The 103883-nt window shown below is 75.9% G+C and carries 98 protein-coding genes, 1 tRNA gene and 2 riboswitches; of the genes, 59 read left to right on the forward strand and 40 right to left on the reverse strand.

Going from position 1 to position 103883, the window contains the following annotated elements:
• Window positions 1–84: 84 nt before the first annotated feature.
• On the reverse strand, window positions 85–1551 hold the full coding sequence (xylB, locus tag JIG38_RS05470; protein WP_199422758.1) for a xylulokinase: 1467 nt from the start codon (window positions 1549–1551) through the stop codon (window positions 85–87).
• A gap of 125 nt (window positions 1552–1676) precedes the next feature.
• Window positions 1677–2864, reverse strand: coding sequence for a xylose isomerase (gene xylA / locus JIG38_RS05475; RefSeq protein WP_199422759.1), 1188 nt, complete (start codon window positions 2862–2864; stop codon window positions 1677–1679).
• 90 nt (window positions 2865–2954) lie between these two features.
• On the opposite strand from xylA, the gene JIG38_RS05480 reads away from it, so the two are divergent.
• The 4 genes from JIG38_RS05480 (at window position 2955) to JIG38_RS05495 (ending at window position 7714) form a co-directional block, all read left to right on the forward strand.
• Window positions 2955–4247, forward strand: a complete 1293-nt coding sequence (locus tag JIG38_RS05480) for an ROK family transcriptional regulator (protein WP_199422760.1) — start codon at window positions 2955–2957, stop codon at window positions 4245–4247.
• A 66-nt stretch (window positions 4248–4313) separates the two neighbouring features.
• Entirely contained in the window at window positions 4314–5453 is a 1140-nt protein-coding gene (locus tag JIG38_RS05485; protein WP_199422761.1) for a lactonase family protein, read from the forward strand.
• Window positions 5454–5614: 161 nt separating this feature from the next.
• Entirely contained in the window at window positions 5615–6892 is a 1278-nt protein-coding gene (gene mshA, locus JIG38_RS05490; RefSeq protein WP_199422843.1) for a D-inositol-3-phosphate glycosyltransferase, read from the forward strand.
• Between the two features lie 81 nt (window positions 6893–6973).
• Window positions 6974–7714 (forward strand): phosphoglyceromutase, encoded by a 741-nt coding sequence (locus tag JIG38_RS05495; RefSeq protein ID WP_199422762.1) that lies wholly within the window; start codon window positions 6974–6976, stop codon window positions 7712–7714.
• A 97-nt stretch (window positions 7715–7811) separates the two neighbouring features.
• Here the strand turns inward: JIG38_RS05495 and JIG38_RS05500 are convergent, their stop codons facing one another.
• Both JIG38_RS05500 and phoU read right to left on the reverse strand, forming a co-directional pair.
• Window positions 7812–8237, reverse strand: coding sequence for a VOC family protein (locus JIG38_RS05500; RefSeq protein ID WP_233404524.1), 426 nt, complete (start codon window positions 8235–8237; stop codon window positions 7812–7814).
• A gap of 208 nt (window positions 8238–8445) precedes the next feature.
• Complete coding sequence (phoU, locus tag JIG38_RS05505) at window positions 8446–9102, reverse strand: phosphate signaling complex protein PhoU (protein WP_199422763.1); 657 nt, start codon at window positions 9100–9102, stop codon at window positions 8446–8448.
• Between the two features lie 252 nt (window positions 9103–9354).
• Between phoU and JIG38_RS05510 the strand changes: the two genes are divergently transcribed.
• The 8 genes from JIG38_RS05510 (at window position 9355) to JIG38_RS05545 (ending at window position 16987) form a co-directional block, all read left to right on the forward strand.
• Entirely contained in the window at window positions 9355–10503 is a 1149-nt protein-coding gene (locus JIG38_RS05510) for a sensor histidine kinase (RefSeq protein ID WP_199422764.1), read from the forward strand.
• Entirely contained in the window at window positions 10500–11186 is a 687-nt protein-coding gene (locus JIG38_RS05515; RefSeq protein WP_199422765.1) for a response regulator, read from the forward strand. The genes JIG38_RS05510 and JIG38_RS05515 overlap by 4 nt, the downstream gene beginning before the upstream one ends.
• 188 nt (window positions 11187–11374) lie before the next feature.
• Window positions 11375–12490, forward strand: a complete 1116-nt coding sequence (pstS, locus tag JIG38_RS05520) for a phosphate ABC transporter substrate-binding protein PstS (protein ID WP_307844611.1) — start codon at window positions 11375–11377, stop codon at window positions 12488–12490.
• A gap of 86 nt (window positions 12491–12576) precedes the next feature.
• Window positions 12577–13653 carry a phosphate ABC transporter permease subunit PstC gene (gene pstC, locus JIG38_RS05525; RefSeq protein WP_372419841.1) on the forward strand — a complete coding sequence of 359 codons (1077 nt, stop codon included), beginning with the start codon at window positions 12577–12579 and terminating at the stop codon, window positions 13651–13653.
• Window positions 13653–14615 carry a phosphate ABC transporter permease PstA gene (pstA, locus tag JIG38_RS05530; protein WP_199422766.1) on the forward strand — a complete coding sequence of 321 codons (963 nt, stop codon included), beginning with the start codon at window positions 13653–13655 and terminating at the stop codon, window positions 14613–14615. Before pstC ends, pstA begins: the two co-directional genes overlap by 1 nt.
• A 52-nt stretch (window positions 14616–14667) precedes the next feature.
• Window positions 14668–15447 carry a phosphate ABC transporter ATP-binding protein PstB gene (pstB, locus tag JIG38_RS05535; protein ID WP_199422767.1) on the forward strand — a complete coding sequence of 260 codons (780 nt, stop codon included), beginning with the start codon at window positions 14668–14670 and terminating at the stop codon, window positions 15445–15447.
• A gap of 68 nt (window positions 15448–15515) precedes the next feature.
• Window positions 15516–16550 carry a metalloregulator ArsR/SmtB family transcription factor gene (locus JIG38_RS05540; RefSeq protein ID WP_199422768.1) on the forward strand — a complete coding sequence of 345 codons (1035 nt, stop codon included), beginning with the start codon at window positions 15516–15518 and terminating at the stop codon, window positions 16548–16550.
• On the forward strand, window positions 16547–16987 hold the full coding sequence (locus JIG38_RS05545; protein WP_199422769.1) for an arsenate reductase ArsC: 441 nt from the start codon (window positions 16547–16549) through the stop codon (window positions 16985–16987). The genes JIG38_RS05540 and JIG38_RS05545 overlap by 4 nt, the downstream gene beginning before the upstream one ends.
• 85 nt (window positions 16988–17072) lie before the next feature.
• Here the strand turns inward: JIG38_RS05545 and JIG38_RS05550 are convergent, their stop codons facing one another.
• Window positions 17073–17564 carry a hypothetical protein gene (locus JIG38_RS05550; RefSeq protein ID WP_199422770.1) on the reverse strand — a complete coding sequence of 164 codons (492 nt, stop codon included), beginning with the start codon at window positions 17562–17564 and terminating at the stop codon, window positions 17073–17075.
• A gap of 171 nt (window positions 17565–17735) precedes the next feature.
• Between JIG38_RS05550 and JIG38_RS05555 the strand changes: the two genes are divergently transcribed.
• The 3 genes from JIG38_RS05555 to ispF are packed head-to-tail and all read left to right on the forward strand — an operon-like array spanning window position 17736 to window position 19548.
• Complete coding sequence (locus JIG38_RS05555) at window positions 17736–18218, forward strand: CarD family transcriptional regulator (RefSeq protein ID WP_199422771.1); 483 nt, start codon at window positions 17736–17738, stop codon at window positions 18216–18218.
• A gap of 59 nt (window positions 18219–18277) precedes the next feature.
• Window positions 18278–19027: a 2-C-methyl-D-erythritol 4-phosphate cytidylyltransferase gene (gene ispD / locus JIG38_RS05560; protein WP_199422772.1), complete on the forward strand. Its 750-nt coding sequence runs from the start codon at window positions 18278–18280 to the stop codon at window positions 19025–19027.
• A complete protein-coding gene (gene ispF, locus JIG38_RS05565; RefSeq protein ID WP_199422773.1) occupies window positions 19024–19548 on the forward strand; it encodes a 2-C-methyl-D-erythritol 2,4-cyclodiphosphate synthase in 525 nt (174 codons plus the stop codon). The genes ispD and ispF overlap by 4 nt, the downstream gene beginning before the upstream one ends.
• Here the strand turns inward: ispF and JIG38_RS05570 are convergent.
• Window positions 19429–20472 (reverse strand): EamA family transporter, encoded by a 1044-nt coding sequence (locus JIG38_RS05570; RefSeq protein WP_199422774.1) that lies wholly within the window; start codon window positions 20470–20472, stop codon window positions 19429–19431. The two genes, ispF and JIG38_RS05570, sit on opposite strands and share 120 nt — an antisense overlap.
• A gap of 72 nt (window positions 20473–20544) precedes the next feature.
• Here JIG38_RS05570 and JIG38_RS05575 point away from each other — a divergent pair, with 72 nt between their 5' ends.
• Window positions 20545–21477: a LysR family transcriptional regulator gene (locus JIG38_RS05575; protein WP_199422775.1), complete on the forward strand. Its 933-nt coding sequence runs from the start codon at window positions 20545–20547 to the stop codon at window positions 21475–21477.
• Window positions 21478–21522: 45 nt separating this feature from the next.
• Here JIG38_RS05575 and JIG38_RS05580 read toward each other — a convergent pair whose 3' ends face one another.
• Complete coding sequence (locus tag JIG38_RS05580; protein ID WP_199422776.1) at window positions 21523–22458, reverse strand: quinone oxidoreductase family protein; 936 nt, start codon at window positions 22456–22458, stop codon at window positions 21523–21525.
• An 88-nt stretch (window positions 22459–22546) separates the two neighbouring features.
• Window positions 22547–23923 carry a D-arabinono-1,4-lactone oxidase gene (locus tag JIG38_RS05585; protein WP_199422777.1) on the reverse strand — a complete coding sequence of 459 codons (1377 nt, stop codon included), beginning with the start codon at window positions 23921–23923 and terminating at the stop codon, window positions 22547–22549.
• A 45-nt stretch (window positions 23924–23968) separates the two neighbouring features.
• Here JIG38_RS05585 and JIG38_RS05590 point away from each other — a divergent pair, with 45 nt between their 5' ends.
• The 3 genes from JIG38_RS05590 (at window position 23969) to rlmB (ending at window position 27738) form a co-directional block, all read left to right on the forward strand.
• A complete protein-coding gene (locus tag JIG38_RS05590) occupies window positions 23969–25192 on the forward strand; it encodes a type III PLP-dependent enzyme domain-containing protein (protein WP_199422778.1) in 1224 nt (407 codons plus the stop codon).
• Between the two features lie 69 nt (window positions 25193–25261).
• Window positions 25262–26683 (forward strand): cysteine--tRNA ligase, encoded by a 1422-nt coding sequence (gene cysS, locus JIG38_RS05595; protein ID WP_199422779.1) that lies wholly within the window; start codon window positions 25262–25264, stop codon window positions 26681–26683.
• Entirely contained in the window at window positions 26683–27738 is a 1056-nt protein-coding gene (gene rlmB, locus JIG38_RS05600) for a 23S rRNA (guanosine(2251)-2'-O)-methyltransferase RlmB (protein ID WP_199422780.1), read from the forward strand. The genes cysS and rlmB overlap by 1 nt, the downstream gene beginning before the upstream one ends.
• A 69-nt stretch (window positions 27739–27807) precedes the next feature.
• Here the strand turns inward: rlmB and JIG38_RS05605 are convergent, their stop codons facing one another.
• The 4 genes from JIG38_RS05605 to JIG38_RS05620 all read right to left on the reverse strand — a co-directional run bounded on the left by JIG38_RS05605 (window position 27808) and on the right by JIG38_RS05620 (window position 32785).
• Entirely contained in the window at window positions 27808–29058 is a 1251-nt protein-coding gene (locus JIG38_RS05605; protein ID WP_199422781.1) for a DUF4032 domain-containing protein, read from the reverse strand.
• Window positions 29059–29155: 97 nt separating this feature from the next.
• Entirely contained in the window at window positions 29156–30283 is a 1128-nt protein-coding gene (locus JIG38_RS05610) for an ABC transporter ATP-binding protein (protein WP_199422782.1), read from the reverse strand.
• A gap of 241 nt (window positions 30284–30524) precedes the next feature.
• Window positions 30525–31307 carry a trehalose-phosphatase gene (gene otsB / locus JIG38_RS05615; RefSeq protein ID WP_199422783.1) on the reverse strand — a complete coding sequence of 261 codons (783 nt, stop codon included), beginning with the start codon at window positions 31305–31307 and terminating at the stop codon, window positions 30525–30527.
• A complete protein-coding gene (locus JIG38_RS05620) occupies window positions 31304–32785 on the reverse strand; it encodes an alpha,alpha-trehalose-phosphate synthase (UDP-forming) (RefSeq protein ID WP_307844626.1) in 1482 nt (493 codons plus the stop codon). Before JIG38_RS05620 ends, otsB begins: the two co-directional genes overlap by 4 nt.
• 175 nt (window positions 32786–32960) lie before the next feature.
• Between JIG38_RS05620 and JIG38_RS05625 the strand changes: the two genes are divergently transcribed.
• The 7 genes from JIG38_RS05625 to JIG38_RS05655 all read left to right on the forward strand — a co-directional run bounded on the left by JIG38_RS05625 (window position 32961) and on the right by JIG38_RS05655 (window position 39370).
• Entirely contained in the window at window positions 32961–34706 is a 1746-nt protein-coding gene (locus JIG38_RS05625) for a protein kinase domain-containing protein (RefSeq protein WP_199422785.1), read from the forward strand.
• Between the two features lie 86 nt (window positions 34707–34792).
• A complete protein-coding gene (locus JIG38_RS05630) occupies window positions 34793–35302 on the forward strand; it encodes a hypothetical protein (protein WP_199422786.1) in 510 nt (169 codons plus the stop codon).
• Window positions 35303–35460: 158 nt separating this feature from the next.
• Window positions 35461–36360 (forward strand): DsbA family protein, encoded by a 900-nt coding sequence (locus JIG38_RS05635; RefSeq protein WP_199422787.1) that lies wholly within the window; start codon window positions 35461–35463, stop codon window positions 36358–36360.
• A 5-nt stretch (window positions 36361–36365) separates the two neighbouring features.
• Window positions 36366–37010: a vitamin K epoxide reductase family protein gene (locus JIG38_RS05640; protein WP_233404525.1), complete on the forward strand. Its 645-nt coding sequence runs from the start codon at window positions 36366–36368 to the stop codon at window positions 37008–37010.
• A gap of 99 nt (window positions 37011–37109) precedes the next feature.
• A tRNA-Thr gene (locus JIG38_RS05645) sits at window positions 37110–37181 on the forward strand.
• Window positions 37182–37509: 328 nt separating this feature from the next.
• Window positions 37510–37929, forward strand: coding sequence for a hypothetical protein (locus JIG38_RS05650; RefSeq protein ID WP_199422788.1), 420 nt, complete (start codon window positions 37510–37512; stop codon window positions 37927–37929).
• Window positions 37930–37966: 37 nt separating this feature from the next.
• Window positions 37967–39370 (forward strand): signal peptidase I, encoded by a 1404-nt coding sequence (locus JIG38_RS05655; protein ID WP_199422789.1) that lies wholly within the window; start codon window positions 37967–37969, stop codon window positions 39368–39370.
• Between the two features lie 10 nt (window positions 39371–39380).
• Here JIG38_RS05655 and JIG38_RS05660 read toward each other — a convergent pair whose 3' ends face one another.
• A complete protein-coding gene (locus JIG38_RS05660; RefSeq protein ID WP_372419842.1) occupies window positions 39381–40343 on the reverse strand; it encodes an SGNH/GDSL hydrolase family protein in 963 nt (320 codons plus the stop codon).
• 102 nt (window positions 40344–40445) lie between these two features.
• Window positions 40446–40520, forward strand: a riboswitch (cyclic di-GMP riboswitch).
• A gap of 226 nt (window positions 40521–40746) precedes the next feature.
• Between JIG38_RS05660 and JIG38_RS05665 the strand changes: the two genes are divergently transcribed.
• Window positions 40747–41163, forward strand: coding sequence for a hypothetical protein (locus tag JIG38_RS05665; RefSeq protein ID WP_199422790.1), 417 nt, complete (start codon window positions 40747–40749; stop codon window positions 41161–41163).
• A gap of 75 nt (window positions 41164–41238) precedes the next feature.
• Here the strand turns inward: JIG38_RS05665 and JIG38_RS05670 are convergent, their stop codons facing one another.
• The gene (locus tag JIG38_RS05670; protein WP_199422791.1) at window positions 41239–41946 is read right to left on the reverse strand and encodes a uracil-DNA glycosylase; all 708 of its coding nucleotides are present in this window, start codon (window positions 41944–41946) and stop codon (window positions 41239–41241) included.
• A gap of 162 nt (window positions 41947–42108) precedes the next feature.
• Between JIG38_RS05670 and napA the strand changes: the two genes are divergently transcribed.
• The 4 genes from napA to groL all read left to right on the forward strand — a co-directional run bounded on the left by napA (window position 42109) and on the right by groL (window position 46490).
• Window positions 42109–42426, forward strand: a complete 318-nt coding sequence (gene napA, locus JIG38_RS05675; RefSeq protein ID WP_199422792.1) for a nucleoid-associated protein NapA — start codon at window positions 42109–42111, stop codon at window positions 42424–42426.
• A gap of 30 nt (window positions 42427–42456) precedes the next feature.
• Window positions 42457–43068, forward strand: a complete 612-nt coding sequence (locus JIG38_RS20635) for a LytR C-terminal domain-containing protein (protein ID WP_199422793.1) — start codon at window positions 42457–42459, stop codon at window positions 43066–43068.
• A 93-nt stretch (window positions 43069–43161) separates the two neighbouring features.
• On the forward strand, window positions 43162–44616 hold the full coding sequence (locus tag JIG38_RS05685; protein ID WP_199422794.1) for a phytoene desaturase family protein: 1455 nt from the start codon (window positions 43162–43164) through the stop codon (window positions 44614–44616).
• Between the two features lie 236 nt (window positions 44617–44852).
• Window positions 44853–46490, forward strand: coding sequence for a chaperonin GroEL (gene groL / locus JIG38_RS05690; protein WP_199422795.1), 1638 nt, complete (start codon window positions 44853–44855; stop codon window positions 46488–46490).
• Window positions 46491–46782: 292 nt separating this feature from the next.
• Here groL and JIG38_RS05695 read toward each other — a convergent pair whose 3' ends face one another.
• Complete coding sequence (locus JIG38_RS05695; protein WP_199422796.1) at window positions 46783–47049, reverse strand: DUF4031 domain-containing protein; 267 nt, start codon at window positions 47047–47049, stop codon at window positions 46783–46785.
• 184 nt (window positions 47050–47233) lie between these two features.
• Between JIG38_RS05695 and JIG38_RS05700 the strand changes: the two genes are divergently transcribed.
• Window positions 47234–47521, forward strand: a complete 288-nt coding sequence (locus tag JIG38_RS05700; protein WP_199422797.1) for a WXG100 family type VII secretion target — start codon at window positions 47234–47236, stop codon at window positions 47519–47521.
• A gap of 104 nt (window positions 47522–47625) precedes the next feature.
• On the opposite strand, the gene JIG38_RS05705 is transcribed toward JIG38_RS05700, so the two are convergent.
• From JIG38_RS05705 to JIG38_RS20640, 5 genes are all read right to left on the reverse strand, one after another.
• Entirely contained in the window at window positions 47626–48405 is a 780-nt protein-coding gene (locus tag JIG38_RS05705; RefSeq protein ID WP_233404526.1) for an HD domain-containing protein, read from the reverse strand.
• Between the two features lie 121 nt (window positions 48406–48526).
• Complete coding sequence (locus JIG38_RS05710; protein WP_199422798.1) at window positions 48527–49999, reverse strand: sensor histidine kinase; 1473 nt, start codon at window positions 49997–49999, stop codon at window positions 48527–48529.
• Window positions 49996–50721: a response regulator transcription factor gene (locus JIG38_RS05715; RefSeq protein WP_199422799.1), complete on the reverse strand. Its 726-nt coding sequence runs from the start codon at window positions 50719–50721 to the stop codon at window positions 49996–49998. The genes JIG38_RS05710 and JIG38_RS05715 overlap by 4 nt, the downstream gene beginning before the upstream one ends.
• A 127-nt stretch (window positions 50722–50848) precedes the next feature.
• Entirely contained in the window at window positions 50849–51592 is a 744-nt protein-coding gene (locus JIG38_RS05720; RefSeq protein WP_199422800.1) for a PspA/IM30 family protein, read from the reverse strand.
• Between the two features lie 99 nt (window positions 51593–51691).
• Window positions 51692–53878: a TPM domain-containing protein gene (locus JIG38_RS20640; RefSeq protein ID WP_199422801.1), complete on the reverse strand. Its 2187-nt coding sequence runs from the start codon at window positions 53876–53878 to the stop codon at window positions 51692–51694.
• Window positions 53879–54125: 247 nt separating this feature from the next.
• On the opposite strand from JIG38_RS20640, the gene JIG38_RS05730 reads away from it, so the two are divergent.
• Entirely contained in the window at window positions 54126–54932 is an 807-nt protein-coding gene (locus tag JIG38_RS05730; RefSeq protein WP_307844616.1) for a type 1 glutamine amidotransferase, read from the forward strand.
• Window positions 54933–54997: 65 nt separating this feature from the next.
• Here the strand turns inward: JIG38_RS05730 and JIG38_RS05735 are convergent, their stop codons facing one another.
• Both JIG38_RS05735 and JIG38_RS05740 read right to left on the reverse strand, forming a co-directional pair.
• Window positions 54998–56650 carry a DNA repair helicase XPB gene (locus JIG38_RS05735; RefSeq protein ID WP_199422802.1) on the reverse strand — a complete coding sequence of 551 codons (1653 nt, stop codon included), beginning with the start codon at window positions 56648–56650 and terminating at the stop codon, window positions 54998–55000.
• Window positions 56647–59160, reverse strand: coding sequence for a helicase-associated domain-containing protein (locus tag JIG38_RS05740; protein ID WP_199422803.1), 2514 nt, complete (start codon window positions 59158–59160; stop codon window positions 56647–56649). The genes JIG38_RS05735 and JIG38_RS05740 overlap by 4 nt, the downstream gene beginning before the upstream one ends.
• A 201-nt stretch (window positions 59161–59361) precedes the next feature.
• Between JIG38_RS05740 and JIG38_RS05745 the strand changes: the two genes are divergently transcribed.
• The 5 genes from JIG38_RS05745 to JIG38_RS05765 all read left to right on the forward strand — a co-directional run bounded on the left by JIG38_RS05745 (window position 59362) and on the right by JIG38_RS05765 (window position 65418).
• Window positions 59362–59709 (forward strand): hypothetical protein, encoded by a 348-nt coding sequence (locus tag JIG38_RS05745; protein ID WP_199422804.1) that lies wholly within the window; start codon window positions 59362–59364, stop codon window positions 59707–59709.
• Between the two features lie 67 nt (window positions 59710–59776).
• Window positions 59777–60160, forward strand: coding sequence for a cold-shock protein (locus JIG38_RS20925; protein WP_199422805.1), 384 nt, complete (start codon window positions 59777–59779; stop codon window positions 60158–60160).
• Window position 60161: 1 nt separating this feature from the next.
• The gene (locus tag JIG38_RS05755) at window positions 60162–61121 is read left to right on the forward strand and encodes a DUF3027 domain-containing protein (RefSeq protein ID WP_199422806.1); all 960 of its coding nucleotides are present in this window, start codon (window positions 60162–60164) and stop codon (window positions 61119–61121) included.
• Window positions 61118–64192 (forward strand): sacsin N-terminal ATP-binding-like domain-containing protein, encoded by a 3075-nt coding sequence (locus JIG38_RS05760; protein WP_199422807.1) that lies wholly within the window; start codon window positions 61118–61120, stop codon window positions 64190–64192. Before JIG38_RS05755 ends, JIG38_RS05760 begins: the two co-directional genes overlap by 4 nt.
• Window positions 64189–65418, forward strand: coding sequence for an MFS transporter (locus JIG38_RS05765; protein ID WP_307844618.1), 1230 nt, complete (start codon window positions 64189–64191; stop codon window positions 65416–65418). Before JIG38_RS05760 ends, JIG38_RS05765 begins: the two co-directional genes overlap by 4 nt.
• 6 nt (window positions 65419–65424) lie before the next feature.
• Here JIG38_RS05765 and JIG38_RS05770 read toward each other — a convergent pair whose 3' ends face one another.
• Window positions 65425–66177, reverse strand: coding sequence for a VanZ family protein (locus JIG38_RS05770; RefSeq protein WP_307844619.1), 753 nt, complete (start codon window positions 66175–66177; stop codon window positions 65425–65427).
• A gap of 30 nt (window positions 66178–66207) precedes the next feature.
• On the opposite strand from JIG38_RS05770, the gene JIG38_RS05775 reads away from it, so the two are divergent.
• The 6 genes from JIG38_RS05775 to JIG38_RS05800 all read left to right on the forward strand — a co-directional run bounded on the left by JIG38_RS05775 (window position 66208) and on the right by JIG38_RS05800 (window position 73761).
• Complete coding sequence (locus JIG38_RS05775) at window positions 66208–67698, forward strand: NCS2 family permease (RefSeq protein ID WP_199422808.1); 1491 nt, start codon at window positions 66208–66210, stop codon at window positions 67696–67698.
• A gap of 121 nt (window positions 67699–67819) precedes the next feature.
• A complete protein-coding gene (locus JIG38_RS05780; protein WP_199422809.1) occupies window positions 67820–69133 on the forward strand; it encodes a UDP-glucose dehydrogenase family protein in 1314 nt (437 codons plus the stop codon).
• A gap of 74 nt (window positions 69134–69207) precedes the next feature.
• A complete protein-coding gene (locus JIG38_RS05785; RefSeq protein ID WP_199422810.1) occupies window positions 69208–69723 on the forward strand; it encodes a MarR family transcriptional regulator in 516 nt (171 codons plus the stop codon).
• Entirely contained in the window at window positions 69720–71057 is a 1338-nt protein-coding gene (locus JIG38_RS05790) for an MFS transporter (protein WP_199422811.1), read from the forward strand. Before JIG38_RS05785 ends, JIG38_RS05790 begins: the two co-directional genes overlap by 4 nt.
• 125 nt (window positions 71058–71182) lie before the next feature.
• Window positions 71183–73072: a DUF4012 domain-containing protein gene (locus JIG38_RS05795; protein ID WP_199422812.1), complete on the forward strand. Its 1890-nt coding sequence runs from the start codon at window positions 71183–71185 to the stop codon at window positions 73070–73072.
• A gap of 152 nt (window positions 73073–73224) precedes the next feature.
• Complete coding sequence (locus JIG38_RS05800) at window positions 73225–73761, forward strand: hypothetical protein (protein ID WP_199422813.1); 537 nt, start codon at window positions 73225–73227, stop codon at window positions 73759–73761.
• An 88-nt stretch (window positions 73762–73849) separates the two neighbouring features.
• On the opposite strand, the gene JIG38_RS05805 is transcribed toward JIG38_RS05800, so the two are convergent.
• Window positions 73850–75106, reverse strand: coding sequence for an MFS transporter (locus JIG38_RS05805; RefSeq protein ID WP_199422814.1), 1257 nt, complete (start codon window positions 75104–75106; stop codon window positions 73850–73852).
• Window positions 75103–76230: a phosphoserine transaminase gene (gene serC / locus JIG38_RS05810; RefSeq protein WP_307844620.1), complete on the reverse strand. Its 1128-nt coding sequence runs from the start codon at window positions 76228–76230 to the stop codon at window positions 75103–75105. The genes JIG38_RS05805 and serC overlap by 4 nt, the downstream gene beginning before the upstream one ends.
• Before the next feature lie 155 nt (window positions 76231–76385).
• On the opposite strand from serC, the gene JIG38_RS05815 reads away from it, so the two are divergent.
• Both JIG38_RS05815 and JIG38_RS05820 read left to right on the forward strand, forming a co-directional pair.
• Complete coding sequence (locus JIG38_RS05815) at window positions 76386–77111, forward strand: iron-dependent transcriptional repressor DtxR (RefSeq protein ID WP_199422816.1); 726 nt, start codon at window positions 76386–76388, stop codon at window positions 77109–77111.
• Between the two features lie 178 nt (window positions 77112–77289).
• Window positions 77290–77484, forward strand: a riboswitch (cyclic di-AMP (ydaO/yuaA leader).
• 2 nt (window positions 77485–77486) lie between these two features.
• Complete coding sequence (locus tag JIG38_RS05820; protein ID WP_199422817.1) at window positions 77487–78281, forward strand: C40 family peptidase; 795 nt, start codon at window positions 77487–77489, stop codon at window positions 78279–78281.
• Between the two features lie 144 nt (window positions 78282–78425).
• On the opposite strand, the gene JIG38_RS05825 is transcribed toward JIG38_RS05820, so the two are convergent.
• On the reverse strand, window positions 78426–79433 hold the full coding sequence (locus tag JIG38_RS05825; protein WP_199422818.1) for a sigma-70 family RNA polymerase sigma factor: 1008 nt from the start codon (window positions 79431–79433) through the stop codon (window positions 78426–78428).
• A gap of 88 nt (window positions 79434–79521) precedes the next feature.
• Here JIG38_RS05825 and JIG38_RS20930 point away from each other — a divergent pair, with 88 nt between their 5' ends.
• The 3 genes from JIG38_RS20930 to JIG38_RS05845 all read left to right on the forward strand — a co-directional run bounded on the left by JIG38_RS20930 (window position 79522) and on the right by JIG38_RS05845 (window position 82527).
• Window positions 79522–80697: an alpha/beta fold hydrolase gene (locus JIG38_RS20930; RefSeq protein ID WP_307844622.1), complete on the forward strand. Its 1176-nt coding sequence runs from the start codon at window positions 79522–79524 to the stop codon at window positions 80695–80697.
• A gap of 155 nt (window positions 80698–80852) precedes the next feature.
• Window positions 80853–81482 carry an HNH endonuclease gene (locus JIG38_RS05840; RefSeq protein ID WP_307844623.1) on the forward strand — a complete coding sequence of 210 codons (630 nt, stop codon included), beginning with the start codon at window positions 80853–80855 and terminating at the stop codon, window positions 81480–81482.
• Window positions 81483–81576: 94 nt separating this feature from the next.
• Window positions 81577–82527: a universal stress protein gene (locus JIG38_RS05845; RefSeq protein ID WP_199422819.1), complete on the forward strand. Its 951-nt coding sequence runs from the start codon at window positions 81577–81579 to the stop codon at window positions 82525–82527.
• A 78-nt stretch (window positions 82528–82605) separates the two neighbouring features.
• Here JIG38_RS05845 and JIG38_RS05850 read toward each other — a convergent pair whose 3' ends face one another.
• Window positions 82606–82905, reverse strand: coding sequence for a helix-turn-helix domain-containing protein (locus JIG38_RS05850; RefSeq protein WP_199422820.1), 300 nt, complete (start codon window positions 82903–82905; stop codon window positions 82606–82608).
• A 61-nt stretch (window positions 82906–82966) separates the two neighbouring features.
• Here JIG38_RS05850 and map point away from each other — a divergent pair, with 61 nt between their 5' ends.
• The gene (map, locus tag JIG38_RS05855; RefSeq protein ID WP_199422821.1) at window positions 82967–83746 is read left to right on the forward strand and encodes a type I methionyl aminopeptidase; all 780 of its coding nucleotides are present in this window, start codon (window positions 82967–82969) and stop codon (window positions 83744–83746) included.
• A 13-nt stretch (window positions 83747–83759) separates the two neighbouring features.
• On the opposite strand, the gene JIG38_RS05860 is transcribed toward map, so the two are convergent.
• Both JIG38_RS05860 and JIG38_RS05865 read right to left on the reverse strand, forming a co-directional pair.
• Entirely contained in the window at window positions 83760–84728 is a 969-nt protein-coding gene (locus JIG38_RS05860) for an IS481 family transposase (RefSeq protein WP_199422822.1), read from the reverse strand.
• Between the two features lie 96 nt (window positions 84729–84824).
• A complete protein-coding gene (locus JIG38_RS05865) occupies window positions 84825–85310 on the reverse strand; it encodes an Lrp/AsnC family transcriptional regulator (RefSeq protein WP_372419843.1) in 486 nt (161 codons plus the stop codon).
• 116 nt (window positions 85311–85426) lie between these two features.
• Between JIG38_RS05865 and JIG38_RS05870 the strand changes: the two genes are divergently transcribed.
• The gene (locus JIG38_RS05870; RefSeq protein WP_199422823.1) at window positions 85427–85567 is read left to right on the forward strand and encodes an Rv0909 family putative TA system antitoxin; all 141 of its coding nucleotides are present in this window, start codon (window positions 85427–85429) and stop codon (window positions 85565–85567) included.
• 86 nt (window positions 85568–85653) lie between these two features.
• Here JIG38_RS05870 and rocD read toward each other — a convergent pair whose 3' ends face one another.
• The 4 genes from rocD to JIG38_RS05890 form a co-directional block, all read right to left on the reverse strand.
• Window positions 85654–86841 (reverse strand): ornithine--oxo-acid transaminase, encoded by a 1188-nt coding sequence (rocD, locus tag JIG38_RS05875; RefSeq protein WP_199422824.1) that lies wholly within the window; start codon window positions 86839–86841, stop codon window positions 85654–85656.
• 8 nt (window positions 86842–86849) lie between these two features.
• On the reverse strand, window positions 86850–87683 hold the full coding sequence (ddaH, locus tag JIG38_RS05880; RefSeq protein WP_199422825.1) for a dimethylargininase: 834 nt from the start codon (window positions 87681–87683) through the stop codon (window positions 86850–86852).
• A 212-nt stretch (window positions 87684–87895) separates the two neighbouring features.
• Window positions 87896–88429 carry an SRPBCC family protein gene (locus JIG38_RS05885; RefSeq protein WP_199422826.1) on the reverse strand — a complete coding sequence of 178 codons (534 nt, stop codon included), beginning with the start codon at window positions 88427–88429 and terminating at the stop codon, window positions 87896–87898.
• Window positions 88426–88833 carry an MmcQ/YjbR family DNA-binding protein gene (locus JIG38_RS05890; protein WP_199422827.1) on the reverse strand — a complete coding sequence of 136 codons (408 nt, stop codon included), beginning with the start codon at window positions 88831–88833 and terminating at the stop codon, window positions 88426–88428. Before JIG38_RS05890 ends, JIG38_RS05885 begins: the two co-directional genes overlap by 4 nt.
• An 80-nt stretch (window positions 88834–88913) precedes the next feature.
• Here JIG38_RS05890 and JIG38_RS05895 point away from each other — a divergent pair, with 80 nt between their 5' ends.
• On the forward strand, window positions 88914–89900 hold the full coding sequence (locus JIG38_RS05895) for an aldo/keto reductase (protein ID WP_199422828.1): 987 nt from the start codon (window positions 88914–88916) through the stop codon (window positions 89898–89900).
• Between the two features lie 27 nt (window positions 89901–89927).
• On the opposite strand, the gene JIG38_RS05900 is transcribed toward JIG38_RS05895, so the two are convergent.
• The gene (locus tag JIG38_RS05900; protein ID WP_199422829.1) at window positions 89928–90794 is read right to left on the reverse strand and encodes a hypothetical protein; all 867 of its coding nucleotides are present in this window, start codon (window positions 90792–90794) and stop codon (window positions 89928–89930) included.
• Window positions 90795–90982: 188 nt separating this feature from the next.
• Between JIG38_RS05900 and JIG38_RS05905 the strand changes: the two genes are divergently transcribed.
• The 5 genes from JIG38_RS05905 to JIG38_RS05925 all read left to right on the forward strand — a co-directional run bounded on the left by JIG38_RS05905 (window position 90983) and on the right by JIG38_RS05925 (window position 95446).
• Window positions 90983–91333 (forward strand): YciI family protein, encoded by a 351-nt coding sequence (locus JIG38_RS05905; RefSeq protein ID WP_199422830.1) that lies wholly within the window; start codon window positions 90983–90985, stop codon window positions 91331–91333.
• A 96-nt stretch (window positions 91334–91429) separates the two neighbouring features.
• Complete coding sequence (locus JIG38_RS05910) at window positions 91430–91903, forward strand: hypothetical protein (RefSeq protein WP_199422831.1); 474 nt, start codon at window positions 91430–91432, stop codon at window positions 91901–91903.
• Window positions 91900–92802, forward strand: coding sequence for a polysaccharide deacetylase family protein (locus JIG38_RS05915; RefSeq protein WP_199422832.1), 903 nt, complete (start codon window positions 91900–91902; stop codon window positions 92800–92802). The genes JIG38_RS05910 and JIG38_RS05915 overlap by 4 nt, the downstream gene beginning before the upstream one ends.
• 48 nt (window positions 92803–92850) lie before the next feature.
• Complete coding sequence (locus tag JIG38_RS05920) at window positions 92851–94437, forward strand: CYTH and CHAD domain-containing protein (RefSeq protein ID WP_199422833.1); 1587 nt, start codon at window positions 92851–92853, stop codon at window positions 94435–94437.
• 151 nt (window positions 94438–94588) lie between these two features.
• Complete coding sequence (locus JIG38_RS05925) at window positions 94589–95446, forward strand: hypothetical protein (protein WP_199422834.1); 858 nt, start codon at window positions 94589–94591, stop codon at window positions 95444–95446.
• Between the two features lie 15 nt (window positions 95447–95461).
• Here the strand turns inward: JIG38_RS05925 and JIG38_RS05930 are convergent, their stop codons facing one another.
• Window positions 95462–95695, reverse strand: a complete 234-nt coding sequence (locus JIG38_RS05930) for a hypothetical protein (protein ID WP_199422835.1) — start codon at window positions 95693–95695, stop codon at window positions 95462–95464.
• A 316-nt stretch (window positions 95696–96011) separates the two neighbouring features.
• Between JIG38_RS05930 and JIG38_RS05935 the strand changes: the two genes are divergently transcribed.
• Window positions 96012–96440: a hypothetical protein gene (locus JIG38_RS05935; RefSeq protein ID WP_199422836.1), complete on the forward strand. Its 429-nt coding sequence runs from the start codon at window positions 96012–96014 to the stop codon at window positions 96438–96440.
• Window positions 96441–96461: 21 nt separating this feature from the next.
• Here JIG38_RS05935 and JIG38_RS05940 read toward each other — a convergent pair whose 3' ends face one another.
• From JIG38_RS05940 to JIG38_RS05955, 4 genes are all read right to left on the reverse strand, one after another.
• The gene (locus JIG38_RS05940) at window positions 96462–98534 is read right to left on the reverse strand and encodes a glycoside hydrolase family 2 protein (RefSeq protein WP_199422837.1); all 2073 of its coding nucleotides are present in this window, start codon (window positions 98532–98534) and stop codon (window positions 96462–96464) included.
• 27 nt (window positions 98535–98561) lie between these two features.
• Complete coding sequence (locus tag JIG38_RS05945; RefSeq protein ID WP_199422838.1) at window positions 98562–99494, reverse strand: carbohydrate ABC transporter permease; 933 nt, start codon at window positions 99492–99494, stop codon at window positions 98562–98564.
• A gap of 3 nt (window positions 99495–99497) precedes the next feature.
• Window positions 99498–100427: a carbohydrate ABC transporter permease gene (locus JIG38_RS05950; RefSeq protein WP_199422839.1), complete on the reverse strand. Its 930-nt coding sequence runs from the start codon at window positions 100425–100427 to the stop codon at window positions 99498–99500.
• A 78-nt stretch (window positions 100428–100505) separates the two neighbouring features.
• Entirely contained in the window at window positions 100506–101915 is a 1410-nt protein-coding gene (locus tag JIG38_RS05955; RefSeq protein ID WP_199422840.1) for an ABC transporter substrate-binding protein, read from the reverse strand.
• Window positions 101916–102040: 125 nt separating this feature from the next.
• Between JIG38_RS05955 and JIG38_RS05960 the strand changes: the two genes are divergently transcribed.
• A complete protein-coding gene (locus JIG38_RS05960; RefSeq protein WP_199422841.1) occupies window positions 102041–103069 on the forward strand; it encodes a LacI family DNA-binding transcriptional regulator in 1029 nt (342 codons plus the stop codon).
• Between the two features lie 45 nt (window positions 103070–103114).
• On the opposite strand, the gene JIG38_RS05965 is transcribed toward JIG38_RS05960, so the two are convergent.
• The gene (locus tag JIG38_RS05965) at window positions 103115–103678 is read right to left on the reverse strand and encodes a GNAT family N-acetyltransferase (RefSeq protein ID WP_199422842.1); all 564 of its coding nucleotides are present in this window, start codon (window positions 103676–103678) and stop codon (window positions 103115–103117) included.
• Window positions 103679–103883 lie beyond the last annotated feature (205 nt).

Consider the following 103883-nt stretch of genomic DNA (forward strand, 5'->3'; position numbering starts at 1 on the left):
CCCCCCCCCCCCCCGGCGCCGGGGGGGGGGGGGGGGGGGGCGGGGGGTCGCGGGGGCGGCCCCCCCCCCCCGCGGCGGGGAGGGTCAGGCCGGGCGGCGGGCCGTGAGCTCGCGGACCGCGGCGTACTGCTCGCGGATCACGGGTGCGTGGGGCGCGGTGAACGTCTCGCTCGGGGCACCCGCCCACGACGGCGCCTCGGTGGCCCCGCCCCGGGCCGCGAGGACCCACGCGGCCTGGCGCGCGGCGCCGTCGGCGACGTACTCGCCCGGCTCGGGCACCGTGACGTCGAGCCCGAGCACCGCGGGGGCGATGCGGCGGACCGCCTCGGACTGCGCGCCGCCGCCGATGAGCTGGACCCGCTCGACCGGCACGCCCTGCGCGCGCAGCGCGTCCAGCCCGTCCGCGAGCGCGCACAGCATGCCCTCGACCGCGGCGCGCGCGAGGTGCGCGGGCGTCGTGTTCGCGAGCCGCATGCCGTGCAGCGCGCCCGTGGCGTCGGGCTTGTTGGGCGTCCGCTCGCCCTCGAGGTAGGGCACGAGCACGAGCCCGTCGGCCCCCGCGGGCGCCGAGAGCGCGAGCGCGCTGAGCCCCGCGTGGTCGACGCCGAGCATGCGCGCGGCGGCGTCGAGCACGCGCGACGCGTTGAGCGTGCACGCGAGCGGCAGGTAGGCGCCGGTCGCGTCGGCGAAGCCCGTCACCAGGCCGGACGCGTCCGCCGTCGGCGTCGCGGAGATCGCGGACACCACGCCGGACGTCCCGATCGAGATCGCGACGTCGCCCGGGCGCATGCCGAGGCCGAGTGCCGCGGCCGCGTTGTCACCCGCCCCGGGCCCGAGCAGCAGCGTGGAGCCGTCGGCCCGCGCGACCTCGTACGCGACGTCGGACGGGCCGAGCACGCGCGGCAGGACGGCGTCGTGCCCGAGCGCGAGGGTGAGCAGGTCGCGCCGGTAGTCCTCGGTGAAGGGCGACCAGTAGCCGGTGCCCGAGACGTCGGAGCGGTCCGTCACGAGCGCCGCGAGGTCGGCCGCGCCCGCGTCGTTGCCGGCGAGGCGCCAGGTCAGCCAGTCGTGGGGGAGCGCGACGGCCGCGACGCGCGCGGCGTGCTGCGGCTCGGCGTCGCGCAGCCAGCGCAGCTTGGTGACCGTGAGCGAGGCCACGGGCACGGACCCGATCGCGGACGCCCATGCGGCCGCCCCGCCGTCGGCGGGCGTGTCCTCGGCCGCGGACCCGCCCAGCTCGCGCACGAGGTCGAGCGCGGCCTGGGCCGAGCGCGTGTCGTTCCACAGCAGCGCGTCGCGCACGACGGCGCCGTCCGCGTCGAGCGCGACCATGCCGTGCTGCTGGCCGCCGACGGCGAGCGCGGCGACGTCGTCGATGCCGCCCGCGGCCTCGAGGGCGGTGCCGAGCGCGTCCCACCAGTGGCGCGGGTCGACCTCGGTGCCGTCGGGGTGGCTCGCGCGGCCGGTGCGCACGAGGGCGCCGGTCTCGGCGTCGCGGACGACGACCTTGCAGGACTGGGTGGACGAGTCCACCCCGGCGACGAGCGTCATCGCTTCTCCTCGGGGTTCAGGGGTTCAGGGGTTCTCGGTTCGGGGGTGGTGGTCACGCGGGACGCGTCAGGCCCCGGACGCGGCGCGGTGCGCACGTCCGGGGCCTGACGACGGCGGGCTGTGGGTCAGCGGGCGCCGAGCGCGTGCTCGAGCGCGAGCTGGTTGAGGCGCACGAACGCGAAGCCGTGCGCGCCCACCTCGTCGGTGTCGACGTCCTCGAACGCCGAGCGGTCGGCGAGGAACGCCTCGAGCGTCTCGCCCTCGCCGAGCGTCGGCTGCGCGAGCTCGAACACGCCGGACGCGTGGAGCGCCTCCTGCACCTCGGGGTCGGCGCGGAACGCGAGCGCCCGCTCCTTGAGCAGGATGTAGGTGGCCATGTTGGCGGCCGCCGAGTCCCACACGCCCTGCATGTCCTCGGTGCGCGAGGGCTTGTAGTCGAAGTGGATCGGGCCCTCGTAGCGCGGGCCGCCGCTCGGGAAGCCGTTCTCGAGCAGGTCCACGGTCGCGAAGGCGGAGAACAGGTCGCCGTGGCCGAAGACGAGGTCCTGGTCGTACTTGATGGACCGCTGGCCGTTGAGGTCGATGTGGAAGAGCTTGCCCTGCCACAGGGCCTGCGCGATGCCCGTCGTGAAGTTGAGGCCCGCCATCTGCTCGTGCCCGACCTCGGGGTTGAGGCCGACGATGTCGCCGTTGTCCAGCGTCGAGATGAGGCCGAGCGCGTGGCCGATGGTCGGCAGGAGGATGTCGCCGCGGGGCTCGTTCGGCTTGGGCTCGAGCGCGATGCGCAGGCCGTAGCCCTTCTCCTTGATGTAGCCGGCGACGGTGTCGATGCCCTCGGCGTAGCGCTGGTGCGCGGCGAAGAGGTCCTTGGCGGCGTCGTACTCGGCGCCCTCGCGGCCGCCCCACATGACGAACGTCTCGGCGCCCAGCTCGGCGGCGAGGTCGACGTTGCGCAGGATCTTGCGCAGCGCGAAGCGGCGCACGCGGCGGTCGTTCGACGTGAACGCGCCGTCCTTGAAGATCGGGTGCGAGAACGTGTTGGTCGTGACCATCTCGACCTTGATGCCGGTCTCGTCGAGCGCGCCGCGGAAGCGGTCGAGGATGCGGGTGCGCTCGGCGTCGTCCGAGCCGAAGGGCACGACGTCGTCGTCGTGGAACGTCACGAACGACGCGCCGAGCTCGGCGAGGCGGTGCACGGACTCGACCGGGTCCAGCTCGGGGCGCGTGGCGTCGCCGAACTGGTCGCGGGCGGCCCAGCCGACGGTCCACAGACCGAACGAGAACCTGTCCTCGGGGGTGGGCTTGCGGACCATCTGGCGTCTCCTCGATGAGAGCGGGCGGGGCGGTGACCCCGATTTGTTGGATGACTAAACATATCCGCGGATCGTCGGTAGGGTCAAGGCATGACGGACGTCGAGGAGGGTGCGCGCCCGGCGCTGCACCGAGCGTCGGGGACGGGCCGCGGCCGCCGCGCCCCCGAGGCGGTCGCCCGCCAGCAGAGCCTGCGCCAGCACAACCTCGGCGTCGCGCTGCGGCACGTGCTCGACGCGCCCCGGCCCGTCTCGCGGGCCGACATCGCGGGCGCCACGGGCCTCACGCGCGCCACCGTCTCGGCCCTGGTCGACCGGCTCCTCGCGCTCGACCTCGTCGCCGAGCTCGCCCCGGTCGCGGCCCAGCGCGCGGGCCGGCCCGCGGTCCCGCTGGTCCCCGCGCGCGGCACGGTCGCGGCGGTCGGCATGGAGGTCAACGTCGACTACCTCGGCGTCCGGGCGGTCGACCTCGCGGGGGAGGTCGTCGCCGAGGAGGTCGAGGGCGGCGACTTCCGCGGCAGCGACCCGGCCGACGTCCTCGACCGCCTCGCGCGCCTCGCGGGGCAGGTGGTCGCGCGTCTGTCCGCCGACGGCGTCGCGCTCGTCGGGACGGCGCTCGCGCTGCCCGGCCTCGTGGACAGCGTCACCGGCCCGCTGCGCCTCGCCCCCAACCTCGGCTGGCACGACGTCGACGTCGTGGCCCTGCTCACGCGCCACCCGGTCCTCGCGGGGCTGCCGCCGCGCCTGGCCAACGAGGCCAACCTCGCCGCCGGCGCCGAGGCGCGAGCGCGGCGCGGCGACGGCCCGTCGAGCTTCGTCTACGTCTCGGGTGAGGTCGGCGTCGGTGGCGCGATCGTCCTCGACGGGCAGATCTTCGCGGGCCGGCACGGGTGGAGCGGCGAGATCGGCCACATGGTCCTGGGCACCGCGGGCACCGCCGGCACCGCCGACGAGGGCGGCACCCTCGAGAGCTACGCGGGCCAGGACGCCGTCCTCGCGCGGGCCGGGCTCGACCGGTCCGCGCCGCTGTCCGCGCTCCTCGCCGCGGCCGACGACGGCGACCCGCGCGCGCTGGCCGCGCTCGACGTCGCCGGCTCCGCGCTGGGCGTCGCGCTCGCCAACGTCGTCAACGTCGTCGACGTCGAGCAGGTCGTGCTCGGCGGCATCTACGCCGAGCTCGCGCCGCGCCTCGCCGACGCCGTGAGCGCTCAGCTGCGGCGCCGCGTCATCTCCGCGGCGTGGTCGAGCGTCGAGGTGAGCGTCGCGCGCGCGGGCCGCTACCCGGCCATGACGGGCGGCGCGCTGTCGGTGCTCCAGGCGCTCGTGGACGACCCGGCGGGCTGGGCAGGCGAGGACGCCGTCGTCGCGGCGGGCGCCGACGCCTGAGGGACACGTGCCGCCCCTCGGTCGGCGGTGCCGGGGCCGCGGTCGCCGCCCCTAGGCTCACGCCCTGTGACCTCCGCCACGCCCCCCACGCCGGCCCGCCCGGCCGACGCCGAGGCCGGGGCGCGACCCGTGCGCGTGTGGGTCGGCACGTACCCCGCGGACGGCCCGGGCGGCGCGGTGGGCACCGGCGAGGGGATCTGGCTGCTCGAGCTGGACCCGGCGAGCGGTCGCCTCGAGGGCCGGCTCGCCGCGGCCACGCCGACCCCGTCGTTCCTCGCGACGCACCCCGGCGGCGGGTGGCTCTACGCCGCGGGCGAGTGGGACGAGGGCAGCCTCACGGCGTTCGAGGTCGCCGAGGACGGCACCCTCACCGAGCGCCAGCGCCTCTCGAGCGACGGCGGCTGGCCGTGCCACCTGCTCGTCCACCCCGCGGGCCGCGCGCTCTGGGCGACCAACTACGAGACCGGCTCGGTCGTCGTCGTCCCGCTCGCGCCCGACGGCGGCTTCGCGCCCGAGGTCGTCGCGACCGGCCGCCCCGCCGCGACGTTCGGCCACCGCGGCTCGGGGCCGCGCGCGGACCGGCAGGAGGGGCCGCACGCGCACTCGAGCACGCTCGTCGACGGCGGGTGGCTGCTCGTCGCGGACCTCGGCACCGACGAGCTGCGCCGGTTCCGCGTCGACGGCGACGGCGGGCTGACCGAGCAGGGGACGGCGTTCCGGTTCGCCCCCGGCACCGGGCCGCGGCACCTCGCCGTCGGCCCCGGTGGGCACCTCTACGTGGTCGGGGAGCTCACGGCGACCGTGCACGTGCTCGCGTGGGACGCGCCCTCGGGGACGGCGACCGAGCTGCAGGTCGTGCCCGCGTGCGCGAGCCCCGTCGTGTCGGGCCGCCACCTCTACCCCGCGCACCCGGTCGTCGCGGGCGAGCAGCTGCTCGTGGGCGTGCGCGGCGCCGACGTCGTCGCGCGGTTCGCGCTGCTCGACGGCGGCGCCCGGGTCGAGCACCGCGCGGACGCACCCGTCGGGGGCGCGTGGCCGCGCCACCTCGCGCTCGTCCCGGGGGACCACGGGTCTGCCGCCGGCTGGGTGGTGGTCGCGGTGCAGAACGCCGGGCTCGTCACGAGCCTGCCCTGGGACGGCGCCGCCGTGGGCGAGGTCGCGGGGTCGCTCGCCGTGCCGTACCCCGCCTGCGTCGTCCCGGCCTGAGGTGCCGCGGCCCGTCCGGCCGCCCGCTCCGTGGGCCCGGTGAGCGCGCACGCCCCGGACGACGGATACTTGCTCTGTCAACGGTGGACGGCGGCCTCCGTGCGCGCCGGCGACGAGGAGCGGCGGGTGAGGCAGCGGTGAGGGACGAACCACGCGTGGCCATGCTCTCCGTGCACACGTCGCCGCTGGACCAGCCGGGCACCGGTGATGCCGGCGGCATGAACGTCTACGTCACCGACCTCGCGCGCGCGCTCGCCGCGCGCGGCGCGGAGGTCGAGATCTTCACGCGCGCGACGGCGTCGTCGCAGCCCGACGTCGTGCCGCTCGACGAGCGCGTGCTCGTCCGGCACGTGCCCGCCGGCCCCTACGAGGGCCTCGACAAGAGCGAGCTGCCGGGCCAGCTCTGCGCGTTCACCGCGGGTGTCCTGCGGACCGAGGCAGCGCGGTCCGCGGGCTGGTACGACGTCGTCCACGCGCACTACTGGCTGTCGGGCCAGGTCGGCTTCCTCGCGGCCGACCGCTGGGACGTCCCGCTCGTGCACACCATGCACACGCTCGCCAAGGTCAAGAACGCCGCGCTCGCGCCCGGCGACGCCCCCGAGCCGCACGGGCGCGTCATCGGCGAGGAGCAGGTCGTCGCGGCCGCCGACGCCCTCGTGGCGAGCACGGCCGAGGAGGCGGGAGACCTCGTCGAGCTCTACGACGCCGACCCGGCCGCCGTCCACGTCGTCGCCCCGGGCGTCGACCTCGACCTCTTCGGGCCGGACGCGCGGGCGCGCGACCCCCACGACGCCCGTGCGCGCGCGCGCCGCGAGGTCGGCCTGCCGCCCGACGAGCACGTCGTCCTCTTCGCGGGCCGCGTGCAGCCGCTCAAGGCGCCCGACGTCCTCGTCCGGGCGCTCGCCGCCCTGCGCGCGCGGGCGCTGCCCGTGCCGCTCCTCGTCGTCCTCGGCGGCGCGAGCGGGGGCCGTGCCGCGGTCGACGACCTGCGTGCGCTCGCCGCGTCGCTCGGCGTCGCGGACCGGGTGCGCCTGCGGCCACCCGTCGCGCGGGCCGCGCTCGCGCGCTGGTACCGCGCCGCCGACGTCGTCGCCGTGCCGTCGCGCAGCGAGTCCTTCGGGCTCGTCGCGGCCGAGGCGCAGGCGTGCGGGACGCCCGTCGTCGCGGCCGGCGTCGGAGGGCTGCGCACCGTCGTCGTCGACGGCGTGACGGGTGTGCTCGTGCGGGGTCACGAGCCCGACGCGTGGGCGCGCGCGCTCGCCGACCTGCTGGCCGACCCGGCCCGTCGCGCGCTGCTCGGCGCCGGGGCGCGCCGGCACGCGCGCGGGCTCGGCTGGGACGCCGCGGCGGCCTCGATGCTCAAGGTCTACGAGCTCGCGGCCGAGCGTCGCCGCGCCCTCACGGGGCACCCCCGGCACCGGCGGCCCGTCGCGCGCTGACCGCGCCTACCGCCGCGCGCGGCACGTCTGCTGGACGGACGTCCCGGAGGCGGCCCGCGGGCCGTGCGGCAGGATGGACGCATGACCTACACCCTTGTCCTGCTCCGCCACGGCGAGAGCGAGTGGAACGCCAAGAACCTGTTCACCGGCTGGGTCGACGTCGCCCTCTCCGAGAAGGGCGTGGCCGAGGCGAAGCGCGGCGGCACGCTGCTCACCGACGCCGGCGTCCTCCCCGACGTCGTGCACACGTCGCTCCTGCGCCGCGCGATCACGACCGCGAACCTCGCGCTCGACGCCGCCGACCGGCACTGGATCCCCGTCAAGCGCAGCTGGCGCCTCAACGAGCGGCACTACGGCGCGCTCCAGGGCAAGGACAAGAAGCAGACGCTCGCGGAGTTCGGCGAGGAGCAGTTCATGCTGTGGCGCCGCTCCTACGACGTCCCGCCGCCCGAGATCGCGCTCGGCTCGGAGTTCTCGCAGGACGCGGACCCGCGCTACGCGGGCGAGCCCACGGTGCGCACCGAGTGCCTCAAGGACGTCCTCGAGCGCGCGCTGCCCTACTGGGAGAGCGCGATCGTCCCCGACCTGCGCGAGCGCAAGACCGTGCTCGTCGCGGCGCACGGCAACTCGATCCGCGCGATCGTCAAGTACCTCGACGACATCGACGACGAGACCATCGCCGGGATCAACATCCCCACGGGCATCCCGCTGCGCTACGAGCTCGACGAGGAGACCCTCAAGCCCGTGACGAAGGGCGGCCAGTACCTCGACCCCGAGGCCGCGGCCGAGGCCATCAAGGCGGTCGCGAACCAGGGTCGCTGACCCCTCCGCCGGCGCTGCCGGCGCACGTCCGACGACGGTCCGTCACCCCTCGCGGGTGGCGGACCGTCGTGCGTCGGGCCGCGACCCGTGGAGCGCGCTAGGCCTCGTCCGAGAAGACGGTGAGGTGGACGGCGTCGGGGGTGTCCAGGCGCGCGTTGAGGGACCCCCACGGGGTGCGCGTCGGCGGCGCGACGACCGCGGCACCGGCCGCCTCGAGCGTCCCGGCCGCGTCGGCCGCGTCGGCGACGCCGAGCGCGACCCGCAACGCCGGGGCCACTCGCCGGCCGACCTCGACGTCGTCGATGTAGGCGGCCTGGTCGGCGTCGACCAGCTCGAGCGTCGCGCGGCCCGCCTCGAGCAGCACGACCCTGCCCTGCGGGCCGCTGAAGTCGGCCGACTGCGGCAGGCCGAGCCGGTCGCGCCAGAGCGCGACCGCCGCCTCGAAGTCCTGCACGGTCATGACGAGCCGCAGCTCGTGCACGGCGGGGATGGGCGTGGTCGGCATCGCGCTCGGCTCGGTCATGTCCCCGTCAACCGCGCCCGGCCCGCGGTGCTTCCGCGGTCGGGTCCGGACGAGACGTGCGGCGCACGGTGCTCGTGATGCCGGTGTGACGTCGCGGCAGGCCGGTGGCGTGCCACCGGCACCAGGGGCACCGCGCGCCGCACGTCCTGAGCGGACCGGGTCGCCGGAGGGGCTCCGGCGCGTGCGGGTGGGGCGCCGCTGGTGCGGGTCAGGCGCCGCGGTCCTCGGCGAAGTCGCCCGTGACGAGGTAGACCACGCGGCGCGCGACGGCGACGCCGTGGTCGCCGAAGCGCTCGAAGTACCGCGCGCACAGGGTGACGTCGACCGTCTCCTGCGCGGTGAGCTGCTGGGTGCCGCCGAGCGTCGCGCCGAACGTCTCGGCGTGGAGGTGGTCGAGCAGGTCGTCGGCCTTCTCGATGGCAGCCGCCACGTCGAGGTCGTGCGAGGCGAGCACCTGGGTCACCGCCTGCGCGACGGCGACGGCCCCCTGGTGCATCTGCGTGAACGTGTCGACCAGGCCGGCCGGCACCGCGGAGGCGGGGTAGCGCAGGCGCGCGACCTCGGCGATGTGCCGCGCGAGGTCGCCCATGCGCTCGAGGGACGCGCTCATCCGCAGCGCGGAGACGACGACCCGCAGGTCGCGCGCGACGGGCTGCTGCTGCGCGATGAGCAGCACGCAGCGCTCGTCGAGGTCGCGCTCGATGGCGTCGATGGTGTGGTCGTCCGCGATGACGCTCTCGGCGAGCGGGAGGTCCGCGGTCAGCAGCGCGGTGCCCGCGGACGCGATCGCGGACTCGACCAGCCGGCTCATCGCCGTGAGGTCCTCGCCGAGCGCCGTGAGCTCCGCCGTGAAGATGTCCCGCATGCTGTCCCTGCCTGTCGTCGGCCGCGTGCGGCCGGTCGTCGGACCGTCCGCGGACCGTCGGTCCGGGCGGCGGTGCGCCGCCCTCCGGGTCGGCGCGCACGCGGTGGCGCGTGCTCCACGGCGGAGGTTCGCAGGGCGAGGTGAACGGTCGGCCACCCCGAGGTGAACATCAGCGGGCGTCGGGGCGGCAGGGGCTCGTCACGCGACGGAGGGGTGCCGCGGCGACCGTAGGGTGGCGATGTGATCGATGGGATGACGGCCCTGGTGGCGGGCCTGCTGGGCCTCGCCGTGGGGCTCGCGGCCGCGCTCGCGTTCCGGGTGAGCGAGCGCGAGCAGCACGCCGAACCGCCCGAGCCGCCCACCGACGGGCTCGACGAGGGCGTCGCCGCGGTGCTCGCCGTGCTGCGCTCGGCCGCCGTCGTCGTCACGCTCGACGGGACCGTGGTCCGCGCGAGCGCCGCGGCCCACGCGTTCGGCCTCGTCCGCAGCGACCGCGTCGCGCACGAGGAGGTGCGCGCGCTGACCGCGGCGGTCGCGCGCGACGGCGAGATCCGCGACGCCGAGCTCGAGCTCCCGCGCGGCCCGCTCGGCGGGGCGACGATCCTCGTGCAGCTGCGCGTCGCACCGCTGGGCATCCGGCACGTCCTGCTGCTCGCCGAGGACCGCACCGAGGCGCGCCGCGTCGAGGCGATCCGCCGCGACTTCGTCGTCAACGTCTCGCACGAGCTCAAGACGCCCGTCGGCGCGCTCGCGCTGCTGGCCGAGACGGTCGAGCAGGCGGCGGAGGACCCCGAGGCCGTGCGGCGGTTCGCAGCGCGCATCCAGACCGAGTCGACGCGCCTGAGCCACCTCGTGCAGGAGATCATCGAGCTGTCGCGGCTCCAGGTCGAGGACCCGCTGAACCAGGCGCGCACGGTCCCGCTCGACGACGTCGTCCACGAGGCGGTCGACCGCGCGCGGACCGGCGCGGCGGCCAAGGACATCGCGCTCGAGTCCGGCGGCGACCGGGGCGCGCACGTGTGGGGCGACCACGACCTGCTCGTCACCGCCGTCCGCAACCTGCTCGACAACGCGATCGCCTACTCCGACCCGGGCACGCGCATCGCCGTCGGCACCACGCTGCGCACCGGCGACGGCCTCGTCGAGGTCGCCGTCGTCGACCAGGGCATCGGGATCCCGACCGACCAGCAGGACCGGCTGTTCGAGCGGTTCTACCGCGTCGACGAGGCGCGGTCGCGCGACACTGGCGGCACGGGCCTCGGCCTGAGCATCGTCAAGCACATCGCGGCCGACCACGGCGGCGAGGTCACCGTGTGGTCCGAGCCCGGCCAGGGCTCGACCTTCACCATCCGCCTGCCGCTGGCGTCGGCCGGCGTGCCCGAAGAAGGAGACGGCGCATGACGCGCATCCTCGTGGTCGAGGACGAGGAGTCCTACCGCGACCCGCTGTCCTACCTCCTGCGCAAGGAGGGCTTCGACGTGTCGGTGGCCGCGACCGGCCCCGACGCGCTCGACGAGTTCGAGCGCGTGGGAGCGGACCTCGTCCTGCTCGACCTCATGCTGCCCGGGCTCAGCGGGATCGAGGTGTGCCGCCGCCTGCGCCAGACGAGCAACGTGCCGGTCATCATGCTCACCGCGAAGGACAGCGAGATCGACAAGGTCGTGGGCCTCGAGATCGGCGCCGACGACTACGTGACCAAGCCGTACTCGTCGCGCGAGCTGCTCGCGCGCATCCGTGCGGTGCTGCGCCGGCGCACCGAGGCGCCCGAGGCGCTCGACGACGGCGCGCTCGAGGTCGGGCCCGTGCGCCTCGACCCCGAGCGGCACACGGTCGAGGTCGACGGCGTCGCGACCGCGTTCCCGCTCAAGGAGTTCGAGCTCCTCGAGTTCCTCATGCGCAACGCGGGCCGCGTCCTCACGCGCGGGCAGCTCATCGACCGGGTGTGGGGCTCGGACTACGTCGGCGACACCAAGACCCTCGACGTCCACGTCAAGCGCATCCGCGCGAAGATCGAGGCGGACCCGGGCAACCCGGTGCGCCTGCAGACCGTGCGCGGCCTGGGCTACAAGCTCGCCGACCACTGAGCCCGCGCCCGGCGCAGCGTCGCGCCGGGCACGTCCCCTCGGACCACGCCGTCCCGCCGGACCGAACCGTCCCGCCGCGTTCACCCTGCGTTCACCGTCGCCCGGGTCCCCGGTCACCCGCGCTCCCTACCGTCCGGAGTGCTGGGGGCAGACCCCGCCCCGGGCACGGATCGACAGGACGGAACACAGTGAAGATCGACCGACTCAGCCGGAAGGCGACCGTCGTCGCCATCGGCGCGCTCTCGCTGACCCTCGCAGCGTGCGGCTCGGACAACGCGGTTGAGCCTGACCCCGCCGCCTCGGGTTCCCCCGACACCGAGGAGGTCTCGACCCTGAGCGGCCAGCTCGAGGGCGCCGGCGCGAGCTCCCAGGAGTCCGCGATGCAGGCCTGGATCGCCGGCTTCCAGAGCTCGAACCCGGACGTCTCCGTGGCCTACGACCCGGTCGGGTCGGGCGGCGGGCGCACGCAGTTCCTCGAGGGCGGCACGCAGTTCGCCGGCTCGGACGCGGCGCTCAAGGAGGACGAGCTGGCCCAGGCCGCCGACCGCTGCGTGAGCGGCGAGGCCGCCGAGCTCCCCCTCTACATCTCGCCGATCGCGGTGATCTTCAGCCTCGAGGGCATCGACTCCCTGAACATGTCGCCGGCGACGATCGCGGGCATCTTCGACCAGAAGATCACGACGTGGAACGCCCCGGAGATCGCCGCGGAGAACCCCGACGTCGAGCTCCCCGACCTGCCGATCACGCCGGTCAACCGCTCGGACGAGTCCGGCACCACCGAGAACTTCACCGAGTACCTCGCGGCGACCGCCCCCGAGGCGTGGCCGCACGAGGCGAGCGGCGACTGGCCGGTCGCGGGTGGGCAGTCCGCCCAGGGCACGTCGGGCGTCGTCCAGACGGTGACCGACGGCGACGGGACGATCGGCTACGCCGACGCGTCGAAGGCCGGCTCGCTCGGCACCGTCGCGGTCAAGGTCGGCGAGGCCTACGTGCCGTACTCGCCCGAGGCCGCGGCCGCGGTCGTCGACGCGTCCCCGCGCGCCGAGGGCCGGCCGGAGGCCAGCCTCGTGGTCGAGCTCGACCGCACGACGACGGCCGAGGGTGCCTACCCGCTGGTCCTCGTCTCCTACTCGCTCGCCTGCACGCAGTACGAGGACCCGGCCGAGGCCGAGCTCGTCAAGGCGTTCCTCGGGTACGTGGCGAGCGAGGAGGGCCAGACGACCGCGGCCGAGGCCGCGGGCGCCGCCCCCATCTCGGACGAGCTGCGGGCCGAGGTCGAGTCCGTCATCGAGTCCATCTCCTGACCGACGCCCGCACGGTGGCCGGCCCCGCTCGGGCCGGCCACCGTGCGCCGTCCGTCCGTCAGCGCCTCCCCCTCCCCGGAGCACCCGTGAGCAGCAGCACCCCCCGGCTGGTCAGCACCCCCGAGACCGAGCCCCCCGCCCGCCACGCGTCGGCGGCCGGGCCACCCCCTGCCGACGGCGGGACGCCACCCGGTCGCGAGCGGTCCGGCGACACGGGCCGCGCCGTCCGCTCGACCCGCCGCGACCTCGCGGGACGCCTGTTCGCCACGACGGCGACCGGCGCGGGTGCCACGATCCTCGTGGTGCTCGCGGCCGTCGCCGTCTTCCTCGTGCTCCGGGCCTGGCCCGCGATGTCGGCGTCGTCGGAGGAGCTGAGCGAGGGCGTCCAGTGGTTCCCCGAGGGCGAGACCCTGCTGGGCTTCGTCGGGCCGCTGATCTTCGGCACGGTGCTCGGCGCGCTCGTGGCGCTCGTCATCGCCGTGCCCCTCGCGGTCGGCATCGCGCTCTTCACGTCGCACTACGCCCCGCGCCGCATCGCGTCGGGGCTCGGGTACGTCGTCGACCTGCTCGCGGCCGTCCCGAGCGTCGTGTACGGCCTGTGGGGCGTCGTCTGGCTCGCGCCCCGCCTCTCGCCGCTGTGGGAGTGGCTCGCGGACACCCTGGGCTGGATCCCGCTCTTCGCCGGGCCCGCGAGCCAGCCGCCGCGCACGATCATGACGGTCGGCCTGGTGCTCGCCGTGATGATCCTGCCGATCATCACGGCCGTCTCGCGCGAGGTCTTCCTCCAGACGCCGCGCCTGCACGAGGAGGCGGCGCTCGCCCTCGGCGCGACCCGCTGGGAGATGATCCGGATGGCCGTCCTGCCGTTCGGACGCTCGGGCCTCATCAGCGCCTCGATGCTCGGGCTCGGCCGCGCGCTCGGCGAGACGATGGCCGTGCTCATGATCCTCTCGCCCGGGTTCACCTACTCGTTCGCGCTGCTCCAGGCCGGTCGCCACCAGACCATCGCCGCCAACATCGCGAACCAGTTCCCCGAGGCCAACCCGCTGGGCGTCTCGACGCTCATCGCGACCGGTCTCGCCCTGTTCGTCATCACGCTGGCCGTCAACATGGCCGCGCGCTGGGTCGTGTCCCGGCGCAAGGACTTCTCCGGAGCGAACTGATGGCCACCACCACCCCCACGGCCGACCGGTCGCCGAGCAGCGCGACGACGCGCGACCTGCTCACCTCCTCCGGCGGCCGTCGCCGGTTCACGGACCGCGCGATGACGGTCGTCGTCGCGCTCGCGTTCGGCGTCGCGCTCGTGCCGCTGCTCTCGCTCGCGTGGACCGTCGTGAGCAACGGCGTCGAGCGGCTCTCGCCCTACTTCCTCACCGTCTCGATGCGCGGCGTCTTCGGCGGCATGGACGCCGGCGGCATCTACCACGCGATCGTCGGCACCGTGCTCGTCACCGGGGCGGCGACGGTCATCTCGGTGCCCATCGGGATCATGGCCGCGGTCTACCTGGTCGAGTACGGCCGCGGGCCGCTCGCACGGGCCGTGACGTTCTTCGTCGACGTCATGACGGGCATCCCGTCGATCGTCGCCGGCCTGTTCGCGTACGCGCTCTTCGCGGTGTTCTTCGGACCCGGCGTGCGGTTCGGCCTGGTCGGCGCCGTCGCGCTGTCCGTCCTCATGATCCCCGTCGTCGTCCGGTCGTGCGAGGAGATGCTGCGGCTCGTCCCGAACGAGCTGCGCGAGGCGTCCTACGCCCTCGGCGTGCCCAAGTGGCTCACGGTCGTCAAGGTCGTGCTGCGGACCGCCGTCGGCGGCATCGTCACGGGCGTCATGCTCGCGATCGCGCGCGTCATCGGCGAGACCGCGCCCCTCCTCGTCACCGTGGGCGTCATCGACTCGATCAACACCAACGTGTTCGAGGGCCGCATGATGACCCTCCCCGTCTACGTGTTCCGCCAGTACGCGCAGGGCCTGGTCCCGTGCACGGAGGGCGCCACGGACTGCATCGAGACGATCAACATCGACCGCGCCTGGGCCGCGGCCCTCACGCTCATCCTCATCGTCATGGTGATCAACCTCGGCGCCCGCCTCGTCGCGCGGTACTTCGCGCCGAAGGCCGGCCGCTGACGGCCGACGCCGCCCCCTCGACCTCACCCCGCACCCCCGGAAGGACGCCCTCGTGGCACAGCGCATCGACATCAAGGACCTCGACGTCTTCTACGGCTCGTTCCGGGCCGTCGCCGACGTCGCCATGACCATCGAGCCGCGGTCGATCACCGCGCTCATCGGCCCCTCGGGCTGCGGCAAGTCGACCTTCCTGCGCACGCTCAACCGCATGCACGAGGTCATCCCGGGTGCTCGGGTCCAGGGCACGGTGCTCATGGACGGCGTCGACCTGTACGGAGCCGGCGTCGACCCCGTCGCGGTGCGCCGCCAGGTCGGCATGGTCTTCCAGCGACCGAACCCGTTCCCGACGATGTCGATCGCCGAGAACGTCCTCGCGGGCGTCCGGCTCAACAACCGCCGCATCTCCAAGGGCGACGCGAACGACCTGGTCGAGTCGTCGCTGCGGGGCGCGAACCTCTGGAACGAGGTCAAGGACCGTCTCGACCGCCCGGGCTCGTCGCTCTCGGGCGGGCAGCAGCAGCGCCTCTGCATCGCGCGCGCGATCGCGGTGAAGCCGCAGGTGCTGCTCATGGACGAGCCGTGCTCGGCGCTCGACCCGATCTCGACGCTCGCCATCGAGGACCTCATGGCCGAGCTCAAGGACGACTACACGATCGTCATCGTCACCCACAACATGCAGCAGGCGGCCCGCGTCAGCGACCGCACCGCGTTCTTCACGATCGAGGGCACGGGCAAGCCCGGCCGGCTGGTCGAGATGGACGACACGCGCACCATGTTCTCGACCCCGACGCAGCAGGCGACGGAGGACTACATCTCCGGCCGCTTCGGGTGAGCTGATCTGCTAAGGCCTTGTTTCGAGGATCTTCTAATGAGAGGATCGTCGAAACAAGGAGGCGGCCCATGACGACGACCGACGTCGGTCCCCAGCACGCGCTCTCCCGCGACGCCGCGGAGGGGGTGGCGGGAGTGCTCCGGGCGCTCGCCGACCCGCTCCGGCTGCAGATCGTCTCCGCCGTCGCCGGCGCCGCGTCGGGTCGGCTCCCCGCCGGCGCGATCGCCTCCCTGACCGAGCTGACCGCGCCGACCGTCTCGCACCACCTGCGCGCGCTGCGGGAGGCCGGCGTCCTCGTCGCCGAGCGGCGCGGCACCTGGGTGCTGTACGGCCTCGCCCCGGGCATGGACCGGGTGGTGTCCGACCTGCTCGACGCACTGGCCGCCGCGGCGGCGCGGTCGACGGGACCGGGTGCCGGGCCGACGGCGCGCGACGGCGACGACACGGACCACGTGCTCCTCGACGTCGACGCGGTGCTCGCGCGCACCACGCGCCGCCTCGCCGCCCGCTTCGCCGACCTCGACGACGAGCTCGTGACGCGCGTGGTCCGGGGCTCCTACACCGCGCTCGGCCGGACGGCGCGCGTCACGCAGCACCTCCCGGTGCTCGCCGAGCGGTTCGCCCGGCAGCGGCTCGAGGACATCGCGGCGGCCCGCGCGGGCGACGGCGACCGCAGGCCGCGCGTGCTCTTCGTCTGCGTCGCGAACGCCGGGCGCTCGCAGCTCGCCGCGGCGCTGCTGCGGCGGGTCGCCGGCGACGCCGTCGTCGTGCGCTCGGCGGGCTCCGTCCCCGCCGCCGAAGTGCACGCGACGGTCCGGCCCGTCCTCGACGCCCTCCTCGCCGACGGCGACGAGGAGCCCTTCCCCAAGCCGCTCACCGACGACGCCGTCCGTGCGGCGGACGTCATCGTCACCATGGGCTGCGGCGACGCGTGCCCGGTGCTCCCCGGCAAGCGCTACGAGGACTGGGCGGTGGGCGATCCCGCGCTCGCCTCCCCGCTCGGCGTGCAGGCGATCCGGGACGACCTCGAGGCCCGGGTCCGGGCGCTCGCCGCCGACCTCGTCCCGCCGTCCGGCGGGCAGCGATCCCAGGAGGACGCATGACCGAGAGCACCACGCCGACCACCGACGCCCGACCGTCCGCCCTGTTCGTGTGCGTGCACAACGCCGGCCGGTCGCAGATGGCGGCCGGGTTCCTCACGCACCTGTCGGGCGGTGCCGTGGAGGTGCGCTCGGCGGGCTCGATGCCGGCCGACCAGATCAACCCCACGGCCGTCGACGCCATGCTCGAGGTGGGCATCGACATCCGCGACCAGCGACCCAAGGTGCTCACGACGGAGGCCGTCCAGGCGTCCGACGTCGTCATCACGATGGGGTGCGGCGACGTCTGCCCGATCTTCCCCGGCAAGCGCTACGAGGACTGGGCGCTCGACGACCCTGCCGGCCAGGGGATCGAGCCCGTCCGCGTGATCCGGGACGAGATCCGTGGGCGCGTGCTGCAGCTGCTCGACGAGCTGGGGGTGGAGCCCGTCGCCGTCTGACCCGACCGGGGCCACGGGCGCGTGGTGAAGGGTTCGTCGCGCGGGGCGCGACCAAGCCTTCACACCCCCGACGGAGTGCCGGGGGTCAGCCCTCGTCGTCGCCCGACGGGACGGCGTCCGCGTACTCGGGCAGCGTCCCGTCGAGCACGGGGACCCCGACCGTCGTCGACCCGGCGTCGGACGTCACCGTGAGGTCGATGAACGCTCCCGGGGGCTCCTCGACGCTCTCGACCTCGAGGGTCTCGCCGTCCTCCTGGCCCAGCAGGACCGTGCCGCGGCCGTCGACGCGGAACGTGCCCGCCTCCGCGCCGGCGACGGCGATCGTCACGCTCGTCGCCTCGCCCGCGTCGTTCGTCACCGAGCCGACGACGGCGCCCGGCTCGCCCTGGCCCGCCGAGAGCACGATGAGGTTGCCGAGCCGCAGGTCGCCGAGCTCGACGTGCGAGCCGTCCGACGCCGCGTAGTTGTTCTGCGTCGTGATCGGGTTCGTCGCCGAGCACCCGGTCAGGAGGAGCGTGGCGGCCGCGAGCGCGGCGGTCGTGGCCGTGGCGACGGCGCGACGAGGACGGCTGATCACACGGGGCTCCTGGAGTCCTGGGTCAAGGCGGTCGGTGCGGGGTCAGCCTAGTGCCTGCCGGACCCCGCGACGGGGGCGGGTGCCCCTGACCTGCGCAAACGGTCGCCGGAGCCGGTCCGATGGGGCAAAAGGCATGCTAAGATGGGCATCCGCGAAAGGGGACGCCTCCACATGACCTTCACCGTAGGCGAGACCGTTGTCTACCCGCACCACGGGGCAGCGCTGATCGAGGAGATCAAGACCCGCACCATCCGGGGTGAGGACAAGCTCTACCTCAAGCTCAAGGTGGCCCAGGGCGACCTCACCATCGAGGTCCCGGCGGAGAACGTCGACCTCGTCGGCGTCCGTGACGTCGTCGGCCAGGAGGGCCTGGAGCGCGTGTTCGACGTGCTGCGCGCCCCGTACACCGAGGAGCCGACCAACTGGTCGCGCCGCTACAAGGCGAACCTCGAGAAGCTCGCGTCGGGCGACGTCATCAAGGTGGCCGAGGTCGTCCGCGACCTGTCGCGCCGCGACGCCGACCGCGGCCTCTCGGCCGGCGAGAAGCGCATGCTCGCCAAGGCCCGTCAGATCCTCGTCTCGGAGCTCGCACTCGCCGAGCACACCGAGGAGGAGAAGGCCGAGGCCATCCTCGACGAGGTCCTCGCCTCCTGACCGGCGACAGCGCACAGGCTCCTGCAGCCGGGCTCGCGCCCGCGACGCAGGGGCCTGTCGTGCGTGTGGCGGCCGTGCTCACGGCGGCGGGCAGCGGGTCGCGCCTCGGCAGCGACCTGCCCAAGGCCCTCGTCCCGCTCGCGGGTGAGCCGGTCGTCGCGCACGCGGCCCGGGCGCTCGTGGCCGCCGCCGACCTCACGCACCTCGTCGTCACGGCGCCCCCCGCGCACGTGGTCGACGTCGCCGCGGCGCTCGCGGGCCTCGCCCCGGGCGGCTGCCGGGTCGACGTCGTCCCCGGCGGGCCGTCGCGCCAGGCGTCGGTGGCCGCGGGGCTCGCCGCCGTCGTCGCGTCGGGCGACCTCGCCCCCGCCGACGTCGTCCTGGTGCACGACGCCGCGCGGCCGCTCGTCGGCGCGGACGCCGTCCGGCGCGTCGTCGCGGCCGCGGCCCGGCACGGCGCCGCGATCCCCGGGCTCGCGGTGACCGACACGGTCAAGGTCGTCGACGACGCCGGCCGCGTGACCGCGACGCCCGACCGCCGGACGCTCCGCGCCGTGCAGACCCCCCAGGGCTTCACGCTCGACGTGCTGCGCCGGGCGCACGAGGCGGGGCGCGACCGGGCGCACGACGAGGCGACCGCCGCGACGGACGACGCGGGCCTCGTCGAGGCGCTCGGGCTCGAGGTGCGCGTGGTCGACGGCGACCCGCGCGCGGTGAAGATCACGACGGCGGCCGACCTCGCGCTCGCGGAGCGTCTGCTCCACGAGGACGCCGCGCCCATCACGACCGCCCCGGGAGGGCACCGATGAGCACGCCCGATCCCGGCGCGGGCCGCGCGCTGACCCCGCCGCTGCCCCGCACCGGCATCGGCGTGGACGTGCACGCCTACGCGGCGTCCGACGCCCCCCGGGACCTGTGGCTCGCGGGCCTGCACTGGCCGGGGGAGCGCGGCCTCGACGGGCACTCCGACGCCGACGTCGCCGCGCACGCGGCCGCCGACGCCCTGCTCGCCGCCGCGGGGCTCGGGGACCTCGGCTCGACGTTCGGCACGTCCGACCCGCGCTGGGCGGGCGCCTCGGGCGTCGCGCTGCTCGGCGAGGCCGCCCGCCTCGTCCGCGCCGCGGGCTTCGCGATCGGCAACGTGTCCGTCCAGGTGATCGGCAACCGTCCCCGGCTGGGCCCGCGCCGGGCGGAGGCCGAGGCCGCGCTGTCAGCGGCCGTCGGTGCCGACGTCCACGTGTCCGCGACGACGACCGACGGGCTCGGGCTCACGGGCCGCGGGGAGGGCGTCGCCGCCCTCGCGACGGCGCTCGTCGTCCCCACCGCCTGACCCACCCGCCGCCGTCGGCCCCGGCGTCCGCGCCGCGCCTGCCGGCCGTCCGCGCCCTCCCCGGCTCCCCAGCAGCACGCCGCCGACGACGAGCGTGCCCAGGGCGAGCTCGACGCCCGAGACGCGCTCGCCCAGCACGAGCCCGGCGACGGCGATGCCGACCACCGGGACGAGCATCGAGAACGGGGCCACGCTGCTCGACGGGTTCCGGGCGAGCAGCGCGGTCCACAGGCCCGAGCCGACCACGGTCGCGACGACGACGGTGTAGGCCAGGCCCAGGAGCGCCGGAGCCGCGGCTGGGGCGTCGAGGGTCGTCAGCGAGCGGCCGATCGCGGCCGGCCCCTCGATCGCGAGGGAGAGCGCGAGCATCGGCAGCGGCGGGACCACCGACATCCAGAGCATGAGGCGCAGCGGGCTGTCGGGCCGCGCCTGGCGCGAGGCGAGGTTGCCCAGGGCCCAGCCGAGCCCACCCGCGACGGTGAGGAGCACGGGCACCAGCGCGGCCTGCCCGCCCAGGAGCCCCCGGTGCACCGCGATGCCCCCGAGCCCCGCGACCGCGACGAGCGCGCCGGCCACCTGGCGCCTTCCGAGGCGCTCGCGCAGCAGCCACGCCGCGAGGACCACGGTGAACGGCGCGGACGACTGGAGGACGAGGGAGCTGAGCCCCGCGGGCATGCCCGCCGCCATCGCCAGGTAGAGGAACGCGAACTGCAGCACGCCGAAGCCGAGGCCGTACCCGAGCAGCCAGCGCGTGGGCACGCGCGGGCGCGGGACCAGCAGCACGGTCGGCACGGCGATGACCGCGAACCGCAGGGCCGCGAGGAAGAACGGCGGGAAGTGCTCGAGCGACGCGTGGATGGCCGTGAAGTTGGCGCCCCACAGCACGGCGACGACGACGGCGAGGAGGCGGTCGCGCGGGCTCATGCCACGAGGATGGACGCCACGGACCGTGCAGCACCATCGACATCTGCTCCACCCACCGTTTAGCGTCGCTGCATGGACGTGCGTCAGCTCGAGGCCCTCCGCGCCGTGCACGACCACGGCGGGGTCACCGCCGCCGCGCGCGCCCTCCACGTGACGCCGTCGGCCGTGTCCCAGCAGCTCGCCGCGCTCCAGCGGCGGACGGGCGTCGCGCTCGTCGAGCGCGCGGGGCGCGGGGTGCGCCTGACGCCCGTCGGGCTCGAGCTCGCCGAGCGCGCGGTCGACGTCGCCGTCGCGCTCGCGCGGGCCGACGCCGCGTGCGACGCCTACCTCGGGCGGCCGACCGGGCACGTGCGCGTCGCGGCGTTCCAGAGCGGCGCGACCCTCCTGTTCCCGGGCCTGCTGACGCGCCTCGCGGCGACCCAGGGCGAGGACGGCGGCGCGGTCACGGTCGAGCTCGCGGACGAGGACGTCGCGCAGAGCGACTTCCCCGCGCTCACCGCGTCGCACGACGTCGTCGTCGCGCACCGGCCGGACGCCCCCGTCCCGCCGGGCACGGCGTGGGGTGCGGGCGTCGTCGTCGTGCCGCTGCTGCGCGAGCCGCTCGACGTCGCGCTGCCGCCCGGGCACCGGCTGGCGGGCCGCGCGTCGGTGACGCCGGCCGACCTGGCCGACGAGCCGTGGATCGCCGTGCGGGAGGGCTTCCCGGTCGCCGGTGTGCTCGACGCGGTCGCACGCAGCGCGGGCGCGCCGCCGCGGGTCGTCCAGCGGATCAACGACTTCCGCGTGGTGGAGGGGCTCGTCGCCGCGGGGCACGGGGTCTCGCTGCTGCCGCGCTGGTCGACCGACGACCGAGGCGGCGAACGGTTCGCGCTCGTGCCGCTCGCCGACGTCCCCGCGGCGCGGCGCGTCGACGCGCTGCTGCGGCCGGACCGCGCCGAGCGCCGGGTGGTCCGGCGCGTGCTCGACGCGCTCCGCGACGAGGCACGCGCCCGCTCGGCCGCGTGACGCGCGCGACGGACCGGGTCGGCGCCGGGTGCGGCCGGGCGATGGTCAGGGGTGGAGGATGATCTTGCCGTCCACCTTCCCGGCGATCCCGGCGCGGTGCGCGCGGGCGACGTCGGCGAGCGCGAACGTCGCGCCGATGCGGACGTCGATCCGGCCCGCGTCCCACAGGCGCAGCAGCTCGGTGCGCGCGCGGCGGCGCACCTCCGTGCCCGGGTCCGAGCCGGCGCCCGCGCCGAGCAGGCGGATCCCGGTCCCCGTCGCGTGCGCGTGACCGGCGACCGTCGCGATGCGCTGCGGGTCCGGCACGACCGCGAGCGAGACCTCGATCGCCTCGGCCGTGCCCACGCAGTCGATCGCGGCGGTCACGCCGCGGGGCGCCGCCCGGCGCACGCGCTCCTCGAGGCCCGGGCCGTAGGTGAGGGGGACGGCGTGGAGGTCGGCGAGGTGGTCGTGGTTCGCGGGGCTCGCCGTGCCGAGGACCCGCGCGCCGCGCGCGTGGGCGAGCTGGACGACCGCCGAGCCCACGCCGCCCGACGCGCCGTGGACCAGCAGGGTGTCCCCGGCGCCCACGTGCGTCGCGGCGAGCGCGTGGAACGCGGTGACGCCCGTGACCATGATCCCGGCGGCCTTCTCCCAGCTCCGCCCCGCGGGCTTGGGCAGCACCGACGTCGCGCGCACGAGGAGCTGCTGGGCGTAGGCGCCCGCGGTCGGGTACGCGATGACCTCGTCGCCCGGGGCCACGCCCTCGACGCCCTCGCCCACGGCCGCGACGACGCCGGCCGCCTCGTTGCCCAGCCGCATCGGCAGCCGGTCCGGGTCGGTGCCCCAGAACCCCGAGTACTGCTTCCAGTCCGCGGGGTTGACCCCGATCGCCCGGACGTCGAGGAGGACCTGGCCCGGGCCGGGCGGCGCGACGACGACGTCGACCACCTGCAGGACCTCGGGGCCGCCGTAGGCCCTCGCCACCACCGCGCGCACCATCTCTCGATCATCGCCCCCCGGGCCGCGCGGCACCACCCTCCCTCGCGACCGGACGCCGCCGAACGCCCGCACGGAGCGGACGGTCGGCTCAGGGCCTGAGGACCGGCCCGAGGACGCGGTCGGTGTACGCGTTGCGGAACAGGCCGTCCGGGTCGTGCTCGGCGCGCACCGCGCGCGCGTCGTCGAACCGCGGGTAGAGCTCCGCGAGCCGCGCGGCGTCGAGCCCGTGCAGCTTGCCCCAGTGCGGCCGCCCGTCGACGGTGCGCACGATCGCCTCGACGGCGTCGAAGTACCGCGCGTGCGGCAGCCGGTGGTACTGGTGGACCGCGAGGTAGGCCGAGGGCCGCTGGTACGCGGTCGACAGCCAGACGTCGTCGGGCGCGGTGAACCGGATCTCGACGGGGAACGGCACGGGCTCGCGCGTGCGCCGCAGCCACGCGTCGACCTCCTCGACGACGTCCCGCAGCGCGTCCCGCGGCACCGCGTACTCCATCTCGCGGAAGACGACGCGCCGCCGCGTGACGAGGACGTCGGCCGACGGCGCGCAGTAGGTGCGGTCCGCGAGCGCGCGCGCCGCGACCGCGTTGAGGGCGGGCACCGTGCGCGGCAGGGCCGCGGCGACCCGGTTGGTGAGCTCGAACGCGCCGTTCTGGAGCAGCTCGTCCTCGAGCCGGCGGCGCACGGCGAGGCGCGGGCCGCTCCCGGCGGGCACGCGGTCGTTGCGCTTGACCAGCGCGCGGCGCGTGAACGGGAACCAGTAGAGGTCCACGTGGTCGGTGGTCGCGACCCACCCGTCCGGCCCGTCGAGCCGGTCGAGGACGTCGACGAGGTCGTGCGCCTCCTCGCGCGCGCGCAGCGTGAAGGCAGGCACGACGCGCAGGGTCACCGCGACGAGCACGCCGACGCTGCCGAGGCCGAGGCGGGCGACCTCGAACAGCGCGGGGTCGCGCGTGGCGTCCACCGCGCGCACCTCGCCGTCGGCCCCGACCAGGCGCACCCCCACGACCTGCGTCGCGAGCCCGCCGAGGCGCGCGCCCGTGCCGTGCGTGCCCGTGGAGATCGCGCCCGCGACGGACTGGCGGTCGATGTCGCCGAGGTTCTCCATCGCGAGCCCGTGGGCGGCGAGCAGGCGGTTGAGGGTGCGCAGCCGCGTGCCCGCGCCCACGGTGACGTGCGCCGTCCCGTCGGGCCTCCGCTCGAGGTGCTCGAGCCCGCTGAGGTGGTCGAGGCTCAGCAGGACGCCGTCCGTCACGGCGGCGTCGGTGAACGAGTGCCCGCCGCCGACCGCGCGCACCCGCAACCCGGCGCGCGCCGCCCAGCGCACCGCACGCACGACGTCGGCGGCGTCCCGCGGGCGCCAGAAGCGCTGCGCGTGCGCGGTGGCCGTGCCGGACCAGTTGCGCCAGGCGGGGCCGGGGCGGGCGGCGGCCGTCGTCGTGCGGGCGCGGCCCGCCGTCGTCGTCATGTCCGGTGACTACCCGCGCCGGGTCGTCACCGTCAAGATGGCCCGGTGATCACCACCACGCGGCTCGCCGGGACGTCCGGGCTGCCCGCGCCGCTCGCCGTCGTCGACCTCGAGGCGTTCGACGCGAACGCGGCCGAGCTGCTGCGCCGCGCGGGCGGCCGGCCCGTGCGGCTCGCGACCAAGTCCGTGCGCGTCCCGGCGCTGGTCGGGCGCGCGCTCGCGGCCGGGTTCAGCGGCCTCATGGCCTACTCGGTGCGGGAGGCCCTCTGGTGGGTGGGCCGGGGCGCGACCGACGTGCTGGTCGGCTACCCGAGCGTCGACCGGGGAGCGCTCGCGGACCTCGCTGCGGACCCGTCCGCCCGGGCAGCGATCACCCTCATGGTCGACGACGCCGCCCACCTCGACCTCCTGGCACGGGTCGAGGACCAGGTCGCCCGCCCCGGGCGGCCGGCGGGCGAGGCCCCGCTGCCGCTCGGCGTGTGCCTCGACGTCGACGCGTCGCTCCGGGTCGGTCCGGGGCTGCCGTCGCGCCTGCGCGCGCACCTCGGCGTGCGGCGCTCGCCGCTGCGCGAGCCCGCCGAGGTCGCCGCGCTCGCGGCCGACGCGGCGGCGCGCGGGTTCGCGGTGCGCGGGCTGATGTTCTACGAGGGGCAGGTCGCCGGCCTGCCCGACACCTCCGCCGCGGTGCGCGCGGTCAAGCGCGCGTCGCTCGCCGAGCTCCGGACGCGGCGCGGCGCCGTGGTGGCCGCGGTCCGTGCGGCGCCGGGCGTGGGGCGGCTCGACCTCGTCAACGGCGGCGGCACGGGGAGCCTCGCGGCGACGGCCGCCGACCCCGCCGTGACCGAGCTGACGGCGGGGTCGGGGCTGCTCGCGCCCACGCTCTTCGACGGCTACCGGCTCGCGCCCGGCGCCGCGCCGCTCGTGCCGGCCGCGTTCCTCGGGCTCGACGTGGTGCGGCGGCCGGCGCGGGGCGTCGTGACGGCGTTCAGCGGCGGGTTCGTGGCGTCCGGCCCGGTGGGTCCGTCGCGCGCGCCGCGGCCCGTGCTTCCCGCGGGCCTGAGGCTGCTGCGGTCCGAGGGTGCGGGGGAGGTGCAGACGCCTCTGCGCGGCCGCGCCGCGGACGGGCTCGCCGTCGGCGACCGGGTGTGGTTCCGGCACGCCAAGGCGGGCGAGGTGATGGAGCGCTTCGCCGAGGTCGCGCTGCTGGGCCCCGACGGCGGCGTCGACGTCGTGCCGACGTACCGCGGGCTCGGCCTGGCCTTCGGCTGAGGTCCGCCCCGCGATCCGGCGCCCGGCCGGGGGCGGGGCCGTGCGCGGCGCGCCGGTACCCTGGCGCGTGTGACCCTCCACCTGTTCGACACCGCGACGCGCGCGACGCGCGAGCTCGTCCCCCTGCGTGCCGGTGAGGTCGGGGTCTACGTGTGCGGCGCGACGGTGCAGGGGCCCCCGCACATCGGCCACATGCGCAAGTCCGTCGCGTTCGACGTGCTCGTGCGCTGGCTGCGCCGGGGCGGCACGCGCGTGACCCTGGTGCAGAACGTCACGGACATCGACGACAAGATCCTCGCCAAGGCCGCCGAGGCCGGCGAGCCGTGGTGGGCGTGGGCGCAGCTGCACGAGCGGCGCTTCGCCGAGGCCGAGCGGGCCCTCGGGGTGCTCGCGCCGACCTACGAGCCGCGTGCGACCGGCCACGTCCCCGAGATGGTCGAGCTCATGACCGAGCTCGTCGAGCGCGGGCACGCCTACCCGGGCGACGAGGGCAACGTCTACTTCGACGTCCGCTCCTACGCCGACTACGGCTCGCTCACGAACCAGCCGCTCGCCGACCTCACGACGGCCGACGACGACGCCGACACCGACAAGCGGGACCCGCGCGACTTCGCGCTCTGGAAGCGCAACCGCCCCGGCGAGCCGGCGACGGCGTCGTGGGCGACCCCGTGGGGCCGCGGCCGCCCCGGGTGGCACCTCGAGTGCTCCGCGATGGCGCGGCGCTACCTGGGCCGGGAGTTCGACATCCACGGCGGGGGCCTCGACCTGCGCTTCCCCCACCACGAGAACGAGCAGGCCCAGTCCCGGGCCGCCGGCGACGCGTTCGCGCGGCTGTGGATGCACAGCGCGTGGGTGACGCAGGGCGGCGCGAAGATGAGCAAGTCGCTGGGCAACTCGCTGCTCGTCGAGGCTCTGCTGGCGCAGACGGACGCCGCGGTCCTGCGGTACGCGCTGACCGCCGTGCACTACCGGTCGATGCTCGAGTGGACGGCCGAGACGGTGCCCGACGCCGAGGCGACGTGGGCCCGGCTCGAGGGCTTCGTCCGGCGCGCCACGGAGGTCGTCGGGGCGGTGCCCGACGACGAGGTGACGTCCGGGGGGCTCCCCGCCGACTACGTCGCCGCGATGGACGACGACCTCAACGTGCCGGCCGCGCTCGCCGTCGTGCACGAGCACCTGCGGCGCGGCAACACCGCGCTCGCCGACGGCGACGCGACGGCCGCGCGCGCCGCGCTCGTCGCGGTGCGCGGCATGCTCGACCCGCTCGGGCTGGACCCGGCGGGCTGGGCGGACGCGAGCAGCGGGTCGCGCGCGGAGCACGCGCTCGGCGCGCTCGTCGCCGCCGAGCTCGAGGCGCGTGCGGCGGCCCGCGCCGCCAAGGACTGGGCCACGGCCGACGCGGTCCGGGACCGGCTCACCGCCGCCGGCATCGCCGTGGAGGACTCACCGACCGGTGCTCGCTGGTCGCTCGCGCACGATCAGGAGGACTGATGGCCGGCAACTCCCAGCGCCGCGGGGCGACCCGCAAGACGGGCAGCAAGAAGGGTGCCCAGGTCGGCACCGGCGGCAAGGGCCGGCGCGCGCTCGAGGGCAAGGGCCCCACGCCCAAGGCCGAGGACCGCACCTACCACGTCGCGCACAAGCGCAAGGCGGCCGCCGAGCGGCTCGAGGCCGCGAAGTCGCGCGGCCGCCGGACGGCACCCGTCGCGGGCGAGCGCGCCGCGACCGAGCCGCGCACCACGTCGTCGCGTCCGTCGCGTCCGGGCGGCGCGTCCGGTCGCGGGTCGAAGCCGGCCGCGGGCGCCGAGATCGTCGCGGGCCGCAACTCCGTCGTCGAGGCGCTGCGTGCCGGGGTGCCCTGCTCGGGCGTGTGGGTCAACCACAAGATCGACGCCGACGAGCGCGTCCGCGAGATCCTCAAGATCACGAACGACCGCCGCCTGCCGCTGCTCGAGGTCACCAAGCCCGAGCTCGACCGCCTCACCGACGGCCTCGTCCACCAGGGCGTCGCGATCCAGGTCCCGCCCTACGCGTACGTGGGCGTCGACGCGCTCCTGGAGCGCGCCCGGTACGTCGGTCAGCACGCGCTCGTCGTCGCACTCGACGGCGTGACCGACCCGCGCAACCTCGGGGCCGTGCTGCGGTCGGCGGGCGCCTTCGGGGCCCACGGCGTCGTCGTGCCCGAGCGTCGTGCGGCGGGCGTCACCGCGTCGGCGTGGAAGGTCTCGGCGGGTGCCGCCGCGCGCGTGCCCGTGGCCCGCGTGACGAACCTCGTGCGCGCCCTCACGGAGCTGCGCGACGCCGGCTGCTTCGTCGTCGGCCTCGACGCGGGCGGGACGATGGAGGTCGGCGAGCTGGAGCTCGCGACCGGGCCCGTGGTCCTCGTCGTCGGCTCCGAGGGCAAGGGCCTCGGTCGCCTCGTGCGCGAGACCTGCGACGTCGTCGCGTCCATCCCGATCAGCAGCGCGGTCGAGTCGCTCAACGCCGGCGTCGCGGCGGGCATCAGCCTCTACGAGGTCGCCCGCCTGCGCCGCCAGGAGGCCTGACCCACCCCGAGGTCGCTGGTTGCGGCGCGTCCGAACCAGCGACCTCGGGGGAGTCGCCGGCGGCGCGGGTCAGCCGAGGTCGCTGATGCGCGGCATGACCGCCGTGTCGACGCCGAGCACCGACTTCTCGTCGGGGCGGTGCTGGAGCACGGTGTCGACGTAGCTGCGCACCGCCTCGGCCATGGGCACGTCGCGGCCCTGCTCGCGCGAGACGAACCACCGGTGGTCGAGCATCTCGTGGAACATCTGCGCGGGCTCGAGCTTGCCGCGCAGCTCGCGCGGGACCGCGCGGACGGCCGGCTCGAACACCGTGGTGAGCCAGTCGTGCGCGGCGAACTCCTCGTCCTCGCCCTGCCGGTCCGCGGCCGCGCGGTAGGCGTCGAGGTCGTTGAGCAGGCGGCGCGCCTGGTTCTCCTGGACGTCGAGGCCCGTGAGGCGCATGAGGCGGCGGCTGTGGTGGCCGGCGTCGACGACCTTCGGCCGGATGCTCACGGTCGTGCCGTCGACGTCGGTGATGATGTCGAGCTCGCCGACGTCGAAGCCCAGCTCGTTGAGGTGCTCGATGCGCGCCGCGACGCGCCACCGCTCGCCCGTGCCGAAGGACTCGGCGTCGGTCAGGGCCGCCCAGAGCTCCTCGTACCGCTCGACGAGGCGCGCGCCGATCGCGACCGTGTCGACGCCCTCCTCGAGCAGCTCGCCCGCCTCGAGGTCCATGAGCTCGCCGATGATGTTGACCCGGGCGACCTCGAGGTCGTAGGACCGCTGGCCGTCGGAGAGGCGCTCGTGCAGGTCGCCCGTCTCCGCGTCGACGAGGTAGGCGGCGAACGTCTCGGCGTCGCGCCGGAAGAGCGTGTTCGACAGCGACACGTCGCCCCAGTAGAAGCCCGACAGGTGCAGGCGCACGAGGAGCACCGCGAGGGCGTCGATGAGGCGCGTCGTCGTGTCCGGCTGCAGCGCCGTGCTGAACAGCGCGCGGTAGGGCAGCGAGAACTGCAGGTGCTTGGTGATGAGCACGGCCTCGAGGCGCTCGCCGTCGGGGGAGCGGCGGCCGTTGATGACGCCGACCGGCTCGACGCTCGGCACGTCGAGGCGGCTGAGCGCGCGCAGCAGCTCGTACTCGCGGTAGGCGACGGTCTCGCCGATCTCCTTGACCGCGATGACGCGGCCCGAGAGCTTGACGAACCGCACGACGTGGCGCGAGATGCCTCGGGGCAGGGCCGCGAGCACGCTCTCCGGCCACTCCTCGAGCGGGATGTGCCACGGCAGGTCCAGGAGCGCCGGGTCCGGCGCGGCCGCGGTGATCTGCAGGGAGTCGGGCATCGGGTCCTCCGACGCGAAGGGCGGGACGGCTGCTCGCCGCCCCGCCCTCCGGGTGATCAGGTGGTGCTCAGGTGGTGGTGCTGGTGCCCAGGCCCGGTCAGACGTTGATGCGGGCACCGCTCGCGGACGAGAACACGTGGCGCTCGCCCGGGCGGATGGCGACCCAGATCGTGTCGCCCTTCATGGGCACCTGGCGGGGGTCGACGCGCACGATGATCTGCGCGTCGCCGGCGCCGGAGTGGATCTCCTTGGCCGCCGCGCCCGCGTTCGCGAGCTCGCCGTAGACGAACGCGTCCGAGCCGAGCTCCTCGACGAGGACGACGCGGATCGGGATCGCACCCTCGTTGGCCTGGGTCACGACGTCGAGCGACTCGGGGCGGAAGCCCATCGTGATGTGGCCCTTGTCCTCCGGCTTGATCGCGGCGATGACGTCGCGCTCGAGCGGGATGCGGGTCTGGCCGAGCTGGGCCGCGCCCTCGGACACCTGGAAGGAGCCGATGTTCATGGCCGGCGAGCCGATGAAGCCGGCGACGAAGACGTTGGCCGGGGTGTCGTACATGTCGCGCGGCGTGCCGACCTGCTGCAGGACGCCGTCCTTGAGGACCGCGATGCGGTCACCCATGGTGAGGGCCTCGGTCTGGTCGTGCGTGACGTAGACCGTCGTGACGCCCAGGCGGCGCTGGAGCGAGGCGATCTGCGTGCGCGTCTGGACGCGGAGCTTGGCGTCGAGGTTCGACAGCGGCTCGTCCATGAGGAACACCTGGGGCTGACGCACGATCGCGCGGCCCATGGCGACGCGCTGACGCTGGCCGCCGGAGAGCGCCTTCGGCTTGCGGTCGAGGTACTCGGTGAGGTCGAGGATCTTCGCGGCCTCCTCGACGCGCTTGCGGATGTCGGCCTTGGGGGTGCCGGCGATCTTCAGCGCGAAGCCCATGTTGTCCGCGACGGACATGTGGGGGTAGAGGGCGTAGTTCTGGAACACCATCGCGATGTCGCGGTCCTTCGGCTGGACGTCCGTGACGTCGCGGTCGCCGATGAGGATGCGGCCGGAGTTGACGTCCTCCAGGCCGGCGAGCATGCGGAGCGAGGTGGACTTGCCGCAGCCCGAGGGGCCGACGAGGACGAGGAACTCGCCGTCGGCGATCTCCAGGTCCAGCGCGTCGACCGCGGGGCGCTCGGTCCCCGGGTAGATCCGGGAAGCCTTGTCGTACGTGACCGTAGCCATGATGAAACCGATCCCTCCACCGGCAGGTACGTGCCGGACGATCCGTCGTGAATGGGAGTTGTCAGGTGTCGTCGATGACACCGACACGGGGGACCCGGACCGCGTGCGGTCCCCGTCCGGACCGACGACGGTCCGGGGCGGGGTGTGGTCCACGTCACCCGTGCGACGTGGCCATCCTGCCACACCGTTCGCGGAGGTCGGCACGGACCGGGCGCCGTGACCCGACGTCGGCCCGCGGCCGTCAGGCTCCCGCGAGCCGGTCCGCCAGGCCCGTGAGCAGCGCCGTCATCCCCTCGGGGTCGGGCACCCGGAAGCGCGCCGCCGTCTCGCCCGGGCCCACCTTGACCGTCACGTCGTCCGGCCCGAGGCTCGCGAAGGCGCGCTCGTCCGTGACGTCGTCGCCCGCGTAGGCGACGAGCGCGACCCCCAGCTCGGCGCGCAGCGCCGCGAGCGCGTGCCCCTTGGTCACCTCGAGCACCCCGAGCTCGACGACGTCCTTGCCGTGCATCGCGTCCGCCGCGCGCTCGCCGAGCGCGAGCGCGAGCGTGGTGAGGCGGTCGGCGTCGTGCGCCGACGCCGTGCGGGTGTGCAGCACCACGGACGCCGGCTTGTGCTCGACGCGCGCCGTCGTGCCCTCGACCGCGGCGTCGAGCGCCTCGGTCAGCTCGGCCAGGAGCGCGGCCTGCTCGGCGTCGAGCTCGAGGTCGACGCGCACGAGGCCGCCGTCGCTCCACCGGCCGCGCTCGGCCCCGTGGCTGCCGACGAGCCAGGTGCCCTCGGGGACCTCGGCGAGCGCCGCGAGGTCCTCGACGCCGCGCCCGGAGACGAGCGCGAGGTGCAGGCCCGGGACGCCGGCGAGGCGCGCGAGGGCGTCGACCGAGCCCGGCAGCGCCCGGCTCGCCGAGGGGTCGTCGACGAGCGGCGCGAGCACGCCGTCGAAGTCGAGCGCGAGGAGCACCCCATCGCCCTCGCCGACGGCCCGGACGAGCCGGTCGACCGCCCCGCCGAGGTCCGCGCCGCTCATGCGTCGTCCCCGCCGCGCGGGCCCTCGCCGTGGGGCTGGTGCGCGTGGCGGAGGTGGTCGACGTCCTGCTCGGGCACCTCGGCCCCGTCCACGCCCGCGCCCAGGGCGGCGAGGAAGCTGTCCGACCACTTGGTGACGTCGTCCGCCAGGACCCGGCGGCGCAGCTTGCGCATGCGGGCCCGCATCTCCTTGCGCTCCATCCGGGCCGCACGCTCGATGGTGTCCTTGAGCCCGTCGATGTCGTGGGGGTTGACGAGGAGCGCGCCGGAGAGCTCGTCCGCGGCGCCCGTGAACTCGGACAGGACGAGGACGCCCCGGTCGTCGACGCACGCCGCGACGAACTCCTTGGCCACGAGGTTCATCCCGTCGCGCAGCGACGTCACGAGCATGACGTCGGCCGCGAGGTAGAGCGCCGCCATCTCGTCGGGCGGGTAGGAGTGGTGCAGGTAGTAGACGGCCGCGGACCCGATGGCGCCGAACTCGCCGTTGATCCGGCCGACGAGGCCCTCGACCTCGTCGCGCAGCTGCTGGTACGCCTCGACGTTCTCCCGGCTCGGGCTCGCGACCTGCACGAGCGCCGCGTCCGGCACGCTGAGCCGCCCCTCGGCCAGGAGCTCGCCGTAGGCCTTGATCCGGTGCCGGATGCCCTTGGTGTAGTCGAGGCGGTCGACGCCGAGCAGGAGGACCGCGGGGTTGCCCAGGTCCGCGCGGATCTCCTCGGCGCGGGCCCGGACCTCGGGCCGCCGCGCCATCGCGTCGAAGCGTGACGAGTCGATCGAGATGGGGAAGGCCGCGGCGCGCACGACGCGGTCCTCGCCGCCGTCGTGCCCGGGCACGGTGACGAGCTGGCCGCGGGCCGCGAGGTCGGTGAGGCGGCGCACGACGCGGATGAAGTTGCCCGCGTCGCCCGCGCGCTGGAAGCCCACGAGGTCGGCCCCCAGCAGGCCCTCGACGACCTGACGTCGCCACGGGAGCTGGGCGAAGATCTCGAGCGGCGGGAACGGGATGTGGTGGAAGTACCCGATGCGCAGGTCCGGCCGGAGCTCGCGCAGCAGCGCGGGGACGAGCTGCAGCTGGTAGTCGTGCACCCACACGACGGCGCCCGGGGCGGCGAGACCCGCGGCAGCCTCGGCGAAGCGGCGGTTGACGCGGCGGTACGCGTCCCACCAGTGGCGGTGGAACTCCGGCGGGCTGATGACGTCGTGGCTCAGCGGCCACAGGGTGTCGTTGGAGAAGCCCTCGTAGTAGTCGGCGACCTCGTCCGCGCTCAGCGTCAGGGGCACGAGGTGCATGTCGTCGGCGTCGAACGGCTCGGCCTCGACGTCGGGCGAGCCCGTCCAGCCGATCCACGCGCCGTCGGCCGCCTGCATCACGGGCTCGAGCGCGCTGACGAGCCCGCCGGGGGAGCGGCGCCACGACGTGCTGCCGTCCTCCTCGACGGTGAGGTCCACGGGGAGCCGGTTGGCGACGACGACGATCTCGTACTGCTGGGGGCCCTGCGCCTCACCCGTGCCCGCTGCTCCCGCTGGTCCCGTTGTCTCTGTCTGTGTGCGCGTCACCGCGACGACCTCCCCCGTCTCGCGCCCGAGGCTATCGAGGGGGCGGTGCGCGCGCCTGGGGGACCGGCCGCCCGGCCGCCGCTAGCGTGCCGCCATGGAGCGCATGGACGTGGCCCCGGGCACCGAGATCGGTGGCTACCGCGTGCTCGGCCCGCTCGGTCGCGGCGGCATGGGCGCGGTGTACCGCGCGGTCGACGCCGACGGCACCACCGTCGCGCTCAAGCTCCTCCACCCGCACCTGGGCGAGGACCCCGCCGCGCGCGAGCGCCTGCAGCGCGAGGTCCGCACGCTCCAGCGCGTGCGCCACCCCGGTGTCGCGCGCGTGCTCGACGCCGAGATCGAGGCGGGCGAGGCCTTCGTCGTCACCGAGCTCGTCGACGGCGAGGACCTGGGCACGCGCGTCCGCACGCGGGGCGCCCTCACGCCCGTCGAGCTCGCCGACCTCGCCGAGCGGCTGCGCGGCGCGGTCGCCGTCGTGCACGAGACGGGGGTGCTCCACCGCGACCTCACCCCGGGCAACGTCATGGTGACCGAGCGCGGGCCCGTGCTCATCGACTTCGGCATCGCGCAGGACGCCGACGACCTGCGCGTCACCTCGACGGGGCTCGTCATGGGCACGCCCGGCTTCGTCGCCCCCGAGGTGCTCGAGGGCGGCGAGCCGTCGGAGGCCGGCGACTGGTGGAGCTGGGCCGCGCTGCTCGTGCTCGCGGCGACGGGACGCCCGCCCTTCGGCGGGCCGCCGCTGCAGGCCGTGCTCGCCCGGGCGCGCGCGGGGGAGCCGGACCTCGAGGGCCTCGACCGGCGCACGGCGACGGCGCTGCGCGCGGCGCTCGCGGTCGACCCGTGGCGCCGGCCCGCGCCCGAGCACGTGGTCGCCGAGCTGCGCCTCGCCGCGCAGGGGGAGACCGAGCCGGACGCGGGGCCGGAGGGCGACGACGACGTGACGCGCGCCGTGCCGCCGCCCCCGCCGCCCCCGCGCGACGGCGGGACGCGCGTCCTCGACGCGGGCGTCCCCGCGACCGCGCTGCTCGCGACCGGCGCCGCCGCCGGGCCGGCGGGCGCCGACGCCGCCGACCCCGGGGCCGACGACGCCTGGGACGACGACGGCACGGACGCGTGGGACGACGACGCGGACCCCGACGCGGACCTCGACGGCGACGACGATGCCGGCGACGGGGGCGTGCTCGACGAGGAGACGGGCGACGCCGCGCCGCTGCCCGAGCCGCGGCGGCGGACGGGCACCGTCCTCGCGCTGGGGTCCGTGCTCGTCGCGCTCGGTGCGACGCGACCCGCCGTCGCGCTCCTCGTCGCCGTCGGCGTCGCGGTGCTCGTCCGCAGCGTGGGCCTGGACGTGACGGCGCTGCACCGCCGCCGCGCACGCCGCGGGGCCGGACGCGCCGACGCCGCGCGCGCCGTCGGCGCCTGGCCCTGGTACCTCGTCCGCTCGGTCCTCGGCGTCGTCCCCGCGGCCGTCGTCGCCGCGAGCGTCGTCGTCGTGGTCGGCGGCGTAGGCTGGTGGCTCCTCGACACGGGCCGGTGGGTCGCGGTCGACCGTGCGCCCGGCGAGCCGGCCGGCCTGGGCCAGAACCCGGCCTGGGTCACCACGGCCCTGCTCGCGCTCGCGGTCCTCGCCGGCCTCCTCATGCTCTGGTTCGGGCCGCTGTGCCGGGCCACGCGCGTCGGCGCGCGCTGGACGCTCGCGACGGTCGCGCCGGGGTGGCCGGGCGCGCTCACCGCGAGCGTGCTGGGCCTCGCGGCCGCCGCCGTCCTCGCCGTCCTCGCGCTCACGGGCGCCGACGTCGTCTGGTGGCCGCTGCCGGGTCCCCCTGACCTCGGCTGACCCCGGCTGACCTGCGCCGTCGCGGCGGACGGGTGACCCACGGGAAGTCCCGGGTCGGGTCCGGAGCCCTCGCGTACCCTGGGCGGGTGAGTCCGGAGCGAGCACCGGGACGGCCGCAGCGGCGATGGCCGCTCGTGACGGCCGCGCTCGGCGCCGCCCTCGTGGCCGTGGTCGCCGTGCTCGGCGCCGCCGGGGCCCTGCTCGTCCACCCGTGCCTGCCGGGCGACGGCCTGGTCGGCGCCGTCGGCCTGCGCCTCGCGGTCCTCGGCCCCGACGCCGAGTGCCCGGTGGGCACCCTCGGCTTCGCCGCCGACGGCTCGCAGGCCGCACGCCTGGTCGTCCTCGTCGCCCTGCCCGTGCTCGTCGCGCACCTGGCCGCGGCCCTCGCGGGCCTCTCCGTGCTCGTCGCGGCGCGCGCGCTGTGGCGCGGGGTCCGCTCGGCGGTGCGCGTGCTCGCGCGTCGCCTGCCCGTCGCGGCCGGCGTCGTCAGCCGCGTGGTCCGCACGCTGCCCGCCGTGCCCGCGGGCACCCCCGTGGTCCGGCCCGCCGTCGCCGTCGTGCGGCGGCGCGGCCCGCCCGCCCTGCTGCCCGTCTGACCCGCCGGAGGAGGGGCCACCCGCCCCGCGACCGCGGCGCACCGACGCCCGACGCCTCCCGTCGCCCGCCCACCGGGCCGGCACCGCCCGCCAGCAGCGAGCAGCACGACGACAACCGCACACCGACCGCGCCGCGGTCGCCCAGCCGGAGGACCACGATGTCCAGCACGTCCCGCCCCACGGGGCCCACCCCTCGCCCGACCAAGGCCGCACGCCGCGACGAGGCGCGTGCCGACGCGCTGCGCCTGCGCGAGGAGCAGCAGCGCCAGGCGCGCCGCCAGCGCTCGATCGTCATCGCGCTGCTCGTCGTCGGGCTCGTCGTCGTCGCGGGCGTCGTGGCCTTCATCCTGTCGCGCGCGCCCCAGACGTCCGACTACGCCGACCTGCCCTCGTCCGACGACTTCGCCGACGTCGAGGACCCCCTGGCCGACGTCGCGGCCCCCGCGACCGCGACCGACGACGGCGGCATCCGGGTCGGTGAGGACGGCGTGGCCGGCCTCACCGAGGTCCCCGAGGACGCCGTCGTCGTCACCGTCTACGCCGACTTCATGTGCCCGGTCTGCAACATGTTCGAGCAGAGCAACGGCCCGGTGCTCGACGAGCTCCGCGAGGCGGGCGAGGTCGTCGTCGAGTACAAGCCCGTGAGCATCCTCGACCGCGCGGCCCAGGGCACGCGGTTCTCGACGCGCGCCGGCGCGGCTGCCGCGTTCGTCGCCGACCGCGCCCCCGAGGCGTTCGTCGGCTTCCACAGCGCGATGTTCGCCAGCCAGCCGGCCGAGAACACGCCCGGCCTCTCGGACGAGGAGATCGCCGAGCTCGCGACCGCGGCCGGCGTGCCCGCCGCCGTCGCCGACGCGATCGCCGACGGCAGCTACCTCGAGGGCGAGGACTCGTTCGCCTCGTGGGTCGCCGCGTCGACCCAGGTCGCCTCGCGCGAGTTCGCGCCCCAGTTCGGGACGCCGACGATCCTGGTCGACGGCGAGAACCTCAGCGAGATCGGCGTCGACTGGCGCATCGAGGGCGCGCTCGAGGCCGCCATCGAGCAGGCGCGCGGCTGACGGCCATGACCACGACCCTCGACCGGCCCGCCGACGGGCTCATCGCGCGGATGTTCCGCGTACGTCACGACAACCGGTTCATCTTCACGACCATGCTCATGTCGGCGTGCGTGAGCCTGCTCGCGTCGTTCGTGCTCTCGGTCGACGCCGTGGTGCTCGCGGCGAACCCCGAGGCCGAGCTGAGCTGCAACATCAACGCGGCGCTCTCGTGCGGTGCCGTCGCGCAGTCGTGGCAGGCCCAGCTCTTCGGGTTCCCCAACGCGTTCCTCGGCCTGGTCGCGGAGCCGGTGGTCATCACCATCGCGGTCGCGTCGCTCGGTGGCGTGCGGTTCCCGCGCTGGTTCATGCTCAGCGCGCAGGTCGTCTACACGCTCGGCGTGATCTTCGCCTACTGGCTGTTCACGCAGTCGATGTTCGTCATCGGTGCGCTGTGCCCGTGGTGCCTGCTCGTCACGGTGTCGACCACGCTGGTCTTCACGACGCTCACGCACGTCAACATCCGGGACCGGAACCTCTTCCTGCCGCCACGCGCGCAGGCCAGGGCGCAGTGGGCGATCGACCACGAGGTCGACGTCATCGTGGTGTGGACGTTCCTCCTCCTGCTCGCGGCGCTCGTCGCCCTCAAGTACGGACCCTCGCTCCTGGCCTGACCCACGGTCCCGGCCGGCCCCGCCTGCTCTGGCAGACTGGGCCGGCCGGTCCGCGGGCGCGCTCCGTCCCGCCCCGGCCCGGCGGTCCCGCGCCCGCCCGCCGCCTTAGCTCAGTGGTAGAGCACCCGCCTTGTAAGCGGACGGTCGTCGGTTCGAATCCGACAGGCGGCTCCCCGACCCGGCGTCCCCCCGCGACCCGGGACCTTCGTCCTGTTCCCGGACCGTCACAGACCTGCGCCGATCGGGTGAGCGGTGGGTCCGGCGGAACGCCGTGGTTGTCCCGTTCCGTCCCGGCTCGTCGGGTGAAAAACGGCTGGCCGTCCGGGTGAACCTGCAGGTCGCAGGCCTGCCGGTGGGTCGTCCCACGCCATCCTCGTGGCACCCCTTCAAGCGGCGGCCCCCACCGCCCGATGAAGATCAGGACCGGCCACCCACCGGTCCCGCACCCCCCAGTGGGCAGCTTCCCCAGGCTGCCGTCACCCGACCGAAGGACACCCCCATGGCTTCTGCACGCCGCAAGTCCGCTGCCGTCGCGCTCGCCGTCATCGGCGTCGCCGGCCTCTCGCTCGCGTCCGCCGCCCAGCTCAACGTCAACTCCGCGTCGCTCGGTGCCGCGAACACCGTCGTGGCGTCCTGCCAGCCGAGCGACAACAACCCGGCCACCACGACCGACGCGATCGGCGTCGGCTTCACCAACGGCTGGAACGCGGGCGCGTACCGGACGACCGAGGTCAAGCTGACGAACGTCAACGCCGCGTGCGCCGGCCTCGCCGTCCGCGTCGCCCTGGTCGGCACGACCGGCGCGGTCCTGCACGAGTTCACCGGCACGGCCACGGCGGACACGACGACCCTCACCCTGCCCGCGGGCTCCGTGTCCTCCGCCGACGTCGTCTCGGCGTCCGTCGTCATCGCCGGCTGACCGCTCCACCCGCCCGGACCTACCCGTCCCGACGTCCGTGGGACCCACTGGGAGCACCGAGCACGCCGGCGCAGGTCACCTGCGCCGGCTGCTCGGCCATGCCCTGACGGTCCTGTGGGTCGCGGCCGCGGTGGTCGCGGGCTGGCTGCTGTGGCCGAGCTCGCTCGGCGGCTGCACCACCCTGACGATCGTCTCGGGCCGCTCGATGGAGCCCACGTTCTACACCGGCGACCTCGTGGTCTCCCGGTGCGGGCCGGTCGAGGTCGGCGACGTCATCACGTACTCCCCGCCGGACGTCGGCGGCGCCCGAGTGATCCACCGCATCGTCGACGGCACGGCCGACGGCTGGGTGGTCCAGGGCGACAACAACGACTTCCTCGACCCGTGGACGCCGACCGAGGAGAACATCCTCGGCTCCGCCGTCCTGCACCTGCCCCACGTGGGCCGGTTCGCGTCGATCCTGCTCAGCCCGCTGACGTGGCTCTCGCTCCTCGTCGTGGCGCTGGCCGTGATGGTCTGGCCCGGCAAGGACCCGGCGGACCCCGACACCCCGGACGCCCCGGACGCCGACGGCGGCTCCGGGCCGGCCACGCAGGAGCGCCCCGCACCGCGCGCCGGGGCTCTGCTCGACGGCGTCGGCGCGGCCACGCGGACCGCCCTCGGCGTCGCCCGCGCCGCCGTGCGCGCGGCGGTGGCCTCGGCGAGCCGGCGCGCGCTCGGCACCCGCCGGGGCCGACGTGCCGCCGTGGGCGCGGCCCTCGCGCTCGCCGTCGGGCTCCCGCTCGGCGCGGGCGCCGGCGTGGCGCACGCCGCGTCCCTCTCCCTGCGCGCCGCGTCGCTCGGCACGTTCTCCGCGGGCCACCCGTGCCCGACGACGGTCCAGGCGGTCTCGTCGGCGGTGTCCGGCGGCACCTCCACCAGCGTGAGCCTGACCTTCGCCTCGGCGGCGTGCTCGGGCCGCACCGTGCGGCTCGCCGTCGTCACCGGCAGCACCGTGGTCCAGGGCACCGCCCTGGTGAGCGGCACGTCGGCCGTCGTCCCCGTGGCGCACAGCCCGCAGGCCACGACGACGGTGGTCGCCACCGTGGACGGCTGGCACCTGCAGCCGACCTACACGCCGCCCGCCGCGCCGGCCGGCAAGCCCATCGACGTCGGCAACCCGACGACGGTCCTGCAGCCCGTCGTCTACACGACGGTGAGCCCGACCCGCTTCTGCGCCGCGATCGACGTGCAGCCGACCGCCGCACCCGCCACGTGGGCGCTCCGCGTCGACCTCAACCAGCGCCCGTTCAACGGCGTCTCGCCCTACGCGCTCGAGCTCCCGGGCTGGCTCAAGGTGGTCGTGGGCGCCGGCGGCATCGTGCACCTCGAGCCCAACGGCTCCCACGCCTTCGAGCAGCGCTCGTTCACCCTCTGCGCGACCACGCCGCCTGCGCCCTGACGCCCAGGCGTCAGCCTCCGCTGCGCTCGTGGGCGCGGCGGTCGTCGACGCGCTCGACCGGCGTGAGCTCCGGGCGCTTGGGGCGCCGCGCGTCCCCGCTCGACCGGCCGCGGAGGCGGCGCGTCGCCCACGGGTAGGCGTGCTCGCGGAACCACTGCGCGTCCTGCTGGAGCTGCGCGGCGCGCGGCAGCGGGGGGAGCGGCGTGAGGGGGTCGTCCCACGCGGCGTCGTCGGGCTCCAGGCCGAGCGCGACGAGCGCGGCCTGCGCGACGCGTCGGTGTCCCTCGGTGGTCAGGTGGATCCGGTCGGGTGCCCACATGCGCCAGTCACGCAGGGAGCGCATGCCCCACACGTCCATCACGGCGGCGCCGTGCCGGCGGGCGATGGACCAGACGTGCGCGTTGAAGACGCCGACCCGCGCCCTGGTCCGCCGCACCACCGGGCTGTCCTTGGCGTCCATGCCGGTCGCGAGCAGCACGTCCGCCCCGGCGGCACGCAGGCGCACCACGGCGGCCTCGAGGGAGGCGGCGAGGGCGTCCGGGTCCACGGCGGGGCGCAGCATGTCGTTGCCGCCGCCGACGAGGCTCACGAGGTCGGGGCGGAGCTCGAGGGCGGCGGGCACCTGCTCGCGCAGGATGGGCCCGAGGAGGCGCCCGCGGATCGCGAGGTTCGCGTAGAGCAGCGGCTCGGCCAGGGCCACCGCGCCGTCGCCGGCCGCGTCACGCCCGTCCGCGCCCCGGCCGCCGTCGGCCGCGCGCTCGGCGAGGTGGACGGCGAGCAGGTCCGCCCAGCCGCGGCACGCGAGCGCCGGGTCGACCGCCGTCGTCGTCGCGGGCGGGGCGCCCCCGGGCACGTCCCACAGCCCCTCGGTGAAGGAGTCGCCGAGGGCGACGTAGCGCCGCCAGGGCGCGCGGGGAGCGTCACCCGGAAGCGGGTTCTGGTCGGAGCCGTGCGGCAAGCGGGTGAAACTCACGGGGGCAAGTGTGCTCCGATGCCCCAGCAGCGCCCAATCCGGGCACGTCGTGCGGGTGAGAGCGCTGGACGCACCGGGGTGCCGGGGGCATCCTGAACAGGTCAGCGACAAAGGCAAACCCTCCGCGAGGTGGGGACGCAAAGCCACGGGGCCCTCGAGGTCAGCCGGGTTACCGAACGTGAGGTGTCACATGAGCAGCACGCTCCCCCAGCGGTCCCGCTCCACCCTCCCCTCCCTCTGCGCCGAGCGCGCGTCCCTCGGGCTGTCCGCCCCACCCGCGTCCTGAGCCTCGTCTCGGGACGCTCTTCCGCATCCCCCACGCGGGGCATGCTCCCGCCGGCAGGACGCCGGCACACGGGATCACCGGACGGAACCGGTGAGCGGGACCACCAGGAGGGTGGAGATGGACAGCAGGACCCGGAAGGCGGCGTCGGTGGCCCTCGTGGCGCTGGCGCTGGTGGGGGTGCGCACGGCGGCCGCAGCGGGCGCCGACCAGGGCCTGGGGGCCCAGGAGATCGTGCTCGGCGCGGACGAGCTGCAGGGGTGCAGCGAGTCCGAGGTCGGGATCGACTACGACGTCGCCTACGACGCCGCACTGCAGGGATACGGGGTGAGCGCGGCCCGGCTGTCGGGGCTGGACGCGGCTTGCCAGGGACGCGACGTCGTCGTGACCCTCAGCGGACCCGGGGGGGTCCCGCTGGCCGAGGTGTCCGCAGTGGTCGGTGCGTCGGAGATGACGATCGCAGTGCCGGCGGGTTCGCCGGTGGCGGCCGAGCAGCTCACGGGGGTGAGCGTCGTGCTCGGCGACGCCGAGGTCTGAGGACCTCGGCCGGCTGACGGGGCGCCGCCCCCTGGGGAGGGGGCGGCGCCGTCGGTCAGCAGGGGTGGACGGCCTTCAGGGCGCGTCCGGAGCCCCGCCCGGGGGCTGGTCGGGGGACCAGCGGACGGGCGGGGCGCCCTGCTCCTGCAGCAGCGCGTCCACGCGCGAGAACGGCCGCGAGCCGAAGAAGCCGCGCGAGGCCGAGAGCGGGCTCGGGTGGACGCTCGCAACCACGGGCACGCGGCCCAGCAGCGGACGCACCTCCTGCGCGTCCCGCCCCCACAGCACCGCGACGAGCGGCCCACCGCGCTCGACGAGCGCCGCCACGGCGCGGTCCGTCACCTCCTGCCAGCCGAGCCGCCGGTGGGACCCCGGCTCGCCCGCGCGGACCGTGAGGACGCGGTTGAGCAGCAGGACGCCCTGCTCGGCCCAGTCCGAGAGGTCGCCGTCCGGGCCGCGCACCGCGCCGACGTCGTCCGCGAGCTCGCGGTGGATGTTCTGGAGCGACCGCGGCAGCGGGCGCACGCCGCGCGCGACGGAGAAGGAGAGGCCGACGGCGTGCCCGGGCGTGGGGTAGGGGTCCTGGCCGATCACCAGCACCCGCACCTCGGCGAGCGGACGGGCGAAGGCGCGCAGGACGGCGTCGGGCGCGGGGAGCCACGCGCGTCCCGCGGCCGTCTCGGCGCGCAGTGCGTCGCCGATCGCCCGCAGCCGGGGTTCGACCGGCGCGAGCGCGTGCGCCCAGTCCGGCGCCATGAGCGCGTCGAGGGGCTGGCGGACCACGCGCCGACCCTAGTTCGGCCCGGCCGCCGGGAGGCGTGCGCGACGCGCCGGGGCGACGCGCCGGGCGAATGACACGTCTGTCATTCCGCGTCTACCATGGCCGAGCAGGACAGGCACGAAGGCACGACCCGGCCTCACCACGGGCAGCACCGAGGAGGACGCATGGACGCGACGGGCGCGACCGCCACCGCCGAGCGGGCGGTCCCGAACGGCAGCCGCACCGGCGTCGGCGAGCTCTCCGAGCGCGACCAGGAGATCCTCGCGTTCGAGCGGCAGTGGTGGAAGTACGCGGGCGCCAAGGAGCAGGCCGTCAAGGAGCTCTTCGACATGTCCGCGACGCGGTACTACCAGGTGCTCAACGCGCTCATCGACTCGCCCGCCGCGCTCGCCCACGACCCGATGCTCATCAAGCGCCTGCGCCGCATGCGGTCCTCGCGCCAGCGGGCGCGTACCGCGCGTCGCCTGGGCATCGACGCCTGAGCCCCCTGCCCGGCCGCTAGCCTGTCCGCCGTGAAGGCCGGCGACTACCCCTACCCCGCGGACGAGTTCGACGCTGCGGACGCCCGGGGTGGTCCTCGCGGAGTGCACCGCGCGCCGCGCTCGAGCCGTAGCCGCTGGCTGCCGTTCCTCGTCGTGCTCGTCCTCTTCCCCCTGCTCGCCTACGGCGTCGTGACGTGGCTGTCCGACTGGCCCGGGCTGGGCGGTGCGCAGGAGACGCCGTCGGACACGTCCGACGGCGGCGAGGACGAGGGCACCGCGGAGGAGCCCACGACGGACCCGGCCGCGACCGACCCCGCGACCGAGGTCCCCGAGCAGCCGGAGGCGCCCCCGCCGCCGGTCGCGGACCTCGCGGCGCCCGTGGCGGTCTACAACTCGACCTCGACGTCGGGCCTGGCGGGCGGCGCGGCGGGCCGGCTCGAGGACGCGGGCTTCACGTCCGTGACGCCCGACGACTGGGAGGGCGACGACCCCGACGCGTCCGTCGTCCTCTACGCGACCGCGGCCGACGTCGCGACGGCGCAGCTCGTCGCGTCGACGCTCGGCATCGCGGCCGTGCAGGAGGACGCCGCGCAGGCGCCCGAGGGCGTCGTCGTGGTGCTCGCGGACGACTACGAGCCCTGACCCGCGCCGCCGGGCCGTCGTGACCGCGGCCGTCCGGTCGCCGCCCGGGCGCAGAGCCCGGAGGATGGGTGCGGGCGACGACGGGAGGCGGGCATGACGCGGGTGCTCGACGCCGTCGTCGTCGGCTCGGGGCCGAACGGTCTCGCCGCGGCGGTGACGCTCGCGCGGGCGGGCCTGAGCGTCGAGGTGCTCGAGGCGCAGCCCCACCTCGGCGGCGGGGCGCGCACGGCGGACCTGGGCCTGGCGCCCGGCGTCGTGCACGACACGTGCAGCGCCGTGCACCCCATGGCGATCGCGTCGCCGTTCTTCCGCCGCTTCGACCTGCGCTCGCGCGGCGTGCGGCTCGTCGCGCCCGAGGTCTCCTACGCCCAGCCGCTGCCCGACGGCGCGGGCGTGGCCTACCGGGACCTCGCGCGCACGGCCGCGGGGCTGGGGCCCGACGGCGACGCGTGGCTCGAGCTCTTCGCGCCGCTCGTGGCGCACGCGGACGCCGTCGTCGACCTCATCATGAGCGACCACCGGCGGCTGCCGCGCGACCTGGTGACCGCGGTGCGGTTCGGGCTGCGGACGCTCGAGCAGGGGCTCGGGCCGACGTGGGACCGGCGCTTCCGCGGCGACGCCGCGCCCGCGCTGCTCACGGGCGTGGCCGCGCACTCGATCACGCCGCTGCCGTCGGTCGCCGGGGCGGGCACCGCGCTGCTTCTCGGCACGCTCGCGCACGCGGTCGGCTGGACGGTGCCCGTCGGCGGCACGCAGGTCATCACGGACGCGCTCGTGGCGGACCTGCTCGCGCACGGCGGGTCGGTGCGCACCTCCCACGTGGTGCGCACGCACGCCGACCTGCCGCCCGCGCGCGCGGTCGTGTTCGACACCGTGCCCGCGACCGTCGCCGAGGTCATGGGCGCGCGGCTTGCGCCGCGCGTGGCCCGCGGCTACCAGGCGTACCGGCACGGCAACGCCGCGGCGAAGGTCGACTTCGTCCTGTCCGGGCCCGTGCCGTGGGCGGACCCGCGCGTGCGCGAGGCCGGCACCGTGCACGTCGGCGGCACGCGCGCGGACATGGTCGCGGCCGAGCGTGCGCTCGTCCACGGGCGCCACGCGGAGCACCCCATGGTGCTCGTCAGCGACCCGTCGGTCGCCGACCCGAGCCGCGCGGCGCCCGACGGCAGCCGGCCGCTGTGGACGTACGCCCACGTGCCCGCCGGGTCGCGCGTCGACGTGACCGAGGCGGTGACCGCGCAGGTCGAGCGCTACGCGCCGGGCTTCCGCGACGTCGTCGTCGCGGCGCGGTGCGTGCCGGCGGCGCGGCTCGAGCTGGACAACGCCAACTACGTCGGCGGCGACATCGCCGCGGGCGCGGTCACGCTGCTGCGCGCGCTGGCCGGGCCGAGGCTCGCCTGGGACCCGTACGTCGCGGGCGACGGCGTCTACCTGTGCTCCGCGTCGGCGCCCCCAGGGCCCGGCGTGCACGGCATGGGCGGGTGGCTCGCGGCGCGGCGCGTCCTGGCGGCGCGCGGCATCCACCGCCCGCCCGACCTCGCGCCCTGAGCGGTGCCCGCCGGCGCTCGCCGCGCCCGACGACGACCGTCCCCGACCGGGCGTGCGTCGCTTGCACTCGCCCGTGGAGAGTGCCAATAATGAGTTAGCACTCTCGACCCGAGAGTGACAGAAGACCCTGGGCCTGGTGAGGCCGGGACCGCCGGCGGGACGTGACCGCCGCGGGGCCGGCCGTCCGTCGCGGGCGCCACACCCGGGAACCACGCCACAACCGGAGGACCATCCGAATGGCCAAGATCATCGCCTTCGACGAGGAGGCCCGCCGCGGCATGGAGCGGGGCATGAACGCCCTGGCCGACGCCGTCAAGGTCACCCTCGGCCCCAAGGGCCGCAACGTCGTGCTGGAGAAGAAGTGGGGCGCCCCCACGATCACCAACGACGGCGTCTCCATCGCCAAGGAGATCGAGCTCGAGGAGCCCCTCGAGAAGATCGGTGCCGAGCTCGTCAAGGAGGTCGCCAAGAAGACGGACGACGTCGCTGGCGACGGCACCACCACCGCCACCGTGCTCGCGCAGGCGCTGGTCCGCGAGGGCCTGCGCAACGTCGCCGCCGGCGCCAACCCGATCGCGCTCAAGCGCGGCATCGAGAAGGCCGTCGAGGCCGTCACCGAGCAGCTCCTCAAGGCCGCCAAGGAGGTCGAGACCAAGGAGGAGATCGCCGCGACCGCGGGCATCTCCGCCGGGGACCCGGCCATCGGCGAGCTCATCGCCGAGGCGATGGACAAGGTCGGCAAGGAGGGCGTCATCACGGTCGAGGAGTCCAGCGCCCTCGGCCTGGAGCTCGAGCTCACGGAGGGCATGCGCTTCGACAAGGGCTACCTGTCGGCGTACTTCGTGACCGACCCGGAGCGCCAGGAGGCCGTCCTCGAGGACGCCTACGTGCTGCTCGTCGAGTCCAAGATCTCGAACGTCAAGGACCTGCTGCCACTCCTGGAGAAGGTCATCCAGGCCGGCAAGCCGCTCTTCATCGTCGCCGAGGACATCGAGGGCGAGGCCCTGGCCACGCTCGTCGTCAACAAGATCCGCGGCACGTTCCGCTCGGTCGCCGTCAAGGCGCCCGGCTTCGGCGACCGCCGCAAGGCGATGCTGCAGGACATGGCGATCCTCACGGGTGGCCAGGTCATCTCCGAGACCGTCGGCCTCAAGCTCGAGAACGCGGGCCTGGAGCTCCTCGGCCAGGCGCGCAAGGTCGTCGTCACCAAGGACGAGACCACGATCGTCGAGGGCCTCGGCGACGCCGAGCAGATCGCCGGTCGCGTCGCGCAGATCCGTGCCGAGATCGAGAACTCGGACTCGGACTACGACCGCGAGAAGCTCCAGGAGCGCCTCGCCAAGCTCGCGGGCGGCGTCGCCGTCATCAAGGCGGGCGCGGCGACCGAGGTCGAGCTCAAGGAGCGCAAGCACCGCATCGAGGACGCCGTGCGCAACGCCAAGGCGGCCGTCGAGGAGGGCATCGTCGCCGGCGGTGGCGTCGCCCTCATCCAGGCGGGCAAGCTCGCGTTCGAGCAGGACGACATCACCTCGCTCAGCGGTGACGAGGCGACGGGCGCGCGCATCGTGCAGCTCGCCGTCGACGCCCCGCTCAAGCAGATCGCCATCAACGCCGGCCTCGAGGGCGGCGTCGTGGCGGAGAAGGTCCGCAACCTCCCGTCGGGCCAGGGCCTCAACGCCGCGACCGGCGTGTACGAGGACCTGCTCGCCGCGGGCGTCAACGACCCGGTCAAGGTCACGCGCTCGGCGCTGCAGAACGCGGCGTCCATCGCCGCGCTCTTCCTCACCACCGAGGCGCTCGTCGCCGACAAGCCGGAGCGCCACCCCGCGCCGTCCGGTGGCGACGGCGGCGGCATGGGCGGCATGGACTTCTGATCCCTCGGGACTGAGTCCGGGCCCAGCGCTCGCACGACACGACGGCGGGTGTCCCCTTCGGGGGGCACCCGCCGTCCGTCGTCCCCGGCCACCCGCGGCGACCCTGCGCCGGCCGTTGCGCCCGTCCGGGCGTCCGGATGCTCGCCTGGGTGCCCGGTCGAGCAACGGTGCATCTGGCCCCGTACTGTCCCCCTCCACCTGCACGGATGCTCGACTCGCCGGAGCGCCCGCGGGCGCGGCGCCGTGCCCCCGCGCGAGCCCGAGGGCGGGACCGTCCGCCCGGGGGAGGGCGTCAGGGGCGGTCGCGGGCGGGGACGCGCAGGCCCGAGCCGCGCAGGCGGCGGACGAGCTCGCGGCTGTCGACCAGGGTCGCTCCGAGGGCCACGAGGTCGGCGTACCGCTCGGTCGGGACGTCGTAGTGGTCGAGGTCGAACGCGCGGCGGGGGATCCCCGCGGCGGCCGCGAAACGGTGCAGCTCGTCCAGCGACGCGTCGCTCACGAGGTGACCCCAGACCGTGCCGTGGCGCGGCCACAGGGGCGGGTCGAGGAGCACCGTCATGGTCCCCGATCCAACCACCGGCCCGCGGCGACGGCGCGCCGCCCGAGGCGGGCGCGGGACGCGGACGACGCCGTCGTCCACAGCCGTCGCGTGGCCGACGCCTGCCCCCAGGCCCCACGGTCCCTCGCCCCCCGGCGAGCACGGCCGCCCTAGCGTCGGCGGCTCGACGACACGGGAGGGCCACATGAGGTACGAGGTCGACAGCGCGCGGGTCGCGCAGGCGAGCGCGGCGGCGGGCACGTCCGTCGCGGCGATCCGGACGGAGGTCGCGGCGCTGCTGCGGCACCTCACGGAGCTGCAGGGCGGCTGGCAGGGCACGGCGGCGACGGCGTTCGCCGGCGTCCTCGCGGACTGGGCGGCCACGCAGCGGACCGTCGAGGCGAGCCTCGACGGGATCACGGCCGCGCTCGGCACGGCCGCGCAGCACTACGCCGACGCCGAGGACCAGGCGGCACGCCTGTTCGTGCGGTGATACCCCGCGCCCGCCCCTCGCAGGGCGGTCAGGCCCCGCGTGCGGCGGTCAGGCCCTCTCGGGGCGGTCGGGCTCGCGCAGCGCGCTCGGGCCGCAGCCGGCGGTCAGGCCTCGCGCGCGGCGGGGGCGGGCTGGTGCGTGGTCGCGTCGCCCGAGGTGGCGGTGCCGTTCTCGGCGGACGGCGGCGCCGCGGCCTCGATCTTCGCGAGCTCCTTCTCGAGGCGGTGGAGCTCGGCGCCCACGTTCTGGCGCGCCGACTCCTCCCAGGCCGCGCCGAGCGGGCTGACGAAGAGCGCCTGCCGGTCGGCGAGCTTGCGCAGGATCTTGATGCGCGCGCGGACGAACTCCTCGAGGGGCAGGTGCGCGTACTCGGCGCGCACGTCGGCGAGGTACGCCTTGTACCGCTGCGGCTCGGCCGCGAGCATCGCGAGGTCGGCGTCGCACAGCACGGCGCAGTCGAAGTCCTCGGGGTCCGGCAGGTGGCGCCGCAGGGCGGTGACGAGGTGGGCGACGCGGTCGACCGAGGCGTCGGGGACGCCCAGCCCGCCCAGCTCCTGGCGCGCGAGCGCGGCGCTCGCGACCTCGTCCTCGCCGCCGCGCTGCGCGTACGACGCGCGCTCGGCCGCGTCGAAGACGGCGCCGTGGTACCAGGCGGCGAGCCGGACCAGGTCGGGCTCGTGCGTCTCCTCGGCCAGCTCGTCGACGCGCGCGAGCACGTCGGTGAGGTGGCGGACGTTGTGGAAGTGGCGGTGCGGGGCCGACCAGCGGTCGAGGAGGGCCTCGCCGACCTTCTCGATCTCCTCGCTGGACGCGGTCGCGCCGGCGGCGACGCACGAGCGCGTCCAGGCCGGGACCAACCACTGCGGTGCGTCGTGGACGCCCATCGGGACTGCCTCATCGTGTCGGGGACAAACGATCAGTCATCGTAGCCCCGCCCGGCGACGGTGGCGTCGCGGGACCCGTCGCGGGCCCGGCGGGCGCGGGACGGGATGCCGCCCGACGTCGCTAGCCGGCAGCCGGCAGCGCCACGCGCACCGTCGCCCCGCCGCCCGGCGTGCGGTCGATCGCCACCGTCCCGTCGTGCGCCGCGACGATCGCGGCCACGATCGCCATGCCCAGCCCGGCGCCGCCGGACTCCCGCCCGCGCGCGACGTCGACGCGGTAGAAGCGCTCGAACACGCGCGCCGCGTGCTCGGGGTCGATGCCCGGCCCGTGGTCGCGCACCTCGACGACCACCGAGCCGTCGGCACGGCCGACGGCGAGCTCGACCGCGGTCCCGGCCGGGGTGTGCCGCGCCGCGTTGCCGACGAGGTTGGCGAGCACCTGGCGCAGCCGGTCCTCGTCGCCCAGGACGACGGCGCCCTGCGTCGACCCTCCCGCCGCGAGCGGCTCGACGCGCACGGGCCGCGCCGGGTCGAGCGCGCGCAGGTCGGCGGCGGCGTCGTGCACGGCGACGGCGAGGTCCACGGGCTCACGGCGCAGCGCGCGGCCCTCGTCGAGCCGGGCGAGGTCGAGCAGGTCCTGCACGAGCCGTCCCATCCGGGTGGCCGCGTCCTCCATCCGGCGGACGGTGTCGGGCACCGCGTCGGGCGGCACGGCGCCCATGCGGTACAGCTCGCCGTAGCCCCGGATGGTCGCGAGCGGCGTGCGCAGCTCGTGGCTCGCGTCGCTGACGAAGCGGCGCATGCGCTGCTCGGACGCCGTCCGTGCGCCGAACGCGGCCTCGATCTGCGCGAGCATGCCGTTGAGGGCCGCCGCCAGCCGGCCGACCTCGGTCGTCGTCGGTGCGTCGGGCACGCGGCGCGACAGGTCGCCGGCCGCGATCGCCTCGGCCGTGTCCTCGATCTGCCGGAGCGGCCGCAGGGCGCGCCGGACGCCGACCGATCCCGCGAGCGCGCCGAGGCCGACGACGCCGACGCCGAGGGCCACGAGCACCCAGCGCATGCGCGCGAGCGTCGCGTCGGCGGCGGTGGTCGGCAGGGCGACCGCCACGGAGCCGAGCACGCGGCCCGAGCCGGACTCCACGATGGGCCGCGCGAGGACGCGCCATCGCGGGCCCTCGTCGACCGATCCCACGGTGAAGGCACGGCCCTCGCGAGCGACCACCTCGGCCGTGCTGAGCGCCGGGATGTCCGCGACCGCGTCCGTGCCCGTGCGCGAGGCCCAGCGCTGCCACACCTCGCCCTCGGGCGTCACGAAGACGGCCTGGTAGTCGCTCGGGAGGTCGGCCTCCGAGGTGCTGCGGGGCAGCGCCCCCGTGATCGCGACGAGGTCGCGCGACGCGCGGTCGAGCTGGTCGTCGAGCTGCGCGACCAGGCTCTGGCGCAGCATCGCGAGCGCCGTCGCGCCGGTGAGCGCGAGTCCGGCGACGAGGACCAGCGCGAACAGGAGCGAGAGCTGCGTGCGCAGCGGGAGCCGCCTCCACCCGCGGTCCCGAGACGCCCGGGCGGGCTCCGGGCCACCCGGGGCGGCGGTCATCCCTGCCCCGGAGGCAGCCGCAGGACGTACCCGACGCCGCGCCGCGTGTGGATGAGGGGGACGGGCTGCTCGCCCTCCACGCCGTCGGGCAGCCGGTCGACCTTGCGCCGCAGGTAGGAGATGTAGGACTCGACGATGCTGCCGTCGCCGCCCCAGTCGTACTGCCACACGTGGTCGAGGATCTGCGCCTTGGAGAGCACCCGTCCCGCGTTGAGCAGGAGGTAGCGGAGCAGGGCGTACTCCGTGGGGGAGAGGTCGACCGTGCGGCCGCCGCGCCGGACCTCGTGCGCGTCCTCGTCGAGCTCGAGGTCGGCGTAGCGCAGCACGGACGCGTCCGCCGCCACGGCCGCCGACGTGCGGCGCAGCACCGCGCGGATCCGCGCGACGACCTCCTCGAGGCTGAAGGGCTTGGTCACGTAGTCGTCGCCACCGACGGTGAGACCCGTGACCTTGTCGGAGGTGTCGTCGCGCGCCGTGAGGAAGAGGACGGGGACCTGCTGGCCGCGCTCGCGCATCCGGCGGGTCACGGTGAACCCGTCCATGTCGGGGAGCATGACGTCGAGCACGACGAGGTCCGGCTCGACGTCGCGCACGAGCGCGAGCGCCGAGGCGCCGTCGGCGGCCGCGTGCACCTCGAAGCCGGCGAAGCGCAGCGACGTCGTGAGCAGCTCACGGATGGTGGGCTCGTCGTCGACGACGACGAGCCGGGCCTCGGCGGACATGGCACCAGTCTGGCGCGCGAGCCTGGGAACCACCTGGGAGCCCGCTGGGAGCACCGCGGGCCGGCCGCCGAGAGGACCGGCACCACGGGCCGGCCCCCGAGAGGACCGGCCCGCGGAGGTCAGCGCGTCACTGCTCGATCTGCGCGGGCTCCGTGCGCGCACCGAGCTTGAGCTGCGCGAGCCGCGCCTCGATCTCGGCGGCCTCGGAGTCCACCTCGAGCTCCTCGAACTGCGCGTCGAGCGACGACGCCGCGATCTCCTGGTGGCCGGCGACCCGGGCCTCCTCGCGGCGCACCTTCTCCTCGAACCGCGCCACCTCGCTCGTCGGGTCGAGCACGTTGATCGAGGAGATCGCCTCGTGCACCTGCGACTGCGCCTCGGCGGTCTTCTGCCGCGCGATGAGCTGGTCGCGCTTCGAGCGCAGCTGCTCGAGCTTGTCCTTCATCTGGACCAGCCCGTCCTTGAGCTTCGCCACGACCTCGGTCTGCGAGGCGATCATCGGCTCGGCCGACCGGGCCTCGCCCTCGAAGGAGATCTGCTTCGACAGCGCGACCTTGGCGAGGTTGTCGAACCGGTCGGCCTCGCCCGCGTTGCCCTGCGCGCGCAGCTGGTCCGCCTTGCCGGACGCGGCGACCGCCTTGCGGCCCCAGTCCTCCGCGGCCGCGACGTCCTCGGCGTGGTCCGCCTCGGCCAGGCGCAGGTTGCCGATCGTGAGCGCGACGGCGTCCTCGGCCTCGGCGATGGAGTTCGTGTAGTCCCGGACGAGCTGGTCGAGCATCATCTCCGGGTCCTCCGCCCGGTCGATGAGCGCGTTGATGTTCGCCCTCGCGAGCTGCGCGATGCGGCCCAGGACGGTCTGCTTCTCAGCCATCGGTGTCTGCCTTCCGGTAGGAGGTCGGGTGGTCGGTCGTGGTCCCGGCGCGGTGCGCCACCGGGGTCGTGCGGGGAGTCCTCGGGCGGGTGCGGTGCGTCAGAAGCGCCCACCCCCTCCGCGGCGCCCGCGCCCGCCGCCGCCGCGGCTGCCACCGGAGCGGCTGCCACCGGAGCGGCTGCCGATCCCGCCGCCCCCGCCGAAGCCGCCGCCGAACCCGCCGCCCGAGCGGCCGCCGCCGTAGCCCCCGCCCCAGCCGCCGCCGGAGCCGCCCCACCCCCCGCCGCGGCCGCCGCCGCCGAGGATCTGGTCGAGCAGGATGCCGCCGAGCACGAGCGAGCCCGCGTTGGAGCCGCCGAACCCGCCGCCCCCGCCGAGGCCGCCCTGCTGGGACTGCCACCCGGCGACGTCGCGCTCGGCGAGCTGCTGCGCCGACACGACGAGCTGCTCGGCGCGGCCTGCGGTGGCGAGCGCGGCGACGGGGTCGGTCGTGGCGGCGGCCTGGGCCTCCTGCGCGAGCCGCGCCGCCTCGGCGAGCCGCGTGCGCGCCTCGGCACCCACGGCGCCGCGCCGCGTCTCGATGAAGTCGGCCACCGCCCGCACCTGCGCGGTGACGCGGCCCAGCACCTCGCGCAGCTGCGCCTGGGCGCGACCGGCGTGCTCCGCCTGCTCGCGCGCGGGAGCCAGGACGGCGTCGAGCGCGGTCTCGGCGTCGGTGAGGCGGCGGAGCGTCGCGAGCGGGTCGCCCGACGCGCGCTGGGCCCGCGCGGCCGCGAGCGCCTCCTCGGCCGCGGCGGCCGCGGCGACGACCCCCGGGTCCTGCGGCGCGAGGCGCTCGGCGTCCGCGACGTCGGCCGCGAGCGACGCGATCCCGGCGTCGATGCGTGCGCCGGCCCCGGCGAGGTCCTGGCCCGCGCGACCGACCGCGTCGAGCAGGGTCACGGCCTGCGCGACGGCGTCCTGCGCGGCCCGCGCGAGGCCGACGGCGGCGCCGCGGTCGGTCGCGAGCGCCGCGCGTCCCTGCTCGACGGTGCTCCGGACGCCGTCGAGCAGGGCCGCGGCCTGCTCCACGTTCCCGCGCACCGAGGCGAGCGCCTCGGGCGCGTAGGTCGTGCCGAGCTGCTCGAGGGTGGCGCGCGCGGCCGGCAGCCGGCCCTGGACCTCGCCCGCGCGGCGCGCCGTCTCGTCGAGCACCTCGGGCGCGCGCGCCTGCAGGTCGCGCAGCCGGTCGAACTCGGCGGTCTGGGCGTCGAGCGAGGAGTCCACCTGGTCGCACAGGCCGAGGATCTCGAGCAGCATCGCGCGCCGCCGCTGCTCGTCCTCGGGGCTCGTGTCGTCGAGCTGCTGGCGCAGCGCGAACGCGCGGCCCATCGACTGCTTCGCGGTCGCGATGACCTCGGCGAACACGCGCGTCGACTCCGCCCCGAACTGCGCCTGGGCGAAGCCGAGCTCCTGCTCCGAGGTGCGCACCGCGTCGTCGCACGCGACCAGGGCGCTGCTCGCGCGGCGGTTGAGCTCGTCGGTGGGCAGGGCGGCCGGTCCCGCCGCCGCTCGACCGTCGGGACCGCGGACGGCGCCCGCGGGCGCCCGGCGCCGGGACCGCACCACGAGCACGACGACGCCGACGAGCAGACCGCCGACGAGCAGCACGGGCAGGAGCGGGATGCCGCCGGCCCCGGCCCCGGCCGTCCCCGTCCCGGTGCCCCCGCCCGCGGCGTCGCGCAGGCCCTCGGCCGCGCCGATCGCGGCGCCGGCCCAGTCGTCGGCGGACAGCCGCGGCTCGACCCGCTCGGAGTCGATCGCCTGGAGCTGCGCGTCGGTCAGCGGGATCGCGTCGTCGACCGAGATCGCGTACTGGCGGTCGTCGACCGCCACGGCGAGCAGGACGTCGTCGACGCCCATGCCCGAGTCGATCGCGCTCTGCGCGGCCCAGTCGAAGGGGTCGGTCCCGTCGAACGAGCCCACGAACACGACGAAGAGCTGGTAGGGCGTCTCGTCGGCGAGCGCGTCGAGCGCGGCCTGCACCTCGTCCTCGCGCCCGCTCAGCGCGCCGACGCGGTCGGTGATGTCGCCGTCGACCTCGCCCGGCGGCTCCGCGCGCAGCGCGGTCCTTGTGCCGCTCGCCACCGTGAGCTCCCCGGTGGACCCACCCGCCCCACCGGCTCCGACGGCCCAGGCGGCCGTCACGCCGCCCGCGCCCAGGGCGGCCGCGAGGACGACGGCGACCAGGGAGCGCGCGCTGCGGGGGAGCCCCGCCCCGGGCGCGGCGGTGCGGCGGGTGATCACCGTCCGATCCTGGTTCACCGGGGGTGCAGCCGCAACGGAGGGCGGCGCCCGCCGCCGGGTCGGCCGCGCACCGGGCGTGCGGCGCACGGTGCGGGTGGGGCTGACGACGACCCGGCAGCCCGGCGCCGGGCCTCAGGGGACCCACGAGCCCCACGCGCCGCACGTCCGAGCGCAGCAGGCCGCGCGGACGGGGGACGTGGCGGAGCGCACATGGTGACCATGGTTGCGCTCCCAATACGATGTCTCGGTGATCCTCACCGTCATCGAGCACATGGCCTCCTGCCCGCTGGACCGGTTCGCCGGCTGGCTCGCCGAGGCCCAGCCCCTCGAGATCCGCACCGTCCGGCCCTGGGCCGGCGACCCCCTGCCCGCCGCCGACGCGCTCGGCGACGGCCTCGTCATCCTCGGCGGCCGCGGCGACGCGTACGACGACGCCGGCACCCCCTGGCTCCCGGCGACCCGCGAGCTCCTCGCCGCGGCCGCCCGCGCCGGCGTGCCCACGCTCGGCATCTGCCTCGGCGCCCAGCTCCTCGCGGTCGCCACGGGCGGCCGGGTCCAGGTCGACGCCCCGCCCGGGCGCGAGGCGGGCGTCGTCGACGTCCACCCGCGCCCCGACGCCGCGCGGGACGCCCTCTTGGGCCACCTCGCCGCGGACGTGCCCGCGGACCACCCGCTCGCCGGCGGCGTGCTGCTCGCGATGCCGTCCATGCACGCGGACGCCGTCGTCGACCTGCCGGCCGGCGCGGTCTGGCTCGCGTCGTCGCGGCTCTACCCCTACCAGGCGTTCCGCGTGGGCCGGGCCGCGTGGGGCCTGCAGTTCCACCCCGAGGTCTCGCGCGAGACGTTCGCCGCGTGGGCCGCGTCCTACCCCGAGGTGGACGCCGCCGCGGCGGTCGCCGACTTCGACGCCCGCGCCGACCAGGTCGAGGCGGGCGGGCGTGCCGTCGCGCACCGCTTCGCGGAGCTCGTCCGTCGCCACCACGAGGGGCTGCCGCTCACCGACGCCGCCCCCGCGGCCGCCGACCGCACCGCGGAGCCCGCGCTCCTGGGCTGACCCTGCACGCACGACGACGGCGCCGCCCGGGCTCGGGTCGGCGCCGTCGTCGTGCGGGGCGGACGTCAGCCCGCGACGAGGTCCTCGGCGTCGACGATGCGGTACGCGTAGCCCTGCTCCGCGAGGAACCGCTGGCGGTGCGCCGCGAACTCCTGGTCGACCGTGTCGCGCGAGACCACGGCGTAGAAGTGCGCCGTCCGACCGTCGGCCTTGGGCCGCATGATGCGGCCGAGCCGCTGGGCCTCCTCCTGGCGCGAGCCGAACGAGCCGCTCACCTGGATCGCGACGGCCGCCTCGGGCAGGTCGACGGAGAAGTTCGCGACCTTGCTCACGACGAGCCGCGAGACCTCGCCCGTGCGGAACGCCGCGAACAGCCGCTCGCGCTCGCGGACCGTCGTCGCGCCCGTGATGAGGGGCGCGTCGAGGTGGTCGGCGAGCAGCTCGAGCTGGTCGATGTACTGCCCGATGACCAGCACCTGGTCGTCGGGGTGCTTCGCCACGAGCTGCTCGACCACGCGGTTCTTGCCCTCCGCGCTCGCGGCGAGGCGGTACTTCTCCTCGGGCTCGGCCGTCGCGTAGGCGAGGCGGTCGGCGTCGGGCAGCGTGAGGCGGACCTCGACGCAGTCCGCGGGCGCGATGTAGCCCTGCGCCTCGATGTCCTTCCACGGCGCGTCGAACCGCTTGGGCCCGATGAGCGAGAACACCTCGTCCTCGCGGCCGTCCTCGCGGACGAGCGTCGCGGTGAGCCCGAGGCGGCGCCGCGCCTGGAGGTCGGCCGTCATGCGGAAGATCGGCGCCGGCAGCAGGTGGACCTCGTCGTAGAGCACGAGGCCCCAGTCGCGCGCGTCGAGCAGCTCGAGGTGCGTGTAGACGCCCTTCCGGCGCGTGGTGAGCACCTGGTAGGTCGCGATCGTCACCGGACGGATCTCCTTGCGCGCGCCCGAGTACTCGCCGATCTCGTCCTCGGTGAGCGTCGTGCGGCGCAGCAGCTCGTCGCGCCACTGCCGCGCGGAGACGGTGTTCGTCACGAGGATGAGCGTCGTCGTCTTGGACCGGGCCATCGCGCCCGCGCCGACGATCGTCTTGCCGGCGCCGCACGGGAGCACGACGACGCCGCTGCCGCCGTGCCAGAAGCCCTCGACCGCCTGCTCCTGGTAGGGCCGCATCGCCCAGCCGTCCTCGTGCAGGTCGATCTGGTGCGCCTCGCCGTCGACGTAGCCCGCGAGGTCCTCGACGGGCCAGCCGAGCTTGAGCAGCACCTGCTTGAGGTGCCCCCGCTCGCTCGGGTGGACGACGACGTCGTCCGGGTCGAGGCGCGTGCCCACGAGGCCGGCCGTCTTGCGCGACCGCAGCACCTCCTCGAGCACCGCCCGGTCGAGGGCGTGCAGCACGAGGCCGTGCGTCGGGTGGCTCACGAGCTGGAGGCGGCCGTAGCGCGCCATCGTCTCCGCGACGTCGACGAGCAGCGCGTGCGGCACCGGGTAGCGCGAGTACTCGAGCAGCACCGAGACGACCTGCTCGGCGTCGTGGCCCGCGGCGCGCGCGTTCCACAGGCCCAGCGGCGTGAGGCGGTACGTGTGCACGTGCTCGGGCGCGCGCTCGAGCTCGGCGAACGGGGCGATCGCGCGGCGGCACGCGGCCGCGTCGGGGTGGTCGATCTCGAGCAGGAGCGTCTTGTCGCTCTGCACGATGAGCGGCCCGGGGGCACCCTCGGTCATCGGTCTCCTCCGGTGGGGGTGACGCCGGCGATGCGGTGCACGGCGACGGTGAGCTCGGCCTCGCGCTCCGGGTCGATCGCTCGCACCCGGCCCGCGTCGACGCGCACCGGGCGCACCCGGCGGCGGCTGGAGCCTCCGTCCGGCCCGACGATGTCGAGCCAGACCTCGCGGCCCTCGGCGACGGCCTCCCGCAGGAGGGCCAACGCGAGCACGGGGTCGGGTGTTCCCTGGTCGGCGGGCGCCGGGCCCGCCGGTCCGCCGGACCGGGCGGCGATCACCTCGGCGTCGTGCGCCTGGACGGCGGCCGTCGCCTCCCGGCGGTCGGCGGCGAGCACGTCCTTGGCGACCCGGCGCAGGCGGCGGTCGCGCGCGTCGTCGGCGGTGACCGCGGGCGTCCCGGCTGGCCCGGTCGGGCCGCCGGAGCGCCGGCGCGCGCGACCGCGCACGCGCGTCACGGACGGCCCCACGACGACGACGGCGCCCGTGGAGTCCTCCGTGACGGGCGCGAGGCCGCGCTCGCGCAGCGCCGCGAGCAGGGCCGACGGCGCCGCCTGGGACGCGATCACCGTGGGCGCGAGCAGGAGGAGGCCCAGCCCGCGCAGGGCCTTGTCCTCGACGAGGCCCGCGAGGAGCGCGGGGTCGTCCGCGCGCAGGTAGGACGACGCCATGCCCACGCGGACGCGTCCGTGCCGCCGCGCGACGTCGAGCACGAGGTACTCGAGCGGCTGGGGGACGCCGTTGCGCGCGGCGTGCGACAGGGCGGCGAGCAGCTCCTCGGCGGTCCGGCCGCGGTCCAGCGCGCGCCGGACGCTGGCCTCGGTGAAGCGGACCGTGAGCGCCGCACCCCGCGACTCGACCTGCGCGGCCGACTCGACGAGGTCGGCGAGGGCGTCGCTCGGGCGCCCGGGGACGATGCCCGTGAGGTCGCCCTGGAGGAGCAGGTCGTCGACGGCCGGCGGCAGGCGGTCCGCGAGCGCCCGTGCGGGCGTCCCGTCCCCGCCGAGCAGCGCCCCGCCGGCCGGCGCGAGGGCGCCCCCGCCGAGCACGCCGAGCGCGGTCGCCTCGGCCAGCACCGCCTCGACCGCGTGCAGGGGCGGGGCGGAGCGCGGCGCGCGCCACGCGAGCACCTCGTGGACCTGCGCGGCCGTGAGCGACGCGAGCGTCGTGCTCCCGGCCGGGCCGGGCGGCCCGAGCGGCCCGGTCGACCCCGCGAGCACCTCGAGCACCGTGCGCCGCAGCCGCGGCGCCCACGGGCGCCGGGCCTCCGGGTCGAGCGCCGGACGCACCGTCCCGCGGTCGTCGCGCGTGCCGACGAGCCACGCCGCGCGCTCGGACGCGAACCACGCGGCGACGAGCTGCTCCCAGCGCTCGGGTGCCGGCCGGCGGAGCCAGTCGTCGGCGTCGGCCGTGGGCGCGACGGAGGCGGGCTCCTCGCCGTCGTCGACGACGAGACCGGCGGCACCCGCGACCTCGACGACCAGGGCCGCGCGCGCGTCGTCGACCTCGAGGCGCGTCGCGACGCGACGCAGCTCGCGCGTGCCGAGCCCACCCGCGCGCAGCACCGGCGGCGGCTCGGCGCCCCACGCGTCGAGCAGCACGCCGACGAGGCGCACGACCTCGAGCGCGTGCTGCGCCGACTCGGCGTCGACCGTGCGGACGTCCACCGCCCCCGGCGTCGGGTCGGGTGCGGCGGGCGGTTCGCGGTGCGTCCGGTTGCCGCGCAGGACGAGCGCGACCTCGCGGGGCAGGACGACGTGCTGCGGGTCACCCACCGACAGCAGGCCGTGGCGCAGGAGCCACTCGACCGCCGTGCGGCCGGGACCGGCCTCCTGCCCGGGCGGGGGCACGGGCGAGCGCCCCACGGGCGGGCCCCACGTCAGCGCCTCGAGGACGGAGCGGGCACCCGACGGCGCGCGGTCGAGGAGCGCGGACACGGTGGGCGGGTCCGCGAGGTGGGCGGCGACCGCGTCGAGCACCGCGTCGTGGCCGGCGTGAGCGCCCTCCGTGGCGAGCCCGAGGTCGGCCACGAGGCGCGCGAGGCCCTGCGGGCTGCGCCGGGCGAGCGCCTGGCGCAGCGTCGGGCCCAGGCCGGCGGGGTAGGGGCCGAGGACGTCCTCGAGCCCGGGCGCGGGCAGCAGGCGCGTGGTGGGCGTGGCGGGAGCGGGGACGCCGGCCCGGGTCTCGGGCGTCCAGACGAGCGCGAGGCGCAGGGCCGCCGTCGCGGCGCGCGCGGCGTCGTCCGGGTCGGCGCCGCCGAGCGCGACCACGTCGCCCAGGGTCACCGCGCCGCGGCCGGCGGTGCCGTGCAGCGCGAGGACCGCCTCGAGCACGTGCAGGACGGCGGCGTCGACGGTGCCCAGGGCGCGGTCGAGGCTCACGCGGTTCGCGGCGCGCGCCGCGAGCGCCCGCAGGCTCGCGGGCGGCGGGGCGGCCAGGTCCGGGCGCTCGGCGAGCAGCGCGGCGAGGCCCTCCTCGCCGCGGGCGCGCAGGTGCTCGGTGAACGTGGCCATCCGCACCACGATACGTGGGCCGGGTGCGCCGCGGGGCGGCCCCGCGGCGCCCCCGCAGAGCGGACGGGCCCGCCTCCACCCACCGCTCGATCCCCCGCACGACGGGACCCGGGCAGGGGTCGGCGCCGGGTAGGCTGGGCGCACGTGATGACACGGCGTCAGATCCCTGGACGGGGCGGCGCCGACGACGCAAGGAGAACCATGGAGATCGTCCGGGACGTGCTGCTCGTCCTGCACTTCGTCGGCCTCGCGAGCCTGCTGGGCGGGTTCCTCGTGCAGATGAAGCCGAGGACCAAGAAGGTCGTCGCGGCGATGGTCCACGGCGCGCTCACCCAGCTCGTCACCGGCGTCGCCCTCGTCGGCACGGCGTACGCGCTCGGCCACGGCGACGACGTCGACAACGCGAAGATCGGCGTCAAGCTCGTCGTCCTGCTCGTCATCACCGCCCTCGTGCTGCGCGGCCGCCGCCAGGAGAGCGTCTCGACCGGCGTCTGGGGCGCGATCGGCGCCCTCACCCTGGTGAACGTGGTCGTCGCCGTCGTCTGGTGACCTCGGGCGTCGCCGCAGGCCGGTAGCCTGGGCCGGTACATCTCCGCCCGATCCGTCAGGGGTTCACGTGCCTACCGGCAAGGTCAAGTGGTTCGACGCCGAGCGCGGCTTCGGCTTCATCGCCAGCGACGAGGGCGACGAGGTCTTCCTGCACGCGTCCGCGCTGCCCGCGGGGTCGGCGTCGCCCAAGCCCGGCACCAAGGTCGACTTCGGCGTCGCCGACGGCCGGCGCGGCCCGCAGGCGCTCTCGGTCAAGGTCCTCGACCCGCTGCCGTCCGTCGTCAAGGCCCAGCGCAAGCCGGCCGACGACATGGCGGTCATCGTCGAGGACCTCATCAAGGTGCTCGACGCGGTGGGCAACGGCCTGCGCCGCGGCCGCTACCCCGAGAAGGCCAAGGCGACCCAGGTCGCCACCCTGCTCCGGGCCGTCGCCGACGACCTCGAGGCCTGAGATGGCCGCCGCCACGAAGGACGCCGTCCTCGCCTCCGCCGTCGACCTCGCGCGCGAGGCCGCGCAGGAGGTCGCGGACCGCCCCGAGCTGGTGGGCGAGCACCTCGGCCTGGTCGTCGAGGGCGAGCGCCTCGTCACCCACCGCTTCGCGACGACGGCGCCCGGGTACCGCGGCTGGCACTGGGCCGTGACGGTCGCGCGCGTGCCGCGCGGCCGGACGGCCTCGGTGTGCGAGGTCCACCTGCTGCCCGGCGACGACGCGCTCCTCGGGCCGGCCTGGGTGCCGTGGGCCGAGCGCCTGCGCCCCGGCGACCTCGGGCCGGGCGACGTGCTGCCCTACCTGGCCGACGACGAGCGGCTCGACCAGGGCTACGAGGCGACGGGTGACGTCGACGCCGACGAGCTCGCGATCGTCGAGCTGGGCCTCGGTCGCGAGCGCGTCCTGTCCCCGCTCGGCCGGTCGGAGGCCGCGCAGCGCTGGTACGCCGGCAGCCACGGCCCCATGGCGCCCCAGGCGCTCGCGGCGAGCGCGCCGTGCTCGACGTGCGGGTTCCTCGTGCTCATGGCCGGCTCGCTGAGGACAGAGTTCGGCGTGTGCGCCAACGAGTGGTCGCCCGACGACGGCCGGGTCGTGAGCATGGACCACGGCTGCGGCGCGCACTCGCAGACGGACGTCGTGCCGGGGCCGAGCGACTGGCCGGACGCGCCGCCGTCCGACGACCTCGACCTCGAGCTCGTGCGCCTCGTCGACGAGCACCGCGCGGGCGACGAGGCGGCGCGCGAGGAGCCGGCCGCCGAGGTCGACCAGCCGGCCGAGGAGCAGCCCGCGGACGAGCAGCCCACGGACGTGCCTCCGCTCGACGAGCCTGCGGACGAGCAGCCCGCGGACGAGCAGCCGGTCGACGAGCAGCCCACGGCCGACGCGCCCGACGAGCCCGGGTCCGCGCCCGCCGAGGGGTGACGGCGGACCCGTTCTCGACCGCGCGCCTGCGGCGCGCCGTCCTCGACGCGTGGACGGCGCACCCGCCGCGCTTCCGCGAGGACGCGAACGCCGAGGAGGACAACGCCCGGCGGTACTACCGCGACCGGGTGGTCGTCGAGCTCGCCCAGAACGCGGCCGACGCCGCCGCGCGCGCGGGGACCCCCGGCCGGCTGGCGCTGCGCCTCGAGCGCACGGCCCGCGGCGCGCAGCTCGTGGTCCTCAACACCGGCGCCCCGCTGGACGCCGACGGCGTCGCGTCGCTCGCGTCGCTGCGCGCGTCCGCCCAGCGGGACGACGCCGGGGTCGGCCGGTTCGGCGTGGGCTTCGCCGCGGTGCGGTCGGTCGCCGACGTCGTGAGCGTGGCGTCCACGTCGGGGGCGGTGCACTTCGACCTCGGGGCCACCCGCACCGCCCTCGGCGCGGTGCGCTCCGACCGGCTCGCGGCCGAGGTCGCGCGGCGCGGCGACGCGCTCCCCGTGCTCCGCCTGCCCGTCGCCGGTGCCGCGCCGGGTCACCCCGCGACCCCGCCCGAGGGCTGGGACACCGCGGTCGTGCTGACGCTGCGGGACGACGTCGCCGTGGGCCGCGTGCGCGCCGAGCTCGCGGCGGTCGACGACGTGCTCCTCCTTGCGCTGCCCGCGCTCGCCGAGGTCGAGGTGGTGCTCGACGGCGAGGCGCGGACCGTGCGCGACGTCGAGGACCGCTGGGTCGTCGCGCGCGGCGGGGGAGCGCTCGACCCGGCGCTGCTCGCCGACGCGCCGGTCGAGGAGCGGGGCCGTACCGCGTGGGCCGTGACGTGGGCCGTGCGCCGCGGCGGGCCCGCCGCGCACCCCGGCGTCGTCCACGCGCCGACGCCGACCGACGAGCCCTGTACGCTGCCCGCCCTGCTCGTCGCGACGCTCCCGCTCGACCCCTCCCGGCGCCACGTCGCGGCCGGCCCGGTGACCGACGCCGTCGTCGCCGGGGCGGGCGCGGTCTGGACCGACCTCGTCGCGGCGTGCCGGCGCGAGTCCGACGCCGCGGGTGCGTCCGCGCACGGGTCCGTCACCGACCCCGCGGACCTGCTCCCGCCCGCGCTGCCCGCGGGCCCGCTCGACGCCGCCCTGCGCTCGGCCGTCGTCGCCGCGAGCCGTGACGTCCCCCTGCTGCCCGCGGCCGACGGCGGCCGGGTCCCGGCGTCGGCGGCCGTCGCCCTGCCCGCGGGGACCGACGGCGCCCTCGTGCTGGCCCTCGCGCCGTGGGTCGCGGGGCTCGTCGACCTCGCGCCGCACCGACGCCACCTCGTCGGCCTCCTCGGCGTCCGGACGACCGAGCTCGCGGAGGTCGTCGACGGCCTCCCCGCGGGCGACCCCGCAGCGCTGCGCGCGCTGCTCGACGTCGCGCCGACCGACCCGCGGACCCTCGAGCAGCTCGCGACCCTGCCCGTGGCCCTCGCCGACGGCCGCACGGTCCGCGGCGCGCGAGGGCTTGTGCTCGCCGAGGACGTGCCCGAGGACGTGCTGCGCGTGCTCGGCGGCTGGGGCGTGCGGGTCGTCCACCCCGACGCGGCGCACCCCGTGCTCGAGCGCCTCGGCGCGGCACGCGTCGAGGCGTGGGGGCTCCTGGCCCATCCCGCCGTCCGCGAGCGCGTGCTCGGCGCCGACCCGGACGAGCCCGCCGACCCCGCGGACGTGCTCGCGGGCGAGCCCCCCGACGGGCCGTCCGACGACGCCGCCGCGGTCGCCGACGTCGTGCTCGGGCTCGTGCACGCCGGCCTCGCCGCGGGCCGCGCGCCGGACGTGGCGGCCGGGGAGGGCGAGCCGTGGTGGGGCGAGCTCGTGCTCGAGGCGGCCGACGGCGACCGGCTCCCGGCCGCCGGGCTCGTGGTGCCGGGGTCCGACGCGGCGCGCTGGTTCGACGCCGACGTCCTGCCGCCCGTCGCCGACCACCTGCTCGCGCGGTGGCGCGACGAGCTCGAGGTCGTCGGCGTCCGCACGGGCCTGCGCGTGGCCCGCGCCCCGTCCGACGCCGACGCCGACGCCGACGCCGACGCCGAGGGCGCCACGGCGGTCCTCGACGGCCTCGACGGCTGGCCCGACCACCTCGAGGACCTCGCGGTGCTCGGCGGCGGCGCGCCGGCGCCGTCGTCGGACCACCTCGTGGTGCCCGACCTCGACGCCGTGCGCCCCGACGCCTGGCCCGAGGTGCTCGCCGCGCTCGCCCGCGGGCCTGCGCGCCGCGCCCTCGTGGAGCGCGTCCCGCTCGCGACCGGCGGGCACGCGCCGTCGTACACCGCGTGGTGGCTGCGGCGGTCCCTGGGGCTGGGCCGCCCCTTCCGGCTGCCGGGCGGCGCGGGCCGCCCGGGCGACCCGGGGTCCGTGCTGCTCGGCGACCTGCCCCCGCTGCTCGCCGCACTGGCAGACGACGAGGACGTGCTGCGCGCGCTCGGCGGGGTGGCGTCGCCGGACGAGCTCGACGCGACCGGCTGGGCCGACGTGCTCGACCACCTGCCCCCGGCGGGCGAGGAGGTCGCGCTGCCCGCGGCGGCCGCCGTCTGGCGCGCGCTCGCCGCCCTCGCGACGGCGGCGGCGCCGCTCGACCCCGACCGCGTCCCCGCGTGGTCGGGCGGCCGCGCCGTCGTGGCCTTGGTCGACGACGTCGCGGTCGCCGGCCCGTGCTGGGCGCAGCACCCGGGCGTCGGACCGGTCGTCGTCGTGCCGGACGCCGCCGCCGAGGACGTCGCGCACGCGCTCGACGTCGACCTCGCGGCCGAGCGCGCCGACGGCCGGGTCACGTCGACGGGCGCGCCCGCGGCCGTGCCGCCCGCCGTCGCCGCCCTCGCGCCGGGCGCCCCCGCACGCTGGGTCGAGCACGAGGATCTGCGCGTCGACGGGGAGCCGGTGGAGTGGTGGGTCGAGGGCGACGTCGTCCACGCCTGCACGACGCGCGGCCTCGCGCAGGGCCTCGCGCACGCGGCGGGCCGGTGGGCCGACCGCGACGCCGTCGAGCGCGTCCTGCTCGCCCCCGACGACCTCGCGGCCGTCCTCCTCGAGCGGGCGGGCGAGCCGTGAACCGCACGCTCGTCCTGGGCGTCTACGTGCCCGTCGTCGTGTTCGAGAGCGGCATGGGCGCCGTCCTCCCGGTCGTCGCCATCAGCGCGACCGAGCTGGGGGCGTCGCTCGCGGGCGCGGGGCTCGTCGTCGCGCTCATCGCCGTCGGGCACATCGTCGGCGACGTGCCTGCAGGCGCCCTCGCGGCCCGGGTGGGGGACCGGCGCGCGATGCTTCTGGGCGCGTGCGCCGCCGTCGTCGTGCTCGCGGGTGCCGCGCTCGCGACCCACGTCGTCGTCCTCGGTGCGTGCCTCACCCTGCTCGGCGCCGTGTCGGCGGTCTTCACGCTCGCGCGGCACTCCTACCTCGCCGAGACCACGCCGGTGGAGCGGCGCGCGCGCGTCCTGTCGACGCTCGCCGGCCTCCAGCGCGTCGGCACGTTCCTCGGCCCCTTCCTCGGCGCCGGCCTCATGCACGTGTGGGGCCTCTCCGCGGCCTGGTGGCTCGCGGTGGGGACGTCGCTGGTCACGGCCCTGCGCGTCGCGCTCGTGCCCGACGAGGACGAGCGCCTCGGCGGGCCGCCGTCGGCCACGCTGCGCCAGGTGGTGCGCGACCACCGGCACGTGTTCGCGACGCTCGGCGTGGCGGTGCTCATGGTCGGCGCGGCCCGCGGGAGCCGCCAGACCGTGCTGCCGCTGTGGTCGGAGCACCTCGGCCTCTCGCCCGCGACGACGAGCATCGTCTTCGGCATCTCGGGCGCCGTCGACATGCTGCTCTTCTACCCGGCGGGCAAGCTCATGGACGCGCGCGGGCGGCTGTGGACCGCCGTCCCGTCGATGCTCGTGCTGGCGGCCGGGCTCGCGCTCCTCCCCGTGACCGGCGCTGTCGCGTCGCTCACCGCCGTCGCGATGCTCATCGGCCTCGGCAACGGGATGGGTGCCGGGATCCTCATGACCCTGGGCGCCGACGTCGCGCCGCCGTCCGTCCGCGCCCAGTTCCTCGGGGTGTGGCGCCTGTGCGGCGACGCCGGGTCGGCCGGGGGGCCGCTGCTCGTCGCCGCGGGCGCGGCGCTCGGGTCGCTCGCCGCGGGCATCTGGTCGATGGCCGGCGTCGCCGCGCTCAGCGCCGCAGCCCTCGCCCGGTGGGCCCCGCGGTACTCGATCCACGCGAACCGCACCACGCGGCGGCTCGCCGCCGAGCGCGCGCGGGGCGGCGGCCCGCCCGGCGGCCCCGACCACCCCGGCTGACCCCGGTCAGCGGGAGGCGTCGCGGTGCCGGCGCTCCCACAGGAGCGCCGCGCCGCCGAGGACCACCCCGGTCGCGCACGTCGCGACGCCGGTCGCCGCCGCGGCGCCCGACGCCGCCATGACGCCGACGACGACGAGGGCCGCCGTCCACAGCGCGATGCCCGCGAGGAACACGCGGCGCAGGTCGAGGCGCACCGGCTCGAGCCGGCTCGGCCGGACGAGCGCGCGCAGCACGCCGCCGGCCTCGGGGGCGGGCCCGCCGGCGGCGTCGGGGGAGGTCACGAGCGCAGCGTAGCCGCGCCCACCCCGGGCCCGGAGGCGGGCGGCGCCGCGCACGGCGGCCACGCCCAGCGCGGCGCCCGCCGTGTTCATCACGACGTCCTGGACGGTCGCGACACGTGTCGGCCAGAACGCGAGCTGTGCGAGCTCGATGGCGACCGAGAACGCGAGCCCGAGCGGCACCGCGACCCACGCGCGGCGCACGCCGGCGAGGGGGACGAGCACGCCGAAGGGCACGAACATCACGACGTTGGCGAGGGCCTCGACCACCGCGACGTCGACCGCCGCGGGCAGCCCGCGCGCGTGCAGCCAGGCCAGCGCGTCGGCGAGGGCGCGGAAGGCGTCGGGGTCGGCGAGGGTCGGCCACTGGGTCACGCGGAGCACCGCGAGCAGGTACGCGACGAGCGCGACGCGCACCGCCACGAGCCCGCGACCCCGCAGGCGCGCGACGCGCAGTTCGGGGTGCGGACGTGCACTCACGCGAAACACAGGTCTGCCACGCTGTGCGCCATGACGCAGACCCCCACCACCGTGGCGCGCCGAGCGGGCGGCATCGACGGCTTCTTCCGCATCACCGAGCGCGGCTCGACGATCGGCACCGAGGTCCGCGGCGGCCTCGTCACCTTCTTCACCATGAGCTACATCATCGTGCTCAACCCGCTGATCATCGGCACCGTCCCGGACGGCACGGGCCAGTTCCTCGGCGGGGGCGACGCCCCGAACCTCGGCATGGTCGCCGCGGCGACCGCGCTGGTCGCGGGCATCCTCAGCATCCTCATGGGCGTCGTGGCGCGGTTCCCCCTCGCGCTCGCCGCCGGGCTCGGGCTCAACGCCGTCGTCGCCTACTCGATCGCCAGCCGCGAGGGCATGACCTGGGCCGACGCGATGGGCATCGTCGTCCTCGAGGGCCTCATCATCCTCGTGCTCGTCCTCACGGGCTTCCGCACCGCGGTCTTCCGCGCCGTGCCGATCGAGCTCAAGACGGCGATCAGCGTCGGCATCGGCCTGTTCATCGCGTTCATCGGCCTGGTCGACGCCGGCTTCATCCGCATCCCCGCGTCGCAGGCCACGCCCGTCGAGCTGGGCATCGCGGGCTCGCTCGCGGGCTGGCCGACCCTCGTCTTCGTGGTGGGCCTCCTCCTCGCGATCGTCCTCATGGTCCGCAAGGTGCGCGGCGCGATCCTCATCGCGATCCTCAGCGCGACGGTCCTCGCGGTCGTCATCGAGGCGATCGCGAAGGTGGGCCCGCAGGGCTTCGACGCCGACGGCAACCCGACCAACCCCACCGGCTGGGAGCTCAACACGCCCGCCGTGCCCGAGGGCGGCCTCGTCGCGACGCCGGACTTCGGCCTGCTGGGCCAGTTCTCGCTGCTCGGCTCGTTCGAGAAGATCGGCATCGTCGCCGTCCTGCTGCTCGTCTTCTCGCTGCTGCTCGCGGACTTCTTCGACACGATGGGCACGATGGTCGCCGTCGGCGGCGAGGCCGGCCTGCTCGACGAGGAGGGCAACCCGCCCCGGACCAAGCAGATCCTCGTCGTCGACTCCATCGCCGCGGCCGCGGGCGGTGTCGCGAGCACCTCGTCGAACACCAGCTACATCGAGTCCGCCGCGGGCGTCGGCGACGGCGCGCGCACGGGCCTCGCGTCCGTGGTCACGGGCATCGCGTTCCTGCTCTCGACCTTCCTCGCGCCGCTCGTCGACATGGTCCCGTTCGAGGCCGCGACGCCCGCGCTCGTCGTCGTCGGGTTCCTCATGGTCATGCAGGTCTCGGGCATCGACTGGAAGAACATGGAGGTCGCCGTCCCGGCGTTCCTCACGATCGTCCTCATGCCCTTCACCTACTCGATCACCGCGGGCATGGGCGCGGGCTTCATCGCCTTCGTCGTCATCAAGGTCGCGATGGGCAAGGCGCGCCAGGTGCACCCGCTCATGTGGGTGACCGCGGTGCTCTTCGTCACGTACTTCACGCTCGGCCCGATCCGGGACCTCCTGGGCGTCTGACGTCCCGCGGCCCGACCGCCGTGCGGCCCGACCTCCCTGTGGAAGGATCCGAGCCGCCGGCGGTCGGCCGGCGCGGGCGGCTGCCCGGCGCGCACCGCGCCGGGCGTGCGAGGAGGACGACGTGCGCATCTCGGTGATCGGCTGCGGCTACCTCGGTGCCGTGCACGCCGCCTGCATGGCGAAGCTCGGCCACGAGGTGGTCGGCGTGGACGTCGACGCCGAGAAGGTCGCGCTGCTCGCGAGCGGGCGGGCCCCGTTCTACGAGCCCGGCCTGCCCGAGCTGCTCGCCGAGACGATGGCCACGGGCCGGCTGACGTTCGGCACCGACGTCGCGGCGGTCGCGGGGGCGCGCGTGCACTTCGTGTGCGTGGGCACGCCGCAGAAGCGCGGCGAGAACGCGGCCGACCTGCGCTACGTGGACGCGGCCGTGGACGCCCTGCTGCCGCACCTCGCGCCGGGCGACGTCGTCGTCGGGAAGTCGACGGTGCCCGTCGGGACCGCGGAGGCGGTCGCTGCGCGCGTGGCCGCCGTCCAGCCCGAGGCCGTCGTCGTGTGGAACCCCGAGTTCCTGCGCGAGGGCTTCGCGGTGCAGGACACGCTGCACCCCGACCGCATCGTCTACGGGCTGCCGCCGGGCGCGGCGGGGGAGACGGCGGGCGCGCTGCTCGACGAGGTCTACGCGACGCCGCTCGCGGACGGCACGCCCCAGGTGGTCACGGACTACGCGACGGCGCAGCTGGTCAAGGTCGCGGCGAACTCGTTCCTGGCGACGAAGATCTCGTTCATCAACGCGATGGCCGAGCTCTGCGAGGCGACCGGCGCCGACGTCACGCAGCTCGCGGACGCGATCGGCCACGACGCGCGGATCGGGCGCCGGTTCCTCAACGCCGGGCTCGGCTTCGGCGGCGGGTGCCTGCCCAAGGACATCCGGGCGTTCATGGCGCGCGCCGGGGAGCTCGGCGTCGACCAGGCGCTGTCCTTCCTGCGCGAGGTGGACTCGATCAACATGCGCCGCCGCGTGCGCATGGTCGACCTGGCCCGCGAGGTCTGCGACGGGTCGATCGTCGGCCGCAAGGTCGCCGTGCTCGGGGCCGCGTTCAAGCCGGACAGCGACGACGTGCGGGACTCGCCGGCCCTGAGCGTGGCGGCGCAGATGGGCCTCCAGGGCGCCCACGTCGTGGTGACCGACCCGGAGGCCGTCGCGAACGCCGCGCAGCGCTGGCCGGACCTGCGCTACGCCGCGACGGCGGAGGAGGCGGCAGCCGGGGCCGACGTCGTGCTCCTGGCGACCGAGTGGCAGGAGTACCGCGACCTGGACCCCGTGGCGTTCGGCCGGGTGGTCGCCGGCCGGCGGATCGTCGACGGCCGCAACGTGCTCGACCCCGCGCGCTGGCGCGAGGCCGGCTGGGTGTACCGCGCGCTCGGCCGCCCCTGAGCGGGGGCCCGGGGTGGTGACCGTCACCCCCCGCCGGCCCGTCCTTACCTGAGGTAATGACCTAGGATAGGGACATGCCTCCCGCCCCCCCTCCCGTCGTCACGCCCCCGGGCGACGCCGCCGGCGCGGGGACCGCGACCCGCCGCCTGCCCGACGTCGCCCCCGCCGACTGCCGCCCCGCGGCGCTCGCGGGCGACCTGCGGGTCTCGCTCACGCACGCCGTGCGGCGCCTGCGGATGGAGCGGTCGTCCGAGCGGATCACCGACGGTCAGTACGCGGTGCTCGCGGCGCTCTCCAACCGCGGCCCCATGACGCCGACGGCGCTCGCCGAGGACCAGCACGTCCAGCCGCCGCCCATGACGCGGACGGTCAACGCGCTGGTCGAGGCCGGCCTCGTGCGGCGGGACGAGCACCCGACCGACCGGCGCCAGGTGCTCGTGCACATCACGGAGGCGGGCCAGGCCGAGGTGCGCGAGACGCGCCGGCGGCGCAACGAGTGGCTCGCGCGCCGCCTCGCGACGCTCGACCCGGCCGAGCGCGAGGTGCTCGCGCAGGCGTCCGTGATCCTGCGCACGGTGATCGCACCGTGAGCCCGACCTTCGCCTCGCTCCGCTACGTCAACTACCGCCTGTGGTTCGCGGGCGCCATCGTCGCCAACATCGGCACGTGGATGCAGCGCGTCGCCCAGGACTGGCTCGTCCTCACCGTCCTCACGGACGACTCGGGCGTCGCCGTCGGCATCACGACCGCGCTCCAGTTCGGGCCGGTGCTGTTCCTGTCCGCGTGGGCGGGCCTGCTCGCGGACCGGCTCGACCGGCGCAAGCTGCTCATGGCGACGCAGGTCGCGCTCGGGGTGCTCGCCGCGGCGCTCGGCCTGCTCGTGCTCAGCGGGCACGTCGAGCTCTGGCACGTCTACGTCTTCGCGTTCCTGCTCGGCTGCGTGTCGGCCGTCGACGCACCCGCGCGCCAGACCTTCGTGGCCGACATGGTCCCGGCCGAGCGGCTCGCCAACGCGGTGAGCCTCAACAGCGCGTCGTTCAACGCGGCGCGGCTCATCGGGCCGGGTGTCGCGGGCCTGTCCATCGCGTGGGTCGGCATCGGCTGGGTGTTCCTCATCAACGCGGTGACGTTCGCGTCGACCATCGTCGCGCTCGCCCGGATGCGGACCGCGGAGCTCCAGCCCACCCCGCACGCGCAGCGCGGCAAGGGGCAGATCCGCGAGGGCATCGCCTACGTGCGCGGCCGCTCGGACATCCTCGTCGTCATGGCCGTGGTGTGCGTCGTCAGCACGTTCGGCCTCAACTTCCAGCTCACGAGCGCCGTCATGGCCCGGACGGAGTTCGGCAAGGGGCCGGAGGAGTACGGGATCCTCGGCTCGGTGCTCGCCATCGGCTCGCTCGCGGGGGCGCTGCTGGCCGCGCGGCGCGAGCAGCCGCGCGTCCGGCTGGTCATCGGATCGGCCCTCGCGTTCGGCGTCGCGACGGGAGTCATGGCGCTCATGCCGACGTACGAGACGTACATGCTCGCGTGCATCCCGGTCGGGCTCGCGTCGCTGACCATGCTGACGTCGGCGAACTCGACGATCCAGACGTCGACCGACCCGACGATGCGGGGCCGCGTCATGTCCCTGTACATGGTCGTGTTCCTCGGCGCGACGCCCGTCGGTTCGCCGCTGGTGGGCTGGGTCGCGGAGACGCTGGGGCCGCGCTGGGCGATCGGCGTCGGGTCGATCGCGTCGCTCGTCGTGGCGCTTGCCGCTGGCGTGTGGGCCGTGCGGCGCTGGAACGTCGAGGTGCGGTACCGCATCACCGCGCGCCCGCACCTCACCATCCGCCACCGCGACCGGGAGCCCACGGAGGCCGAGCGGCGCGCCGCGGCGGCGGACAGCCTGCGGGCCCAGCAGCTCGGGGACCGAGCGGCCTGACGGGGCGCTCACCTGCGCGGACGCTCGCCGGGGCGCGTGCCGCCGCGAGTGGCCGCCGTCCGTCGAGCGGGTGAAATCTCCCGGTTCGACCGTGCCCGACATGTCCGATATGGGACCCTGGACGCATGGTCAGCCCGGTCGACGTCGACGCGCACGGCGCTCTCGCGCCGGCCTCCGACGCGCCTGCCGACCCTCCCGCCGACGTCCCCGAGGAGCCGGACGCCCTGGCCGCGCGGACCGCACGCGGCCGTCACCGGCGCGGTGGGAGGGCCCGGACCGTGCGCCGGGCCCTCGTCGTCGTCGGGGTGCTCGTCCTCGTCGCGGCGGGCTGGCTCGCCGTGCGCGGCGTGCAGGTGGTCCACGCGCTGCGTGCCGCCGTGCCCGGCGTGGACGCGGTCGGGGACGCCCTGCGTGACGGCGACGTCGACGCGGCGTCCGCCCGTCTCCCCGAGCTTCAGGAGCACGCGGCCACCGCGCTCGCCGCGACGCGCGACCCGGTGTGGCGCGCGGCGTCGGCCCTCCCGTGGCTCGGGACGCAGCTCGACGCGGTGCGCGACGTGTCCGCCGCGCTCGACGTCGTCGCGAGCGAGGTCGTGCCCGCGCTCGCCGACGCCGCCGGCGCGGTCGGCCCGCGTGACCTCGTGCCGGTCGACGGCGCCGTGCCCCTCGCGCCGGTCGTCGGGGCGCAGCCGGCCGTCGCGGCCGCGGCCGACGCCGCCGCCCGCGCGGACGCGCTCGTCGCGGGCATCCCCACCGACGGCCTCGTGCCGCCGCTCGCGACCGCCGTCGCGCAGGCGCGGGGCCCGCTCGCGGAGGCCGCGCTCCTGCTCGACCGCGTGGACGACGCGGTCGCCCTGCTCCCGCCGATGCTCGGCGCGGACGGACCGCGGACGTACCTCGTCCTCGTGCTCAACCCGGCGGAGCTGCGCAGCGGCGGCGGCATCGTCGGGTCGGTCGCGGTGCTCCACGCGGTCGACGGCCGCCTCACCCTGGGCGAGCGCCTGGCGAGCCGCACGCTCCCGCGCCTCGACGCGCCGCCCGCGCTCGGCGCGGAGGAGCTCGCCGTCCACGGCGACCGCCTCGGCAGCATCATGCAGAACGTCACGATGACGCCCGACTTCCCGCGGGCCGCAGAGCTCGCGGTCGAGGTGTGGGAGGCCGGGGGCGGGGCGCCCGTCGACGGCGTGCTCGCGGTCGAGCCCGTCGCGCTCGCCCACCTGCTCGACGTCACCGGCCCCGTCACCGCGCCCGACGGCACGGTCCTCGAGGCCGACGGCGTCGTCCGGACGCTGCTGCACGACGCGTACGCGCGCTACCCCGACCCGGACGCCACGGACGCGTTCTTCGCGGCGTCCGCCGCTGGCATCTTCGACGCGCTCGTCACCGTGCCCGGCTCCCCGGCCGGGCTCGTCGACGCCCTCGGGCGGTCCGTGGCCGAGCGCCGGGTCGCGCTGTGGTCGGCGCACGCCGAGGAGCAGGAGCGCCTCGCGCCCTCGCCCCTCGGCGGCTCGTTCTTCGACCCGGCGGCGGCCGACCAGGCCGGCGTCTTCCTCGACGACGGCACGGGGACCAAGCTCGACTACTTCCTCGGCGCCGAGGTCGCCGTCGCGTGCGCCGACCCCGTCCCGGGGCAGGGTGCGCGGGCGGTCCTCGTCGTCGACCTCGCCTCGACCGTCCCGGCCGACCCGGCCGAGCTGGCGGCGCTGCCGTCCTACATGTCCACGAACGGCCTCGGCGGCACGCCGACCGGGGTCACCCGCACGAACCTGACGTTCTACAGCCCGGTCGGCGGCCGCGTCGCCGAGATCCGGAGCGACGGCGCCGCGGTCGGCGGGCTCCGCGGCACGGAGGCGGGACGCGACGTCGCCGTGCTCACCGCGACCCTCGCCCCAGGCGCCTCGGTCCGCTACGAGGTGACCGTCGAGCTGCCCGCGGGCGCGACGGGTCTGGGCGCCTGGCGCACCCCCGGGCTGGAGGAGGCGGGCACCGTGCCGGCCACGACCTGCGAGAGCTGACCCGATCCCCCGACGCCGGCTGAGGGGGCCGGCCCGTCCACAGTCACCCGTTCGCCGCGCGACACACGCGCCGGCCGATGAGACACTTGACCGAGTTGTCCGATTTGCCCGATCCACCCCATCCGGGCGGTCGGAGAGAAGGGGAAGACGAGATGAAGCGATTCTGGCGCACGGCGGCAGTTCTCCTGCTCGCCCTGATCGGCGGTGTCGGCGTCGCCGGCTCCGCCACCGCATCCGTGGCGAACGGCTGCACCGACGACGGTGGCTACTGGGCCCAGGGCGTCTGCGGCCTCACGGTCGAGGCGACGCCCACCTGCACCGGCACCGGTACGCCGCGGCTGGAGTACGTCGCGACGCCCACCGGGACGTCGTCGACCACCCTCACCCTCACCTGGGTGAACCCGACCGGCCCGGACGTCGTGCAGACCGGCCTGCCGCTCAGCGGAGCGGTCGACTGGCCCTCGGGCGCCTGGGCGGACCGCTCTCTCGAGATCGTGTTCGCGGTCAACCCGACAAGCGCCGTGACGGTCGAGCACCCGTCGGGCGTCGGGTGCTCGAGCGTCCTCGCCTCGTCGCTGAGCGGCACCGGCTCGGAGACGACGCCGCTGATCGCCGGGGCTGCGGCCCTCGTGGGCCTCGGCCTTGCCGCCGTCCTCGTGACGCGTCGCCGCTCCGCCGCCACCGCCTGACGGCGCGGGCCCCGGCCCGCCTCACCGGAGGCCGCCCGACGACGTCGGGCGGCCTCCGTGCGTCCGCTCCGGAGGGGCGGCGGCGCCGTCAGGCCGTGGGGGTGCGGGCCGCCTGGTGGACCGAGCGCAGGCCGAGCGCGACGGCGACGGCGCCCACCAGCACGAGCACCGGGATGAGCAGGAACGCCTGGTGCGCGCCGAACACGTCGGCGAGCGAGCCGAGCAGGAACGGCGCGACGGCGACCGCGGCCCCCGTGCCGACCGAGGCGCGGGCCTGGGCGTCGTCGGGCCGGCCGTCCGAGGCGCGCAGCGTGAGCGAGACCGCGAGCGGGTAGTGCGTGCCGTACCCGAGCCCGGCGACGACGAGACCGACGATGGCGAGCCACGGCGTCGTCGCGAGCCAGAACACGAGCCAGCCCGCGCCCGCGAGGCCGTAGCCGATGAGCAGCAGCTTCTCCGGCGCCTTGCGCGTCGAGAGCGGCCCGACGACGAGGCGTGAGAGCGTCATGCCGCCGACGAGCGCGGAGATGCTCGCCGCCGCGAGGGAGGCCGGCGCGCCCGTGCGCTGGACGATGAGCTCGGACGCCCAGAAGGTCGTGCCGAACTCGATCGCGACGCCGGCCAGGAGCGCGGCCCAGAAGAACCAGAACGTGCGCGAGAAGGACCGGTCCGACCGGTCGGACGGCCCCTCGGCGACCGGGACGGACCGGGTCACGGCGCCCCGTCCCAGGGCGCCGTCGCCGCGGATCGGCAGCAGGACCACCGCCGCGACCACGGCCAGCACGACGACGAGCGCCACCGCGGGCCGCCAGCCGAGACCGCTGCCGACCGCGGCGCCCAGCGCGAGCGGCGCGAGCAGGCCGACCATCGCGCCCATCGCGTTGGCCTCGGTCACGGCGGCCGGCCCGGAGGGCCCGTTGTGCACGGACAGCGCGGGCTGCGCGGCCGAGATGGTGAGGTTGCCGCCGACCGAGGTCACGAAGCACGCGAGCAGCGTCGCGGGCAGGGTGCTGCCGGCGAGCAGGAGCGCCACGCCCACGCAGAGCACGACGCCGCCCACGAGGGCCTGGGCCTTGCGGCCGAACCGCTGGGCGACCCGGGAGCTCACGAGCCCAGTGGCGATGGTGCCGAGGGCCATCGCGGTGCCGTGCAGCCCGGCCTGGCCGCGCGAGATGCCCTGCTCCTCCGCGATGAGCGGCACGGCGGGGGAGAACCCGTAGAGGAACCAGCCCCACGTGATGAAGGGCGCGTAGAGCGTGAGGGTCAGGCGGTCGCGGACGAAGCGCGCGGGCACGGCGGCGCCACCGCCCGCATCGGTCCGTGCGCCGGCCCGTGGCTGGCTCATGCGAGGCGCTCGACGACGTGGTCGACGCACGCCGTGAGCGCCTGGACGTCGGCCGGGTCGACCGCGGGGAACATCGCGACGCGCACCTGGTTGCGCCCGAGCTTGCGGTACGGCTCGACGTCGACGACCCCGTGGCGACGCAGTACGCGGCACACCGCGGCCGCGTCGACCGCCGCGTCGAGGTCGATCGTCCCGACGACAGCGCTGCGCGCGGCCGGGTCGGCCACGAACGGCGTCGCCCACGCGCGCTCCTCCGCCCAGCCGTAGAGGTGGCCGGACGACTCGGCGGTGCGCGCCGCGGCCCACGCGAGACCGCCGTGGCCGAGCATCCAGTCGAGCTGCTCGGCGAGCAGCACGAGCGTCGCGATCGCGGGCGTGTTGAGCGTCTGGTCCTGGCGCGAGTTCTCGACGGCCGTGGTGAGGGAGAGGAACCGCGGCACCCAGCGCTCGCCCTCGAGCCGCGCCGCGCGCTCCACGGCCGCGGGCGAGAGCGCGGCGAGCCACAGGCCGCCGTCGGCGGCGAAGCTCTTCTGCGGCGCGAAGTAGTAGACGTCCGTCTGCGCGACGTCGACCGCGAGCCCGCCCGCCGCCGACGTGGCGTCGACGAGGACGAGCGCGCCGTCGTCGACGCCCGCGGGCCGCTCGACCGGGGCCGCGACGCCCGTCGACGTCTCGTTCTGCGGCCACGCGTAGGTGTCGACGCCCGCCTGCGGCTCCGGGCGCACGAGCGAGCCTGCCGGCGCGGTGCGCAGCACCGGGTCGCCGAGGAACGGTGCGCGCCCGACCGCCGTCGCGAAGCTCGCGCCGAACTCGCCGTAGGAGCAGAGCTGGGCGCGCTCGGCGACGAGGCAGAACGTCGCGACGTCCCAGAACGCCGTCGACCCGCCGTTGCCGAGCGCGATCTCGTAGCCCTCGGGCAGGCCGAGGAGCTCGGCGAGGCCCTCCCGCACCCGCCGGACGAGCCCGCGCACGGGCGCCTGGCGGTGGGACGTGCCGAGCAGCGTCCGACCGACCGCCGCGAGTGCGTCGACCTGCGCCGCGCGGACCTTCGACGGCCCGGACCCGAAGCGACCGTCGGCCGGGAGCAGGTGCGCGGGGAGCTCGATCCGGGTCTCGTCGGTCACGCGCCCAACCTTAGGCGGCGCCACCCCCACGGCCCCCGGGACGAGCGTCGGGGGCGGGGGTGAGACCGCCATCTGGACCGCGCGGACCGCCGCCCGGGACCCTTCCGCCAGCACGTAACCTTGGGGCCGACGGCCGACCGAGGAGAGCAGCCCGCGTGAGCGACCTGATCGACACCACCGAGATGTACCTGCGGACCATCTACGAGCTCGCGGAGGAGGGGATCGTCCCCCTGCGCGCGCGCATCGCCGAGCGCCTCGGCCACTCCGGTCCCACGGTCTCGCAGACGGTCGCGCGCATGGAGCGCGACGGCCTGGTCGTCGTCAGCGGTGACCGTCACCTCGAGCTCACCGAGGCCGGACACCTCAAGGCCACGCGCGTCATGCGCAAGCACCGCCTCGCCGAGCGCCTGCTCACCGATGTCATCGGCCTCGAGTGGTCCTTCGTCCACGACGAGGCCTGCCGCTGGGAGCACGTCATGAGCGACCGCGTCGAGCGCCGCCTCGTCGAGCTGCTCGACCACCCGCACCACTCGCCGTACGGCAACCCCATCCCGGGCCTGGCCGAGCTGGGCGAGGACGGCCACGTCGAGGGGTTCCTCGACGGCGTCGTCTCGCTCATCGCCTACGCCCGGGCCGCCTCCGTGGCCGACGGCACGCCCGCGGACGTCACCGTGCGCGCCGTCGTGGGCCGGCTCGGCGAGCCGCTGCAGACGGACACCGACCTGCTCGAGCGCCTGTCGAGCGCGGGCGTCCTGCCCGGCGCGGAGATCACGGTCGAGCGCGGGCAGGGCATCGTCACGGTCGGGGCGCCGGGCGCGGACATCGTGCTCGACCTGCCCGACGACGTCGCCCGGCACGTCTTCGTGGTCGCGCCCGCCTGAGCGGTCCGTGCTCCCGGTCCCGGCCGGGCCGCACGGCAAGGGACCGGACGTGTGGGATACCGCACACGTCCGGGCCGTGACCAGAACGTGACAATCGCGGGTCGCGGCAGGTACCTTCGGTCTCGCTCCACGATCCCTCCTCGTGGCGCCCTCGGACGGAACGCCTAGTCCTGCCACCGTCCGTGGTCCGCAGAACTCGCTGGCAGGAGCGGGGGAACCACCGTTTTCTCGGGCACGGCCGGAGCGATCCGGCACGGCCCTCGGGGTGAAGCCGCGTGAGAGCTGTCCGGACCTGGTCCGGGCGGTCCGATCGAGGCCGGGTGATCTCCCACCCGAACCCGACAGCTCACCTCGTAGGCGTCGGAGAGGTACCGCGTGTCTGAGACCCCCCAGCGCGCCCGGCATCGCGCCGCGCGCCGTCCCGTGACCCCGCTCGACGACCTCGCGACCGCTGCCACGGGCAGCCTCGCCACCGTCGGCCGCCGCTCCGCCGTCGTCGCCGCGTCCGGTGGCCTCGTCATGAGCATGACGCTCCCGGCCTCCGCCGCCGCCGCGCCCGCCGAGGGCCCGAGCAGCGTCCCGGCCGTCGACGTCACCGCGCTCACGGCGGACACCCGCGCCGCGCTCGCGACGTCCCCCGTCGTCAGCGTCCCGACCGACGCCGCGTGGGGCTTCGACGCCCCGGCGATCACGGTCACCCCGAACCCCGAGCCCGAGCCCGAGCCGGAGCCCGAGCCCGTCGTCGCGAGCACCGCCCGGTCGGCGTCGACCGAGCGCGCGCCCGTCGCCGAGGCGGCCGAGGCCCCCGCGGCCGCCGCCGTCCCGCAGTCGGTGTCCGGCAACGCGGTGCTCGAGATCGCGGCCCGCTACGTGGGCGTCCCGTACGTCTCCGGCGGCACGACGCCCGACGGCTTCGACTGCTCGGGCTTCACGTCCTACGTCTACGCGCAGCTCGGGATCACGCTCTCGCGCAGCTCGGCCGACCAGCGGTACGACGGCGTCGAGGTCTCGCGCGCCGACGCGCAGCCGGGCGACCTCATCTGGTCCCCGGGCCACGTGGGCATCTACGCGGGCGGCAACCAGCAGATCGACTCGCCCCGCCCGGGCAAGACGATCCAGTTCCGCGACATCTGGCAGAGCAACCCGATCTTCATCCGCGTCACCGGCTGAGCCTGCGTCACCGGCTGGACCTCTGGCGGCCGGGCAACGGCGCCCGGACCTCCTGGACGGCCCCTCACCTCACGGTGGGGGGCCGTCGTCGTGCCGGGGCCTGCCGGCCCGGGCGCGGCCCGGCGCGGCCGCCGGAGGGTGGGCTCAGGGGAGCGAGGGCGGGAGCCGGAACGGCCCCGCGAGCGCGGGGTCGAGGAACGACGCGACGTCGCTGACGCGCCCGTCCCGCACGGTCAGCACGTTGACGGACCACAGCGTGTGCGCCTGCGCGCCCTCGTCCCACCGGTAGCTCGCGACGGCGGGCTGGGCGTTCGCCGCGGTCGGCAGGTGGCGCCAGGAGCCGCACGAGGTCAGGGGGACGCGGACGGCGAAGTCCGTGACGGCCGCCAGGCCGCGGTACCAGCGCGGCAGGGGCGGCATCGACCACGTGACGTCCTCGGTGAGGAGCGCGACGAGCGCGTCGGCGTCACCCGCCTCCATCGCCGCCGAGAAGCGCGCGACGACCTCGCGGTGCTCGTCCGCCGACGCGCGCGGGGCGTCGCGGTCCGGCGCCAGGCGCGCCATGGTGCCGCGCGCCCGCTGCAGCGCGCTCGTGACGGACGCGACCGACGTGACCATGACCTCGGCGATCTCGGCCGCGGAGAAGCCGAGCACCTCGAACAGCAGGAGCGCCGCGCGCTGGTTGCCGGGCAGGTGCTGGAGCGCGGCCACGAAGGCGAGCTCGACCGCCTCGCGCTGCTCGTAGCGCGCCTCGGGCGTCGCGCGCCCCGCGGGCAGGCCCGCGTCCGGGTACGGCCCGAGCCAGGCGACGTCGGCTGCGGGGGTGTCGCCGAGCACGGCCGCGTCGCTCGCGGGACCGAGGTCCACGGGCATCGCGCGGCGGCCGCGCTGGGCCACGAGGTCGAGGCACGTGCGCGTGCTCACGGTGTAGAGCCAGCTCCGCAGCGAGCTGCGACCCTCGAACCGCGCGATGGCCCGCCACGCGCGGACGAGCGCCTCCTGGAGGGCGTCGTCGGCGTCGTGCGTCGAGCCGAGCATGCGGTAGCAGTGCGCGTGCAGCTCGCGGCGGAGCGGGGCGACGAGCCGCGTGAAGGCGGCGTCGTCGCCCTCGCGCGCGCGCTCGAGGTCCGTCGGCGCGGAGGTCGCCGTCATCGGGTGCCCACCGATCGATGAGTCGACGTCATCCGCACAGTCTCCACCTCGACACCGACGACAGACGACCACGCCCCCGGAGGCCCCCGTGAGCACCTCGACCGCCGCACCCACCGGCACCACCGCACCGACCGGCTCCGCCGCCGGGCCCGGCCTCACCGCCGCGACGGGCACCCCCGCCCCGCCGCGCACCGGCGTGCTCCGCGTCCCGGGCGCGACGCTCCACCACGAGCTCCGGGGCGACGGCCCGCTCGTCGCGCTCGTCGCGGCGCCGATGGACGCGGACAGCATGGCGCCGCTCGCCGACCTCCTCGCGACCGACCACACGGTGCTGACCACCGACCCGCGGGGCATCCACCGCAGCACCGTCGACGACCCGGAGCGGGACACGACGCCAGAGGACCGCGCCGCGGACCTCGCGCTGCTCCTGCGGCACCTGGACCGCGGGCCCGCCCACCTGCTCGGGTCGAGCGGCGGAGCCGTCACCGTGCTCGCCCTCGCCCAGGCCCACCCCGAGCTCGTCGGCACGGTCGTCGCCCACGAGCCGCCGCTCCAGCAGCTGCTGCCGGACCGCGAGGACCTGGCCCGGCGGACGGACGCGATGCGCGACGCCTACCTCGCCGGCGACGTCCGGGGTGCGTGGCAGGCCTTCCTCGAGGCGGCGGCGATCGAGCTCCCGCCCGAGGTCGTCGACGCGATGGCGTCGCCGGACCGACCGGCGGGCGCGCTGGCGGACGAGCGGTACCAGTTCGAGCACATGCTGCACGGGACGTCGCAGTGGCGCCCGGACGTCGAGCGGCTGCGTGCGCTCGGGTCACGGGTCGTCGTCGGCATCGGGGAGGCGTCGGCGGGTCAGCTGTGCGACCGGGCGTCGCGCGCGCTCGCGGCCGCCCTCGGGACGTCGCCCACCCTCTTCCCGGGCGACCACCTGGGCTTCCTCGAGGAGCCGGTGCCGTTCGCCGCGCGGCTGCGCGAGGTCCTCGCGCCCGACCCGTCGGCGCTGGACGCGCGCTTCAGCGCGCCGATCGAGAAGGACGGCGCCTTCGCGACCTACCTCACGGTGCCGGGCTCGGCCGCGCTGCTCGGCACGCGGCGTGCGGTCAAGGTCGAGGGCCTGCTCGACGGGCACCCGTTCGCGGCGACGCTCATGCCGTCGGGGGAGGGGCCGCACTGGCTCCCGCTGCGCGCCGCCCTGTGCCGCGCGATCGGCAAGGGCGCGGCGGGCGACGTCGTCGACGTGCGGCTGCTGCGTCGGCTCACCTGAGCCCGACGCCGGGCGGGCGCCGTGCCGCCCGTCCGGCGCGCCCCGCGGCGACTCACCTGCGTCCGCGCCACGGCGCCGCGTAGTCTGACAGCGCTGCTCCACCAGCCGAGCCCGGCAGCCAGCCGGGCTCGACCGCACTGGTCAGGGAGAACGCCGTGCGCCAAGACACCGCGACCGTCCGCGGGGGTGTGGCCGCGCGGCCGCACCACCGCCCCACCGATGCCCCCCACCCCGGCCACCCCGCCCGCACGGCCGAGCCGCCCGCCGAGGGGCCGCGTCCCGCGGTCGCCACGCTGCGCCGCGTGCTCCTGCTCAACGCGAGCCGCGAGCCCCTGTGCGTCGTGAGCGTCCACCGCGCGGTCACGCTCGTGCTCAGCGGCAAGGCGGTCGTGCTCGAGGAGGACGCGGCGCTGCTGCGCTCCGAGCGGCTCACGCTGCCCGCGCCGCAGGTGCTGTGCCTCACGCGCTACGTGCACGTGCCGTACCGGAGCGCCGTGCCCCCGACGCGCCGCACGGTCCTGCAGCGCGACGGCCACCGCTGCGCGTACTGCGCCGCGACGGCGGACACGGTCGACCACGTGCACCCGCGGTCGCGCGGCGGGCGGCACGAGTGGACCAACGTCGTGGCCGCGTGCGCCCGCTGCAACCACCGCAAGGCGGACCGGTTGCTGTCGGAGATCGGCTGGCAGCTGCTCGTGACGCCGAGCGTCCCGCGCGCGAGCTGCGCGCTCATCGCCGCCGCCGTCCGGCCCCACCCGTCCTGGACGGCCTACCTCGCCGTGTGAGGTCGCCGGCCAACACGCGTGCCCGACGTCGCCCGGGCGCGCCCCGGTGCGGGCAGACTGAGGGTGTCAGCCGCATCGACCCGGGGAGGCGGACATGAGCCACGACGACGTGGTGCTGGTCGGCGTCGACGGCTCTCCCGCGAGCCTGCACGCGGCCGACTGGGCGGCGGAGCACGCCCGTCGCCACGGGTACGGCATGCACCTGGTCTGCTCCTACGCGGTGCCGTCCTTCACGGCGGCCGCGCTCGACGGCGGCTACGCGGCGCTCGACGACACCGCGATCGCCGCGGGCGCGCGCGCCGTCCTGGACGAGGCGACGGAGCGCGTGCGGGCCACGGGGGTCCGGGTGACGTCCGCGGTCGCGACGGGCGACGCCGCGGCCGTGCTCGTCGACCTCTCGCGCGGGGCGGCCACCGTCGTCGTCGGCACGCGCGGGCGCGGCGGCTTCGCCGAGCGCCTGCTCGGCACGGTCTCGTCCGCGCTGCCCGCGCACGCGCACTGCCCGACCGTCGTCGTGCCGCTGCACCAGCACGACGAGGACGAGCGGGCCGCGGAGCCGCCGCGCGTGCGCCGCATCGTCGTCGGGGTCGACGGCTCGCCCGCGGCCGAGGTCGCCCTCGAGCACGCGATCCGCGAGGCCGAGACGTGGGGCGCGGAGCTCACCGCCGTCGCCGGCGTCCCGGTGGGGACCGGCGCAGGGATCCTCGCGTGGCTCCCGGCCGCCGTGGACCACGAGGCGATCCTGCGCGACGCGGCCGAGGGGCTCGACGTCGTCGTCGACCGCGCGGTGGCGAAGCACCCCGGGGTCCAGGTGCGGCGCCACGTGCTCGACGGCACGGGCGCGGCGCTCCTCACCGAGTTCTCCACGGCGGTCGACCTCGTCGTCGTCGGCTCGCGCGGCCGCGGCGGGTTCGCCGGCCTCCTGCTCGGCTCGACCAGCCAGGCCGTGCTGCACCACGCCGCGTGCCCGGTCATGGTCGTGACGCGCCGGTGCGAGGAGCGCGAGAACGGCTCGCACGACCCGCTGGGCCGTCGCCCGGGCTGAGCGCCGGCGCCACGGGTGCGTGCTGCGCCGGAGGGTTCGGCACGCATGGCGGTCCGAAGCCTCCGCGGGAGCCGGCCGTCAGGGGACCAGGTGGGCGTCCTCGCCAGCACGCGCGTCCCGGGACACGAGGTCGTCGGGTCGCGACACCTCGGCCCACAGCGCGTCCAGCGAGAGGCCGAGCACCGCCGCGAGCGCCGCGACGGTCGAGAACGCGGGCGTCGCGACGCGCCCGGACTCGATCTTGCGCAGCGTCTCGGGCGAGAGGCCCGCGTCGAGCGCGGTCGTGAGCATCGACCGCGATCCGCGCGCCTCGCGCAGCAGCGCGCCGAGGCGCCGGCCGCGCTCGATCTCGGCGGGGGTGAGGGGAAGGCGGACCATGCACCGATAGTAGTACCGGGATACTCTTACCGGGATCGTCGTCGAGCCAGACCGGAGTGCCGTGATCGAGATCCTCAGCCCGTCGGAGCTGCCGCGGGCCCGTGCCGCGGGTGCGCTCGTCGCGCGCATCCTCCAGACCCTGCGCGAGCGCTGCGCGGCGGGCACCACCCTGCTCGACGTCGACGACTGGGCGCGCACGATGATCCTCGAGGCGGGCGCCGTCTCCTGCTACGTCGACTACGCGCCGTCGTTCGGGCGCGGGCCCTTCGGGCACTACATCTGCACGTCGGTCGACGACGCCGTCCTGCACGGGCTCCCGCACGACCGCGCTCTCGCCGACGGCGACCTGCTCACCCTCGACCTCGCGGTCTCCCTCGACGGCGTCGTCGCGGACTCCGCGGTGAGCTTCGTCGTGGGGGAGTCGCCGGACCCCGAGGCCGCCGCGCTCATCGACGCGACCGAGCGCGCGCTCGCGGCGGGCATCGCCGCAGCCGGGCCGGGCGCGCGCGTCGGGGACCTGTCCCACGCGATCGGCGAGGTGCTGCGGTCCGCCGGCTACCGCGTCAACACCGAGTTCGGCGGCCACGGCGTCGGCTCGACCATGCACCAGGACCCGCACGTCCCCAACGCCGGCCGCCCCGGCCGCGGCTACCGCCTGCGCCCCGGGCTGCTGCTCGCGCTCGAGCCGTGGGTCATGGCGGACACCGACCGGCTGGTCACCGACCCCGACGGCTGGACGCTCCGCAGCGCGTCGGGCTGCCGGACGGCCCACAGCGAGCACACGATCGCGATCACCGACGACGGCGCCGAGGTCCTCACCCTGCGCGCGCCGACGCCCTAGGTGTACTCGGCCGTCACGTTGGTGACAGTCGGGTGATCGGGGCGGCGCCGACGGCGTGGTGGTGCCGGCCAGTGTTGTAGTGCTCGAGCCAGGTTGTGAAGGCCGCGGTGCGCTCGTCGTTGGACACGTAGGGGCGCCGATAGGCCCACTCGGTGGCCAGGGTGCGGTTGAAGCGCTCGACCTTGCCGTTCTGCCAGGGGCAGTGGGGCTTGATGAACCAGTGCTCGGTGCCAGCGGCCGCCAGGACCAGGCGCAGCTGGCCTGAGTGGGCGAAGGACCAGTGGTTGTCGGTCAAGATCGCGCGCACCGGTGCGCCGAGGGTGGCGAAGTGAGCCAGAGCGCGGGCGGTGAACTCGGCGCAGGTCGCGGCCTTCTCGTCGGGCAGGATCTCGGAGTAGGCCAGGCGGGAGTGGTCATCGACGGCAGCGTGGACGTAGTCGAACCCGACTCTCGTGTTGCGCCTGCGGGCACTCGACCCGGCCGCACGGCCGCGGGACTTCCATCCACCACCGTCGGGGATGCGGCCGATCTTCTTGACGTCGATGTGCACCAGGTCCCCGGGCCGGTCGTGCTCGTAGCGGACCGCGGTGACCTTCGAGGCGCGGATCTGCTCACCGGTGAGCGGGTCGCACTGCCACAAGTACGGGACTCCCGCGCGGCGCAGGATCCGGGAGACCGTGCGTGCTGGAACACCGGTGAGCCGGGCGACCTCGTCCGGCCCACACCGAGCCGTCGAGCGCGCGGTGAGCACTGCCTGGACCTGCTCTGGCGCCGTTGCCCTGACCAGGCGCCGCGGACGCGACGACCGGTCGACCAGGCCGGCGCGCCCCTCAGCGTCGAACCGGGCGACCCACCGGTGCGCGCACTGACGAGACACGCCCAACTCACGGGCGACGTGCGCGACCGGGCGACCTTGCACCCTGATCCGCTGGACCAGCAACCACCTGCCATAGGCATTCAACCGCGCGTTAGCGTGGGGCACGAGGACCTCCGGAAGCGTGAAGACGAGACATCTCCACTACGCCGGAGGTCCTCCCTCACATCAAGACCCCGTCACCAACCTCTTGGCCGAGTACACCTAGGCGCGGGGCACGTCCGGCCGGCGCACCAGCGGCGTGAGCACGACGGTCGAGCGCGTGCGCTCCACGAAGGGCTCGGCCGCGATCCGCTCGACCACCTCGTCGAGGTGCCGCACGCTGTGCGCGCGCACGTGCACGACGGCGTCCGCCTCGCCGGTCACGGTGCTCGCCGCGATGACCTCGGGGTAGCGCTCGAACGCCGCGCGCATGGTCGCGGGGCTCGTGCGGCCCGCGCAGAAGACCTCGACGTGCGCCTCGGTCGCCCAGCCGAGCGCCGCGGGGTCCAGGCGCACCGTGAAGCCGTCGATGACGCCGCGCTCGCGCAGCCGGTCGACGCGGCGCTTCACGGCCGGCGCGGACAGGTTCACGCGTGCCCCGATGGTCGCGAAGCTCGCGCGCGCGTCGTGGGCGAGGTGGTCGAGGATCGCGGCGTCGATGCGGTCCAGGACCGCCTCGCCGCCCGTCCCGGTCCCGTCGCTCCGCACCCCGACAGCATGCCCGACGCCGGTCCGGCCGTTCGAGATGCGGGGCCGCGACGCGCGACGTTCACTGGACGGGAGGCGGGGGAGGCCCGCCGGAGCCGAGGGCACGAGGGGGTCCGATGGGCATTGAGGACATGACCGAGAAGGCCAGCGACGCAGGGATCGAGAAGGCCGGCGACGCCGCCGAGCAGAAGGCCGGCGGCCACGGCGACAAGATCGACCAGGCGCAGCAGGCTGCCGACGACAAGATCGGCGGCTGAGCGACCAGCCAGCGCCCTTCACTGACACGCCGACGCCCGGCTCCCTCGTGGGGCCGGGCGTCGTCGTGCGTGGGGGCGGCTGCGGCTCAGTGCAGCGCGTCGACCAGCTGGTCGAGCCCCCAGTCGAGGTCGTCCTGCGCGATGGTCAGCGGCGGCGCGAGGCGCACCGTCTGGCCGTGCGTGTCCTTGACGAGGACGCGCCGCGCGAGCAGGCGCTCGCTCAGCGCGCGGCCGGTGCCGCGCTCGGGCGCGAGGTCGATGCCCGCCCACAGCCCGGCCGTGCGCGTCGCCACGAGCGAGCCGTCGGCCACGAGGGCGTCGAGCCGCGCGCGGAGGTGCGTGCCGAGCTCGGCCGCGCGCCGCTGGTGCTCGCCTGTCTCGAGCTGCGCCACGACCGCGAGCCCGACGGCGCACGCGAGCGGGTTCCCGCCGAACGTCGAGCCGTGCGTCCCGGCCGTGAGCACGCCGAGCACGTCGTGCCGCCCGACGACGGCCGAGACCGGCACGATGCCGCCGCCGAGCGCCTTGCCGAGCGTGACGAGGTCGGGGCGCACGCCCACGAGGTCGGCCGCGAGCGTGGTGCCCGTGCGGCCGAGGCCGGACTGGATCTCGTCGAGTACGAGCAGCACGTCCCGCTCGTCGCACAGCGCGCGGACGGCCGGCAGGTAGTCGGCGGGCGGGATGATGACGCCGCCCTCGCCCTGGATCGGCTCGAGCAGGACGGCGACCGTCGTCTCGTCGACCGCCTCGGCGAGCGCCGCCGCGTCGCCGTAGGGGACGACGCGGAAGCCGGGCGTGTACGGGCCGAACCCGCGCCGGGCGTCGTCGTCGGTGGAGAACGAGATGATCGTCGTCGTGCGGCCGTGGAAGTTGCCGTCGGCGACGACGATCGTGGCCTGCTCGGGGGCGACACCCTTGACGTCGTAGCCCCACTTGCGGGCGGCCTTGATGGCGGTCTCGACCGCCTCGGCGCCCGTGTTCATCGGCAGGACGAGGTCCATGCCGACGAGCCGCGCGAGCCGGTTGGCGAACGCCTCGAGCAGGTCGTGGTCGAACGCGCGGGACGTGAGCGTGAGCCGGTCGAGCTGCGCGTGCGCGGCCGCGACGAGCGCCGGGTGGCGGTGGCCGAAGTTGAGCGCCGAGTACCCCGCGAGGAGGTCGAGGTAGCGCGTGCCGGCGACGTCGGTCATCCACGAGCCCTCGCCCGAGGCGAGGACGACGGGGAGCGGGTGGTAGTTCGCGGCGAGGTGGCTCGTGAGCGCGGGGGCGGTCATGGCGGGCCTCAGGCGCGGATCTCGAGCGTGCAGCACTTCGCGCCGCCGCCGCCCTTGAGCAGCTCGGTCGTCGCGACCGGGTGCACCTCGAACCCGCGCTCGGTGAGCGCCGCCTGGAGGTCGACGGCCGCGGGCGCGACGACCACGTGCAGGCCGTCGGAGACCGCGTTGAGGCCGAGGGCGACGGCGTCGGCCTCGGTCGCCATGACGGCGTCGGGGTAGCGCTCGGCGAGCACGGCCTGCGAGGCCTCGGAGAACGCCGGCGGGTAGTAGGCGACGAGCTCGTGGCCGGGGCGGCTGTCGAGCACGGTGAGCGCGGTGTCCAGGTGGTAGAACCGCGGGTCGACGAGCTCGAGCGTGACGACCTCGCGGCCCGTGAGGCGGGCGAGCTCGCCGTGCGAGGCGGTGTCGGTGCGGAAGCCCGTGCCGGCGAGGAAGGTGTCGCCGACGAGCAGGATGTCGCCCTCGCCCTCGTTGACCTCGGTGGCCGTCTGGGTCATGTAGCCGTGGTCGGCGAACCACTTCTCGTAGAGGGGGCCCTCGGGGGCGCGCTCGGGGTAACGGAACAGGGCGGAGTAGACGAGGCCGTCGACGACCGTCGCGCCGTTGGCGGCGAACACCATGTCCGGCAGGCCCGGGACGGGGTCGATGAGGTCGACGGTGTGGCCCCAGGCGAGGTAGGTCTTGTAGAGGGTCTCCCACTGCGCGACGGCGAGGGCGCTGTCGGTGAGGCGGGTCTTGTCCATCCACGGGTTGATCTCGTAGCTGACCGTGAAGTGCTCCGGTCGGCACATGAGGAAGTGACGCGGGGTGGCGGTACGGGTGGAGTGGGTGGCGCTCATGGGGTCCTCGCTGCGGTCGGCGGTCCAGCTGGATCAGCGGCCCGGCAGCGGCGCCGGCCTCGTCCACGAGCGTAGGACCGGGCACCCGCGCGGACCGGTTCACGACGCTGCGCGCCGACGCACGAAGCGTTGCGCGCTGACCACGCCCGACGGCGATTCGTTGCGCGCCGTGCTCCACCTCCCGGCCTTGGGTCCCGCCAGGGACGCGTGGGTCAGGGAGCAGTGGTGTCGGCGACGGCCGGGTGGTCGCCCGCGACCTCGGTGGCGACGCGGTGCAGGACGAGGCGGAGCATGCCCGCCATCGTCGCGGCGACGAGGGCCGATCCGACCGGCCGGGGGAGTCCGCGCACGTGGACCCGCTCGACCCACGTCACCGTGCAGTGGCGCGGCCCGAGCGGCCGGACGCGCACCTCGGCGTCCCCGAGCAGCACCGGCCCCTGCTTGCGGTAGACGGCGACGCCCTCGCGCGCCGGCTCGCGGCCGCGCGCCGGGACGGGCGGGTCGAACCGCTCGACGACCATGGCGTCCGCCATGCCGCGTCCCCCGCGGGTCGCCGTCGGGCCGGTGACGCCGACGAAGCGCTCGCCGATGCGGGACGCGGGCGCTGCGTCGGGCGGGCCCGGCTCGACGTCGACGCGCGTGAGCGGGATCCAGCGTGCGTGGTTGCGGACGTCCGTGACGACGCCCCACACGACGTCGGCCGGCGCCGCGACGACGCGGCTGACGGTGACCTCGCGCAGGGTCATGCCCCGGCCTGCCCGCTGCGCTCGGCGTCGAGCCGCGCCACGAGGCGTCGCGGCGCGTGCTGCCGGTAGGACGACGCGAGCAGCTCGCCGACCTCGTCCCAGTCGGTGTCCTCGCCGAGGTCGAGCGCGAGCCAGCCCGACGGCCCGTAGTAGGGCGGCGACCAGAACCGGTCGTCCTCGACCAGCGCCGGGCGCTCGTCGTCGTCGGGCGTGAAGATCAGTGCGGTCGGGTGCTCGGCGTGGCCCGCGGCGGCGCCGCTGCCGTAGACCGCGTAGATCTTCGGGGCGCGGAACGTCGGGCGGCCCCACGCCTCCTTCTCGGTGCTCTCGGGCAGCGCCGCGCACAGTGCGCGGACCCGGTCGAGCAGCGGGTCCGCCTCGTCGTACCTCCGCGGGTGGGCCACGGTGCCTCCGGGGTGTGTCCGTGCTGGTGGGGCGATCGTCCGGCAGGAGCGGCGCCCGCGCCCACGGTAGCGTCACGGCCATGGAGAAGCGTGTGCTCGGACGGACGGGACGTGAGGTCGGCGTGGTCGGCCTCGGCTGCTGGCAGCTCGGTGCGGACTGGGGCGAGGTGAGCGAGGAGCAGGCGCTCGCCATCCTCGAGACCGCCGTCGACGCGGGCGTGACGCTGCTCGACACCGCCGACGTCTACGGCGACGGCCGCTCGGAGCGCCTCGTAGGGGAGCTGCTGCGCCGCCGGCCCGACGCCGGCCTCACGGTCGCCACGAAGATGGGCCGCCGCGCGAACCCGCACGTCGCCGACGCGTACACGCTCGACGCGTTCCGTGCCTGGAACGACCGGTCGCGCGAGAACCTCGGCGTCGACACGATCGACCTCGTCCAGCTGCACTGCCCGCCGACCGAGGTCTACTCGCGCGACGAGGTCTACGACGCGCTCGACACGATGGTCGCCGAGGGCCGCATGGCGGCGTACGGCGTGAGCGTCGAGACGGTCGACGAGGCGCTGACGGCGATCGCGCGGCCGAACGTCGCGAGCGTGCAGATCATCCTCAACGTCTTCCGTCGCAAGCCGCTCGAGGCCGTGCTGCCCGCGGCGCTCGAGGCGGGCGTGGGCATCCTCGCGCGCGTCCCGCTCGCGAGCGGCCTGCTCACGGGGAGGTACGACGAGTCGACGACGTTCGGCGAGGACGACCACCGGAACTACAACCGGCAGGGCGCCGCGTTCGACGTCGGCGAGACGTTCGCGGGCGTGCCGTACGAGGTCGGCGTCGAGGCCGCGCGCGAGGTCGCCCGGTTCACGCCCGAGGGCGCGACGACGGCGCAGCTCGCGCTGCGCTGGATCATCGACCAGCCCGGCGTCTCCATGGTGATCCCGGGCGCGAGCCGCCCCGAGCAGGCCCGGAACAACGCCGCCGCGGCGGAGCTCGCGCCGCTCGACGTCAAGACTCTCGCGGGGCTCGAGCGCGTCTACGACGAGCGCATCCGCGAGCACGTGCACGGCCGCTGGTGACCCCCGCCTGAGCGCGCCCGCGCGGGGTCAGTCGCGCGGGGGCGCCGACGGCTCGGACTCGCGCGACTCGACGAGCCGCAGCGGCGCCGCCGACTCGTCCGGCCCGGAGATCGCGAGCTCGATCTGGCGCGGGAACGTCGCGGGCGGCGGGCCGAAGGCCTTGTACGCGCCCTGGACGACCGTCCGGCCCATGGCGCGCGCGCCGGTCGCGCCCACGACGGCGCCGATCCCGAACGGCGCGAGCCGCCCGATCGCGAGCGCGCCCTGCTTGCCCGCCTGGCGCCGGATGAGCCGCCGCGTCAGCGCGCTGTTGACCCGCTTGATGGTCTGCGTCGGCATGTTGACCAGCAGCGTCTTCGCCCAGGCCCGGCCGTTGATGCCCGCCTCGCTGCCGACCGTCGAGGCGCCCTGCTCGCCGAGCACGGTGGCCATGAGGAGCGCGCGACGGCGGGCCGTCTCCTCGACGCCGATGCCGTGCACGTCCGCGACCGCGAGCGAGAAGGCCGCCGACGCCGCGAAGAAGGTGCCGACCTCCGTCGTCGTCAGCGCCATGCCCACGCCGGTGCCGACCGCGGGCATCGCCGCGGCCGCGCCCACCGCGCCGCCCGACGTCGACACCGCGAGCAGGTACTGCTTCTCCAGCAGGGTGATGATCTGGGCCGGGCTCGCGTAGGGGTTGCGGCGACGCAGGCGATCGACGTGCGCGTGGATCGCCGACGACGGGATGCCCACGGCCTTGTCGATGAGGTCGTCGACGAAGCGGATGCCGGTCACGCCCGCGACGGCGACCTGGTTGCCCGGTCCGGGCACGGGCGTCTGGACGTGCGCTCCGGGCGGGCCCGCGGGGGCGGGCGTGGCCGGGCTCTGCCAGGTGTTCTCGTGCGGCGACGACATGGCCCGATGGTCGCACGCGGTCCCGGGCTCGTCGCGCCGTCGCGGCACCGGACACGCCCCGGACACGCCCCGGACGACGTCGGACGGCGTGCGTACGCTCGGTCGCGGCGCCCGGTGTCCTCGCGCGGCCCGCCCGCGCGTCGTCAGGGTGAACGGGCCCGCCGGGCCCCGACGACGGGACGTGCGACATGGCGAAGTACCTGGTCCTCATCTACGGCGACGAGCAGCGCTGGGAGGCGCGGACGGACGACGAGCGGCGCGCGCTCGAGAGGGCGCACGCCGACTTCGCGGCGGGCGCGGACGGGGCGGTGCTCTCGGGTCTGGAGCTCGCGTCGACGTCGACGGCGACGAGCATCCGCAGCGGCCCGTCCGGCCCGGTGGTCACCGACGGCCCGTTCGTCGAGACGCGCGAGGTGGTGGGCGGCCTGTACGTCGTCGAGGCGGCCGACCTCGACGAGGCCCTCGCGATCGCGCAGCGGGTGCCGGAGGTCGCCGAGCAGGGCAGCGGCGTCGAGGTGCGGCCCGTCGTGAGCGGCTGACCGCCCGGCCCGGTCGGGCGGGCCGGACGGCCCTGGTCCGCCGCGGGCGCGCGACGGACGCTCGGACCGCAGCACTCGAGAGGTGAGGTGGTCGACGTGACGAAGAGGACGGTCACGACGCTGTTCGTGCGGAGCCTGGTGGCGTTCGCCGTCGGGCTCCTGGTGCTCGTGGGCGCGGGGCTCATGACGCTCGCGACGCAGGGCTTCGTCATGGACGGGCCGGACGTCGTCGGCGTGGAGTCGACGCCTGTGACGTGGACGGCGGCGCTGCTCGCGGCGGTCGGCGTGCTGGCGATGGTCGCGGCGGGCGTGGCCCAGGTGGTGGCGTGGGTCTTCGCGGTGCTCGCGACGGCGCGGCTCGAGGACAAGATGTGGTTCGTCGTCCTGCTCGTGCTGGGCGTGCTGAGCCTCGGCTTCGTCGGGACGCTCGTCTACGTCGCCGCAGGTCCGGACCCGGACCGCGTGCCGCCGTCGGGCCGGACGGCGCCGGCGCCTCCCGCGACGTCCGGGTTCCCGGTCGCCACGGCGCCGCCGTCCGTGCGGCACGACGGGCGCGCCCCCGTGGGGTGACGCGCGCGCGTGGCGCCGCCGCCGTGCTGGCGGCGGCGCTCGCGCTCGCGGGCCTCGCGGCGTGCACGCCCGGGCCCGAGCCCGCGCCGTCGCCGTCGCCCGTGAGCAGCCGGCGCACGCCGCCCCCGCCCGCGACCCCGCCGTCGACCCCCGGGACGCCCGCGCCCACGACGCCGCCGCCGCCCGCGCCGACGCCGCCGCCCGCGCCCCAGCCCGTCGAGCCGCCGCCTCCGCCCGCCCCCGTGCCCGCGCCCGACGCGCTCCCGCCGGGGCTGCTCGGCACGGACTGGGAGCGCGTGCCCACGACGGACGCCGTCGTCGCGCTGACGTTCGACGGCGGCGCGAGCGACGCCGGCGTGCCGTCGATCCTCGCGACGCTCGCCGACCGTGACGTCCCCGCGACGTTCTTCGTCACGGGCGACTTCGCGCGGCGCTACCCCGAGCGGGTCGCCGCCGTCGTCGCGGCGGGCCACCGGGTCGGCAACCACAGTGACGCCCACAAGCACTACCCGGCGCTCACGGACGCGGAGATCGCGGTCGACCTCGAGACCGCGCGCGCCGCGATCGTCGCCGCGGGCGCCGAGCCACGGCCGTGGTTCCGCTTCCCGTACGGCGACCGGACCCCGGCCGACGTGCGGGCGGTCAACGCCGCGGGCTACGTCCCGGTCCGCTGGACGGTCGACAGCCTCGGCTGGAAGGGCACGAGCGGCGGGCTCACCGCGGCCGCCGTCGTCGAGCGCGTGCTGGCCGCCGCGCAGCCGGGCGCGATCGTCCTCCTGCACGTCGGAGCGAACCCGGACGACGGCACGACGCTCGACGCCGACGCGCTGCCCGCCGTCGTCGACGGCCTGCGGGCGCGCGGGTACGGCTTCGTCACGCTCGATCGCCTGCTCGGCTGAGGCGTCCCCGGCACGCGCGGCGTCGGTGCGCCTTGGTAGAACGGGCGCATGGCGGGCGTGCACCTCGAGGTCGAGGCGAAGTACGACGTCGACGAGGGGTTCGCGCTGCCGGACCTCGTCGACGTGTTCCGCGCGGGCCGTGAGCCCGGCGCCGACGACGCCGCCCCGTGGGCCGAGGGTGCCGCCGCCGAGCACGACCTCGCCGCCACCTACTACGACACCGCCGACCTCCGCCTCGCGGCCGCGCGCCTCACGCTCCGGCGCCGCACGGGCGGCGAGGACGCGGGTTGGCACCTCAAGGTCCCGCGGGCTGACGGGGCGCGGTCCGAGGTGCGGGTCGACCTCGCGCCCGGGGAGGACGCCGGCACCGACGGGCCCGTCCCCGAGCAGCTCGTCGCGATGACCTGGGCGGTGACGCTGGGGCACCCGCTCGTGCCGGTCGCGCGCCTGCGGACGCACCGTGCCGTCCGCCGCCTCGTCGACGTGACGGGCCGGGTCCTCGTCGAGGTCGCCGACGACCACGTGACCGCGCGCCGCGTGCACCCCTCGGACGCGCCGGGTGACGTCGTGGGCGCCGAGCAGGCGTGGCGCGAGGTCGAGGTCGAGGTGGTCGACGGGCCGCCGGACCTGCTTGCGACCGCCGAGCCACGCCTGGTCGAGCTCGGCCTGCGGCCGTCCGCGTCGGCGTCCAAGCTCGCGCGGACGCTGGGCACGGAGGGTGCGGCGCCCGACGAGGTCGGCCCCGCGCTGACGGCCGCGTCCCCCGCGGGCGACGTCGTGCTCGCGCGCCTGCGCGCGCAGGTCGAGCAGATCCGCGCGCAGGACCTGCCGGTGCGCCTCGACACGCCCGGTGCCGTGCACGCGATGCGCGTCGCGACCCGGCGGCTGCGCAGCGCGCTGACGACGTTCGAGCGGCTGCTGCACCGCTCCGCGACGCGGCCCGTGCGGCGCGAGCTGCGGTGGCTCGCGCGCGAGCTGGGCGCCGTGCGGGACGCCGAGGTCATGCGCGACCGCCTCGCGGGGGCGATGGCGGACGCGGTCCCGGACGCGCCCGCCGCCGTCGCGCGCGAGGTCTCCGCGAGCCTCGACGGCGCCTACGCGACGGCGCGCGAGCGCCTACTCGGCGCGCTCGACGGCGACCGGTACCGCGCGCTGCTCCGTGCGCTCGACGCGCTGCTCACCGAGACCCCGTGGCGCGGGCGCGCGGCGCGTCCCGCGTCCGACGTCCTGCCCCGCCTGGTCCGCGCCGCCGACGACGACGTCCGCGCCGCCGTGCGTGCCGCGCGCCGCGAGGAGGACCCGGCCGCGCGCGAGACGGCCCGGCACGAGGCGCGCAAGGCGGCCAAGCGCGCCCGGTACGCGGGGGAGGCGGTCGCCGTCGTGCTGGGTGACGATGCCGCGGCCTACGCGGAGGCCATGGAGGCCGTCCAGGAGGCGCTCGGCGAGCACCTCGACGCCCGCCATGCGGGGGTGCTCCTCGAGCGCCTCGCGCACGACGACGCGTCGGCCGCGACCGCCTTCGCCTACGGCCGCCTGCACGCGCACGAGGAGCGCCGCGCCGCGCACGCGGAGGCCGCGGTCGACGCCGCGTGGGACGCCGCGTCCGGCAAGGACCTGCGGCGCTGGATGCGCTGACGGGCCGGCCGCGGTCCGCGCAGCCCCGGCGCGGACCGGGTCTGCGCACGAACGTCACCTGATCGGACGAACGGGGCGTTGACGGCGAATTGGGCACGTGCGACGGTGCCGGTCCAGCGCATCGCAGCGCGCATGGCCCGGGGGGGACACGATGAGGGGCATCATCCAGGCACGCCGAGGCGCGGTCGTCACCGTGATCCTCCTGGGACTCTCCGGGGCGCCGGCCGCGGCCGCCGCGGCGCCGGCCGAGGACGCGCCGGTCGAGTGGGTCGTTGGCTCGGACGACTCCTTCGCCGACGCCGTCGAGCACGCGGTGCGGCGCAACGGCGCCGGGGCGGTGCGCCACGGGCTCGAGGCCCTCGCGGACGCCGCCGCGTCGGGCGCCGACGTCGACTTCCCCGGCCTGGACGCGCTCGCGCCGGCCGCGGCCGCGCGGGTGTTGACCGACACCGCGACCGCCGTCGCCGCGGGCACCGCGCTGCCCGCGGCCGCGCACGACCTGGCGCTCGCGACCGAGCCCGCGCCCGACGAGGAGCCGCCCTTCCCGTTCGACCCCGACCAGACGTACGGCCGCGTGCTGCTCCACGGCCACGCCTACGCGCAGACGAACTGGCTGCGCCGCGGGGTTTCGGAGCCGGACGGCTCGGTCCGCTGGACCGACGTCGTCCAGCTGCGGTGGGTCACGCACCCCGGGGCGAGCGCGTCGCGCGTCGACTACTGGCTCACGCGGCCGAAGAACCAGACCGGGTTCTTCGGGGCGGCCCGCGCCCAGACGTGGGCGTTCGTGGGTGACGCGGTGGTCGGCGTCGGGCGCGAGACACCCCTGGCCTACGGCAGCGCCTTCGCGCGGTACGTGCGCAACGACCCGGCGACCTTCGGCGCGCAGCTCTGGCACGGGACCACGCTCACGGCGCTCTCGCCCGACGGCAACGAGTGGTCCTCGGGCTACCGGACGATCGCCGCGACGTGCCACGCATACCCCGACCGGACGTGCACCTACGCGCCCTGACGGGTCGGCGCCGGGTCAGCCGGGCGCGTCGGTGAGGCGCACCTCGGTGCGGGTCGTCGCGCCCGGGACCAGGTCCTGCGCGAGCTCGTAGAGCGCGCCGGCGAGGTCGAGCAGCTCGGCCGAGTCGGGGAAGCCGTCGCCGTCCGGGACCTCGACGTAGACGGCGACGCCGCGCGAGTGCGAGCGCTCGGGCAGCGCGGGGCGGTCGTGGGGTGCGCGGGTGCGCCGGGGCTGGGTGCTGGTGCTCATCGGGTCTTCCTGGGCGACGCTCGGCCGGTGGGCCGCGGGTGGGACGGTGGGTCGGTCAGCGCGTTCGACAGCGCGTTCGACGGGATACCGGGAGGGCGTCAGCCGGATACCAGGCGCGCGCGAACGTGCCCGGGCGGGGCGTTCGGGCGGTGGTCATGCGTCGATGGTCCCCCACGCGCGCGCAGGAAGCCAGGCCGTTCCAGGGCGCGGGCACGTGTTCGCCGCGGGCGGACGCGCACGACGGCGGTGCGGCGGGCCTGAGGCGCGGCGTGGACGCGCCGGCATCCGTCGACGCGCGGCTGCCAGACTCCGCGCCGTGGGTACCGAGGGCTGGGTCGTGCTGGGGATCGCGCTGGTCGTCGGCGGCTCGATGATCGCCGGGGCCGTCGCGCTCTCGCGCAAGGAGAGCAGGGTCCGTCGCATCCAGCTCCCGGCCCGGCTCGTCGACCGCGTCTACGCGGTCTCGGGGTACATGCTCACGCTCGAGTTCCCCGGCCCGGACAACGAGCCGAGGCGCACCGTCGTGTTCTCCGCGATCCGCCGCGGGATCGGCGCGACCCCGGAGTTCCAGGGCTGGGTGTGGGTCAACCGCGACGACCCGAGCGACGTCATCGTGCGGCCGCGGGCGCGCTCGTTCTGGCCCGTGTTCCTGACGGCCTTAGGCGCGGCGGTCCTCGCGGCGGGCGTCATCACGGCCTTCGTCCTGTGGGGCATCCACGCGATGGACGACCTGCCGACCCAGTAGTCGGCCCCCGCCGCCCCGCCGTCAGACGCGGGCTCCCCGCCGGTTCGGCGGCTCGAGGGGGCCGGCGTCGACGAAGGTCCTCGCGATCGTCGCCCCCGACTCGTCCTCGAACCACACGAGCAGCCGGGCCGCGCTCACGTCGCCCGGCGCGGGAACCTCGAGCGTCACGGCGGGCGAGAGGACGAACGGCTCCGCCTTGAGCGCCTCCGACTCGGCGGCCACGGCCGCGACCGGCTCGCCGAACCGCGTCCCCGCGGGTGCCCACGCCGCTCGTACGCGGCCCGCGACGGGCGCCGTGCCGTGGTGCGAGACGTGGGCGCCGAGCCGCCAGTCGCCGTCGGGTACCGGTACGTCGGCGCCCGCGTGCCGTGGCACGACGTCGAGCACCAGGACCGTGTCGGCGTTGACGTGGGCGGGATCCAGCCCGCCCCCGTCCTTGGCGCGGCGGTCCGCGTCGACGAGACCCGCCATCTCGTGCTCGACGTCGGCGAGCTCGGTGTAGACGTACCCGGCGAAGCGGTCGTGGCGACGCAGCTCCTGGGTCTGCCAGCGCATGCTCCACGCACGCTCGAGGCTCGTGAAGCCCGCGCCGTACTCGCTGTTGAGGACCGGGACGCCGCGCCGCGGGAACTCGGACGACCCGTAGAGCGACTTGTCGACGACGAAGTCCGGGCCCAGCCGCACGGGGAAGTCGTCCCGGCTCCCGTCGGCCAGGCCCGCGACGTTGTCGGCCCAGGCCTGCGGGTCCTCGTCGTAGTAGTGCCAGTCGACGAGGTCGGTGCGCACGTGGGCCCAGCCGGAGTTCTCGACGATCGGCCGCGTGTCGTCGAGCGCGCGCAGGGCGTCGTACGCCGAGGCCGCCGCGGCCGCACGCTCGGGGGAGCCGGGGATGTCCCAGTCCAGGCCCCACTCCTCGTTGTAGAGGCCCCAGACGACGAGCGACGGGTGGTTGCCGTCCCGCTCGACCATGGGCGCGAGCTGGGCCACGAACGCCGCGTGCGCGGCGTCGCTGAACCGGCTCGGACCCGGCGGCTCGGCCCACACGAGCATCCCGAGGCGGTCCGCGTGGTGCAGCCAGCGGGGCTCCTCGAGCTTGAGGTGCTTGCGGACGAGGTTGTAGCCCGCGCGCGCGGCGATCTCGAGGTCGCGGACGAGGGCGGCGTCGTCGGGCGCGGTGAGACCCGTCACGGGCCAGTAGCCCTGGTCCAGGACGCCGCGCACGTAGAACCGCTCGCCGTTGAGGAACAACTGCTCGCCGCGGGTCTCGATCCGGCGCAGGCCGCCCGTGACGACGACGCGGTCCGCGGATCGCCCCTCGCCCACGGTCACCTCGACCTCGTAGAGGTACGGGTCCGCGGGGCTCCAGGGGCGCGGGTCGGTGACGTCGAGCCGTCCGGCGAAGCGGCCGTGGGCGTCGGCGACGAGCGCGACGCGCTCGCCGGTGGCGAGCTGAGCGACCACGTCGGCGCCCGCGGGCGCATCGCCGACGAGGACGCCGTCGACCTCGAAGCCGGCGAGCGACTCGCCGCGCAGCCGGACCTGGGCGGCGTAGGTCCGCCCGCGCGCCTCGAGCCACACCGGCTGCCAGATGCCGGACGTCGGTCGGAAGGAGACGCCGTCGTAGTCGTCGCGCGGGATCGAGCGCTGCTTGCCGTGGGGGATCGACCGCTTGTCCGCGGGCGCGTCCACCTCGACCTCGAGCGTCGACTCCTCGCCCGGGTGCACGACGTCGGTGACGTCCAGCTCGAACGAGTCGTGGCCGCCGACATGCGTGCCCACCTCGACGTCGTCGACGAGCACGCGCGCCCGGTGGTGGACGGCGCCGAAGCAGAGGACGACGCGCGCCCCCGCCCACGCGGCGGGCACCGCCACCGTGCGGCGGTAGGTGGCGCGCTCGAGCCACGTCCGCTCGACGCCCGAGGCCGCCGTCTCCCACGCGAACGGGACGGTGATCGGCACCGCGCCCCCCGGGGTGTCGAGCGACCAGGTGCCGTGGAGGGAGAGCCATCGTGCCGAGCGGTCGCGATCGGGCCGCGGGTACTCGGGACGAGGAAGATCGACCGTCACAGCGGTCGCAGCGGCGAGCTCGGTCATGTGGTGGTGCCTTTCGGACATGGCAGCTCAGCCCTTGACGCTGCCGGCGAGGATGCCGTTGATGAAGTGGCGCTGGAGCAGGACGAAGACGACGAGGAGCGGCACGAGCGCGACGGACGCGGCGGCGAGCAGCTCGCCGGTGACCGTCGCGTAGTCCGCGCCGATGCGGTTGCCCGTGATGTTCTGCGCGAGGGTCGACAGGACGACCTGGAGGGTCGCCATGCGCTCGGAGCTCGCGACGACGACGGGCCAGACGAAGTCGTTGTAGATGTTCATCACGGTGAGCACGCCCAGGCCCGCGAGCGCCGGGCGGATGACGGGCACCACGATGCGCGCGAAGATGCCGAGCTCGCTGCAGCCGTCGACCCGCGCGGCGTCGAGCAGCTCGTCCGGCACGGCCGCGACGACCTGGCGCATCCAGAAGATCGCGAACGCGTCGACCGCACCGGGCAGGACGAGCGCCTGGTACGTGTTGACCCAGCCGAGCTCCTTCATCTCCAGCAGCAGCGGGATGATGAGGACGATGGTCGGGAGCATGAGCGTGACGAGCACCGTGCCGAAGATCAGCGTCTTGCCGGGGAAGTCGTACTTGGCGAACGCGTAGCCGGCGAGCGGCGCGAAGACGAGCGTCAGCGTGCCCTTGAGGACCAGCACGATCGCCGTGTTGAGGAAGCCCTGGCCGATCGGCACGTCCTCGAACATCCGCGCGAAGTTCTCGAGCGTCGCGTCGCCCGGCGCGAACCCGAGCGGGTCCGCGACGATCGCCCGGGCGGGCTTGAACGCCGAGAGGACCGCCCAGACGACGGGCGCGAGGAACGCCACCGTGAGCAGGACGAGGAACAGCTGGGAGGCGGCGGTCGCGACGAGCCCGCGCCCGGGCCGGGCGGTCCGCGCGGGGGAGGGCTGCGCCCCGGGCGACGTCGTGCCCGGCGTCGGCGCGGTGAGGGTCGGTGCGCTCATCGCTCAGTCCTCCGACCGCAGGAGCCGGACGAAGAGGAGCGACAGTCCCATCACGACGACCACCAGGAGGAACGAGTTGGCCGCGCCGGTGCCGAGGTCGGCCCGCGTGATGTGGTCGTAGAGGTACAGCCCGGCGGTGGTCGTCGAGCCGTAGGGCCCGCCGTCGGTGACGACGAACGGCTCCGCGAACATCTGGAACACCGCGAGCGTCTGGAGGACGACCGAGAACATCAGCGTCCGCCGCACGAGCGGCACGGTGATGCTCCACAGCTGGCGGGCGGGGGAGGCGCCGTCCAGGGCGGCGGCCTCGTACACCGTCGCGTCGATCGACTGCAGGCCCGAGAGCAGGATGATGACGATGAAGCCCGTGGTCTTCCACAGGAAGAGGAGGGCGAGCGTCGGCTTGGCCCACGCGCTCGTCGTGAGCCAGCCGACGTCGGGCACGCCCACCGCGTTGAGCAGGCCGTTGACGGCGCCGTAGTCCTGGTCGAAGACGACGACCCAGATCTGCGCGACCGCGACGAGCGGCGTGACGAACGGGACGAGGAACGCGACGCGGTAGAAGCCGCGCAGCCGCAGCTTCGCGTTGTCGAGCAGGACGGCCACGACGAGCGCGAGCAGCATCTGGACCGGGACGATGAGCAGCCACAGCGCGGCGGAGTTGCCGAGCGAGGCCCAGAACGTCTCGTTGCCGAGGAGGTAGGTGTAGTTGCCGAGGCCGACCCACTCGGCCGCACCCGACCCGCGCCAGCTCGTGAAGCTGAGCCGCAGCGTGAAGAGCATCGGATGGACCCCGAAGGCGGCGAAGAGCACGAGGAACGGGGCGACGAAGAGGTACGGCGCGACCCGACGTCGGCGCGACGAGCGCGAGGCCCGGGGCCGCCGTGCCGGCGCAAGAGCGCGGCGCCGGGGCGGTGCGGTGGTGGCGGTCACGGGAGTCCTCCGGTCCGGGGGCGGGTCGAGCGGTCGGGGGCGCGCGCCGCGCCGGGGGAGCGGCGCGCGCCCGGACGACTACTGGCGGTCGACCAAGTTGGCCTGGATGTCCGCGGCGGACTGCTCCATGACCTCCTGCGGAGTCATCGCCCCGTCGAGCATGCGCTGGACGTTGTTCCCGAGGTAGTCGACGGCGCCGGCCCACCACGCGGGCGTCGGCGTGCCTCCGGGGATCTCCTGACCGGCCTCGACGGCGACGGTCCACAGGTCCTGGCCGCCGAGGGCGTCGAGCGGGCCGAACAGCGGGCGTGCCGGGTCGGCGGCCGGCTCGTACGCCGGGATCGACGTGTTGAGGCCGTCGGGGTAGACGTCGTTCGGGCCGTACACGGCGGTGTAGCCCGCCTCGTCGAACATGAGGAACTCGTAGAAGAGCCACGCGAGCTCCGAGTTCTCGCCGTCCCGGGGGAGCACGAAGGACGAGCCGCCCATCGCACCGCTGCGCGCGCCGCCCTCGCTCCACGCGGGCAGCGGCATCGCGCGCCAGTCGCCCTGCGTCTCGGTGAGCTGCTGCTGGGGGGCGAAGTTGAACCAGATCGCCCAGGGGTAGAAGACCTGCTTCCCCGACTCGAGCGCCCCGACGTCGCTCTGGCTGAGGTACTCAGCGCGCGTGCCCAGACCCTCCCGCTGGACGGTGTCGAGGAAGGTGAGGATCTGCTCGTACTCGGGGGAGGCGATCCGCAGCTCGCCGTTCTCGTCCGCGAGGCTCGTGCCGAGCTGGCTCGCGTACATCTCGAGCTGCAGCTGGCCGAGGAAGGCCGACTGCTCGAGGTGGATCGGCCCGGCGTCGGGCACGGCGGCCTTGTACTGGCGCGCCGCCTCGAGCAGGTCGTCGTACGACTCGATGGCGGTGGCGTCGACGCCGGCCGCCTCCAGCGCCGTCGCGTTGTAGTAGAGCAGGCCGGGGTCGAGGTCGAACGGCACGCCGTAGATGCCACCGTCGAGGGAGTTGACGTCGACCTTCTGCTGCGCGATGTCGCCGACGTAGGGCTCGAGCACGGAGCCGAGGTCCCAGAGGTAGTCCGCGAAGCCGGCGACCTTGGCGTCGTCGAGGAAGACGCCGTCGGGCACGTCCGTGCCCGTGATCAGCGTGTTCTGCAGCTTGGCGTCGATGTCGACGGCCTCGTGGTTGACCGTGATGTCCGGGTACTTCTCGTTGAACGCGGCGATGGCCGCGTCGAAGACCTCGTAGAGGTCACCCGAGCGGTCCCAGATGGTGATCTCGCCCGACGGCGACTCCTCGGTGGGGGCCTGGAGGACGTCCGGGTCGCCCGCGGCGGTGCTCTCGTCGGGCTCGTCGCCGCCAGAGTCGATCGCGGGGCCGCAGGCGGCGAGCAGGGTGGCGGTGGTCAGGACCGCGACCAGTCCGGCCGTGCGACGGGCGACACCGGTGTGGGTGGCTCGACGCGGGCCACGATGGAGCAGGTGCATGAGCACTCCCTTGTGCGTACCCGGCGCGGTCCGTCCGCGTCGGTTTGCCAACGTGTGCAAACGTACCCCTCGTTTGCACACGTTGCAAGCCCTATGCTGAGCACACCACGAGGAAGGGAGCCGGGATGGCGGCAACGCTCCGCGACGTCGCCGAGCGCGCGCAGGTCTCCGTCCGGACGGTGTCCAACGTCGTGAGCGGGTACGAGCACGTCAGCGAGCGGATGCGCCAGCGGGTCAACGCCGCGATCGAGGAGCTCGACTACCGGCCGAACCCCGTGGCGCGCACGCTCCGCACGGGACGCACCGGGGTCCTCGCGCTGGTGGTCCCCGAGATCGATGTGCCGTACTTCGCAGAGCTGGCGCGCGAGATCATCAACGCCGCGGCGGCTGTCGGGTACCGCGTGATGATCGACCAGACGGGCCACGACCACGAGCGCGAGAAGGAGCTGCTCACCGGAGCGGACCGCACCATGCTCTTCGACGGCGTCCTGTTCAGCCCCCTGGTGACCAAGGCCGAGCTGCTCGAGATGAACGCGCGGACGTCGATGCCTCTCGTCCTCCTCGGCGAGCACGAGTTCGACGGCCGCTACGACCACGTCGCGATCGACAACGTCCGGGCGGCGCGCGACGCCGTGGACCACCTCGTTGCGCTCGGCCGCACGCGGATCGCCGCGATCGGCGCCCAGCCGCTCGAGGACTACGCGACGCCCCAGCAGCGGACCGCCGGCTACGAGCGGGCGCTCGAGGCCGCGGGCCTCGAGGTCGACTCTCGGTACCTCCACCCCGCGGCGCACTACCGACGCGCCGACGGGTACGACGCCGCGTCTGCCCTCCTCGCGCTGCCCGAACGGCCGGACGCGATCTTCTGCTACTCGGACCTGCTGGCGATGGGTGCGATGCGCGCGGTGTTCGACGCCGGGCTGAGCGTCCCGGAGGACGTGGCGATCATCGGCATCGACGACATCGAGGAGGGGCGCTACTCGCGTCCGAGCCTCAGCACGGTCTCGCTCGACACACCGTTCATCGCGCACCACGCGGTGGCGCGGATCGCCGAGCGGATCGCGGATCCGGAGGCGCCGGCGATCGAGGTCGTGGCGCCGCACGCCGTCGTCGCACGCGAGAGCACGGGCGGCGGTGACCGTGCGTTGCGGTGACCGTCCGCGCTGACCGTGCGCTGTGACGGTGCGCGGCGACGCGCGTCAGGCGAGCTCGCGGCGCATCACCCAGCGCACACGGCCGCCGCTGTGGCCGGTCGTCTCGGCGACGCGCGTGAACCCCGCGCCCTCGAACAGCCGGACGGTCCCGACGTATCCCGAGATGACGTCGACCTTCTCGCGCCCGACGTCGACCGGGTATCCCTCGACCACCTCCGCGCCCGACGCGCGAGCGTGCTCGACGGCGCCGTCGAGCAGCCGGTGCATGAGGCCCTGCCGCCGGAAGCCGGGCCGGACGACGAAGCACACTGCGCTCCACGCGTCGCGCTCGTCGACGAAGGGGATGGTGCGGGAGTTCATGAGTCGCCGGTAGGTGCTGCGCGGCGCGACCGAGCACCAGCCCGCGACCTCGCCGTCGACGTAGGCGAGCACGCCCGGGCCCGGCTCGCGCGAGCACTCGGCGCGCATGTAGGCGGGGCGCTCGAGGTTCGCCACGCGGCTGTCGCGGTACGACATGCACCAGCACCCGCCGGCGTCGGCCCGCTGCGTCCCGACGACGGTCGCGAAGTCCTCGAACCGCCCCACGGCCGACACCACCTCGACGTCCATGGTGGCGACGCTACTCACCCCCTCCGACACGCCCCCACCCGCGCGCACCCGCGCCCGCCACGACGCTCCACCCTCCCCGCGCGGAGCGACGTGCCCGGACACGCCGGCGAGTCGTGGCACGCCGCTCCGCGGCTAACGGGGTGCGGAGCGTCGTGCCCGGACACGCCGGCGAGTCGTGGCACGCCGCTCCGCGAGGCCCCGGGGC

The sequence above is a fragment of the Actinotalea solisilvae genome (assembly GCF_016464425.1).
Lineage (GTDB): Bacteria > Actinomycetota > Actinomycetes > Actinomycetales > Cellulomonadaceae > Actinotalea > Actinotalea solisilvae.

Coding starts and splice junctions, on each gene's coding strand:
- JIG38_RS05795 (WP_199422812.1), top strand. CDS start 71,183: ATGGTCAGCCCGGTCGACGTCGACGCGCACGGCGCTCTCGCGCCGGCC.
- pstA (WP_199422766.1), top strand. CDS start 13,653: ATGGCCACCACCACCCCCACGGCCGACCGGTCGCCGAGCAGCGCGACG.
- JIG38_RS05480 (WP_199422760.1), top strand. CDS start 2,955: ATGACGGACGTCGAGGAGGGTGCGCGCCCGGCGCTGCACCGAGCGTCG.
- JIG38_RS05635 (WP_199422787.1), top strand. CDS start 35,461: ATGTCCAGCACGTCCCGCCCCACGGGGCCCACCCCTCGCCCGACCAAG.
- JIG38_RS05755 (WP_199422806.1), top strand. CDS start 60,162: ATGGCCGCCGCCACGAAGGACGCCGTCCTCGCCTCCGCCGTCGACCTC.
- JIG38_RS05605 (WP_199422781.1), bottom strand. CDS start 29,058: ATGCCCGACTCCCTGCAGATCACCGCGGCCGCGCCGGACCCGGCGCTC.
- JIG38_RS05745 (WP_199422804.1), top strand. CDS start 59,362: ATGGAGATCGTCCGGGACGTGCTGCTCGTCCTGCACTTCGTCGGCCTC.
- JIG38_RS05510 (WP_199422764.1), top strand. CDS start 9,355: ATGACGGCCCTGGTGGCGGGCCTGCTGGGCCTCGCCGTGGGGCTCGCG.
- JIG38_RS05665 (WP_199422790.1), top strand. CDS start 40,747: ATGGACAGCAGGACCCGGAAGGCGGCGTCGGTGGCCCTCGTGGCGCTG.
- JIG38_RS05885 (WP_199422826.1), bottom strand. CDS start 88,429: ATGACCCTGCGCGAGGTCACCGTCAGCCGCGTCGTCGCGGCGCCGGCC.
- JIG38_RS05545 (WP_199422769.1), top strand. CDS start 16,547: ATGACCGAGAGCACCACGCCGACCACCGACGCCCGACCGTCCGCCCTG.
- otsB (WP_199422783.1), bottom strand. CDS start 31,307: ATGAGCGGCGCGGACCTCGGCGGGGCGGTCGACCGGCTCGTCCGGGCC.
- JIG38_RS05580 (WP_199422776.1), bottom strand. CDS start 22,458: ATGGTGCGCGCGGTGGTGGCGAGGGCCTACGGCGGCCCCGAGGTCCTG.
- JIG38_RS05625 (WP_199422785.1), top strand. CDS start 32,961: ATGGAGCGCATGGACGTGGCCCCGGGCACCGAGATCGGTGGCTACCGC.
- JIG38_RS05555 (WP_199422771.1), top strand. CDS start 17,736: ATGACCTTCACCGTAGGCGAGACCGTTGTCTACCCGCACCACGGGGCA.
- JIG38_RS05610 (WP_199422782.1), bottom strand. CDS start 30,283: ATGGCTACGGTCACGTACGACAAGGCTTCCCGGATCTACCCGGGGACC.
- JIG38_RS05570 (WP_199422774.1), bottom strand. CDS start 20,472: ATGAGCCCGCGCGACCGCCTCCTCGCCGTCGTCGTCGCCGTGCTGTGG.
- rlmB (WP_199422780.1), top strand. CDS start 26,683: ATGGCCGGCAACTCCCAGCGCCGCGGGGCGACCCGCAAGACGGGCAGC.
- JIG38_RS05540 (WP_199422768.1), top strand. CDS start 15,516: ATGACGACGACCGACGTCGGTCCCCAGCACGCGCTCTCCCGCGACGCC.
- JIG38_RS05710 (WP_199422798.1), bottom strand. CDS start 49,999: ATGACCGCCGCCCCGGGTGGCCCGGAGCCCGCCCGGGCGTCTCGGGAC.
- JIG38_RS05740 (WP_199422803.1), bottom strand. CDS start 59,160: ATGGCCACGTTCACCGAGCACCTGCGCGCCCGCGGCGAGGAGGGCCTC.
- JIG38_RS05895 (WP_199422828.1), top strand. CDS start 88,914: ATGGAGAAGCGTGTGCTCGGACGGACGGGACGTGAGGTCGGCGTGGTC.
- JIG38_RS05775 (WP_199422808.1), top strand. CDS start 66,208: ATGACGCAGACCCCCACCACCGTGGCGCGCCGAGCGGGCGGCATCGAC.
- JIG38_RS05785 (WP_199422810.1), top strand. CDS start 69,208: ATGCCTCCCGCCCCCCCTCCCGTCGTCACGCCCCCGGGCGACGCCGCC.
- JIG38_RS05500 (WP_233404524.1), bottom strand. CDS start 8,237: ATGACCGAGCCGAGCGCGATGCCGACCACGCCCATCCCCGCCGTGCAC.
- groL (WP_199422795.1), top strand. CDS start 44,853: ATGGCCAAGATCATCGCCTTCGACGAGGAGGCCCGCCGCGGCATGGAG.
- JIG38_RS05955 (WP_199422840.1), bottom strand. CDS start 101,915: ATGCACCTGCTCCATCGTGGCCCGCGTCGAGCCACCCACACCGGTGTC.
- JIG38_RS05720 (WP_199422800.1), bottom strand. CDS start 51,592: ATGGCTGAGAAGCAGACCGTCCTGGGCCGCATCGCGCAGCTCGCGAGG.
- JIG38_RS05870 (WP_199422823.1), top strand. CDS start 85,427: ATGGGCATTGAGGACATGACCGAGAAGGCCAGCGACGCAGGGATCGAG.
- JIG38_RS05825 (WP_199422818.1), bottom strand. CDS start 79,433: ATGACGGCGACCTCCGCGCCGACGGACCTCGAGCGCGCGCGCGAGGGC.
- JIG38_RS05640 (WP_233404525.1), top strand. CDS start 36,366: ATGACCACGACCCTCGACCGGCCCGCCGACGGGCTCATCGCGCGGATG.
- JIG38_RS05900 (WP_199422829.1), bottom strand. CDS start 90,794: ATGTCGTCGCCGCACGAGAACACCTGGCAGAGCCCGGCCACGCCCGCC.
- JIG38_RS05845 (WP_199422819.1), top strand. CDS start 81,577: ATGAGCCACGACGACGTGGTGCTGGTCGGCGTCGACGGCTCTCCCGCG.
- JIG38_RS05960 (WP_199422841.1), top strand. CDS start 102,041: ATGGCGGCAACGCTCCGCGACGTCGCCGAGCGCGCGCAGGTCTCCGTC.
- JIG38_RS05940 (WP_199422837.1), bottom strand. CDS start 98,534: ATGACCGAGCTCGCCGCTGCGACCGCTGTGACGGTCGATCTTCCTCGT.
- JIG38_RS05930 (WP_199422835.1), bottom strand. CDS start 95,695: ATGAGCACCAGCACCCAGCCCCGGCGCACCCGCGCACCCCACGACCGC.
- JIG38_RS05850 (WP_199422820.1), bottom strand. CDS start 82,905: ATGGTCCGCCTTCCCCTCACCCCCGCCGAGATCGAGCGCGGCCGGCGC.
- JIG38_RS05495 (WP_199422762.1), top strand. CDS start 6,974: ATGACCTACACCCTTGTCCTGCTCCGCCACGGCGAGAGCGAGTGGAAC.
- ddaH (WP_199422825.1), bottom strand. CDS start 87,683: ATGAGCGCCACCCACTCCACCCGTACCGCCACCCCGCGTCACTTCCTC.
- JIG38_RS05695 (WP_199422796.1), bottom strand. CDS start 47,049: ATGACGGTGCTCCTCGACCCGCCCCTGTGGCCGCGCCACGGCACGGTC.
- JIG38_RS05805 (WP_199422814.1), bottom strand. CDS start 75,106: ATGAGCCAGCCACGGGCCGGCGCACGGACCGATGCGGGCGGTGGCGCC.
- JIG38_RS05965 (WP_199422842.1), bottom strand. CDS start 103,678: ATGGACGTCGAGGTGGTGTCGGCCGTGGGGCGGTTCGAGGACTTCGCG.
- JIG38_RS05700 (WP_199422797.1), top strand. CDS start 47,234: ATGAGGTACGAGGTCGACAGCGCGCGGGTCGCGCAGGCGAGCGCGGCG.
- JIG38_RS05515 (WP_199422765.1), top strand. CDS start 10,500: ATGACGCGCATCCTCGTGGTCGAGGACGAGGAGTCCTACCGCGACCCG.
- JIG38_RS05715 (WP_199422799.1), bottom strand. CDS start 50,721: ATGTCCGCCGAGGCCCGGCTCGTCGTCGTCGACGACGAGCCCACCATC.
- JIG38_RS05800 (WP_199422813.1), top strand. CDS start 73,225: ATGAAGCGATTCTGGCGCACGGCGGCAGTTCTCCTGCTCGCCCTGATC.
- JIG38_RS05735 (WP_199422802.1), bottom strand. CDS start 56,650: ATGACCGAGGGTGCCCCCGGGCCGCTCATCGTGCAGAGCGACAAGACG.
- xylB (WP_199422758.1), bottom strand. CDS start 1,551: ATGACGCTCGTCGCCGGGGTGGACTCGTCCACCCAGTCCTGCAAGGTC.
- mshA (WP_199422843.1), top strand. CDS start 5,615: ATGCTCTCCGTGCACACGTCGCCGCTGGACCAGCCGGGCACCGGTGAT.
- JIG38_RS05585 (WP_199422777.1), bottom strand. CDS start 23,923: ATGACGACGACGGCGGGCCGCGCCCGCACGACGACGGCCGCCGCCCGC.
- napA (WP_199422792.1), top strand. CDS start 42,109: ATGGACGCGACGGGCGCGACCGCCACCGCCGAGCGGGCGGTCCCGAAC.
- JIG38_RS05905 (WP_199422830.1), top strand. CDS start 90,983: ATGGCGAAGTACCTGGTCCTCATCTACGGCGACGAGCAGCGCTGGGAG.
- JIG38_RS05945 (WP_199422838.1), bottom strand. CDS start 99,494: ATGAGCGCACCGACCCTCACCGCGCCGACGCCGGGCACGACGTCGCCC.
- JIG38_RS05650 (WP_199422788.1), top strand. CDS start 37,510: ATGGCTTCTGCACGCCGCAAGTCCGCTGCCGTCGCGCTCGCCGTCATC.
- JIG38_RS05685 (WP_199422794.1), top strand. CDS start 43,162: ATGACGCGGGTGCTCGACGCCGTCGTCGTCGGCTCGGGGCCGAACGGT.
- JIG38_RS05925 (WP_199422834.1), top strand. CDS start 94,589: ATGAGGGGCATCATCCAGGCACGCCGAGGCGCGGTCGTCACCGTGATC.
- xylA (WP_199422759.1), bottom strand. CDS start 2,864: ATGGTCCGCAAGCCCACCCCCGAGGACAGGTTCTCGTTCGGTCTGTGG.
- JIG38_RS05575 (WP_199422775.1), top strand. CDS start 20,545: ATGGACGTGCGTCAGCTCGAGGCCCTCCGCGCCGTGCACGACCACGGC.
- JIG38_RS05920 (WP_199422833.1), top strand. CDS start 92,851: ATGGCGGGCGTGCACCTCGAGGTCGAGGCGAAGTACGACGTCGACGAG.
- ispF (WP_199422773.1), top strand. CDS start 19,024: ATGAGCACGCCCGATCCCGGCGCGGGCCGCGCGCTGACCCCGCCGCTG.
- JIG38_RS05705 (WP_233404526.1), bottom strand. CDS start 48,405: ATGGGCGTCCACGACGCACCGCAGTGGTTGGTCCCGGCCTGGACGCGC.
- phoU (WP_199422763.1), bottom strand. CDS start 9,102: ATGCGGGACATCTTCACGGCGGAGCTCACGGCGCTCGGCGAGGACCTC.
- rocD (WP_199422824.1), bottom strand. CDS start 86,841: ATGACCGCCCCCGCGCTCACGAGCCACCTCGCCGCGAACTACCACCCG.